This window comes from Streptomyces sp. NPDC127100 (assembly GCF_042724095.1).
Lineage (GTDB): Bacteria > Actinomycetota > Actinomycetes > Streptomycetales > Streptomycetaceae > Streptomyces.
Window position 1 is genome coordinate 1 of the sequence record NZ_JBHXFL010000008.1, and the last position, 111,754, is coordinate 111,754.

Annotated in this window: 100 protein-coding genes, 1 tRNA gene and 1 pseudogene (1 of these 102 cut by a window edge); 45 read left to right on the forward strand and 57 right to left on the reverse strand. The window is 73.6% G+C overall.

Features of this window, described 5'->3' with window-relative positions; all coding sequences use genetic code 11:
• Positions 1 to 60: 60 nt before the first annotated feature.
• Positions 61 to 1,596, reverse strand: a complete 1,536-nt coding sequence (locus tag ACFWJB_RS11060; RefSeq protein ID WP_385462504.1) for an MFS transporter — start codon at positions 1,594 to 1,596, stop codon at positions 61 to 63.
• A 61-nt stretch (positions 1,597 to 1,657) separates the two neighbouring features.
• Here ACFWJB_RS11060 and ACFWJB_RS11065 point away from each other — a divergent pair, with 61 nt between their 5' ends.
• Complete coding sequence (locus tag ACFWJB_RS11065) at positions 1,658 to 2,629, forward strand: helix-turn-helix transcriptional regulator (protein ID WP_385462507.1); 972 nt, start codon at positions 1,658 to 1,660, stop codon at positions 2,627 to 2,629.
• 36 nt (positions 2,630 to 2,665) lie between these two features.
• Here the strand turns inward: ACFWJB_RS11065 and ACFWJB_RS11070 are convergent, their stop codons facing one another.
• Together ACFWJB_RS11070 and ACFWJB_RS11075 are read right to left on the reverse strand one after the other, a co-directional pair.
• Positions 2,666 to 3,319: a TetR/AcrR family transcriptional regulator gene (locus ACFWJB_RS11070; RefSeq protein ID WP_386921912.1), complete on the reverse strand. Its 654-nt coding sequence runs from the start codon at positions 3,317 to 3,319 to the stop codon at positions 2,666 to 2,668.
• A gap of 504 nt (positions 3,320 to 3,823) precedes the next feature.
• The gene (locus ACFWJB_RS11075) at positions 3,824 to 4,822 is read right to left on the reverse strand and encodes an RNA polymerase sigma factor RpoD/SigA (RefSeq protein ID WP_385462510.1); all 999 of its coding nucleotides are present in this window, start codon (positions 4,820 to 4,822) and stop codon (positions 3,824 to 3,826) included.
• A 236-nt stretch (positions 4,823 to 5,058) separates the two neighbouring features.
• On the opposite strand from ACFWJB_RS11075, the gene ACFWJB_RS11080 reads away from it, so the two are divergent.
• Positions 5,059 to 5,577 (forward strand): GNAT family N-acetyltransferase, encoded by a 519-nt coding sequence (locus tag ACFWJB_RS11080; RefSeq protein WP_386921713.1) that lies wholly within the window; start codon positions 5,059 to 5,061, stop codon positions 5,575 to 5,577.
• A gap of 55 nt (positions 5,578 to 5,632) precedes the next feature.
• Here ACFWJB_RS11080 and ACFWJB_RS11085 read toward each other — a convergent pair whose 3' ends face one another.
• The gene (locus tag ACFWJB_RS11085; protein WP_385462606.1) at positions 5,633 to 6,394 is read right to left on the reverse strand and encodes a dioxygenase; all 762 of its coding nucleotides are present in this window, start codon (positions 6,392 to 6,394) and stop codon (positions 5,633 to 5,635) included.
• Positions 6,395 to 6,541: 147 nt separating this feature from the next.
• On the opposite strand from ACFWJB_RS11085, the gene ACFWJB_RS11090 reads away from it, so the two are divergent.
• Positions 6,542 to 7,057, forward strand: coding sequence for a MarR family winged helix-turn-helix transcriptional regulator (locus tag ACFWJB_RS11090; protein WP_385462516.1), 516 nt, complete (start codon positions 6,542 to 6,544; stop codon positions 7,055 to 7,057).
• A 111-nt stretch (positions 7,058 to 7,168) separates the two neighbouring features.
• Here the strand turns inward: ACFWJB_RS11090 and ACFWJB_RS11095 are convergent, their stop codons facing one another.
• Positions 7,169 to 8,704 (reverse strand): MFS transporter, encoded by a 1,536-nt coding sequence (locus tag ACFWJB_RS11095; RefSeq protein ID WP_386921716.1) that lies wholly within the window; start codon positions 8,702 to 8,704, stop codon positions 7,169 to 7,171.
• Positions 8,705 to 8,833: 129 nt separating this feature from the next.
• The gene (locus ACFWJB_RS11100) at positions 8,834 to 9,487 is read right to left on the reverse strand and encodes a TetR/AcrR family transcriptional regulator (protein ID WP_385462522.1); all 654 of its coding nucleotides are present in this window, start codon (positions 9,485 to 9,487) and stop codon (positions 8,834 to 8,836) included.
• Positions 9,488 to 9,843: 356 nt separating this feature from the next.
• On the opposite strand from ACFWJB_RS11100, the gene ACFWJB_RS11105 reads away from it, so the two are divergent.
• From ACFWJB_RS11105 to ACFWJB_RS11115, 3 genes are all read left to right on the forward strand, one after another.
• The gene (locus tag ACFWJB_RS11105; protein WP_385462525.1) at positions 9,844 to 11,142 is read left to right on the forward strand and encodes a M6 family metalloprotease domain-containing protein; all 1,299 of its coding nucleotides are present in this window, start codon (positions 9,844 to 9,846) and stop codon (positions 11,140 to 11,142) included.
• 92 nt (positions 11,143 to 11,234) lie between these two features.
• The gene (locus tag ACFWJB_RS11110; RefSeq protein WP_386921718.1) at positions 11,235 to 12,959 is read left to right on the forward strand and encodes an IclR family transcriptional regulator C-terminal domain-containing protein; all 1,725 of its coding nucleotides are present in this window, start codon (positions 11,235 to 11,237) and stop codon (positions 12,957 to 12,959) included.
• A gap of 46 nt (positions 12,960 to 13,005) precedes the next feature.
• Positions 13,006 to 13,078: transfer RNA gene (locus ACFWJB_RS11115), tRNA-Arg, on the forward strand.
• Between the two features lie 171 nt (positions 13,079 to 13,249).
• Here the strand turns inward: ACFWJB_RS11115 and ACFWJB_RS11120 are convergent.
• Together ACFWJB_RS11120 and ACFWJB_RS11125 are read right to left on the reverse strand one after the other, a co-directional pair.
• Positions 13,250 to 13,600, reverse strand: coding sequence for a helix-turn-helix domain-containing protein (locus ACFWJB_RS11120; protein ID WP_386921720.1), 351 nt, complete (start codon positions 13,598 to 13,600; stop codon positions 13,250 to 13,252).
• A gap of 10 nt (positions 13,601 to 13,610) precedes the next feature.
• The gene (locus tag ACFWJB_RS11125) at positions 13,611 to 13,970 is read right to left on the reverse strand and encodes a type II toxin-antitoxin system RelE/ParE family toxin (protein WP_386921722.1); all 360 of its coding nucleotides are present in this window, start codon (positions 13,968 to 13,970) and stop codon (positions 13,611 to 13,613) included.
• A 102-nt stretch (positions 13,971 to 14,072) separates the two neighbouring features.
• On the opposite strand from ACFWJB_RS11125, the pseudogene ACFWJB_RS11130 reads away from it, so the two are divergent.
• Positions 14,073 to 14,165, forward strand: a pseudogene (locus ACFWJB_RS11130) (cold shock domain-containing protein); the annotation flags it as partial.
• Between the two features lie 1,007 nt (positions 14,166 to 15,172).
• Complete coding sequence (locus ACFWJB_RS11135; protein ID WP_386921724.1) at positions 15,173 to 15,607, forward strand: DUF5959 family protein; 435 nt, start codon at positions 15,173 to 15,175, stop codon at positions 15,605 to 15,607.
• 900 nt (positions 15,608 to 16,507) lie between these two features.
• On the opposite strand, the gene ACFWJB_RS11140 is transcribed toward ACFWJB_RS11135, so the two are convergent.
• Both ACFWJB_RS11140 and ACFWJB_RS11145 read right to left on the reverse strand, forming a co-directional pair.
• Positions 16,508 to 16,891, reverse strand: a complete 384-nt coding sequence (locus ACFWJB_RS11140) for a hypothetical protein (RefSeq protein WP_386921726.1) — start codon at positions 16,889 to 16,891, stop codon at positions 16,508 to 16,510.
• 120 nt (positions 16,892 to 17,011) lie between these two features.
• Positions 17,012 to 18,787 (reverse strand): glycerophosphodiester phosphodiesterase, encoded by a 1,776-nt coding sequence (locus ACFWJB_RS11145; protein WP_386921728.1) that lies wholly within the window; start codon positions 18,785 to 18,787, stop codon positions 17,012 to 17,014.
• 210 nt (positions 18,788 to 18,997) lie between these two features.
• Between ACFWJB_RS11145 and lepB the strand changes: the two genes are divergently transcribed.
• Positions 18,998 to 19,651 carry a signal peptidase I gene (gene lepB, locus ACFWJB_RS11150; protein WP_386921914.1) on the forward strand — a complete coding sequence of 218 codons (654 nt, stop codon included), beginning with the start codon at positions 18,998 to 19,000 and terminating at the stop codon, positions 19,649 to 19,651.
• A 61-nt stretch (positions 19,652 to 19,712) separates the two neighbouring features.
• Here the strand turns inward: lepB and ACFWJB_RS11155 are convergent, their stop codons facing one another.
• The 3 genes from ACFWJB_RS11155 to ACFWJB_RS11165 all read right to left on the reverse strand — a co-directional run bounded on the left by ACFWJB_RS11155 (position 19,713) and on the right by ACFWJB_RS11165 (position 21,715).
• Entirely contained in the window at positions 19,713 to 20,069 is a 357-nt protein-coding gene (locus ACFWJB_RS11155; RefSeq protein ID WP_385462544.1) for an STAS domain-containing protein, read from the reverse strand.
• A complete protein-coding gene (locus tag ACFWJB_RS11160; RefSeq protein ID WP_385462609.1) occupies positions 20,066 to 21,325 on the reverse strand; it encodes a PP2C family protein-serine/threonine phosphatase in 1,260 nt (419 codons plus the stop codon). The genes ACFWJB_RS11155 and ACFWJB_RS11160 overlap by 4 nt, the downstream gene beginning before the upstream one ends.
• Positions 21,326 to 21,544: 219 nt before the next feature.
• Positions 21,545 to 21,715 carry a hydrophobic protein gene (locus ACFWJB_RS11165; RefSeq protein ID WP_385462612.1) on the reverse strand — a complete coding sequence of 57 codons (171 nt, stop codon included), beginning with the start codon at positions 21,713 to 21,715 and terminating at the stop codon, positions 21,545 to 21,547.
• 139 nt (positions 21,716 to 21,854) lie between these two features.
• On the opposite strand from ACFWJB_RS11165, the gene ACFWJB_RS11170 reads away from it, so the two are divergent.
• Positions 21,855 to 22,028 carry a CsbD family protein gene (locus tag ACFWJB_RS11170; protein ID WP_386921730.1) on the forward strand — a complete coding sequence of 58 codons (174 nt, stop codon included), beginning with the start codon at positions 21,855 to 21,857 and terminating at the stop codon, positions 22,026 to 22,028.
• Positions 22,029 to 22,102: 74 nt separating this feature from the next.
• Here the strand turns inward: ACFWJB_RS11170 and ACFWJB_RS11175 are convergent, their stop codons facing one another.
• The 8 genes from ACFWJB_RS11175 to ACFWJB_RS11210 form a co-directional block, all read right to left on the reverse strand.
• Positions 22,103 to 22,759, reverse strand: coding sequence for a potassium-transporting ATPase subunit C (locus ACFWJB_RS11175; protein WP_386921732.1), 657 nt, complete (start codon positions 22,757 to 22,759; stop codon positions 22,103 to 22,105).
• A gap of 5 nt (positions 22,760 to 22,764) precedes the next feature.
• Positions 22,765 to 24,888, reverse strand: coding sequence for a potassium-transporting ATPase subunit KdpB (kdpB, locus tag ACFWJB_RS11180; RefSeq protein ID WP_386921734.1), 2,124 nt, complete (start codon positions 24,886 to 24,888; stop codon positions 22,765 to 22,767).
• Complete coding sequence (gene kdpA, locus ACFWJB_RS11185) at positions 24,885 to 26,549, reverse strand: potassium-transporting ATPase subunit KdpA (RefSeq protein ID WP_386921736.1); 1,665 nt, start codon at positions 26,547 to 26,549, stop codon at positions 24,885 to 24,887. The genes kdpB and kdpA overlap by 4 nt, the downstream gene beginning before the upstream one ends.
• 7 nt (positions 26,550 to 26,556) lie before the next feature.
• The gene (gene kdpF, locus ACFWJB_RS11190; protein WP_356204126.1) at positions 26,557 to 26,646 is read right to left on the reverse strand and encodes a K(+)-transporting ATPase subunit F; all 90 of its coding nucleotides are present in this window, start codon (positions 26,644 to 26,646) and stop codon (positions 26,557 to 26,559) included.
• 273 nt (positions 26,647 to 26,919) lie between these two features.
• Positions 26,920 to 27,738, reverse strand: coding sequence for an ABC transporter permease (locus tag ACFWJB_RS11195; RefSeq protein WP_386921739.1), 819 nt, complete (start codon positions 27,736 to 27,738; stop codon positions 26,920 to 26,922).
• Positions 27,735 to 28,721, reverse strand: coding sequence for an ATP-binding cassette domain-containing protein (locus ACFWJB_RS11200; RefSeq protein ID WP_385465421.1), 987 nt, complete (start codon positions 28,719 to 28,721; stop codon positions 27,735 to 27,737). The genes ACFWJB_RS11195 and ACFWJB_RS11200 overlap by 4 nt, the downstream gene beginning before the upstream one ends.
• A gap of 89 nt (positions 28,722 to 28,810) precedes the next feature.
• On the reverse strand, positions 28,811 to 29,653 hold the full coding sequence (locus tag ACFWJB_RS11205; protein ID WP_385465418.1) for a DUF4097 domain-containing protein: 843 nt from the start codon (positions 29,651 to 29,653) through the stop codon (positions 28,811 to 28,813).
• A 130-nt stretch (positions 29,654 to 29,783) separates the two neighbouring features.
• Positions 29,784 to 30,302 (reverse strand): hypothetical protein, encoded by a 519-nt coding sequence (locus ACFWJB_RS11210; protein WP_385465415.1) that lies wholly within the window; start codon positions 30,300 to 30,302, stop codon positions 29,784 to 29,786.
• Between the two features lie 353 nt (positions 30,303 to 30,655).
• On the opposite strand from ACFWJB_RS11210, the gene ACFWJB_RS11215 reads away from it, so the two are divergent.
• Positions 30,656 to 31,051, forward strand: a complete 396-nt coding sequence (locus ACFWJB_RS11215) for a hypothetical protein (RefSeq protein WP_386921742.1) — start codon at positions 30,656 to 30,658, stop codon at positions 31,049 to 31,051.
• Positions 31,052 to 31,054: 3 nt separating this feature from the next.
• On the opposite strand, the gene ACFWJB_RS11220 is transcribed toward ACFWJB_RS11215, so the two are convergent.
• Both ACFWJB_RS11220 and ACFWJB_RS11225 read right to left on the reverse strand, forming a co-directional pair.
• Positions 31,055 to 31,669: a DUF6000 family protein gene (locus tag ACFWJB_RS11220; RefSeq protein WP_386921744.1), complete on the reverse strand. Its 615-nt coding sequence runs from the start codon at positions 31,667 to 31,669 to the stop codon at positions 31,055 to 31,057.
• 49 nt (positions 31,670 to 31,718) lie between these two features.
• Positions 31,719 to 32,657, reverse strand: coding sequence for an alpha/beta hydrolase family protein (locus tag ACFWJB_RS11225; RefSeq protein ID WP_386921746.1), 939 nt, complete (start codon positions 32,655 to 32,657; stop codon positions 31,719 to 31,721).
• 200 nt (positions 32,658 to 32,857) lie between these two features.
• Here ACFWJB_RS11225 and ACFWJB_RS11230 point away from each other — a divergent pair, with 200 nt between their 5' ends.
• The 3 genes from ACFWJB_RS11230 to ACFWJB_RS11240 all read left to right on the forward strand — a co-directional run bounded on the left by ACFWJB_RS11230 (position 32,858) and on the right by ACFWJB_RS11240 (position 34,937).
• A complete protein-coding gene (locus ACFWJB_RS11230; protein WP_386921748.1) occupies positions 32,858 to 33,448 on the forward strand; it encodes a TetR/AcrR family transcriptional regulator in 591 nt (196 codons plus the stop codon).
• Between the two features lie 39 nt (positions 33,449 to 33,487).
• A complete protein-coding gene (locus tag ACFWJB_RS11235; RefSeq protein ID WP_385465400.1) occupies positions 33,488 to 34,003 on the forward strand; it encodes a glutathione peroxidase in 516 nt (171 codons plus the stop codon).
• Between the two features lie 73 nt (positions 34,004 to 34,076).
• Positions 34,077 to 34,937: a MerR family transcriptional regulator gene (locus tag ACFWJB_RS11240; RefSeq protein WP_386921752.1), complete on the forward strand. Its 861-nt coding sequence runs from the start codon at positions 34,077 to 34,079 to the stop codon at positions 34,935 to 34,937.
• A gap of 105 nt (positions 34,938 to 35,042) precedes the next feature.
• On the opposite strand, the gene ACFWJB_RS11245 is transcribed toward ACFWJB_RS11240, so the two are convergent.
• From ACFWJB_RS11245 to ACFWJB_RS11255, 3 genes are all read right to left on the reverse strand, one after another.
• Positions 35,043 to 35,234 carry a DUF397 domain-containing protein gene (locus tag ACFWJB_RS11245; RefSeq protein ID WP_385465395.1) on the reverse strand — a complete coding sequence of 64 codons (192 nt, stop codon included), beginning with the start codon at positions 35,232 to 35,234 and terminating at the stop codon, positions 35,043 to 35,045.
• Positions 35,235 to 35,406: 172 nt separating this feature from the next.
• Positions 35,407 to 36,264: a helix-turn-helix domain-containing protein gene (locus tag ACFWJB_RS11250; RefSeq protein WP_385465392.1), complete on the reverse strand. Its 858-nt coding sequence runs from the start codon at positions 36,262 to 36,264 to the stop codon at positions 35,407 to 35,409.
• Positions 36,265 to 36,602: 338 nt separating this feature from the next.
• Positions 36,603 to 37,361, reverse strand: coding sequence for a GPP34 family phosphoprotein (locus tag ACFWJB_RS11255; RefSeq protein WP_189233184.1), 759 nt, complete (start codon positions 37,359 to 37,361; stop codon positions 36,603 to 36,605).
• Positions 37,362 to 37,537: 176 nt separating this feature from the next.
• Between ACFWJB_RS11255 and ACFWJB_RS11260 the strand changes: the two genes are divergently transcribed.
• The 3 genes from ACFWJB_RS11260 (at position 37,538) to ACFWJB_RS11270 (ending at position 44,226) form a co-directional block, all read left to right on the forward strand.
• Positions 37,538 to 40,141: a D-alanyl-D-alanine carboxypeptidase gene (locus tag ACFWJB_RS11260; RefSeq protein WP_386921756.1), complete on the forward strand. Its 2,604-nt coding sequence runs from the start codon at positions 37,538 to 37,540 to the stop codon at positions 40,139 to 40,141.
• 226 nt (positions 40,142 to 40,367) lie between these two features.
• Positions 40,368 to 42,377 carry an MFS transporter gene (locus ACFWJB_RS11265; RefSeq protein ID WP_386921758.1) on the forward strand — a complete coding sequence of 670 codons (2,010 nt, stop codon included), beginning with the start codon at positions 40,368 to 40,370 and terminating at the stop codon, positions 42,375 to 42,377.
• 265 nt (positions 42,378 to 42,642) lie between these two features.
• Complete coding sequence (locus ACFWJB_RS11270; RefSeq protein WP_386921760.1) at positions 42,643 to 44,226, forward strand: sodium:solute symporter family protein; 1,584 nt, start codon at positions 42,643 to 42,645, stop codon at positions 44,224 to 44,226.
• A gap of 19 nt (positions 44,227 to 44,245) precedes the next feature.
• Here ACFWJB_RS11270 and ACFWJB_RS11275 read toward each other — a convergent pair whose 3' ends face one another.
• Together ACFWJB_RS11275 and ACFWJB_RS11280 are read right to left on the reverse strand one after the other, a co-directional pair.
• Positions 44,246 to 45,361: an ADP-ribosylglycohydrolase family protein gene (locus ACFWJB_RS11275; protein WP_386921762.1), complete on the reverse strand. Its 1,116-nt coding sequence runs from the start codon at positions 45,359 to 45,361 to the stop codon at positions 44,246 to 44,248.
• Between the two features lie 333 nt (positions 45,362 to 45,694).
• Complete coding sequence (locus ACFWJB_RS11280; protein ID WP_386921764.1) at positions 45,695 to 46,129, reverse strand: ATP-binding protein; 435 nt, start codon at positions 46,127 to 46,129, stop codon at positions 45,695 to 45,697.
• 113 nt (positions 46,130 to 46,242) lie between these two features.
• On the opposite strand from ACFWJB_RS11280, the gene ACFWJB_RS11285 reads away from it, so the two are divergent.
• From ACFWJB_RS11285 to ACFWJB_RS11295, 3 genes are read left to right on the forward strand one after another with little or no spacing between them, the layout of a single operon-like run.
• Positions 46,243 to 47,055, forward strand: a complete 813-nt coding sequence (locus ACFWJB_RS11285; RefSeq protein WP_385465376.1) for a helix-turn-helix transcriptional regulator — start codon at positions 46,243 to 46,245, stop codon at positions 47,053 to 47,055.
• Positions 47,052 to 47,243 (forward strand): DUF397 domain-containing protein, encoded by a 192-nt coding sequence (locus ACFWJB_RS11290; protein WP_385465373.1) that lies wholly within the window; start codon positions 47,052 to 47,054, stop codon positions 47,241 to 47,243. Before ACFWJB_RS11285 ends, ACFWJB_RS11290 begins: the two co-directional genes overlap by 4 nt.
• Before the next feature lie 29 nt (positions 47,244 to 47,272).
• Positions 47,273 to 47,785, forward strand: coding sequence for a DUF2165 domain-containing protein (locus ACFWJB_RS11295; protein ID WP_385465370.1), 513 nt, complete (start codon positions 47,273 to 47,275; stop codon positions 47,783 to 47,785).
• Here the strand turns inward: ACFWJB_RS11295 and ACFWJB_RS11300 are convergent.
• A complete protein-coding gene (locus tag ACFWJB_RS11300) occupies positions 47,769 to 48,332 on the reverse strand; it encodes a hypothetical protein (RefSeq protein WP_385465367.1) in 564 nt (187 codons plus the stop codon). The genes ACFWJB_RS11295 and ACFWJB_RS11300 overlap by 17 nt on opposite strands.
• Positions 48,333 to 48,422: 90 nt before the next feature.
• On the reverse strand, positions 48,423 to 51,026 hold the full coding sequence (locus ACFWJB_RS11305) for a bifunctional FO biosynthesis protein CofGH (RefSeq protein WP_386921767.1): 2,604 nt from the start codon (positions 51,024 to 51,026) through the stop codon (positions 48,423 to 48,425).
• Positions 51,027 to 51,216: 190 nt separating this feature from the next.
• On the opposite strand from ACFWJB_RS11305, the gene ACFWJB_RS11310 reads away from it, so the two are divergent.
• The gene (locus ACFWJB_RS11310) at positions 51,217 to 52,728 is read left to right on the forward strand and encodes a CehA/McbA family metallohydrolase (protein WP_386921769.1); all 1,512 of its coding nucleotides are present in this window, start codon (positions 51,217 to 51,219) and stop codon (positions 52,726 to 52,728) included.
• Here ACFWJB_RS11310 and ACFWJB_RS11315 read toward each other — a convergent pair.
• Complete coding sequence (locus ACFWJB_RS11315; RefSeq protein WP_386921771.1) at positions 52,697 to 53,527, reverse strand: endonuclease/exonuclease/phosphatase family protein; 831 nt, start codon at positions 53,525 to 53,527, stop codon at positions 52,697 to 52,699. The genes ACFWJB_RS11310 and ACFWJB_RS11315 overlap by 32 nt on opposite strands.
• A gap of 93 nt (positions 53,528 to 53,620) precedes the next feature.
• Here ACFWJB_RS11315 and ACFWJB_RS11320 point away from each other — a divergent pair, with 93 nt between their 5' ends.
• The 6 genes from ACFWJB_RS11320 (at position 53,621) to ACFWJB_RS11345 (ending at position 60,868) form a co-directional block, all read left to right on the forward strand.
• Entirely contained in the window at positions 53,621 to 54,031 is a 411-nt protein-coding gene (locus ACFWJB_RS11320; protein ID WP_386921773.1) for a nitroreductase family deazaflavin-dependent oxidoreductase, read from the forward strand.
• Positions 54,032 to 54,122: 91 nt separating this feature from the next.
• Positions 54,123 to 57,089 carry a BTAD domain-containing putative transcriptional regulator gene (locus tag ACFWJB_RS11325; RefSeq protein WP_386921775.1) on the forward strand — a complete coding sequence of 989 codons (2,967 nt, stop codon included), beginning with the start codon at positions 54,123 to 54,125 and terminating at the stop codon, positions 57,087 to 57,089.
• A 191-nt stretch (positions 57,090 to 57,280) separates the two neighbouring features.
• Positions 57,281 to 57,466: a hypothetical protein gene (locus tag ACFWJB_RS11330; RefSeq protein WP_385465349.1), complete on the forward strand. Its 186-nt coding sequence runs from the start codon at positions 57,281 to 57,283 to the stop codon at positions 57,464 to 57,466.
• A 198-nt stretch (positions 57,467 to 57,664) separates the two neighbouring features.
• The gene (locus ACFWJB_RS11335; protein WP_385465346.1) at positions 57,665 to 58,279 is read left to right on the forward strand and encodes a toxin; all 615 of its coding nucleotides are present in this window, start codon (positions 57,665 to 57,667) and stop codon (positions 58,277 to 58,279) included.
• A complete protein-coding gene (locus ACFWJB_RS11340) occupies positions 58,279 to 59,472 on the forward strand; it encodes an MAB_1171c family putative transporter (protein ID WP_386921778.1) in 1,194 nt (397 codons plus the stop codon). The genes ACFWJB_RS11335 and ACFWJB_RS11340 overlap by 1 nt, the downstream gene beginning before the upstream one ends.
• Positions 59,465 to 60,868 (forward strand): NAD(P)/FAD-dependent oxidoreductase, encoded by a 1,404-nt coding sequence (locus ACFWJB_RS11345; protein ID WP_386921780.1) that lies wholly within the window; start codon positions 59,465 to 59,467, stop codon positions 60,866 to 60,868. Before ACFWJB_RS11340 ends, ACFWJB_RS11345 begins: the two co-directional genes overlap by 8 nt.
• Positions 60,869 to 60,884: 16 nt before the next feature.
• Here ACFWJB_RS11345 and ACFWJB_RS11350 read toward each other — a convergent pair whose 3' ends face one another.
• The 3 genes from ACFWJB_RS11350 to ACFWJB_RS11360 all read right to left on the reverse strand — a co-directional run bounded on the left by ACFWJB_RS11350 (position 60,885) and on the right by ACFWJB_RS11360 (position 64,904).
• Positions 60,885 to 61,457, reverse strand: coding sequence for a hypothetical protein (locus tag ACFWJB_RS11350; protein WP_386921782.1), 573 nt, complete (start codon positions 61,455 to 61,457; stop codon positions 60,885 to 60,887).
• Between the two features lie 88 nt (positions 61,458 to 61,545).
• Positions 61,546 to 63,945, reverse strand: coding sequence for a PQQ-binding-like beta-propeller repeat protein (locus ACFWJB_RS11355; RefSeq protein ID WP_386921784.1), 2,400 nt, complete (start codon positions 63,943 to 63,945; stop codon positions 61,546 to 61,548).
• A 200-nt stretch (positions 63,946 to 64,145) separates the two neighbouring features.
• Positions 64,146 to 64,904, reverse strand: a complete 759-nt coding sequence (locus ACFWJB_RS11360; RefSeq protein WP_386921786.1) for a VOC family protein — start codon at positions 64,902 to 64,904, stop codon at positions 64,146 to 64,148.
• A 122-nt stretch (positions 64,905 to 65,026) separates the two neighbouring features.
• On the opposite strand from ACFWJB_RS11360, the gene ACFWJB_RS11365 reads away from it, so the two are divergent.
• From ACFWJB_RS11365 to ACFWJB_RS11375, 3 genes are all read left to right on the forward strand, one after another.
• The gene (locus tag ACFWJB_RS11365) at positions 65,027 to 65,674 is read left to right on the forward strand and encodes a TetR family transcriptional regulator (protein ID WP_385464499.1); all 648 of its coding nucleotides are present in this window, start codon (positions 65,027 to 65,029) and stop codon (positions 65,672 to 65,674) included.
• Between the two features lie 321 nt (positions 65,675 to 65,995).
• Positions 65,996 to 66,421, forward strand: a complete 426-nt coding sequence (locus ACFWJB_RS11370; protein ID WP_385464496.1) for a pyridoxamine 5'-phosphate oxidase family protein — start codon at positions 65,996 to 65,998, stop codon at positions 66,419 to 66,421.
• Between the two features lie 52 nt (positions 66,422 to 66,473).
• On the forward strand, positions 66,474 to 67,139 hold the full coding sequence (locus ACFWJB_RS11375) for a pyridoxal 5'-phosphate synthase (protein WP_385464493.1): 666 nt from the start codon (positions 66,474 to 66,476) through the stop codon (positions 67,137 to 67,139).
• 7 nt (positions 67,140 to 67,146) lie between these two features.
• On the opposite strand, the gene ACFWJB_RS11380 is transcribed toward ACFWJB_RS11375, so the two are convergent.
• On the reverse strand, positions 67,147 to 67,758 hold the full coding sequence (locus ACFWJB_RS11380) for a GNAT family N-acetyltransferase (RefSeq protein ID WP_385464490.1): 612 nt from the start codon (positions 67,756 to 67,758) through the stop codon (positions 67,147 to 67,149).
• A gap of 116 nt (positions 67,759 to 67,874) precedes the next feature.
• On the opposite strand from ACFWJB_RS11380, the gene ACFWJB_RS11385 reads away from it, so the two are divergent.
• Positions 67,875 to 69,077: a flavin-containing monooxygenase gene (locus ACFWJB_RS11385; protein WP_386921790.1), complete on the forward strand. Its 1,203-nt coding sequence runs from the start codon at positions 67,875 to 67,877 to the stop codon at positions 69,075 to 69,077.
• 24 nt (positions 69,078 to 69,101) lie between these two features.
• Here ACFWJB_RS11385 and ACFWJB_RS11390 read toward each other — a convergent pair whose 3' ends face one another.
• Positions 69,102 to 70,415 carry an MFS transporter gene (locus tag ACFWJB_RS11390; protein WP_386921792.1) on the reverse strand — a complete coding sequence of 438 codons (1,314 nt, stop codon included), beginning with the start codon at positions 70,413 to 70,415 and terminating at the stop codon, positions 69,102 to 69,104.
• 71 nt (positions 70,416 to 70,486) lie between these two features.
• On the opposite strand from ACFWJB_RS11390, the gene ACFWJB_RS11395 reads away from it, so the two are divergent.
• Positions 70,487 to 71,494, forward strand: a complete 1,008-nt coding sequence (locus ACFWJB_RS11395) for a GlxA family transcriptional regulator (RefSeq protein WP_386921794.1) — start codon at positions 70,487 to 70,489, stop codon at positions 71,492 to 71,494.
• Between the two features lie 358 nt (positions 71,495 to 71,852).
• Here ACFWJB_RS11395 and ACFWJB_RS11400 read toward each other — a convergent pair whose 3' ends face one another.
• From ACFWJB_RS11400 to ACFWJB_RS11410, 3 genes are all read right to left on the reverse strand, one after another.
• Positions 71,853 to 72,329 carry an ATP-binding protein gene (locus tag ACFWJB_RS11400; protein WP_385464478.1) on the reverse strand — a complete coding sequence of 159 codons (477 nt, stop codon included), beginning with the start codon at positions 72,327 to 72,329 and terminating at the stop codon, positions 71,853 to 71,855.
• Positions 72,330 to 72,814: 485 nt separating this feature from the next.
• A complete protein-coding gene (locus ACFWJB_RS11405) occupies positions 72,815 to 73,321 on the reverse strand; it encodes an EF-hand domain-containing protein (protein ID WP_385464476.1) in 507 nt (168 codons plus the stop codon).
• 127 nt (positions 73,322 to 73,448) lie between these two features.
• Positions 73,449 to 73,829: an STAS domain-containing protein gene (locus tag ACFWJB_RS11410; protein WP_385464473.1), complete on the reverse strand. Its 381-nt coding sequence runs from the start codon at positions 73,827 to 73,829 to the stop codon at positions 73,449 to 73,451.
• A gap of 371 nt (positions 73,830 to 74,200) precedes the next feature.
• Between ACFWJB_RS11410 and ACFWJB_RS11415 the strand changes: the two genes are divergently transcribed.
• Positions 74,201 to 74,782 (forward strand): sigma-70 family RNA polymerase sigma factor, encoded by a 582-nt coding sequence (locus ACFWJB_RS11415; protein ID WP_385464470.1) that lies wholly within the window; start codon positions 74,201 to 74,203, stop codon positions 74,780 to 74,782.
• Positions 74,779 to 76,125 (forward strand): zf-HC2 domain-containing protein, encoded by a 1,347-nt coding sequence (locus ACFWJB_RS11420; protein ID WP_385464467.1) that lies wholly within the window; start codon positions 74,779 to 74,781, stop codon positions 76,123 to 76,125. The genes ACFWJB_RS11415 and ACFWJB_RS11420 overlap by 4 nt, the downstream gene beginning before the upstream one ends.
• 79 nt (positions 76,126 to 76,204) lie before the next feature.
• Here the strand turns inward: ACFWJB_RS11420 and purU are convergent, their stop codons facing one another.
• Together purU and ACFWJB_RS11430 are read right to left on the reverse strand one after the other, a co-directional pair.
• On the reverse strand, positions 76,205 to 77,086 hold the full coding sequence (gene purU / locus ACFWJB_RS11425; RefSeq protein ID WP_385464464.1) for a formyltetrahydrofolate deformylase: 882 nt from the start codon (positions 77,084 to 77,086) through the stop codon (positions 76,205 to 76,207).
• A 48-nt stretch (positions 77,087 to 77,134) separates the two neighbouring features.
• Positions 77,135 to 77,635 (reverse strand): hypothetical protein, encoded by a 501-nt coding sequence (locus ACFWJB_RS11430; protein ID WP_385464461.1) that lies wholly within the window; start codon positions 77,633 to 77,635, stop codon positions 77,135 to 77,137.
• A gap of 117 nt (positions 77,636 to 77,752) precedes the next feature.
• Here ACFWJB_RS11430 and ACFWJB_RS11435 point away from each other — a divergent pair, with 117 nt between their 5' ends.
• Complete coding sequence (locus ACFWJB_RS11435) at positions 77,753 to 79,069, forward strand: ABC transporter substrate-binding protein (RefSeq protein ID WP_386921798.1); 1,317 nt, start codon at positions 77,753 to 77,755, stop codon at positions 79,067 to 79,069.
• Positions 79,070 to 79,120: 51 nt separating this feature from the next.
• On the opposite strand, the gene ACFWJB_RS11440 is transcribed toward ACFWJB_RS11435, so the two are convergent.
• Complete coding sequence (locus ACFWJB_RS11440; RefSeq protein WP_386921800.1) at positions 79,121 to 80,812, reverse strand: hypothetical protein; 1,692 nt, start codon at positions 80,810 to 80,812, stop codon at positions 79,121 to 79,123.
• Positions 80,813 to 80,990: 178 nt separating this feature from the next.
• Positions 80,991 to 82,376, reverse strand: a complete 1,386-nt coding sequence (locus ACFWJB_RS11445) for a transcriptional regulator (protein WP_385464452.1) — start codon at positions 82,374 to 82,376, stop codon at positions 80,991 to 80,993.
• A 275-nt stretch (positions 82,377 to 82,651) separates the two neighbouring features.
• On the opposite strand from ACFWJB_RS11445, the gene ACFWJB_RS11450 reads away from it, so the two are divergent.
• From ACFWJB_RS11450 to ACFWJB_RS11470, 5 genes are all read left to right on the forward strand, one after another.
• Complete coding sequence (locus tag ACFWJB_RS11450; protein WP_385464449.1) at positions 82,652 to 83,305, forward strand: bifunctional DNA primase/polymerase; 654 nt, start codon at positions 82,652 to 82,654, stop codon at positions 83,303 to 83,305.
• A gap of 108 nt (positions 83,306 to 83,413) precedes the next feature.
• Positions 83,414 to 84,205: an ABC transporter ATP-binding protein gene (locus ACFWJB_RS11455; protein ID WP_385464446.1), complete on the forward strand. Its 792-nt coding sequence runs from the start codon at positions 83,414 to 83,416 to the stop codon at positions 84,203 to 84,205.
• Complete coding sequence (locus tag ACFWJB_RS11460) at positions 84,202 to 85,833, forward strand: transporter (RefSeq protein ID WP_386921803.1); 1,632 nt, start codon at positions 84,202 to 84,204, stop codon at positions 85,831 to 85,833. Before ACFWJB_RS11455 ends, ACFWJB_RS11460 begins: the two co-directional genes overlap by 4 nt.
• Before the next feature lie 101 nt (positions 85,834 to 85,934).
• On the forward strand, positions 85,935 to 86,777 hold the full coding sequence (locus tag ACFWJB_RS11465; protein ID WP_386921805.1) for a GNAT family N-acetyltransferase: 843 nt from the start codon (positions 85,935 to 85,937) through the stop codon (positions 86,775 to 86,777).
• A 103-nt stretch (positions 86,778 to 86,880) separates the two neighbouring features.
• Positions 86,881 to 88,344: a PAS domain-containing protein gene (locus ACFWJB_RS11470; RefSeq protein ID WP_386921807.1), complete on the forward strand. Its 1,464-nt coding sequence runs from the start codon at positions 86,881 to 86,883 to the stop codon at positions 88,342 to 88,344.
• 127 nt (positions 88,345 to 88,471) lie between these two features.
• Here the strand turns inward: ACFWJB_RS11470 and ACFWJB_RS11475 are convergent, their stop codons facing one another.
• Positions 88,472 to 89,227, reverse strand: coding sequence for an SIS domain-containing protein (locus ACFWJB_RS11475; protein ID WP_385464434.1), 756 nt, complete (start codon positions 89,225 to 89,227; stop codon positions 88,472 to 88,474).
• Positions 89,228 to 89,449: 222 nt separating this feature from the next.
• Here ACFWJB_RS11475 and ACFWJB_RS11480 point away from each other — a divergent pair, with 222 nt between their 5' ends.
• Positions 89,450 to 90,142: a metal-dependent transcriptional regulator gene (locus ACFWJB_RS11480; RefSeq protein ID WP_225637286.1), complete on the forward strand. Its 693-nt coding sequence runs from the start codon at positions 89,450 to 89,452 to the stop codon at positions 90,140 to 90,142.
• Positions 90,143 to 90,716: 574 nt separating this feature from the next.
• Positions 90,717 to 91,619 carry an alpha/beta fold hydrolase gene (locus tag ACFWJB_RS11485; RefSeq protein ID WP_386921810.1) on the forward strand — a complete coding sequence of 301 codons (903 nt, stop codon included), beginning with the start codon at positions 90,717 to 90,719 and terminating at the stop codon, positions 91,617 to 91,619.
• A gap of 265 nt (positions 91,620 to 91,884) precedes the next feature.
• Here the strand turns inward: ACFWJB_RS11485 and ACFWJB_RS11490 are convergent, their stop codons facing one another.
• Positions 91,885 to 92,985, reverse strand: coding sequence for a citrate synthase 2 (locus ACFWJB_RS11490; RefSeq protein WP_385464427.1), 1,101 nt, complete (start codon positions 92,983 to 92,985; stop codon positions 91,885 to 91,887).
• A 253-nt stretch (positions 92,986 to 93,238) separates the two neighbouring features.
• On the opposite strand from ACFWJB_RS11490, the gene pdxH reads away from it, so the two are divergent.
• Positions 93,239 to 93,916 carry a pyridoxamine 5'-phosphate oxidase gene (gene pdxH / locus ACFWJB_RS11495; RefSeq protein ID WP_385464424.1) on the forward strand — a complete coding sequence of 226 codons (678 nt, stop codon included), beginning with the start codon at positions 93,239 to 93,241 and terminating at the stop codon, positions 93,914 to 93,916.
• 51 nt (positions 93,917 to 93,967) lie between these two features.
• Here pdxH and ACFWJB_RS11500 read toward each other — a convergent pair whose 3' ends face one another.
• The 9 genes from ACFWJB_RS11500 to ACFWJB_RS11540 all read right to left on the reverse strand — a co-directional run bounded on the left by ACFWJB_RS11500 (position 93,968) and on the right by ACFWJB_RS11540 (position 105,225).
• Positions 93,968 to 94,582 (reverse strand): TetR/AcrR family transcriptional regulator, encoded by a 615-nt coding sequence (locus ACFWJB_RS11500; protein WP_385464421.1) that lies wholly within the window; start codon positions 94,580 to 94,582, stop codon positions 93,968 to 93,970.
• Entirely contained in the window at positions 94,570 to 95,304 is a 735-nt protein-coding gene (locus ACFWJB_RS11505; RefSeq protein WP_386921813.1) for an enoyl-CoA hydratase family protein, read from the reverse strand. The genes ACFWJB_RS11500 and ACFWJB_RS11505 overlap by 13 nt, the downstream gene beginning before the upstream one ends.
• Positions 95,301 to 96,869, reverse strand: coding sequence for a 4-coumarate--CoA ligase family protein (locus ACFWJB_RS11510; protein ID WP_385464415.1), 1,569 nt, complete (start codon positions 96,867 to 96,869; stop codon positions 95,301 to 95,303). Before ACFWJB_RS11510 ends, ACFWJB_RS11505 begins: the two co-directional genes overlap by 4 nt.
• Before the next feature lie 17 nt (positions 96,870 to 96,886).
• The gene (locus tag ACFWJB_RS11515; protein WP_386921815.1) at positions 96,887 to 98,017 is read right to left on the reverse strand and encodes an acyl-CoA dehydrogenase family protein; all 1,131 of its coding nucleotides are present in this window, start codon (positions 98,015 to 98,017) and stop codon (positions 96,887 to 96,889) included.
• Positions 98,014 to 99,879, reverse strand: a complete 1,866-nt coding sequence (locus ACFWJB_RS11520) for a biotin carboxylase N-terminal domain-containing protein (RefSeq protein WP_386921817.1) — start codon at positions 99,877 to 99,879, stop codon at positions 98,014 to 98,016. The genes ACFWJB_RS11515 and ACFWJB_RS11520 overlap by 4 nt, the downstream gene beginning before the upstream one ends.
• Before the next feature lie 24 nt (positions 99,880 to 99,903).
• Positions 99,904 to 101,502, reverse strand: a complete 1,599-nt coding sequence (locus ACFWJB_RS11525; protein ID WP_386921819.1) for an acyl-CoA carboxylase subunit beta — start codon at positions 101,500 to 101,502, stop codon at positions 99,904 to 99,906.
• Entirely contained in the window at positions 101,499 to 103,172 is a 1,674-nt protein-coding gene (locus ACFWJB_RS11530; RefSeq protein WP_386921821.1) for an acyclic terpene utilization AtuA family protein, read from the reverse strand. Before ACFWJB_RS11530 ends, ACFWJB_RS11525 begins: the two co-directional genes overlap by 4 nt.
• Positions 103,169 to 103,963 (reverse strand): TIGR03084 family metal-binding protein, encoded by a 795-nt coding sequence (locus tag ACFWJB_RS11535; RefSeq protein WP_386921823.1) that lies wholly within the window; start codon positions 103,961 to 103,963, stop codon positions 103,169 to 103,171. Before ACFWJB_RS11535 ends, ACFWJB_RS11530 begins: the two co-directional genes overlap by 4 nt.
• 260 nt (positions 103,964 to 104,223) lie before the next feature.
• Entirely contained in the window at positions 104,224 to 105,225 is a 1,002-nt protein-coding gene (locus ACFWJB_RS11540) for a DMT family transporter (protein ID WP_386921825.1), read from the reverse strand.
• A 196-nt stretch (positions 105,226 to 105,421) separates the two neighbouring features.
• Between ACFWJB_RS11540 and ACFWJB_RS11545 the strand changes: the two genes are divergently transcribed.
• A complete protein-coding gene (locus ACFWJB_RS11545) occupies positions 105,422 to 105,874 on the forward strand; it encodes an NUDIX hydrolase (protein WP_386921827.1) in 453 nt (150 codons plus the stop codon).
• Positions 105,875 to 105,922: 48 nt separating this feature from the next.
• Here the strand turns inward: ACFWJB_RS11545 and ACFWJB_RS11550 are convergent, their stop codons facing one another.
• Positions 105,923 to 106,507: a DinB family protein gene (locus ACFWJB_RS11550; RefSeq protein ID WP_385472452.1), complete on the reverse strand. Its 585-nt coding sequence runs from the start codon at positions 106,505 to 106,507 to the stop codon at positions 105,923 to 105,925.
• Between the two features lie 116 nt (positions 106,508 to 106,623).
• Complete coding sequence (locus ACFWJB_RS11555) at positions 106,624 to 108,168, reverse strand: FG-GAP-like repeat-containing protein (RefSeq protein ID WP_385472455.1); 1,545 nt, start codon at positions 108,166 to 108,168, stop codon at positions 106,624 to 106,626.
• 168 nt (positions 108,169 to 108,336) lie between these two features.
• Here ACFWJB_RS11555 and ACFWJB_RS11560 point away from each other — a divergent pair, with 168 nt between their 5' ends.
• A complete protein-coding gene (locus tag ACFWJB_RS11560) occupies positions 108,337 to 109,530 on the forward strand; it encodes an alpha/beta hydrolase family protein (protein ID WP_386921830.1) in 1,194 nt (397 codons plus the stop codon).
• A gap of 23 nt (positions 109,531 to 109,553) precedes the next feature.
• On the opposite strand, the gene ACFWJB_RS11565 is transcribed toward ACFWJB_RS11560, so the two are convergent.
• Positions 109,554 to 111,754 carry the 3' portion of an FAD-binding and (Fe-S)-binding domain-containing protein gene (locus tag ACFWJB_RS11565; RefSeq protein ID WP_386921832.1) on the reverse strand. 658 nt of this gene lie beyond the right edge of the window, so 2,201 of the gene's 2,859 nt are visible here — the last part of the coding sequence; the start codon falls outside the window, past its right edge — the gene reads right to left on this strand; it ends in the stop codon at positions 109,554 to 109,556.

Genomic DNA, 111,754 nt, shown 5'->3' on the forward strand with positions numbered 1-111,754 from the left:
GGCACCGAAGTGCCGGGCCCACCCGCGTCCCCGTCGTGTCCGCCGTGCGCCGCCCCGTCGTCAGACCAGCGCGGGCGCCTTCTCCTCCCCGGCGGTCTCCCCCGCGGTCTCCTCCTGCGCCTCGGCCCCCTCGACGTGCTGGGCCGGACGCCGGGGCAGGGCGAACATCAGCAGGAAGATGGCGCCCATCACCGCGGCCACCCAGCCCAGCGCGTTCTGGAAGGCGTCCGCGTAGGCCGGGCCGATGCCGGCCCGGGTCAGGTGGTCGTCCATCGTGCCGAAGAAGACCACGGACACCAGGCCGAGTCCGAGCGCGTTGCCCATCTGCTGCACGGTGTTGATCAGCCCGGACGCCGCGCCGGCGTGCTCGCGCGGCACCTCGGACAGCACCGCGTCCGTCAGCGGGGCGACGATCAGGCCCATGCCGAGTCCCATGACGACCAGGGGCAACGCCATCTGCCAGGACGTGATGCCGAGTCCGTACCGCTCGGCCTCCCAGATGTAGAGCAGCACTCCGGCCGCCATGACCAGCGCGCCGGCCTGGAGCACCTTGCGCCCGAAGCGCGGGACCAGCTTCTGCACGGACACGCCCGCCGCCGTCGACACCGCGAGGGAAAACGGCACGCCCGTCAGGCCGGACCGCAGCGGGCTCCAGCCCAGCCCCACCTGCATGTAGAGCGTCCACACCAGGAAGAAGATGCCGAGGCCGACCCCGAAGACGGTCTGCACGGCGATGCCCGCCGCGAAGCTCTTCACCCTGAACAGCGACAGCTCGATCAGCGGAGACCCGTCCCGCGCGGTCTTGCGCCGCTCGTAGGCCACCAGCACCGCCAGGACGGCGAACGCGCCGCCCATCGACACGTACCCCCACACCGGCCAGCCCAGCTCGCGGCCCCGGGTCAGCGGGTAGACCAGCATCAGCAGGCCGAGGGTGACCAGGGCGACGCCGACGAGGTCGAGCTTGAGGGCGCGCGGGGCCCTGGACTCGGTGATGAAGCGGCTGCCGAGGATCAGGCCGGCGATGCCGACCGGCAGGTTGATGAGGAAGATGGGCCGCCATTCCAGCCCGAAGAGGTTCCACTCGGTGAGCAGGGCGCCGAGCAGCGGACCGGAGACGGCCCCCAGTCCGACGATCGCGCCGAACAGCCCGAAGACCTTGCCGCGCTCGTGCGCCGGGAAGGTGGCGTGCACGATCGACAGCACCTGCGGCACCATCAGCGCGGCCATGCCGCCCTGGAGGATGCGGGAGGCGACCAGCATCTCCGGGTTCACCGCGAATCCGCACAGCGCCGAGGCGAGCGTGAAGCCGCCGATGCCCACGAGGAACAGCCGCTTGCGGCCGTGGATGTCGCCGAGCCGCCCGCCGGTGATCAGTCCGGCGGCGAAGGCGAGGGCGTATCCGGCGGTGATCCACTGGATCTGGCTGAAGGTGGCGCCCTCGTCCCGCTGGATCGACGGGATCGCGATGTTGACGATCGTGACGTCGACGAGGTCCATGAACGCCGCCGTCATCACGATGGCGAGGGCGAACCAGCGCCGGCGGTCGCCGCCCGCGGGCCGGGCCGGGGGTGAGTCCGGGGTGTGCGTGAAGGTCATGCGAGCACGCTACGGGCCCAGTAGGTCAGATCGCGTCCTATATCTGCGGCATGCTCGGGTCATGACGACGGACACTCCGGCCCGGCTCCTGACGCTGCTCTCCCTCCTCCAGACGCCCCGCGAATGGCCCGGCGGCGAGCTCGCCGACCGGCTCGGGGTGTCCCGCCGCACGGTCCGGCGGGACATCGACCGGCTGCGCGAGCTGGGTTATCCCGTACAGGCGACCATGGGCTCCGACGGCGGGTACCGGCTGGTCGCCGGCAAGGCGATGCCGCCGCTCGTGCTGGACGACGAGGAGGCGGTGGCGATCGCGGTCGGGCTGCGTGCCGGGGCGGGGCACGCGGTGGAGGGCGTGGACGAGGCGTCGGTACGGGCGCTGGCGAAGCTGGAGCAGGTGCTGCCGTCGCGGCTGCGGCACCGCGTCGCCACGCTCCAGGCCGCGACGACGCCGCTGACCAGTGGGGACGGGCCGAGCATCGCCCCCGAGACGCTGACCGTCATGGCGTCCACGGTGGCCGGACGGGAGCGGCTGCGGTTCGCCTACCGCGCCGGGGACGGCACCGCGTCGCGGCGCCTGACGGAGCCGTACCGGCTGGTCTCGACGGGGCGCCGCTGGTACCTCGTCGCGTACGACCTCGACCGCGACGACTGGCGGACCTTCCGGGTGGACCGGGTCGGCGAGCCGTTCGCGACGGGGGTGCGGTTCGCTCCGCGGGAGCTGCCGACGGGGGACGCGGCGGAGTACCTGCGCCGGTCCATGCAGCGGCGCGGCGGCTCCTACGACGTCGTGGTCGCCTTCGCCGCGCCGGTGCGGGAGATCGCCGCCCGGCTGCCGCCCTGGCTCGGCCGGCCGGAGCCGGCGGACGACGGGGCGTCGTGCGTCCTGCGGGCCACGGTCTCCGACGCGGTGGAGTGGATGGCGGTACGGCTCGCGATGCTCGGGGTGGACTTCACGGTGCGGGAGCCCGCGGAGCTGGTGGCGGCCGTCGGCACCCTGGGCGCCCGTCTGACCCGGGCGGCCGCGGAGTCCTGACGGCGGGGCGCGGCGGCCCCGGTGGCGGCGCCGCGCCTACTCCCCCTCCCCCGGCGCCTCGTCCCATGTGAACCGCCTCAGCACCTCCAGGTTGGCCAGCGCCAGGTCCAGGGCCCTCGCCGGGTCGTCCGCGGACGCGGCCCAGTGCTCCACCGCCACCCGCACGGCCGCCCCCGCCGTGGCGGCGGCGAACCGGAGCCGGGGCCCGGCCACCGGCGCCTCGGCAACGTTGTCGGCACTCGCACCCACACCCGTAGTCGCACCCGCGTCCGCGTCCCCTCGCAGCCCGCTCGGCGCCCGCTCGGCCAGGGCGTCCCCGAGCGCCCGCTCGCTCCGGTGGCACACGTCGGCCCACACCTTCCGCAGCGCCGGGCTGGTCTCGGCCAGGCGGATCAGTGCCCGGGCCGCCTCCCACGACGCGGCGGACACCCCGGCGCCCGGCGCCAGCGTGTGCCGCACCGCGTGTTCCAGTGCCTGTGGCGGGGACAGCGCGGCCGGGGCCTCCCGCACCGCCTCGATCCAGCGCTCGGCGCCCAGGGCGTAGAGGGGCGCGACGGCCTCCTCCTTGGTGGCGAAGTAGCGGTAGAAGGTCCGCGGCGCGACGCCGGCGGCGCGCGCGATGTCCTCGGCCCGGGTGGCCCGCAGGCCCTGCCCCACGAAGAGGCGGGCCGCCGCACGGGCGATGTCCATGCGGGTCTCGGCCTTGCGCCGCTCGGTCAGCGAGAGCGGTGGCCGTCCGGCGGCGGGAGTACGGGTGGGGCTGGTGGTGCTGCTCACTTCGGCAGGCTATGCCGCTGTGGCAGAATCTGCCATTCGGCGGGTCACCCCGGGGTTCAGGTTCGGGGTGGCCCGCTTCTTCCTGCCCTGCTCCCGCGCGTCCTCGCCCGGTCCCGCCCGTGCCCGCGCAAGAGAAGAGCCGGGCTTGGCACCCGGGGGGGGAGGGGTGCCAAGCCCGGCTCTGGAAGGTCCCGGCGCCGGGGGGAGTGCGTCGGGACGTGGTCCAAGTGTGCGTCGGAACCGGAGCGGATCCGGGCCCGAACCGCCGGGCCCGGAGATTTTGTTCCCGGGCCCCTGCCGGTTGAAGCAGCGTTGTACGGCCATGTTCGCGCGGGCTTCGGCCACCGGCGCACGCCCCACGCGTCACGCCACGCTCCCCGCGCCACGGGGCCGCCTCGCGACGGCCCCCGACGGTCCTTACGCCGCTGCCTCGAAGCCGGTGTCACGCGCCAGCTTCTTGAGCTCCAGCAGCGCGTGCTTCTCTATCTGCCGGATCCGCTCACGGGTGAGCCCGTGCTCCTTGCCGACCTCGGTCAGGGTGCGCTCGCGCCCGTCGTCGATGCCGTAGCGCATCTTGATGATGGAGGCCGTGCGCGGGTCGAGGCGGCCGATCAGGTCGTCCAGCTCCTCGCTGCGCAGCAGGGTCATCACGGACTGCTCGGGCGACACGGCGGAGGTGTCCTCCAGCAGGTCGCCGAACTGGGTCTCGCCCTCGTCGTCCACCGACATGTTCAGCGAGACCGGGTCGCGGGCCCAGTCGAGCACGTCGGTGACGCGCTCCGGCGTCGAACCGAGCTCGGCGGCGATCTCCGCGGGCTCCGGCTCGCGGCCGTGCTCACGGTTGAACTCGCGCTGCACGCGCCGGATCCGGCCGAGCTCCTCCACGAGGTGGACGGGCAGGCGGATGGTGCGCGACTGGTCGGCGATCGAGCGGGTGATGGCCTGCCGGATCCACCAGGTCGCGTACGTCGAGAACTTGAAGCCCTTGCGGTAGTCGAACTTCTCGACCGCGCGGACCAGGCCGGCGTTGCCCTCCTGGATGAGGTCGAGGAGCGGCAGACCGCTGCGCGGGTAGCGGCGGGCCACCGCGACGACCAGGCGGAGGTTGGAGCGGATGAAGACGTCCTTGGCCCTCTCGCCCTCGGCGATCAGGGCCCGGAGCTCCTCCCGGGTGGCGTCCGCGCCGGTCTCCTCGTAGCCTTCGAGGACCTGCCGCGCGAACACACCCGCCTCGATGGTCTGGGACAGCTCGACTTCCTTGGCGGCGTCGAGCAGCGGGGTCCGGGCGATCTCGTCGAGGTACATGCCGACCAGATCGCGGTCGGCGAGCTCGCCGCCGTTGGCGCGGACGCTGGTTGCCGCGTCGGCCGTCTCGCCGGTGGCGGACTTACGACGGGCGACGGCACGGGTTGCCATGCGTGCTCCCTTGCGATGAGTGGTTCAGCGGGCGGTCCTGCAGATGTCGGGCATTGTCGGGTCGTCTCCGGTCTCTGCTTCTCGTGTCACGGAATCCGTCTCCGGACTCTTCCGGGACTCTCCTCGGGTGCCCTGCATCCGATGGAAACAACGACTGGAATCCGGACAGAATTCCCAACCCACCCCCCGATCTTTCTGATCATGCAGTACCCTGTGCCGCCGCATGAGGAGGACGGATGCCGTCGGAACGCACGGATGTCCAGGTCAGGCCCGGGGTCGAGGGTGACCTCGAGAGGCTCACCGAGCTCTACAACCACTACGTACGTGAGACGCCCATCACGTTCGACACCGACCCCTTCACCCCGGAGGAGCGCCGTCCGTGGCTGCTCTCCCACCCTGAAGACGGCCCGTACCGGCTGAGGGTTGCCGCGGACGCGGACTCACAGGAGATTCTGGGCTACGCCACATCCAGCCCTTACCGCGCCAAGCCCGCGTACACGACCTCGGTGGAGACCACCGTCTACGTCGCCCCGCACGCCGGCGGCCGGGGCATCGGCACCCTGCTCTACACCTCGCTGTTCGAGGCCCTGGCGGGCGAGGACGTGCACCGCGCCTACGCGGGCATCGCACAGCCCAACGCGGCCTCCACCCGTCTGCACGAGCGCCTCGGCTTCCGGCACGTGGGCACGTTCCGCGAGGTGGGCCGCAAGTTCGGCCGGTACTGGGACGTGGCCTGGTACGAGAAGCCGCTCTAGGTCCGTCCAGGGCCCGCCCGGCGGCCGGGCGGGCCCCCGGCCGGACGGGTTCGGCTCAGCCGAACTGCACCGAACGCTTCGCCAGCCCCATCCAGAACCCGTCGATCACCGACTTGCGCAGGTCCAGCTCGCCGGCCGCGTCGGCGGCGCCCATCGTCACGAACAGCGGGGCGAAGTGCTCGGTGCGCGGGTGGGCGAGCAGACCCGCCGGGGACTTGCGGCCGAAGTCGAGCAGCGCGTCCACGTCACCGGCGTCCAGCGCGCGCCGCCCCCAGTCGTCGAACTCCGCGGACCAGGCGGGCACGCCGCCCTGGCGCAGGGCGGCCAGGTTGTGGGTGAAGAAGCCGGAGCCGATGATCAGCACGCCCTCGTCACGCAGGGGCGCCAGCTTGCGGCCGATGTCCATCAGCCGGACCGGGTCCAGGGTCGGCATGGACACCTGGAGCACCGGGATGTCGGCGCCCGGGTACATCTCCACGAGCGGGACGTACGCGCCGTGGTCGAGGCCGCGGTCGGGGACGTCCTGCACGGGCGTGCCGGGGGCGCGCAGCAGCTTGCGGACGGAGTCGGCGAGCTCGGGGGCGCCGGGCGCCTCGTAACGCACCTGGTAGTAGTGCTCGGGGAAGCCCCAGAAGTCGTAGACGAGCGGCACGGTGCGGGTGGCGCCGAGCGCGAGCGGGGCCTCCTCCCAGTGGGCGGAGACGACGAGGATCGCCTTCGGGCGCGGCAGACCGGCAGCCCAGGCGGCCAGCTCGCCGGGCCAGACGGGGTCGTCGGCGAGGGGCGGGGCGCCGTGGCTGAGGTAGAGGGCGGGCATGCGGTCCCGGACATCGGTCGACATGGCGGCGGCTCCCCATCAGTGGCAGTTGCTTGACGTAGTTGCTTGAAGTCTCAATCTCTTACGTCCCCGAATGTACGCCCCTTTTGTTTAAGATTCAAGGAGTGGTCTCGTAGAGTGGGATGCATGAACACGGCACCCATCCCGGCCCCCGCCGACGAGCCCCGCTGGCTCACCGACGAGGAGCAGCTCGTGTGGCGCTCCTACATCGAGGCCGCCACCCTCCTGGAGGACCACCTCGACCGGCAGCTCCAGCGCGACGCGGGCATGCCGCACGTCTACTACGGCCTGCTGGTCAAGCTGGCCGAGTCACCGAGGCGGCGCCTGCGCATGACGGAACTGGCCAAGTACGCGAAGATCACCCGCTCCCGCCTCTCGCACGCGATCGCCCGCCTGGAGAAGAGCGGCTGGGTCCGCCGCGAGGACTGCCCGTCCGACAAGCGCGGCCAGTTCGCGGTGCTCACGGACGAGGGGTACGCGGTGCTGAGGCGGACCGCGCCGGGCCATGTGGACGCCGTGCGCCAGGCCGTGTTCGACCGGCTCACCCCGGAACAGCAGAAGTCCCTCGGCGAGATCATGCGGATCGTCGCCGAGGGACTTCAGCCCGCCGAGGCGGGCGCGGACCTGCCCTGGCTGCGCTGAGCGGAGGGCTCGGGCAGCCGGGGCGGGTCCGCGGGGAACCGTGCGCACGGGGCGTCCCCTCCCCCTGCGCACGGGTGGTGCTCGGAACCCGAGGGGTGTCTCCGGCCGGTGTCAGTGGGCGACGACCGGCACCGGCAGCTCGTCCTCGACACCGTCGCCGGAGCGGGCCCCCGTGACGGACGTGCCGCCCGGACGGCCGGCGTTGACGAAGGTCAGGGCGATCACACCGGCCAGGGCCAGGATGCCGACGGCGAACCAGATCGCGCTGGTGTAGCCGTGCACCATGCCCTCCAGCTGGACCAGCTGCTGCTGGGACCGGCCGGCCGCGCCGCCGATGTGATCGGCGACGTAGGTCGTGGTGGCCGACGCCGCGATCGTGTTCAGCAGGGCCGTACCGATCGCACCGCCCACCTGCTGCGAGGTGTTGACCATCGCGGAGGCCACACCGGCGTCCCGGGGCTCGACGCCCTGGGTGGCCAGGGACATGGCCGGCATGAACGCCGTACCCATGCCGAGACCGAGGAGCAGCATGCCGGGCAGCAGCACGGCGGCGTAGGAGGTGTCGACCTCCAGCTGGGTCAGCAGCAGCATGCCGACGGCGGCGACCAGGAAGCCGGGTCCCATCAGGAGACGGGCCGGGACGCGGGTCATCAGGCGGGCGCCGATCTGGGTGGAGCCCGTGATCATGCCCGCGACCATGGGCAGGAAGGCGAAGCCGGTCTTCACCGGCGAGTAGCCCTTCACGATCTGCAGGTAGTAGGTCAGGAAGAGGAACAGGCCGAACATGCCGATGATGGCGAGGCCCAGCGAGAGGTAGATACCGCCGCGGCTGCGGTCGGTGACCACGCGCAGCGGCAGCAGCGGGGCCTTGACCCGGCTCTCGACCAGCACGAAGGCGAGCAGCAGCACGGCGGAGCCGACGAACATGCCGATCGTCAGGCTGTCGCTCCAGCCGGCCGACTCGGCGCGGGTGAAGCCGTAGACGAGCGCGACCAGCCCGAGGGTGGACAGGATCACGCCGGGGACGTCGAGCGGGGAGCGGTTGCGGCCGTCCTGCGGCTCACGGATGACCAGGTACGCACCGGCCGCGGCGACGACGGCGAACGGGACGTTGACGAAGAACGTCCAGCGCCAGTCCAGGTACTCGGTGAGGAAGCCGCCGAGGATCAGGCCGACGGCGGCACCGCCACCGGCGATCGCGCCGTAGATGCCGAACGCCTTGGCCCGCTCCTTGGCGTCCGTGAACATCACGGCGAGCAGGGAGAGCGCGGCCGGCGCGAGCAGTGCGCCGAAGGCGCCCTGGAGGGCACGGGAGCCGAACATCATCGCCTCGTTGGTGGCCGCGCCGCCGAGCGCGGAGGCGACGGCGAAACCGGCCAGGCCGAGGACGAAGGTGCGCTTGCGGCCCCACAGGTCGGCGATCCGGCCGCCGAACAGCAGCAGGCCGCCGAAGGCGAGGGCGTAGGCCGTGACGACCCACTGCCGGTTGCCGTCGGAGATGCCGAGGTCCTGCTGGGCGGAGGGCAGGGCGATGTTCACGATGGTCGAGTCGAGGACGACCATCAGCTGGGCGAGCGCGATGAAGACGAGCGCGTTCCAGCGGCCGGCGTCGGGGACGCCGGGAGCCTTGACGGCTGCTTGAGACATGGAGATACCCACTTCGGGACTTCGTGACGGAAAAAGGTCTTCAAAAGGGACGACCGGACCGGGGCGGCGACCACGCGGGCCGCCGTCCTGGTCGGACGGTCGTGAGAAGCGGAGCTGTCGGTGGCGGTACTACTGGTCGCAGGGCCGGCGCAGGTCCTCCAGGGTCACGGCGTTCCCCGGCAGGGCGGAGGGGGCCGGAGCCCGCAACCCGTCCAGGAACAGCTGAAGATGGCGGTGGACGAACCGGTCGGCGCGCAGGCACTCGGTACCGGCCGGGGGCCGGCTGAGCTGGGCCACGGCGATCATCAGGTCGCCCACGCCCACGTCGGGACGGAGCTGCCCGGCCGCCGTGGCCCGTTCCATGACCTCGGCGACGAGCCGCTCGACCCGGTCGCGCGCCGCCTCCAGGTCGGGGTGGTGCTGGTCGAACGTGCTGGACACCATCGGGCACAGCGCGCTGATCCGCTCGTCGGCGGCGACGTGCACGAAGCGCTCCAGCGCCTCGAACGCGTCGCCGGTCTCCGCGAGGGCCAGCTCGGCCGCCCGTGCCGTGCGGTCCATGACCGAGCAGACGACCTCGCGGACGAGGGCGTCGCGGTCGGGGAAGTTGCGGTACACCGTGGCATTGCCGACGCCGGCCCGGCGGGCGACCTCGTCGAGCGGCACGTCGGGGCCGTGCTCGACGAACATCTCCCGGGCGGCGGTGACGATCCGCTCCCGGTTGCGCAGGGCGTCGGCGCGCGGCCGGGTCGCCTTGCGCTGCACGGGGGTGGCGGTCTGCACGGCGTACTCCTCGGACTGGGGTGGCGTGAAGCCTGGGTCGCGATCCGGGGATCGTTTCCCCGTTTCGCTCGGACACAGGGCTAAACGGGGAGACGGTCCCCGGTTATTTCCCGCCCGCGCGCCAATTCACAGTGACCTGCGTCACATGCCTGCGCGGGGTCTCGCCGAGCCGCCCGCACCGGCCCGCCGTCCGGCCGCCGGGGGCGCGAACACCCCTGCCGCGCACGGCACTCGGCGGCTACCGGCGAGAAACCCACGATCGGTCCGCCCCAGCGCGCGCCCGCCCACCCGTCGACCCAGGGTGAGCACAAGGGTGCAGTCGGCGACCGACGGCTGCCGTGCTCCGGGAGGTCTGCATGCAGCCGCAGCCGCAGGTGCGGCCACCGAGCCGTCGGATACGCCTGCGCCGGCCGGCCGCGATAGCGACCGTCGCCGTCCTGACGCTCGCCGTCAGCACCTCGGCGGGCACCGGCCGGCTCGCCCCCGGCGCCTCGACGGCCGGACCCGGCCCGGCCGGCCTCTCCCGCACCTCCGCGCACGGCCCCTGCATGATCAGCGGCGGCTCCGAGATCCAGATGTCCGAGGGCGTCCCCACCTCGTCCGCGTACGCCCGCTCCACCGGCACCGTCCGCGCCCTGAACCTGATGATCGACTTCTCCGACGCGCCCGGCGAGGGCAGCGCCCTCGACCGCTACGAGGAGTTCTTCCCGCAGACCCGGGAGTGGTTCCGCACCAGCTCCTACGGCCGTCTCGACTACCGCCCCGAGAGCCCGGTCGACGACTGGCTGCGCATGCCCAAGTCGTTCGCCGAGTACGGCATAGAGCGCGGCGCACCCTTCGACCCCGGCTACCGGGACCTGGTGCAGGACCTGGTGTCGGTGGCCGACGCGAAGGTGGACTTCCGCGCGTACGACCTGCTCAACGTGCTGGTGACGCCGAACGCGGGCCCCTCCGCCCTGGACACGGTCCTGTCCGTCACCTTCGCCGGCAACGCCGAGGCCCCGGTCGCCGACGGCGTCCCGGTGGCGAACGCGTCCTTCGTCTACTCCCGCCAGGACGACGGCTCCGGCTCCTACGACAGGACCGGCTACCGCGTGCTCCCCCACGAGAACGGCCACGTCTTCGGCCTCCCCGACCTCTACACCCAGGAGGGCGGGGGCGCGGTCGGCCACTGGGACATCATGAGCGAGGACTGGGGCGCCGACAACGACCTGCTCGGCTGGCACAAGTGGAAGCTGGGCTGGCTGGGACCGTCCCAGGTGCACTGCGCCTCGCAGCCGGGCACGACGGAGTACACACTGACGCCGCTGGCCCGCAAGGGCGGCGACAAGCTCGTCGTCGTACCGCTCGACGGGACGTCCGGGTACGCGGTCGAGCTGCGCACCCGCGAGGGCAACGACGCGGCCGTCTGCCGCGAGGGCGTCCTGATCTACAAGGTCGACGCGGACGTGGACACCGGCATGGGCCCGGTGACGGTGTTCGACGCCCGCAAGGACAGCGGCGGCTGCACTCGCAGCCCCAACGTCCACGCCGAACTCTCGGACGCCGCCTTCGTCCCCGGCGAGACCTTCAAGGACCCGCGCCGGGGCGTCACGATCACGGTGTCGGGGGCGGACCTGAAGGGCGACCACCAGGTGCGGGTCACGCGGAGCTGAGCCACGGGCCGCCGGGGAGGGCCGCCGAGGGAGAGGGCCCACCGGTCGCCGCATTACGGTAGGCCTGCCGCGACCGCCGTACCGGAGAGCCGATGCCCGCCAACACCACGAACGACACCGCCGACAGCGACGCCGGGGGCACACGGGACGCCGTGGAGGCCGAGGACGCCGTGGAGGCCGGGGGTGCCCTGGAGGCCGGGGGTGCCCTGGAGGCCGGGGGTGCCCTGGAGGCAGGGGGCGTCGTCGCACCGGCCGAGGCGGTCGCGCCGCTGCTGCGCGGCATCGCCGTACTGCGGCGGCTGACCGAGGCGGACGGCGGCACCCTCAGCCTCAGCGGGCTGGAGAAGGCCACCGGCCTCGCCCGCTCCACCGTCGACCGCGTCACCGCCACCCTGGCCCGCATGGGATACGTCCGCCTGGACGGCCGCGACGTCACCCTGGCCCCCCGCCTGATGGAACTGGGCAACGCCTATCTCGCCGCCCTGCGCCTGCCCGCCCTGCTGTCCCACCGGGCCGACGCCCTCGCCGACGAGCTGGACGAGTCGGTGTCCCTGGCGGTCGGCGACCGGGACGGCGTCCGCTTCATCCACCAGGCCACGCGCCGCCGGGCGATGTCCCTGAGCTTCCGCATCGGCGACCTGCTGCCCGCCGAACGCACCGCGCCGGGCCCGCTGTTCGCCACGGAGTGGACGGAACCCGACTGGCGCCGCTGGCACGCCCGCCGGGCGGCGGACCCGGACGACCGCACCTTCCCGTCCGTACCGCCACGCGAACACGCCGCCGCCGGAGCCGACTTCGAGCACCGTACGGCGCGGGCGGCGGCCGACGGCTGGGCCCTGGACGACCAGCTGATCGAACCGGGCCTGGTCGCGGTCTCCGTCCCCGTACGGGACCCCGGCACCGGCCGGGTGGCGTGCGTGGCCAGCGTGGTGAGCCACACCAGCCGCCACACGGCACCGGACCTGCGCGCCGCCCTGCTCCCCCGCCTGCGCTCGGCCGTGACGTCGATGGAGGACGACCTGCGCCACGCCCCGCCCCCGGCCCCGGGGCCGCCGCCCGCGGGCCTGGCCACCTGGACGGGCGCGTCGAAGCAGGAACTGGGCCGGGAGTTCGTGGAGTCCCTGGCCCGCGGCCTGACCGTCCTGACGGCCTTCGGCGAGGGCAGGCCCGCCATGACCCTCACGGAGATCGCGAAGGCGACGGGACTGTCCCGGGCTACGGCCCGCCGGGCCCTGATCACCCACGAACACGCGGGCCTGGTGGCGCAGTCCCCCGACCGCACCTTCACCCTCACCCCCCGCGTCCTGTCCCTGGGCTTCCCGCCGCTCTCCCTGCTCTCGCTCCCCCGGATCGCCCAGCCCCACCTGACCGCACTGGCGGCCCGGGTCCACGAGTCCGCGTCCCTCGCCGTCCTGTCGGACTCGGGCGAGGAGATCCAGTACACGGCGGGAGCCTCCACGAGCCGCGTGATGAGCGCCCGCGTCACCGTGGGCTCCCGCCTCCCGGCCCACGCGACCGCCCCGGGCCGCGTCCTCCTCGCCGACCTCCCGGCACCGGCTCCCGCCCTCGAAGAGGTCCGGGCGCGGGGCTACGCCCTGGTCGACGAGGAACTGGAAGCCGGCCTGCGCTCCATCGCGGTCCCGGTACGCGACCGCACAGGGCGCGTCGTGGCGGCCCTCGACGTGGCGATGCACGCGGCCCGCCGGACGGCCGAGGCCTGCGTGACGGAGATCCTCCCCGACCTCCACCGGACGGCCACCCGCATCGAGGCGGACCTGCGCACGGCAGGCCGCTTCACCCCCGTCCCGCCGACCTGACCACCCGCTACACTGTCGGCGGTGGCACAGCCGCGCCACCGCCCAGGCCTTCGTAGCTCAGGGGATAGAGCACCGCTCTCCTAAAGCGGGTGTCGCAGGTTCGAATCCTGCCGGGGGCACAGGAAGAAGGGCCAGCTCAGGAGGGGTTTCCTCCAGGCTGGCCCTTCGTCGTGTCCAGGCACCGGAGCACTCACCCAGCCCGGTACGAGTCAGAGCGGGGAAGCCGGGGAAAACCTGACCACCCCGACCTCCAGCGCTCACGGTCTCACCAAAGCCACCCGCGGAGACGACTACGCCGCCGCATTGCCCTGATTGCTGCTGGCCGGCATGCGCAGGGTGTGGTCGCCGAAGTCCGCGACCAGATCCAGCCTTCCGCCGAGCGCCTCCACATAGCGGGCGATGACGTCCAGGGTGGCCCCTTCACCGTGTTCGATCTGGGAGATCCGGGCGACGCTGACCCCCATCCGGGCCGCTACCTCCCGCTGGGCCAACCCTGACTGCTTGCGTGCCTCAGCGAGTTGGTGGCCACGTGCCTCAGCGAGAAGCCGGCGAGACCCTGCCTCCACCTCGGCGGGCTCCACACCGGCCGCGTACAGCTCCTGCTCCAGGACTTCCCAGTCCTGCGCAGCCTTCTTGGGCATGGCTACTCCCTCAGTCCTCGTCGCCGACGTAATCGTGGTAGAGCCGCTCGGCCAGCGGAATGCTGTCGCGGTACCAGCGATCCCAGTTCCCGGCCTTGTCACCGCCCAGGAGCAGCAGTGCCGAGCGAGTCGGATCGAAGGCGAAGACGATCCGGATTTCGGAGCGCCCGCCCGATCCCGGCCTCAGCTCCTTCAAATGATGCAGGCCCGAGCCCTTCAACCGGTCCACAAGGGGGCGTCCCAAGGTCGGCCCCGCCTCACGCAGGGCGGCTACAGCCTGCGCGACCTGGGAAGCCGAACTCAGATCCTCCTTGATCAGGAGCCTGAACCACTCCGCGTACTCATCGGTGACCTTGATCGCCCAGCTCAAGACGACTCCCTTCGACACCACCACCGACCTTAAGGTTTTCCTTAAGTTTCGGCAAGCGTCGACAGCCCGCCGTCACGGATGGGGCCCGTATGGTCCCCGCCCATGGTGACTGCGACCGTCCGCGAGTGGAGCGACGAGGAAGGGTGGGGCGTGCTCGTCTTCCCCGAGGCCCCCGGTGGCTGCTTCTCACGATGGTGCGTACATCGTGGTACCCCCAGCCGGTCCGTGTAGGACAAACAATGTCCTGTGGTGGAGCACCCTTCAGGTGATCACGTTCCTGAGGCTGCAAGGTTCGCCGGTAGTCCTGCCGCCCGTCTCAGTCTCCGTCTCATTCAGCGCCGTTCACGGCCGTTCGAACGAGGCCGAGAAGCGCCACCGCCAGTGTGGGCAGCCGTCCATGAGCCCAGGTGAACACCCCTGCACACACCCCAGCACCCCGCCAAGACAGTGGGAAAGCGCGTTGGCCAGGTGATGAGGGGGGTGGGGTCTGCGGCATGCAACATAGTCCCGAGGTGGCTCCCGGGGACCTTTGTGCCCACCCCCCTTGACCGCGGACCTCGAAGGTTCTCTGACCGGTCTCATCCCGTCAGGCAAGCTAACAGGGGGGACTGACAACGGGATGACGACGGGGAGTTGCGGTCCAGCAGCCAGGTACAGACCCGAGCAACCGGCAGCACCCCGCACCGGCCGTCACGGGCCGTCAAGCAACCCTGCAGGACCGTCTCCGGCCCATCTCTCCATAGGTACGGATCAGATGCTGAGCCTCTGTAGCAAGGCATCATTGGCCCGTGGGTATAGACGTGGAGCTGCACTCAGCACGGCCAACGCGTAACTGGCGCAAGTCCCGAGCGACGCTGCTACAGAGTTCGTACGGGCACGGGGACGCGTTGGCCGATGCGATCGACTCGCTCCAACTGCTCGGAGTGCAGGGGCGGCTGACCGCCGTAGATCCGTACGGGGACGCTCTGATGAACGAGCAGGAGGCTGCCGTTGCTCTCGGTGAGATCCCCGGTCTACGGCAACGGTGCACCGTTGAGCGTCAGCTCGCTGCCTTGGACGACCTTGCAAGGTTGCTGGAGCAGTGCGCCAGCACTCCAGGCAGCTACCTGTGGTTCCAGGGCGACTGAAGCCGTGCAACGCATCCGTGCCCGACAGACCGAGTGCGCGGCGTCGGCGTTGGACAGAGCACCCAGGGGTGGGACATGACGGAGCCCGAGCGGTTCGCACTGCTGCGGATCATCGGTCAGTACGGCGGCAGCGTCGTCGTCGAGTTGGACGACTCCTATGCCCCGGGGATCCCGGACGTGACGGCGCAGCTCCTGGTCCACAACGATTTCGTGGCCGGTGTCCTCGACACCTACGTGGACCCGAGGGACCTGGCCGGCTGGGCCCACGTACTGGACGAGGTCGCCGCGGGGCGCGACGCCGTCTGGCGCGAGGCCGCGCGGGTCGCCGAGATCGGCATCCGTCTGGATTGGCGGGAGGACGACCAGGACGGGATCACGGTCACCATCGCGGACCAGCAGACCACCAGGCTGTCCCTCTCCCTCACCGTGGCCCCCGGCTGGATCGACGAGCAGCGTGCCCTCCTCGACAGGCTCGGCGCCGTCTGGGCACACCTGATACCGACGGACTGAGGAGCTTTCGGGGGCACCACGCGCCGCAGGCGTGCCGGTTACACGGCACAGCCACGGTCGACAGGTGCCCGCGCTCGAAATGGGAGGTCTGCTCGACGGACTACTCGGTACGGTGCCCCGGTGTGCTTCTACGCCATGACCTACTACAAGCTGCACTACGCGTGTGTCTCATGCCGTGTCAGCTTCAAGCAGCATGCCTGCCCGCGGCGGGAGCACGTGTGCCCAAGCTGCTCTCGGCCCCTCACCTGCGCTGGTCATGACTTCGCTCCGCCGCCCAGGCGTGATGTCAAAGGGTGGTCCGTGGTGGCTGCGGTGTTGGGTGAAGGGCTGCGCTACGAAGGGCGATCGGCCTGTGGGTGTGGCAAGGAGCCCAAGTACCGCCCGCGGACACGAGCCGAACTGCGGGTGCGCCGGATCGTTGCCGCAAGGGGTGGGCTGCCGTTGTCCGAGACCTTGTCCCGACCGGACCCTCTGACCCCGTCGACGGACTGACCTCGCACCTCAACATGTCGGGCGGCGATGCCTGATGAGGTCGCTGCCAACGCCGACGAAGGCCAGCCGGCCGGCCAGCCGGCGGATTCGAGGGCTGCGACCGCGTCCCTGGCCGCCATCGCACTGGGACTCATGTGGTGTCGTGATCAATCAGCTGCAGGGCGGAAAGTCGACCCCTCCTTCAGGCGGTTCCTTTTCGGACGCCCGGGCTGCCCTCCCGCCCTCACGGCGTGGCGCCACGCATGCCCGGGAGCAGAGGTCGGCGACAGAGCCGCCCACTGGGGCATGCCGGGCATCCCCGATTAGGGCCTGTGCGATGCAGTGATCAGTCGGCTGCTCGCGGAAGGGCCTCGAGCCAGATCATCGAGGCACGGAGTTGCCGCCCTCGTCGCACACCGGCTGGACAGGTCAACGCAGCCGCCGGATCTTCGCCAGCGGCTTGGGCTCGTCGTCCGACATCACCCTCAGGACCTGGCGTGCCAGGCTTCGGATGCTGTCCCAGCCGGGATCGGTGACCAGCGCGTCGGCCCAGGGCACGGCGCTGTCCCGGGCGTTCATCCCGCCGAGGACGAGATCGATGGCTTGGAGATCGGGCAGGATCCCCGGGTCCACGTCGCCTTCCGCCACCAGGCCCTCGGCTGCTCTCGTCGCGAAGTCGAAGTCGAACGCGATGTCGTCCGTCAGCACCTCGTCGTCACCCACCCAGGCCAACTGATCCGAAGCGTCGGCAGCCAGCACGGTCAGCGCCTCGATCGTCAGACGTCGCCACCGGGGATCATCACTGCGGCTCATGCCGTGAGGATGGCACGGACCGAGCTTCCCCGGCGCCCCGGGACGTGGCCGGTGTGGGCCCCATGGCCTCCGCACATGAGGGAGCCCCCGGCCTGTGGGCCGGGGGCTGGAGGGCTCGGGTCAGGGGGTGATCGCCAGGTTGGCCCAGCGGGTCTTGGTGTCGCGGACGCCGAGGTGCGGGTAGAGGCCGGTCCGGTACGTGGAGTCCGTGACGGTGAGCGCGTTCGGCGCCGCGATGTTCGTGCGGGTCACGGTGATCTGCGTGGACGTCAGCCGGATCCGCAGGTGCTGCGCGGTCCCGGCCGTGATCGCCGCGGTGGTCAGGGTGCCGATGCGGGTCGCGGTGCCGCCGGTGTTCCTGTAGAGGTCGATGGTGCCGTTCGACCGGACCAGGACGTTGTAGCCGTTGGCGCGGGCGCTGGTGCCGGTGGCGTCCTCGTCGTACTGCGCGTCGTCCACGGTCAGCGTGAAGTGGAGGCTGGCGGTGGCGTAGTCGGCGACGTCCAGGACGTAGTCGAAGTCGATGGTGCACGTCTCCGGGAGCGGCCCGGCGTAGCCCTGGAGCACCGACGCGTAGCCGCCGTTGGAGGCCATCGCCGTGCCGGAGGCGTCCAGGCCGAAGTAGGACGTGCCGCCGGTCTGCTGGAAGAACCCGCGGTAGTCGCCGGCGTCGGCGATGCCGACCATGCCGTGGAAGAACGTCTGGGCGCCGAAGAGGCTGGAGCTACGCATCGGGGCCGTGCCGCGCACGTACCAGGGGTCGTCGGAGATGACCGCCCACACGCTGTCGTCCTTGGGGAGCTTGGCGTAGTCCGTGCGCCGGTTGACGGTGTAGACGCATACGCGCAGTCCGGCGGCGGCCGCGGCCTGGATCGTGGCGTTGGACGTCTTGCGGTAGTCGACGCCCAGGTAGCCGGTGCCGGAGGCGAGGAGCTGCGCGTGGGTCTGCGAGGGCAGGATGCCGTCCTCGTCGAGCAGCAGCGTGGGGATGCCGGCGGCCCGCGCCGCCGTCAGCTCGGCCTCGGTCCAGGCCATGACGAGCACGGAGTCGTCCAGCTCCTGGCGGCGGATCTCGTCCACCGCGGCCTGCCCGGACCCGGCGTTGTTGCAGTGCACGATGATCGGGACCGTGTTGCCGATCTCGGCGAGGACGTCCGCGAACAGCGGGACGCGCAGGTCGTTGGGCCAGCTGTTCGCGAACCACGCCCCGGCGTCTATCCGGCCCCGCAGGGCACCCGGCGTGGTGAGCTGCGACGTCGCTCCGGAGAGGTTCGAGGTGCGGTCCACGGTGGTGTCGTGCATGACGAACAGGCCGCCGTCGGCGACCTTGTAGACGTCGATCTCGATCGCGTCGGCGTTCAGCGCGACCGCGCTGCGCATCGCCTCGATGGTGTTCTCCGGGGCCAGCAGCGACCCGCCGCGGTGGGCGACCCAGCGGGGCGCGGGGGCGGCCTCCAGCGCGGACCACGGGGAGACGGCGGCGGCGGAGGCGAGGCGCTCCGGCACGGCCTGCCCGTTCGTCCCGAGCGGCAGCGCGTCCCCCGCGGCCGCGGCGGTGGCCGGCTCCGGGAGCGCGGCGCCGGCGGTCGCCAGTGCCTCGGCGGGGACCTCCCGGCCGGTCCGGGACCGGCGGACCGGCCGGCCGGACTCCCCCGTGTACTCGTACTCGATCTCGGCGACGTCGGCGACGCGGAACGCCCGTATCGCGCCGGGCCGGTCGCTGGTCGCAGGGTCGGAGCGCAGCTCGGCGATCGGGGTGGTGCCGTCGCTCTCGTACAGGGCGGTGACCTGCTGCCCGGTCCCGGCGACGCGCACCAGGACGGGGTGGTCGGGGATCACGTTGCCGGTGGAGTCGGTGAGGACGTCCGCCGGGGTGCCGCCGTAGGTGTACTGCACAGTCAGCCTCTCAGTCGATCCAGTGGTGGAGCCCGACACCTACCCGTGGGGAGACGGGGGCATCTCGGGAGAAGGATGACTGCGCCGATCGAGGCGGTTCCGTGGCTCGGCATCCCGATCGTCACCCGGCCGCGTGCGGTCGTGTGTCGTTGTCGCGTAGCCTCTGCCGGCCCGTACAGCCGGCGGGCGGTTCACAAGGGGCGGGTGGTCATGCGACAGCGACGGACGAGTGGTGTGTGGAGAGGTGCGGCCTGGGTGCTGACGCCGGTCGGGGTGGCTCTCCTGGTCGGGGCCGTCGGGTACACCCTCGTGAACTACCGCATGGTCACGGTCATGGGGGAGTCCATGAGGCCCACCTTCAGCCAGGGTGACCGGCTGTTGGTCGAGCGGATCGGCCCGGCCGGGATACGCCGCGGTGATGTCGTACTCGTCGATCCGCCCGAGCGTTATATGACGGCACCGGTCCTGCGGCGGGTGATAGGAACGGGCGGTGATCACGTGGCGGGCGAGGGGAATCGGGTTTCCGTGAACGGAAAGCCGCTCGACGAGCCCTACGTGACGGATTCCTACGACGACCCGGCTGTCGAGCCGTACGACGTGACGGTCCCGGAAGGGCGGTTGTTCCTGCTCGGCGATCACCGGGCCAATTCCAACGACTCGCGTTACCACCTGGACGAGCAGTCGGGCAGCTTCGCGGCGGCCGGAGTGCGGGGGCGGGTGATCGGGAATTCCGCCGCGCTGACGGTGCCTTCGGTCGTCGGAGGCGTCGGAATCGCCGCGGTTCTGCTCGGTGTCGGCGGGTTCGTCGCCGGACGGCGCACCCGGAGGCCAGTGGTGGCCGCCGCCCCGTGGCAGGCGGCCTGAGCTCCGCCCCGGCTCGAAGGCGGTCCGACCCGCCGTGGCCGTCACGGGCCGGTACGCGCCGTCAGTCCGTCGGGCGGCTCCAGGCCGCTTCGGCCGCCTCGGCGGTGCGGTAGGCCGGGAGGACGGCGTCCAGGCCGGCGATGCTCAGGATTCTGCTGGTCATGGCGGGGACGGCGGCCAGGACGATGGTGCCGCCCGAGGCGAGGGCGTGGTTGCGGGCGGCGAGCAGGACGGTGATGCCGCTGGAGTCGCAGAAGGTGAGACCGCCGAGGTCGACGACGAGTTGCCGGCCCCGGCCGATGACCAGCCCGGGCAGCAGGCGGCGGACCTCGGGCGCGCTGTGGTGGTCGAGGTCTCCGGTCACCTCGATGACGGGGCCGGAGGGGGTGCTGCGCGTGCGGGTGATCGTCTGGCTCACGGTTGCTCTTCACGGTCGGTGCGGGGCACGTGGACGGCCATGACGGCGGTGTCGTCGTCCACCCCGCTGCCGAGGACGGCGAGGAGGTCGCGGATGGCGGCGATGCCGTCCTGGGCGGTGGTGGGGGCCAGGGCGCGGCCGAAGTCGAGGAGCGCTTCGTCGCCGTAGCGGTGGCCGTGGATGGTGGTGTGGGCCTCGGTGAGGCCGTCGGTGTGCAGGAGCAGCGTGTCGCCGGGTTCGAGGCGGAACGTGGTGGTGGCGATGTGGGCCTCGGGCAGGACGCCGATGAGCTGACCGCCCGGGGTCGGCAGGTAGTCGGCGGTGCCGTCCGCGCGGAGCAGCATGGCCGGGGGGTGGCCGCCGCTGGCCAGGGTGATGCGGAAGCTCCCCCGGTCGTCGTCGGGGGTGAGCAGGCCGAAGATGACGGTGCAGAACCGGGGGTCGGTGCCGTTGTACTCGTGGTTGAGGACGGTGTTGAGGTTGCCGAGGACCGCGGCCGGGTCGCGGTCGTAGACGGCGGCGGCGCGCAGGGTGTAGCGGGCCAGGGAGGTGACGGCCGCCGCCTCGACGCCCTTGCCGCACACGTCCCCGAGGAAGAGTCCCCAGGTCCCGGCGCCGAGGGGGAACAGGTCGTAGAAGTCGCCGCCGACCTCGTCGACGGACGCGACGTGGTAGTACGCCGCCACGTCCAGGCCGGGCACGTTCTCCAGTGCCGGTGGCAGCAGCGTTCTCTGCAGGGTGGTGGCGAGCTGCTGGAGGCGTTCGTGTTCGCGCTCGGCCGCCCGGCGGGTGCGCAGCAGCTCGTGCTCGTAGGCGCGGCGGTCGCGGGCCTCGAAGACGGTGGTGCGGATCAGCGGCGGCTGTCCGCCGGTGCCGGCCTTGACGGTGGAGGCCACCAGGACCGGCAGCCGGCTGCCGTCGGCCGCCTTCAGCTCCAGCGCTATGCCGCTGATCGCGCCCTGCATGCGCAGCAGCGGCGCGAAGTGCGTCTCGTGGTACAGCCGCCCTCCGACGGTGAGGAGGTCGGAGAACGTCCTGCGGCCCACCAGTTCCTCGCGCTCGCGGCCCAGCCAGTTCAGCAGGGTGCCGTTGACCTTGACGATCTGCCCGTCCAGCAGGGTGGAGAGGTATCCGCACGGGGCGTTCTCGTACAGGTCCTCGGTGCTGTCCTCCAGCGGGGCGGACGGGGCCCGGTCGTCGTCCGGGGGCTCCCCGGGATCCGGGGCGGAGTCCTGGCCGCCGTCGGTCCGGCACATCATCGCGGTCTCCTTGCGAACACGGCGATCGCCTGCGCGGTCTCCTCGGGGCTTCGAGCCGGGGGCGGTGCGGCGAGAGGTCGCGCGGTTTCTTCTGCGCGTACCCCTTCCGACCTCGACCGCAGCAACCCGCGTACCCGTTCTTCCGGTGCGGACACGCGCAGGGGCCCGGCCGGGTGGGCCGGGCCCCTGTGCGCTGGGTGGTGTCTGCGGGTCAGGTCACCATCGGTACCAGCGCCCGCGTCCGCCGCCCGCGTTCGTGGAACGCATGAGGAAGCCGAGCAGCCACACCACCAGGACGACGAGGGCGACCCACCAGAGGACCTTGAGGGCGAAGCCGGCACCGAAAAGAATCAGGGCGAGAAGCAGTACAAGAAGCAGGGGAACCATAGTCATCAACCTCCTGACCGCCCTTGTGCCCTGCGTTTCGCCTCTCATACACCGGCCGGTGCCTTGTTTACGCAGGGAAAGGCGGGGCACGAGCGGATTACCGCGACAGCGGGAAAGCAACTACGAGGAGGCGTTTTCCATGACTGCGGGCGAAAAGGCCAAGGCGAAGACCGAGCAGGCTGAGGGCAAGGCCAAGGAGGCCCTCGGAAGCGCCGTCGGGAATGAGCGTATGGCCGCCGAGGGGCAGGCGAAGAAGAGCACCGGCGACGCCCGTGAGGCCAAGGAGAAGACCAAGGACGCGTTCAAGCACTGACGACGTTTTCCCGACCCGTGCCGGAGCGGGCCTCCCTTTCGGGGAGGCCCGCTCCGGCATGAGGCCGCGTCGGGTTATCGGCTCCCGCCCGCCATTCCCTTCAGCGCGAGATTGAGCTGGAGCACGTTCACCCGGGGTTCGCCGATGAAGCCGAGGGTGCGGTCCTCGGTGTGCTCGGCGACCAGTTTCCGGACCTCTTCCACGGGCAGGCCGTTGCGTGCGGCGACCCGGCGGACCTGGAGGTTCGCGTACTCCGGGGAGATGTCCGGGTCCAGGCCGGAGCCGGAGGAGGTGACCGCGTCGGCGGGCACGTCCGCGGGGTCGATCCGGTGGCCCGGCACCGAGTTGTCCCGGACGACCGCGGCCCTGGCGTCCCTCACCCACCGGACGAGCTCCGGGCTGTCGGCGGAGCGGTTGGTGGCTCCGGACAGGATCAGGTCGTAGCGGGTGTTGACGTCGTTGGTGCCGAGGCCGTTGGCCGGGCGGCCCTGGAACCATGTGAGGTCCGGGGCCCCGTTCGGCGGCAGGTGGTACGACTGCCCGATCAGGGACGAGCCGACGACCCTGCCGTCCGCCGAGATCTCGGAGCCGTTCGCCCTGCCGGGGAAGAGGCCCTGCGCGATGCCGGTGATGGCCAGCGGGTAGGCGATGCCGGTGACCGCGGTCAGGACGAGGAGGGCGCGCAGGGCCGCCCCGAGGAGCCTGGCGGTGCTGGTCAGGGAGGTGTTCATGTCCTTCAACCGATCCCGGGGATGAGCGAGACGAGCAGGTCGACGAGTTTGATGCCGATGAACGGGACGATCAGGCCGCCCAGGCCGTAGACGGCCAGGTTGCGCCGGAGCATCCGGTCCGCGCTCATCGGCCGGTACCGCACGCCTTTGAGGGCGAGCGGGACCAGCGCGACGATGATCAGCGCGTTGAAGACGACGGCCGAAAGGATCGCGGAGTCCGGTGAGGACAGGCGCATGATGTCGAGCCGTTCCAGGCCCGGGTGAACCGTGGCGAACAGCGCCGGGATGATCGCGAAGTACTTGGCGACGTCGTTGGCGATGGAGAACGTGGTGAGCGCGCCCCGGGTGATGAGGAGCTGCTTGCCGATCCCGACGATCTCGATGAGCTTGGTCGGGTCGGAGTCGAGGTCGACCATGTTGCCGGCCTCCTTGGCGGCCGAGGTGCCGGTGTTCATCGCCACCCCGACGTCGGCCTGCGCGAGCGCGGGGGCGTCGTTGGTGCCGTCGCCGGTCATCGCGACCAGCCTGCCGCCCGCCTGCTCCCGTTTGATCAGGGCCATCTTGTCCTCGGGGGTGGCCTCCGCGAGGAAGTCGTCGACGCCCGCCTCGTCGGCGATCGCCTTCGCGGTCAGGGGGTTGTCGCCCGTGATCATGACGGTCCTGATGCCCATGCGGCGCAGCTCCGCGAACCGCTCGGGCATGCCGTCCTTGACGACGTCCTTGAGGTGGACGACGCCCAGCACCCGGGCGCCGCGCTCGTCCTCGACGGCGACGAGGAGCGGTGTGCCGCCCGCCTGGGAGATCCGGCCGGCGGTCGCCTCCGCGTCGTCGGCCACGGTCCCGCCCCGCTGCTCGACCCAGGCGATCACCGAGCCCGTAGCGCCCTTGCGCACCTTGCGGCCGTCGACGTCCACGCCGGACATGCGGGTCTGCGCGGTGAAGGCGATCCACTCGGCGTCCGCGAGCTCGCCCTGACGGCGCTCGCGCAGGCCGTACCGCTCCTTGGCCAGGACGACGACGGAGCGGCCCTCGGGTGTCTCGTCGGCCAGCGAGGAGAGCTGGGCGGCGTCGGCCACCTCGGCCTCGGTGGTGCCGCCGACCGGCAGGAACGCGGCCGCCTGACGGTTGCCGAGCGTGATCGTGCCGGTCTTGTCGAGCAGCAGCGTGGAGACGTCGCCGGCGGCCTCGACGGCGCGGCCCGACATGGCCAGCACGTTGCGCTGGACCAGCCGGTCCATGCCCGCGATGCCGATCGCGGAGAGCAGGGCGCCGATCGTGGTCGGGATCAGGCAGACCAGCAGTGCCACCAGCACGACCAGCGTGAGGTCGGTGCCCGCGTGACGGGCGAAGGACGGCAGGGTGGCGCAGGCCAGCAGGAAGGCGACGGTCAGCGACGCCAGCAGGATGTTCAGCGCGGTCTCGTTCGGGGTCTTCTGCCGGGCCGCGCCCTCGACCAGGTGGATCATCCGGTCGATGAAGGTCTCCCCCGGCTTCGTCGTGATCCTGACGACGATGCGGTCGGAGAGGACCCTGGTGCCGCCGGTGACGGCGGACCGGTCGCCGCCGGACTCGCGGATGACGGGCGCCGACTCGCCGGTGACGGCCGACTCGTCGACCGAGGCGACCCCCTCGGCGACGTCGCCGTCCCCGGGGATGACGTCCCCGGCCTCGCAGACGACCAGGTCGCCGACCTTCAGCTCGGTGCCGGGCACCACGGTCCCGTCGGCCCGGTGGGCGACCGTGCCGGTCCTTGCCCTGCGCAGGGTGTCGGCCTGGGCCTTGCCGCGGCCCTCGGCGACCGCCTCCGCGAGGTTGGCGAAGACCACCGTCAGCCAGAGCCAGGCGCTGATGATCCAGCCGAACCGGTCGCCGGGGTGCAGGACGGAGAAGGCCGTGGTCAGGACGGATCCGACGAGGACGACGAACATGACGGGCGACTTCACCATCAGCCGCGGGTCGAGCTTGCGCAGGGCGTCCGGCAGGGCGGCGGCGAGCTGCCTCGGCGCGAAGAGCCCCGCGCCGGCACGGCCCGGCCCGGGCGGGTGCCCTGCGGGGGTGCCGTGGTGCGGCGCCCGGGGCTGGGTGGCTGTGGGCATCGGATCCTCGTGTTTCCGCGTGGGGGCGGTCATGACGTCAGCCCCTCGGCGAGCGGGCCCAGGGCGAGCGCCGGGAAGTAGGTCAGACCGGTGATGATGAGAATGGCGCCCACCAGCAGGCCGCTGAACAGCGGTTTCTCGGTACGCAGGGTGCCCGCGGTGGCCGGGACCGGCTGCTGCTCGGCCAGGGAGCCGGCGAGCGCCAGGACGAACACCATCGGCAGGAAGCGGCCGAGCAGCATGGCGAGGCCCAGGGTGGTGTTGAACCACTGGGTGTCGGCGTTCAGGCCGGCGAAGGCCGAGCCGTTGTTGTTCGAGGCGGAGGTGTAGGCGTAGAGGATCTCGGAGAAGCCGTGCGCTCCGCTGTTGGTCACCGAGTGGCCCGGTGTGGGCAGGGCCGTCGCCGCGGCGGTGAGGACCAGCGCCAGGGCCGGGGTGACGAGGATGTAGCAGGCGGCGAACTTGATCTGGCGGGTGCCGATCTTCCGGCCCAGGTACTCGGGGGTGCGGCCGACCATCAGGCCGGCGACGAAGACCGCGACGACCGCCATGACCAGCATGCCGTAGAGGCCGGAGCCGACCCCGCCGGGGGCGATCTCGCCCAGCATCATGCCGAGCAGGGTGATGCCGCCGCCGAGGCCGGTGTAGGAGGAGTGGAAGGAGTCCACCGCGCCGGTGGAGGTCAGGGTGGTCGACACCGCGAAGATCGACGAGGCGCCGATGCCGAACCGGACCTCCTTGCCCTCCATCGACGCGCCCGCGAGGTCCGGGGCCGGGCCGTGGTGGGCGAACTCGGTCCACATCATCAGGGCGGTGAAGCCGACCCAGATGGCGGCCATGGTCGCGAGGACCGCGCGGCCCTGGCGGACGGAGCCGACCATGAGGCCGAAGGTCCGGGTCAGCGCGACCGGGATCAGCAGGATCAGGAAGATCTCGAAGAGGTTGGTGAACGGGGTGGGGTTCTCGAACGGGTGGGCGCTGTTGGCGTTGAAGTAGCCGCCGCCGTTGGTGCCCAGCTCCTTGATGGCCTCCTGGGAGGCGACCGCACCGCCGTTCCACTGCTGCGAGCCGCCGGGGAACTGGCCGACCTCGTGGATGCCGGAGAAGTTCTGGATCACCCCGCAGGCCACCAGGACGACCGCGGCGACGGCGGCGATCGGCACCAGGACACGGACGACGCCGCGGACCAGGTCGGCCCAGAAGTTGCCCAGTTCGCCGGTGCGGGACCGGGCGAAGCCGCGCACCAGGGCGACGGCGACGGCGATGCCGACCGCGGCGGAGACGAAGTTCTGCACGGCCAGCCCGGCGGTCTGCACGACGTGGCCCATGGCCTGCTCGCCGTAGTACGACTGCCAGTTGGTGTTGGTCACGAAGGACACGGCGGTGTTGAACGCCTGGTCCGGGTCGATGGAGGCGAAGCCCAGTGAGCCGGGCAGCACGCCCTGGAGCCGCTGGAGCAGGTAGAGGAAGAGGACGCCGGCGAGGGAGAAGGCGAGCACGCCGCGCAGGTAGGCGGGCCAGCGCATCTCCGTGTCCGGGTCGGCGCCGATGCCCCGGTAGATCCACTTCTCGACCCGCAGGTGCCGGGAGGAGGAGTAGACCCTGGCCATGTGGGTGCCGAGGGGGAAGTGGGCGAGCGCCAGCGCGGCCACGAGCGCGAGGAGCTGGAGAACGCCGGCGAGGACGGGGCTCATGTGCCGCTCAGAACCTCTCCGGGTGGATCAGGGCGAGGACGAGGTACCCCAGCAGGGCGACGGCCACGACCAGGCCGACGATGTGCTCGGCGGTCACGGCTTCGTCACCCCCTTGGCGACGAGAGCCACGAGCGCGAACACCGCGATCGTGGTGAGGACGAAGGCCACGTCGGCCATCGCGAGCTCCTTGTGAGGTGCGGACGAGCGTCTGACAAGGAGAGGAGAACGCCTCCGGGACCGGATGCGACCGCCGTTGATGACCTCCTTACGGCGGTCCGCCCACCTTTGACGCTTCCCTGACGGCGCACGGACGGCGGCGCACGCCGACGGGGTGTCGGCGTGCGCCGCGTGCGGGACCGTCGGCCCCGGTTCACTTCGGGTCGCGCTGGAAGACCCTCTTCGACCAGAAGTAGCCGAGCGCGGTGAGGCCCAGGCACCAGGCGAGCGCGAGCCAGCCGTTGTGGCCGATCCCGGTGCCGAGGAGCAGGCCGCGCAGGGTCTCGATGGCCGGGGTGAACGGCTGGTACTCGGCGACCGGCTGGAACCAGCCCGGCATCGCGTCCACCGGCACGAAGGCGCTGGAGATGAGCGGGAGGAAGATCAGCGGCATCGCGTTGTTGCTGGCCGCCTCGGCGTTCGGGCTGACCAGCCCCATGCCGACCGCGATCCAGGTGAGCGCCAGGGTGAAGAGCACCAGCAGCCCGAAGGCCGCCAGCCACTCCAAGGCCGTGGCGTCCGTGGACCGGAAGCCGATGGCCACGCCGACGGCGCCGACGAGGAGCACGCTCACGACCGACTGCACCACGCTGCCGACGACGTGCCCGATGAGGACGGAGCCGCGGTGGATGGCCATGGTGCGGAAGCGGGCGATGATGCCCTCGGTCATGTCCATGGAGACGGACACCGCGGTGCCGATCGTGGTGCTGCCGATGGTCATCAGCAGCAGGCCCGGCACCAGGTAGGCGATGTACTCGGAGCGGTCGGCTCCGCCGTCCCCGATGCCGGCGCTCATCACGTCGCCGAAGACGTAGACGAAGAGCAGCAGGAGCATGACCGGCGTGAGCAGCAGGTTCAGCGTCAGGGACGGGTAGCGCCGGGCGTGCAGGAGGTTGCGGCGCAGCATCGTGGCGGAGTCGCGCACGGCGAGGGAGAGGCGGGTCGGACGGGCGGGCGCCACGGGGGTGCTCATCGGGCGGTCTCCTTGGGCTGGTCGGTGCCGCCGGTCAGGGCGAAGAACACGTCGTCGAGGTCGGGGGTGTGCACGGTCAGCTCGTCCGCCTCGATGCCGGCGGCGTCCAGCCGGTCGAGGACGGAGCGCAGTTCGCGCTGGCTGCCGCCCGAGGGGATCTGCAGCGTGAGCGCCTCGTCGTCCCGGGTGACCTCCCGCAGCGCGGTGGCGGCGGACCGGTGTGCGGCCGGGTCGGAGAAGCGCAGGCGCACGTGCCCGCCGGGGACGAGCCGCTTCAGCTCCTCGGCGCTCCCCTCGGCGACGATCCTCCCGCCGTTCAGCACGGCGATGCGGTCGGCGAGTTCGTCGGCCTCCTCGAGGTACTGGGTGGTGAGGAAGACGGTCACCCCGCCCGTGACGAGTTCGCGGATGATGCCCCACATGGTGTGCCGCGAGCGCGGGTCGAGGCCGGTGGTCGGCTCGTCGAGGAAGATGATCCGCGGGCTGCCCACCAGGGTCATCGCGATGTCCAGGCGGCGCTTCATGCCACCCGAGTAGGCGGAGGCGGGCTTCTTCGCCGCGTCGGCCAGGTCGAAGCGCTCGAGCAGCTCGGCGGTCACCCGCCGGCCCTCGGCACGGGAGAGGTGGTGCAGGTCCGCCATCAGGAGCATGTTCTCCTCGCCGGTGATCAGGCCGTCGACGGCGGAGAACTGCCCGGTGACGCCGATCGCCGCCCGCACGCCGTCCGGTGACGTGGCGATGTCGTGGCCCGCGACCCGGGCCCGGCCGCCGTCTGCGGAGACGAGCGTGGAGAGGATCTTCACGGCGGTGGTCTTGCCGGCGCCGTTGGGACCGAGCAGCGCGAAGACGGACCCGGTGGGGATGTGCAGATCGATGCCGTCGAGGACCGTCTTGTCGCCGTAGGCCTTGCGCAGGCCGGCGGCGGTGACGGCGGCCTGCGCCGGGTCGCCCTGCCTGGGCGTGGGCATGACAGATGAAGGCATGGAGCCCTCCCGTTCGAGGGGTCGGATGACCGGTGTGGGTGACGGGGTGGAACGTGACGGCGTGGTCGGGCGGTGCCGTCGGGAGGTGCTCAGCCCTTGGCGCGGCGGACGTCGATGTTGCCGTACCGGGTGCGGGCGCGGACCTTGACGGTGTCCTCGGCCTGCCCGGGGGCGTCGGACGCGGTGAGCGTGTTGCGCACCTGCCCGGCACCGGAGTACGCGTCGAGCCAGGCGGCCGTGCCCTCCCGGATGCCGATCTCGATGGCACCGTAGGAGGTCTCCAACTGCACCTCGCCGCGGGCCACCTCGCCCACCCGCAGCGTGCCGTGGGCGGTGGTGGCGGTGAGCGAGCCCTCGGCTCGGGTGATGCCGATGTCGCCGTTGGCGTGGCTGACCCGCAGGTCGCCGAGCGCGGCGCCGACGGTCGTGGAGCCGTGCGAGTTCTTCAGCACGGCGGAGCCTTCGAGGAGGCCGACGCGCACGCTGCCGGAGCTGGTGGTGATCTCGGCCCCGCCCTCGACCCGGTCCACGGTGACGGAGCCGTGGGAGGCGGTCAGCTGGAGCGGGCCGGTCGTGTCCAGGCGGACGTCACCGCCCGAGGTCTTGACCCGGACCTCGCCAAGCCGGCCCTCGCCGAGCACCTGGGTCCAGGAGCCGGTCGTGTCGACGCGCGAGCCCGTGGGCAGCTCCACCGTCACGTCGACGGCGCCGGTCGGCCCGATGAACCGCCGCTCCTTCGTGCTGATCGTCAGGACGCCGCCCGCGAAGGAGACCTCGGTCTGCTCGGCGGCCCGTACGTCCTTGTCGCGCTTCGGGTCGCCGGGCCGGACCTCGACGAGGGTGTCGGGGCGCTCGCTCGCGGTGAACCGGACGGATCCGGCGCCCACGTGGGCGGTCACCGTGATCGGTTCGGGAGTGTCGAAAGAAGGCATGGCTGTACCGTCCTCGTGAGTCCTGGGGGTGTCCCCGCTGGTGGGACGTGCTGTGGGTGCTGTGCTTCTTCTCGGGTGCTTCTTCTTCGGGTGCTTCTGCTTCGGTGCTTCTCGTGCGGGGCCGGCGCGGCTAGCGCACCCAGCCCGTGAAGCTCTGTCCGGTGCTGCGGGCCCGCTCCGTCGTGCGCGGTGTGCCGCCGCCGTCGACCGCGGCCGACACGGCCCGCACGAGCCACGCGTTGACCGACAGGCCCTCGCGGTTCGCGACCTCCTCGGCGCGCGCCTTCAGGTGGGCGGGCAGGCGCAGGTTGACGCGGGCGGTCCCTCCCTCGTCACCGTCGGCCGGGGCCGGGGTGGGGAGCGGTCCGGCGGCCCCGGCCGGCTCGGCGGTGGCGGCGCCGTCGGTGGGCGGGGGTGTCACGACGAAGTCGGGGTCCAGCCCGCGCAGCCGCACGTCGACCGAGCCGGGGGCGAGTTCACGGGTGATCTCGTCCATCGCGGCGGAGAGCACGTTGAGCATGGTCAGCCGGGTCGCCGACTCCAGGGGAGCCGTCAGCCGCTCGGCCAGCTCGCGGGCTTCGTCGCCGCCGGCCTCGGCAGCCACCACGAGTTCGCGGCGGATGGTGTCGACATACGGGGTGAGGTCCATGACGCCATCATGGCACCATCATGGCGCCACACGCAAGCATCAATGGCATCGCGTATGACCCGCGACGGCTCCACTCGCTGTGACCTGCGGAAACAACGCGAGAACTAGTCCTAGCGGCCAGGACTCCCTCCGATCGGAGCCCTTCTGGCGGCACCGGATGGCACCAACTGGCGCCATGGGTGGCGTCGAATGCCACCGCTCCGCGCCCCGGCACCTTCGCCCGAGTCCGGTCCGGTTCGGTCCGGTTCGGTCCGGTTCGGTCCGGTTCGGTCCGGTCGGCCGGGGGCGTTTTACTCCCCTCGCCTCCTGGAAACCCGTTCAGAGCGAACCCACCACACGACGAGGTGAGAACCATGGTGCTGCTGGGTCTTCTGCTCATGGCGTGCGCCGCCGCCTTCGCGGGGCTGCTGATCGCGTACAACCTGTCCGGCGGCCCGGACTACACGGTGACCCTCCTGGGGAGCCAGCCGTTCACGATCAACACCCTCGGGGCGTTCCTCGGCGGCGTCGCCCTGACGCTGATCTTCGGCCTGGGCATGTGGATGCTGCTGGCCGGCACGGTGATGGCGCGCCGGCGCAGCCAGCGGCGCCGCATGGACCGGGTGTCGGCGGCCCGGTCCGCCCCGGAGTACGACGAATCGGCCGACCAGCCGGTCGGGCGGACGGCTCCCGGCGGCGCGGGCGCGACGACGGAAACCCGCCGTCCGGCCGGGCACCGGCCCCACTGGCTCCGGGGCCACGCCCACTGACCGTCACCTACCGCGGTGCGCGGCACTCTCGGCGGCGAACGCGCGGAGCCGGCCGATGAAGTCGCGGAAGTCGTCGGGGGTGCCGGGGTCCTTGCCGGGCGGCCCGGCGAGCCACCGGTGCCAGAGGCCGCCCGGGGCGAGGAACGGAGCCGCGCGGTCGGCGCCGAGGCCTGCGTCGAGCAGCATGAGCGCGCCCAGGGCGGCCGTCTGGTCGTAGTGGAGGTCGGGGCGCCGCAGGTAGCGGTCGAGGTAGGCGACCAGCAGGTCCGCGTCAGCGGGAGTGCCGAAGGCGGCGAGTGCGACGCAGTACGCCTGCCCCGCGTAGGGGCCCTCGCTGGCCAGGAGGAGGACGCCCAGGCGCTCGCGGAACCCCGTCCGGCCGGCCACGGCGACGAGCCACGCCGCCGTCTTGCGCTCGCGCCATCCCCCGTCGAAAAGGAGGTCCAGTTCCTGATCGCCGATCTCGTCGGCGGCCTCGCCCAGTTGCCGGGCGAACCGGGCGCGTTCGCGTTCGCCCATGCCGAACAGGCTGCCGCCGAGCTTGAGATAGCGCCGGCCGGGCGTGACGTAGCGGCGTATCGCGTCGAGCCGTGCGGCGTTCATGTCGCCCTGGTGCATGGCGACATCCTGCCCGGGTGGGTCGCGCCCGGGCAGGGGCGGTGCCTCGCTACTTGCTCTCCACCCTGCCCAGCGGGGCGGTGTCCTGCGCCAGTGCGGCGGTCGCCTCCTTCCAGGCGTTGTCCGCCGGGTCGAGGGCGCTGCGCAGGTAGGCCGTGGTGAGGCGCTGGAGGAGGGCCACCCGGGCCGGGTTCTCGTCCGTGGTCTCGGCGACCTCGTGGCCCGGTATGCCGCCGAGGGAGTGCTCGGCACCGTAGAGGGTGAGCAGGCTCTTGCCGCCGGGGCTGTAGGTGTACGGGTCGGTGAACCAGTCCGGTCCGCGGGTGGACAGGGCGGACTGGTCGTGGTCGCCGGCGACGACCAGGGCCGGGGTCGTCATGCGGTCGAAGGACGGCCGCATGAAGGGCAGGTGCTCGGCGGCGAACGGGGTCAGGTCGTCGCCGAGGCCGGGCAGGGCGAGCAGGACGCCCGCCGCGACCCGCGGGTCGGACAGGTCCTCGCCGGGGACCCCGTCGGCGTCGAGGACGCGGGCGCCCAGCAGCGTGCTCGCCGTCTGGGCTCCCCACGAGTGTCCGGCCACGGCGACGCGGTCGCGGTCGGGACGGCCGCCGAGTCCCGGTACGGCGGCCGCGAGGACGTCGAGTCCGTCCAGGACCCGCTTGAGGTCCTCGACGCGGAAGCGCCACATCCGCGGGGTGCGGGGGTCCTCGGCGGGGATGCCGAGCGTCCTGGAGTCCAGGTGGGTCGGCTGCAGGACGACGAAGCCCCGGGCGGCCCAGTGGTCGGCGAGCGGGGCGTAGCCGTCCATGGACGAGCCGAAGCCGTGCGAGAAGACGACGACGGGCAGGCCGTCGCCGGTCGCGGGTGCGGAGACCCGGACCTGGAGGTCCTCGCCGCGGCCGGGGGCGGGCAGGATCACGGGCTTGGCGGAGACCACGGTGGCCGCGCTCGCGCTCTCGTGCGCGGTCGCGGGGTTCGGTGCGGACATGGCGATGCCTTCCGTACGGTGTGCGCGGGGCGGGACCCGGGGGTGCGCCGGGCCCGGCAGAGGGGGGAACGAGGGGCCACGACAGACGGGTGGCCTGGTCGACGGCTCCGCGGTCTGCCATGATGCAGGAAACGGAACGTCGTTCCGAAAACAATACGGAGCACTGTTCCGTTTCGCAAGGGCAGGAGAGGACGCGTCGCGTGAACGACAGCGGTCAGAGCACGGGAAGCGCCGCCGGGCCGAAGCGCAAGGACGCCCGGCGCAATCAGCAGGCGCTGCTGGACGCGGCCGCCGCCGTCTTCGTCGCGTCTGGCGTGGAGGCGCCGGTGCGCGACATCGCCGCCGCGGCCGGCGTGGGGACGGGCACCATCTACCGCCACTTCCCGACGCGGGCGGATCTCGTCGTCGCCGTCTACCGGCACCAGGTCGAGGCCCTGGCGGAGGCGGGCCCGGCGCTGCTGGCGAGCGCCACCAGCCCCCACGCCGCCCTGGGGCGGTGGATCGACCTCTTCGTCGACTTCCTGGTCACCAAGCACGGGCTGGCCGCCGCGCTGCGGTCCGACGAGGCCGGTCTCGAGACGCTGCACGCCTACTTCCTCGACCGGCTCGTGCCGGTGTGCGCCGAGCTCCTCGACGCCGCCGTCGCCTCCGGCGAGGTGCGCCCCGGTCTCGGGGCCCTGGAGCTCATGCGCGGTGTCGGCAACCTCTGCATCGGCGCCGAGAACGACCCGGCCTACGACGCGCGCCGGCTGGTCGCCCTGCTCGTCAGGGGGATGCGGCGGCAGGGCTGACGCGGGCGGCGGGACCGGGGGCGGGGCTAGCATCCGGGCATGACGACCGCAGAGAACAGCAACGACAGCCTCCCCCTCGACGTCGAAATCGGTGCCCTCCAGGGCGGGGCCGCCGGCCTCTCCCAGTACGCCGGCCAGGTGGTGCTGGTGGTCAACGTGGCCTCCAAGTGCGGGCTGACCCCGCAGTACGCCGGTCTGGAGCGGCTGCACGAGCGGTACGCGGAGCGGGGCTTCACCGTGCTCGGCGTGCCGTGCAACCAGTTCATGGGCCAGGAGCCCGGCAGCGCCGACGAGATCGCCGAGTTCTGCTCGGCGACCTACGGGGTGACGTTCCCGATGACCGAGAAGGTGGACGTCAACGGGGCGGACCGGCACCCGCTGTACGACCGCCTGACCGGCTTCGCCGACGCCGAGGGGCACAGCGGCGACATCCGCTGGAACTTCGAGAAGTTCCTGATCGGACGGGACGGCAAGGTGGCGGCCCGCTTCTCGCCGCGGACCGAGCCGGAGTCGGCCGAGGTCGTCGCGGCCGTGGAGGAGCACCTCGCCGGTTGACCTTGCCCCTGGGGCAGGCCCGAGCCTCGTGGCCGCCGGGCGGACAGGCCGCCCGGCGACGGAGGATGACGACGTGGACGATGCGCGCGACGACGAGTTGCTGACCATCGGGGCGTTCGCCGCGCGGGCCCGGCTGTCGGCCAAGGCCCTGCGGTTGTACGACCGCCTGGGCCTGCTGGTGCCGGCCCATGTGGACGAGACCACCGGCTACCGCTACTACCGCACCGGCCAGGTCGAACGCGCCCGGCTCGTGGCCCTGTTGCGCCAGCTCGACATGCCGTTGGCGCGGGTCGCCGAGGTGGTCCGTGCCGACGGGCCCGGCGCGGCCGGCCTGCTCGGCGCGTACTGGGCGGACGCGGAAGCGCGGTTCGCCGGGCAGCGCACGCTCGCCGCCTACCTCCGTGCACGGTTTTCGGGAAGGAGCTCCGAGGTGTACGAGAAGTTCGCGGTCGGGACGGTGGACGTGCCCGGCCAGGTGCTGATCACCGAGACCCGGCACACGCTGGCGCACGAGCTGCCGGCGTGGATCGGTGCCTCGCTGGGACGGCTGGAGGAGGCGGCCCGCGGCTGCGGGGGTGTGACGGCGGCGCCGTTCGTCGTCTACCACTCCGAGGTGTCGGCGGAGAGCGACGGCCCGGCCGAGTCGTGCGTGCCGGTCGCCGACGAGGCGGCGGCACGGGCGTGGGTGGAGCGGCAGGGGCGTGCGGTCCAGGCGCGGGTGCGGGTGGAGCCGGCCCGGCGGCTGGCCTGCACCCGGATCACCAAGGCCCAGGTGGCCCATCCGCAGATCCTGGCGGCCTTCGAGGCGGTGGAGGCGTGGATCGCCGACCGGGGTCTGACCGTGGACGGGCCGTGCCGTGAGGTGTACTTCGCCGACTGGGACGCGGCCGGACCGGAGGACCCGGTGTGCGACGTGGCGTTCCCGGTGAGGTGACCGTGCCGCCGGAGTGAACAGGGCCCTCTCGGCAAGGTCGGCGAACTGGTCGAGAGGGCTCTGCCGGCGGGGCCGCTGGGGCCGGTGGGGTCGTGCGCCGGGCTGTTACCCCTTGACCGAGGCCACGAAGGCGTTCCAGGCATCGGCCGGGAAGGCCAGCACCGGACCCGCGGGAACCTTGGAGTCGCGGACCGCGAGCGCCGCCACGACCGGGGACTTGACCTCGACGCACGCGCCGTTTCCTCCGGAGTAGGAGGACTTGGTCCAAGAATCCGTGGCGCCCTGAAGAATTGCCATGTCTGCTCCGATGGCGAGTGAGTGCGGTTTACGCCAATGACACGTGATCTTTGGCGTGATCGACGCTACTCGCTGGCCTCGCCGATCGGAGCCGCCATTCACCCGACCGGATGGCATATTCCAGGTGACTCTTCCTGAACAGCGCAACGGGGGTGTAGCATCCCCGCCGCCCTCAGCGTGCGTACTCCTTCGCCACGTCCTCGATGAGCTGACGGGACTGCTCCACGTTCAGCGCCTGGGCCCTCAGGTGCTCGTACATCACCGTGTACTTCTGCACGTCCTGCGCCTTCTCCAGGTACAGGTCGCTGGTGACGCCCTCGATGTACACGACGCTGGAGTCGGCCGCGTCGGCGAACTCCAGGATCGAGTACTGCCCGTTGATGCCGGGGTGCGCCCCGACGTCGTACGGCAGCACCTGCACGGTGATGTGCGGCAGGTGCGACATCTCGGCGACGTGCTCGAGCTGTTCGCGCATCACCTGCTTGCCGCCCACCACCCGGCGCAGCGACGCCTCGTCGAGGACCACCCACAGCCGCAGCGGGTTGCCGGCGGCGGAGATGCGCTCCTGACGCCGTATGCGGACCTGGACCCGCTTCTCGATGTCGGCGACCGACGTCTCGGGCAACGCACCCTGGATGAGCGCCTCGGCGTACTGACGGGTCTGCAACAGGCCGGTGATGATCTGTGGTTCGTACGTGCGCAGCGACTCCGCGTCGGTCTCGAGGCCGATGTAGACGCTGTAGGGGATGTCCCCGAAGGCGTGCCACCAGCCCTGCTGGCGCGAGTCCTTCGCCATCTGCATCAGCGACTCGACGACCCGCTGGTCCTCGACCTCGTACACCCCGCACAGGTCGCGGACGTCGCGCTGGCTGATGCTGCGCCGGCCGTTCTCCAGGCGGCTGATCTTCGACTGCGAGACCAGCAGCCGCTCCGCCACCTCCTCGGCCGTCATGCCCTTGAGCTCGCGGAGCCGGCGCAGCTCCTGGCCCAGCCGGCGCCGCCTGACGGTGGGATTGACATTGGACGCCACGGGACGTGCACCTCCGGCTGCGTGACTCATGCCTGCCACTTTGCGTATCTGCTGTTGAGCAGACTGCCACCAAGGAGCTTTCCGGCGCTGGCAAACGGTCGACATGCGCCGCCCGCACGCCGGTTCCGGACCGCTTGCGCACACATGGCCGCGCGGGGCGGCGGGTCCGGCGCCGTCCGGGTGTGCCGGACGTACGGTCGGTCCCGCCGCCCCGCGCGGACCTGCGGCTCCCGTTACCGGGTCCAGGGGACTGTCGGTGCGGCGGTGCGTGGTCGTGCGTGGTGCGGTCGTACATGGCGCGGTCGTGCGTGGGGCGTTGGTGATGCCCGTGGTGCGGCTCAGTGGACCACGGCACGGGCCATGGATCCGTGGCGCGGTTGCGCCGGAACACCGCGGGCGGGTTCCGGGGCGGGCCTCGCCCCCGGTCCGGCGGCCTGCCGGCCGGCCGGTGCCGGGCTGCGGCGCGGCTGCGCCGCCGCACCGTTCTGGACGTCCATCACCGCGTGCGCCACCAGGCCGCCCATGGGGTCGTGCCGGATGAGGTCCCGCAGCCGGGACCGCGACGAGCGTCCTTCGTTGCCCGGGTAGAGGTGCTTGCCGAGTCCGACCGCGTGGGCCAGCGCGGCGAGCGCCGCGGTCCGCGGGTCCGGCGGTACGCCGGTGCGGATCGCCGAGTCCAGCCGGGCCTTGATCTCCCGGCTGATCGCCGTGTCCGTCGCCTGGTAGCGAGTCGTCGGCAGCACCCCGCACATCTGGCCCTCCACGGCATGCACCATGCCGCAGCGCTCCAGATGCGAGAGGTAGGTCTGACGCAGCCCCAGGCGGGGCCCGCCAATCCAGTTGACCGCCCGTACGGGAGCGCCACGCCTTCGCAGCAACTCCAACGCGCAGTCGAGTGTCGGATCTCCAGTCGGCCGTGGGGCCACCACGGCGATACGATCCCCGTCTGGGGCTATCCGTCCGGCCAGCGCCAGCTCCACCAGCTGTGCTCCGGCCAGACCGAGGTCGAGCGACTGCGGCTGTGCGGTGGTACCCGTGGTCGGGTCCAGCGCCAGCAGCAGAAGCTCCTCCGGAAGTGTTCTGCGGCTCCTGCCCATCCATGCCTCCCCGCGTGGATGACAGACAGGGTGACCCCTCTCACATTGGTCTGTCGAGGGTGCGTGACCGCTTCGTAGTGGAACCAGTAGGTATGTCGTTCTCGTCTACCGCGTGGGTCCTACCCGTACACAGGACACTGGTACATGTTCGGTAGCGCACACAGGACGTGCGGCGCATGGAGGAGGCATCGGTGGCGGGCGAGTCCCCCGACAGGTCGAAGCAGCGCGAGTCGTCGGTAGAACCGACGTCGGGGAGCGCGGGTCCGGTTCCCGAAGCCAGGACAGAGGCGAGCGAGCCGCGTGATCCGCGGCTGGCGGTGGCGCGGGACTCCGCGGAGCCGTCGGCGTCCGCCGGGTCCCGCAAGCCCCGAGGGGGCGTGGATACGGCCACCCGGGTGCTTTCGGTCCGCGACACGGACACCGAGGCGGAGACGCCGGAGGCCGGCAGCGCGAAGGCCGGGACGCCGGAGGCGGAGACGCCGGAGGCGGAGACGCCGGAGGCGGACACGGCGGAGGCCGGGACGCCGGAGGCGGACACGGCGGAGGCGGAGACGCCGGAGGCGGACACGGCGGAGGCCGAGACGCCGGAGGCGGACACGGCGGAGGCCAAGACGCCTGAGGGCGGCAGCGGGGCCGGGGCCGTGGCCGCGGCGGACGACGAGGCGAAGGCCGAGGCCGAGGCCGGAACCGACGCGGAACCCGAGCCCGCGGCCGAGGGCGGAACCGAGGCCGGCACCGAGCCCGACGCCGACGCCGAGTCCGGGTCCGGTGCTCAGGTGGACGGCGAGGACGGCGACGGTCCGGAGGAGGCCGGCGGGAAGAGCGCGTCTGAGACCTCCGGTGACGGCCGGCTGCGCGATGCCGTGGCGGCGTGGGTCGCCACCGCGGACGAGCGGGCCGCCGCGAACGCCCGGCCCGAGGCCGAGGGCGAGCCGGAGGACGCCGCGTCCCCCGGGAAGCCGGCCCAGGACGCCGACGCGGCCCCCGACGGGCCCGAGGACGCCTCCGACGGCCCCGACGCCTCCGAGGAGCGCGCGGACGAGCGCGCCGCCGCCGAGCCGCGCCCCGACGCGGACGGGACGGACGACGCGGCGACGGACGACACGGCGAAGGACGAGGCGGAGGACGAGCCCGGGGCCGACAAGAGCCCCGTCGATCAGCCCACCGCCGTCTTCAAGGCCGTACGGCCGCCCGCCAAGCCCTCCGTGGACCAGCCGACGACCATGCTGAAGCTGGGCGACGCCGGGAAGAAGGGCGGGAAGACCGACAGGACCGGCAAGGCGGACAAGCCCGACGGGGCCGGCACGCCCGAGGCCGAGGCCGAGCGCACCAGCAAGTTCGTCGCGCTGCGGCAGCCGGACGATCCGGCGACCCGCAAGCCCCCGCGGCCCGCACAGCCCGCGCAGCCCGGCAGCGGGGCGCCCCGCGCGTCCGCCGCCGCGGCCACCGCGGCCGTGCCGCAGGTCGGTCCCGACCGGACCACGCAGCAGCCGCTGCCGCCGAAGCCGCCGCTGGACCTGCTGGCGGAGCTGACGAACACCCCGCCGCCCCCGGAGACCCCGCTGCGGACGACCGTACGCCGGGTCAAGATCTGGACCCCGCTGGTCGTCCTGCTGGTGATCGTCTTCGGTGTGGTGCAGTCGATGCGCCCGCTGCCCGAGCCGACGCTCGACCTCACGGCGCAGGAGAGCTTCACCTTCGAGGGCGGCAAGCCCGAGATCCCGTGGCCGTCCGCGGGTCAGGCCGCGCTCGACGTGCAGGGCATCGGTTCGTTCGGCTCCTCCGGCGAGCAGAAGCCCGTGCCGATCGCCAGTGTCGCCAAGGTCATGACCGCGTACGTGATCCTGCGCGACCACCCGCTCAAGAGCGGCGCCGCCGGCCCGGAGATCGCGATCGACCAGACCGCCGAGGACCAGTCGGAGGCGGGCCAGGAGTCGACCGTCAAGGTCTACGCGGGCGACAAGATCTCCGAGCGCGAGGCCCTGCAGAGCATCCTGATCGCGTCCGCGAACAACGTGGCGCGGCTGCTGGCCCGCTGGGACGCGGGGTCGGAGAAGGCGTTCGTCGAGAAGATGAACGCCGCCGCGAAGGACCTCGGCATGACCAACACCACGTACACCGACCCGTCGGGTCTGAACAACACGACGGTGAGCACGGCCGTGGACCAGGTGAAGCTGGCCAAGGAGGCGATGAAGCAGCCCGCGTTCCGCGAGGTCGCCGCGATGATGTCGTACGACGACTACAAGGGCGTGAACCACGGCAACTGGAACCAGCTGGTCGGTCACAACAACGTGGTCGGCATCAAGACCGGCACCACCACCTCCGCGCTCGGCAACCTCGTCTTCGCGGCGAAGAAGGAGGTCGGCGGCGAGACCCGGACCATCGTCGGGGCCGTGGTGCGCCAGCCGGCGACCGCGGACGAGGGGATCCTCGCCGCCGCGCTGAGCGCCGGCGACGAGCTGATCCGGGCCGCGCAGGACACCCTGGAGTCGTCGACGATCCTGAAGAAGGGCTCCGTCGTCGGGTACGTCGACGACGGCCTCGGCGGCCGGACGCCGGTCGTCGCCACGCAGGACGTCAAGGCCGTCGGCTGGCCGGGCCTGACCGTCAAGCTGACCTTCGAGGCGGACGAGGTGCCGCACACGGCGAAGGCCGGCACCAAGGTGGGCACGCTCACCGTGGGCGACGGCGGGGTGAGCGGCGCGGTGAAGGTGCCCGTCGCCCTCCAGCAGGACCTGGTCGAACCGGCCTTCACGGACAAGCTGACCCGGATCGGCTGACCCGCCGGCCCGCCGGGCCGGACCGGGACACGGTGCCCCGTGCCCCCTGCGGCGATCGAGAGCCGCAGGGGCGCGGGGCACCCGCGCGGGCGGAGAGGCCGGGGCCCGTGAGCGCGTGCTAGCGTCACGAAACGGGGCAGGTCGCCGGGTCGCGGGAACGCGGCCGTGAAGAGTACGGAACCGACGCGGCCGAAAGCAGAAGACGGGACACGGGGAGTGCCTTCAGGTGGCCACTGCGGAGCCGACACGCGCCGACGACGCCGATCCGGGCTCGGGGACGGGCCCGCGACCACGCGTACCCGCACCCCGCAAGGACGCCGGGGACGGCGGGAGGACCGGCGCCGGACCGGCGGACGGCGATCGTGAGCCCCACCGTGCCGGGCCGGACCCTGCCGGGCCGGAGCCCGCGGGGCCGGAGCCTGCCGGGCCGGAAGCGCCGTCCGCGGTGAACGCCGCCCTCCTGGCCGTGCGCGAGCGCATGCTGCGCCACCCCGTCCTGTCCGTCACCGCCCTCGCCGGAATCCTCCACATCGCCTGGTTCTTCACCTTCGCGAACAGTGGTGGCGACCTCGCGGCGCAGGACGCGTGGGCGGAGTTCGTCGGCCGGCACCCGGCCTCGGCGTACAACCTCGCCTGGTACGGCGGCATGCACCCGGTGTCGTACAGCGTGGTGTCGCCGTACCTGATGTCGGTGCTCGGCGTGCGGACCACGATGATGATCGCGGGGACGCTGTCGGCCGGGCTGCTGACGCTGATCCTGATCCGCAGCCGCGTGGTCCGCAATCCCCTGTGGGCGTCGCTCGCGGGCCTGTTCGGGCTGCTGGCCAACGCCATCTCGGGGCGGGTGACGTTCGGGCTCGGCACGATGTTCGCGCTGGGCGCGGTGGCCACCGTGTTCTGCTGGCCGCACCGCTGGCGCCACGAGCGCTGGGCCAAGGCGCTGTGCGCGGCGCCGCTGGCCGCGCTGTCCACGATGTCCTCGCCCGTCTCGGGCCTGTTCGTGGGCCTGGTGGCGGTGGCGCTCTTCCTCCAGAAGCGCCGGCCGGGCGCCTGGGCGCTGGGCCTGGCGCCGGCCGCGGTGGTGGCGCTGTCGGCCTGGCTGTTCCCGTTCTCCGGCACCCAGCCCATGGGCTTCGGTTCGACGGTCCTGCCGCTGCTCTACGCGGGCTTCGTGTTCGCGCTGGTGCCGCGCTCCTGGACCACCGTGCGGATCACGTCGGCGGTCTACGGGCTGGCCGTGCTCCTCGTCTGGGTGATCAGCTCCCAGATCGGCTCCAACATCACGCGCCTGTCGATGCTCTTCGCCGGGGCGGTGCTGGTGGCCGCGCTGCCCTTCACGGTGCCGCGCTCGCGCAAGTGGTACGCGGTGGTCGTCGCGCTCGCCGGCTTCGCGGGCTGGATCGGTTTCAAGTCGGCCGACGACGCCGTCCACACCACGCCGGCCGCCTCCTGGGCGCGCGAGCTGGCGCCGCTCGTGAACGAGCTCCAGGAGGTCGGCGCGGAGAAGGGCCGGGTGGAGGTCGTCCCCGCCCGTTCCCACCGCGAGGCCTCGGCGCTCGCCCCGTACGTGAACCTGGCCCGCGGCTGGAACCGCCAGGCCGACATGGAGCGCAACCCCCTCTTCTACGACGACACGCTCAACTCGGCGAACTACCACGAGTGGCTCCAGCGCTGGGCGGTGCACTTCGTGGTGCTGCCCAAGGACGAGCCGGACGGTGACGGCGGCGAGCGGGAGCGCGAGCTGGTGCAGCGGGGGCTGCCCTACCTGAAGCAGATCTGGGGCGACGCCAACTGGCAGCTGTTCCAGGTGACCGACCCGGCCCCGCTGGCCGAGCCGAACGCGTTCGTCCAGCGCGCCGAACAGGGCGAGTGGACGATCGACGTGAACAGGGCGGGCCCCGTCCTGGTCCGGATGCCGTACTCGCCGTGGCTGAGCCTCGTCGACTCCGAGGGCAAGAAGCTGAAGCCGCCCCGGGAGACGGAGGACTCCGAGGACCGCCCCGAGGGCACGCCGAAGACGTTCGAGAACGTCAACGGCTGCCTGACGGAGACGGACGAGACCGTCGACGGCGACACGTGGACGGTGCTGATCGCCCCGGAGGCGGGCACGTACCGGCTGGCGGCACCGTACGGGTTCTCGCGCGGCACGCCCTGCCCGGACGAAATGAGGGACGGGCTCCGGGAGCAGCTCGTGGACCAGCTCGGCGACAAGCTGAAGTTCGCGCCGCAGGAGTAGCGCGGACCGCCCCCGAGCTGGGGAGACGGCCGGACACCCCGTTCACGGGCGCCGGCCGTCACACCCTCCGGACGTTCATGTGCATGAACGGAGGTCAGCAAGTAGAACCTTTTTACTCGCTCTTGACCCTCCGCTTTCTTGTCGTGCCCTCGCCGACGCAACCACGATGAGCGGGCACTTCGCCGCGCGCCACGCCCACACCCCGCTCTTGCGAAGTGCCAGCCAGCTGAGCGGAGTTCACAAGGCGGACCCCGGAAGGGGGCACATGAACGGTCTCGACTGGTCCGTGCTCATCGGCTACTTCGCCGTGATGGTGGCGATCGGCGTCTGGTCGCACAAACGCGTGGACAACGTCAGCGACTTCTTCACGGCCGGCGGCAAGATGCCCTGGTGGCTGTCCGGCATCTCGCACCACATGTCGGGCTACAGCGCGGTGATGTTCACCGGGTACGCGGGCATCGCCTACACCTACGGCGTCACGTCCTTCGTCACCTGGTCGTTCCCCATCGCCCTGGGCATCGCCGTCGGGTCGAAGCTGTTCGCGCCGCGCATCAACCGGCTGCGCTCACGGCTCCACGTGGCCTCCCCGCTGGAGTACCTGAAGAACCGCTACAACCTGCCGACCCAGCAGGCGCTGGCCTGGTCCGGCATGCTCCTGAAGATCGTGGACGTCGCCGCGAAGTGGGCGGCCATCGCCACGCTGCTGTCGGTCTTCACCGGCATCTCCCTCAACCAGGGCATCCTGATCACCGGCGTCATCACGGGCATCTACTGCACGATCGGCGGTCTGTGGGCCGACGCGCTGACCGAGCTCGGCCAGTTCGTCATCCAGCTGCTGGCCGGCGTCGCGATGTTCGTCGCCGTCGTCATGAAACTCGGCGACCACGGCGGCTTCTTCGGCGTCTGGGACGAGCCCGCCCTCCAGGGCCACGGCAAGCCGCTGGTCGGCCCGTACGGGACGGTGTTCCTGCTCGCCTTCCTCTTCATCAAGCTCTTCGAGTACAACGGCGGCATGCTCAACCAGGCCCAGCGCTACATGGCCACGAGCAACGCCCGCGAGGCCGCCCGGTCGGCGCGGCTGTCGGCGGTGCTGTGGCTGGTCTGGCCGGTGGTGCTGTTCTTCCCGATGTGGATGTCGCCGCTGCTGGTGGAGTCGCAGAAGCCGGACGGCTCCGACTCCTACGGCCTGATGACCGAACAGCTCCTCCCGCACGGCCTGCTGGGCCTGGTCATCGTCGGCTTCTTCTCGCACACCATGGCCATGTGCTCGTCGGACGCCAACGCCATCGCGGCCGTGTTCACCCGGGACGTGGCACCGGTCGTGTCGGCGCGGGCACGGGCCTGGGGCGAACGGTCCGGGCTGGTCGCGGCGCGCGTGACGACGGTCGTCTTCCTCGCCCTGTCCATGGCGGTGGCCACGCAGGTCAACTCGCCGACCTTCAAGGACATCATCACCGTCGTCATCAAGTGGGTCGCCGGTCTGATGGGCCCGATCGCCATCCCGATGATGCTCGGCCTGCTGCGGCCCTTCCGCCGCTCCGGCCCGACGGCCGCGCTCACCAGCTGGGCGGCCGGCCTGCTCGCGTTCTGGCTGGTCAACTACCCGATCAACTGGAACGTCGAGGGCGGGGTGCCGCTGGAGTACCAGGTGTCCGTGCCGCTGGCTGTGTCCCTGGTGCTCTACGTCGTCATCGGCTATCTGAAGCCGGAGGACACCCCGGAGCGGCTCGCCGTCATCGAGCGGGTCAACACGGACGGGGACGACGACGCCTCCGGAGCGGCGGCGGCCGTCCCGGCGCCCGCGGGAGAAAGGGGCGACGCGGTGGGGCGGACCCGGGTGAAGGACTGAGGTCCGCCGCCGGACCCGCTCACGCCCGGGGGTACCTCGTCAGCCAGCCCGGGGACGAGCCCGCGGGGCCGTGCAGGGCCGGGCCCTGGGTCATCTCCATGGCGAAGTCGTCGGCCAGTTCCAGGATCGTCGGACGGCCCTCCAGCTCGGCCACCCAGGCCGGCGGGAGGGCCGTCTCGCCGTGCAGGGCACCGAGCAGCCCACCCGTCAGCGCGCCGGCCGCGGCGGAGGGCCCGCCGTGGCCGACGGCCAGCCGCAGCCCGTGCCGTACGTCCTCGGCGACGAGGGCGCAGTACACGGCGGCGGCGACCAGGCCCTCCGCCGTGCCCTCGCCGGCCAGCTCGGCGACCCGCGCCGGCGTCGGGAGCCCCTGCCGGACCGCGCCCAGCGCCTGCTGCAACGCCTCCGACACCGGCTCGTGCCCGGGCCGGACGGCGAGCAGCGCGAGCGCCCGCTGCACCGCCGGGTCCGGGCCCTCCCCCCGCGCCAGCGCGTGGACGACCACGGCGTACGCGCCCGCCGCGAGGGTCCCGGTGGGGTGGCCGTGGGTCTGCGCCGCACACTCCACGGCGAGCTGGGCGACGAGTTGCGGCTCCCAGCCGACCAGCAGCCCGAAGGGTGCCGACCGGGCGGCGGCCTCGGGCCCGCGCTCACCGGGGTTCTTGGGCGCCTCGGGAGTGCCCATCGTGTCGTCACCGAGCCCGAGCAGCAGCGCCCGCGTGGGGTCGCGCCGGGTGTACAGCCACTCCTCGCGGGCCAGCCAGCCGTCGTCCTTGCGCCGCTCGTCGGGCCCCCAGTCGTGCTGGGTCGCGAACCAGCGCCGGTACGCCCGGTGCAGATCGGTCGGCGGATGCCAGGCCCCGGTGTCGCGCCGCACCTGGGCGCGGATCAGTCCGTCGACGGAGAACAGGGTGAGCTGCGTGAGGTGGGTGACGGCACCGCGCCGCCCGTGGGCGGGGGCGAGGTCGGCCGGCCCCTCGGGCCCGTGCGCCTCGTGGACGGCGTCGGGGTCCATCCCGTCGAGGGGCGCCCCGAAGGCGTCCCCGACGGCCACCCCCAGCAACGTCCCGCGCACCCGGCTCCGGAAGTCCTGCTGCTCGGCACGACCCCACACGGTGCCGGCTGTCGCGCCCACCCGGACCTCCCCTCGGTACCGTCCACGCCACTGTCCGTACGTGCGACGTCCAGCACTGTATTCGAACGGGAATGGTCGGTCAGGGCTGGAACGGTGAGGAAACGTTCACGTGACGACGCACGGGTTCCGGGGCGGGTGCGGAGGCGGGTGGTTACGCGGCCACCCGCTCCGCCGGGCTGCCTGCCCGGCAGTCGCGGCAGCGGCCCGGGCGCGGTGCGCGGAAGGCGCGTTCGCAGCCGTCGCAGTTCACTCCGGAGAGTGATCGACGGGGGCGGCGGGGCGGGTTCGGTTCTTTCCCCGGTTCTTTGGTCTTTGGCGTCGTGCCCGGCCGGGTCACGTCCGGCCGCGACCCGGTGAGAGTTCGGCCCAGACGGTCTTGGCGGGCGCCGGCCCCTGGTCGACGCCCCAACGGTCCGCGTACGCCGCCACGATGTGCAGGCCACGTCCGCCCTCCGCGTCCTCGGTGGCCGGGTCGTGGGGACGCGGGACCCGGTCGCCCCGGGCGTCCGTGACCTCGACGCGGAGGGTACCGCCGGGGGCCAGCCGCAGGGCCAGCCGGAAGTCACGTCCCGGCACCCGGCCGTGCAGCACCGCGTTCGCGGCGAGTTCGGCGACGACCTGGACCGCCTCCCCGGACGGCACTCCCCAGTCGTCGAGTTGGCGTTCCGTGAGCAGCCGGGCGAGCCGGGCACCCCTGCGCGTCGTGGACAACTGGATCGCGAACTGGGGCGCGTTCGCCGTGACGGGTGGGTCCACTTTCTGATTCACGTCACCCAGCGTGGCCGCCCGTCCCTACCCTGAACAGCACCGACCTCGGTACCGAGAGTGACTGTCCGGGTGCCTGCCGTGGTCGTACGGGTCGTACGCCAGGAGGGGAAGACGTGGAGGACGAGGAGGCCGCGGCCGTGCTCAAGGCGGTCGGGCGGCAGATCAAGCTGTGGCGGGAGGCGGCCGGGCTGCGCCAGGCCGAACTGGGGTCCGCCATCGGGTACGGCGAGGACATGGTCTCGTCCGTGGAGCGCGGGCGGCGGGTGCCCAAGCCCGACTTCCTGGACAGGGCCGACGAGGTGCTCGGCGCGGGCGGGAAGCTCTCGACCATGAAGGAGGACGTGGAGAAGGCCCGCTACCCGAAGAAGGTAAGGGACTTGGCGAGGCTGGAGGAGGAGGCGGTCGAGCTGGGGGCCTACGCGGGCCACCACATCCACGGGCTGCTCCAGACCCCCGAGTACGCGCGCGCCCTGTACGCGATGCGACGCCCGGCGTACACGGAGGAGGAGACCGACCGTTACGTGTCCGCTCGTATGGCGCGGAAGGCTGTCTTCGAGCGTGTCCCGCGGCCTCAGCTCACCTTTGTCCAGGAAGAGGTGACACTGCGACGGCCGCTCGGCGGCAGAAGCGTGCTCCGGCAGCAACTCGAACACCTGCTGGAGATCGGAAGTCTGCGGCACGTCGAGATTCAGGTCATGCCGACGGACCGTGACGATCACGCGGGGATGGCCGGATCGCTGCAGTTGTTGAAGCTCCGAGGCGGTACGGCGTTCGGCCACTCGGAAGCCCAACTGCACAACCGAGTCATTACTGACCCGCACGAGGTCCAGACCCTGGATCTGCGCTATGGGATCATCCGGGCGCAAGCACTCACGCCCCGCGAGTCATTGGCCTTTATCGAGAAAGTCATGGGAGAAGAGACATGACCTCCGCCCTCGAGTGGTTCAGAAGCAGCTACAGCAGCAATGACGGCCCTGAGTGCGTCGAGGTCGCCATACCCCCCGCCGACGCCACCGTCCACGTGCGCGACTCCAAGGCTCCCGACGCCGCCCGTCTGACCTTCGCCGACGCCTCGTGGGCCGCCTTCGTGCAGGCCGTCACGACGGCCGGATGAGCGTCCGGCCCGTGGGTAATGAGGTGGGCATGACCACCACTACCGCCTCGCGGGCCCTGCCCCTGGCCGCGGCCCTGCTCACCGGCACCGTCGCCCTCTACATGGCGCTGGTCGCCTTCGGGAACATCACCGACTTCGGGACGAACCAGGCGTTCGTCCAGCACGTGCTCGCCATGGACACCACCTTCAAGGACGACGACCTGATGTGGCGGGCCGTCACCAGCGAGGGGTTACAGAACGCGGCCTACGTGGCGATCATCGCCTGGGAGACGGCGGCCGCGCTCGTGCTGATCGCCGGTACCTGGTTCTGGTTCCGGCGGGACGGCGCGAGGGCGCGCCGGGTCTCCACCCTCGGCCTGCTGATGGTGATGCTGCTCTTCGGCGTCGGCTTCATCGGCATCGGCGGTGAGTGGTTCGCCATGTGGCAGTCGGACACCTGGAACGGGCTGGACGCGGCGACGCGGATCTTCCTGCTCAGCGGCGTCGTGCTGATCGTCACCCACCTGCCGCTGGAGCGGGGCGGTCCTACGGGACGACCGTGACCTTCGTGCCGGCCGTCGCGAACGCCCAGACGGCCTCGCCGTCCGCCTTGTGGAGCCGGATGCCGCCGGTCTTCGTCCCCGGGACGGGCGGCGGGGGCGAGGAGCCGTCGACCGCGTTGGAGAAGGCGACCGAGACGCCGTCCTCCAGGGCGAAGTAGACGATCCGCTCGATCCGCACGCCGTCGGAGCCGGTGGTGGCGCCCTCGGTGCGGGTGCCGACCGTGTAGGAGCCCGGGTCGGGGCTCACCGAGCCGGGCCACACGGTGAACGTCCGGCGCGCGGCGTCGCTCGCGTCGACCAGCCAGACCCGCTTCTGACCGAGGGAGTAGACGATGCGCCGCCCGGTGCCGGAGCCGTCCGGGACGGGGGCCGGTGCCGTCTCCTTCGGCCTGGGCGACGCCTCCGCCGTGGCCGACGGCTTCGGATCGGCCACCGTGGCGGTGGGGTGCGGGCCCCGGTCCGCCTGCACGGTCAGGACGGCTACCGCCGCCATCGCTCCCACGGTCAGACCGGAGACCCAGGCCCACGAGGGAAGTCGGGCAGGCACGGGCACGCATCTCCTCAGCTACGAGAACCCCGACACACCGGGGGTCCGATCATCGTACTGTGAGCGGCCCGTGCCTCGGTCCTGCCGCGGTCAGTCCAGCACCGGCAGCAGCTCCGGCAGGTGCCCGTCCGAGGCCGCCGCCGCCCGCTGCCGCTCCTCGGGGACCTCGCCGTACAGCGTGGTGCGGGGCCTGGCCGGGCGGCCCGCCGCGTCGGCGACCGCGATCAGGTCCTTGACCGACTTGTAGGAGCCGTACGACGAGCCCGCCATGCGGGAGATCGTCTCCTCCATGAGCGTGCCGCCGAGGTCGTTCGCACCGGAGCGGAGCATCTCCGCCGCCCCCTCCGTGCCCAGCTTCACCCAGCTCGTCTGGATGTTGGGGATGTGCGGGTGGAGGAGGAGACGGGCCATCGCGGTGACCGCCCGGTTGTCGCGCATCGTCGGCCCCGGCCGGGCGATGCCCGCCAGGTACACCGGCGCGTTCGTGTGGATGAAGGGCAGCGTCACGAACTCCGTGAAGCCGCCCGTGCGCTGCTGGATGCCGGCGAGGGTGCGCAGGTGGCCGAGCCAGTGGCGGGGCTGGTCGACGTGGCCGTACATCATCGTGGAGCTCGACCGGATGCCGAGTTCGTGGGCCGTCTCGACGACCTCGATCCAGGTGGCCGTGGGCAGCTTGCCCTTGGTCAGGATCCAGCGGACCTCGTCGTCGAGGATCTCCGCCGCCGTGCCCGGGATGGAGTCGAGGCCCGCCTCCTTGGCCGCGCCGAGCCACTCGCGGATCGACATGCCGGTGCGGGTGGCGCCGTTGACGACCTCCATCGGCGAGAAGGCGTGCACGTGCATGCCCGGCACGCGGGCCTTCACGGCCTTCGCGATGTCGAAGTACGCCGTGCCCGGCAGGTCCGGGTGGATGCCGCCCTGCATGCAGACCTCGACCGCGCCGACCTCCCACGCCTGCTGGGCGCGGTCCGCCACCTGGTCGAGGGAGAGCGTGTACGCGTCGGCGTCCGTGCGGCGCTGCGCGAACGCGCAGAAACGGCAACCCGTGTAGCAGACGTTGGTGAAGTTGATGTTCCGCGTGACGATGTACGTCACGTCGTCGCCCACCACCGACCTGCGGACGTCGTCGGCCACCCGGCACAGGGCGTCCAGCGCCGGACCGTCGGCGTGCAGCAGCGCCAGCGCCTCGGCGTCCGTCAGCCTCGTCGGGTCGTCGGCCGCCGTCGCCAGCGCCTGGCGCACGTCGGTGTCGATGCGCTCCGGTGCCATGCCGGGCGCGGCCGCCTCGCGCAGGGCGCCCCAGTCGCCGTACACCTCGTCGAAGTCGTCGCGGCGGTCGGACGTGCGGCCGTCGGTGTCGATGGTGCGGTGCAGGTCGGTGCGGCCGGACGCCTCGAAGACCTCCTCGGGCTCCTGCCACGGCCGCCCCTCCACCGCCGCGTCCTCGCGCGCCAGACCGGTGTCCGGGTCGGCGAGCGCCGCCACGTGCGGGCGCAGGCGCGGATCCAGCCACGGTTCGCCGCGCCGGACGAACTCCGGGTAGACGCAGAGCCGCTCCCGGAGCTCGAAGCCGGCCGTGCGGGACTTCTCCGCCAGCTCCTCGATCTGCGGCCAGGGACGCTCGGGGTTGACGTGGTCGATGGTCAGCGGGGAGACCCCGCCCCAGTCGTCGATGCCCGCCCCGATCAGCCGCTCGTACTCCGCGTCCACCAGGTTGGGCGGGGCCTGGAGGCAGGCCGAGGGGCCCATGATGTGCCGCGCCACGGCCACCGTGGCGACCAGCTCGTCCAGCTCCGCGTCCGGCATGCCGCGCATCGCGGTGTCCGGCTTGGCGCGGAAGTTCTGGATGATCAGTTCCTGGACGCCGTGGTAGGCGCGGGAGACCTTGCGCAGCGCGAAGAGGGACTCCGCGCGCTCCTCGTACGTCTCGCCGATGCCGATGAGGATGCCGGAGGTGAAGGGCACGGAGGAGCGGCCGGCGTCCTCCAGGACGCGCAGCCGCACGGCGGGCTCCTTGTCCGGGGAGCCGTGGTGCGGGCCGCCGGGCTCGGACCACAGGCGGGTCGCGGTGGTCTCCAGCATCATGCCCATGGACGGCGCGACGGGCTTGAGGCGCTGGAAGTCCGTCCAGGTCAGGACGCCCGGGTTGAGGTGGGGCAGCAGGCCCGTCTCCTCCAGGACGCGGATGGAGACGGCGCGGACGTAGGCGATCGTGTCGTCGTAGCCGTGCGCGTCGAGCCACTCGCGCGCCTCGGGCCAGCGGTCCTCGGGCTTGTCGCCGAGGGTGATCAGCGCCTCCTTGCAGCCGAGGGCGGCGCCCTTGCGGGCGATGTCCAGCACCTCGTCCGGCGACATGAACATCCCGTGGCCCGCCCGGCGCAGCTTGCCGGGCACGGTGACGAAGGTGCAGTAGTGGCACTTGTCCCGGCACAGCCGGGTCAGGGGGATGAAGACGCTCTTCGAGTACGTGATGACGCCGGGGCGCCCGGCGGCCTCCAGGCCCGCGTCCCGCACCCGGGCGGCGGACGCGGTGAGGGCGTCGAGGTGCTCGCCGCGGGCCTGGAGCAGCACCGCGGCCTCGGAGACGTCGAGGGCGACACCGTCCCGGGCGCGTTTGAGGGCGCGACGCAGGGAGTTCTCGGTGGGGCCGGTGGCGTCGGCGGGTCCGGTTCCGGAGGTCGCGGAAGTCGTCATCCTTCGAGCATACGAGCGCCATGATCGGGACGCGGAGCGCGCGCCGACCACCCACCGGGCGGTTTCCGGCCCTCCATCCGCCGACCCCCTTTCCTTGCCCGGGAGTTCACGGCTCAATACCAGGGTTGGGCGCACGCACCACCCCCGCACCACCCGTGCCATGTCACCCACGACACCTGGGGAGAGCAGCATGTGCGAGGACGACCACGCCGGAATCGGCAGACGCGCGGTGTTCGTGACGGGAGCCGCCGCCGCGCTTACCTTGGGGACCGTGAGCTTCGCTTCGGCAGCGGGCGGCCCGGGACCGCGCACGAGGACCGTACGCGGGACCCTTCCCCCGGGCTCCCCCGACTTCGTGTACGTTCCGGTCGAAGTCCCGCCGGGCGTGCGGGAGATCAGGGTCTCCTACACCTACGACCGGCCCGCGGTCCCCGCCGGGACGCCGGGCAACGCCCTCGACATCGGCGTCTTCGACGAGCGCGGCACCGGGCTGGGCGGCCGGGGCTTCCGGGGCTGGTCGGGCGGGGCGCGCACGGAGTTCTTCGTCCGCGCGGACGACGCCACGCCGGGCTACGTGCCGGGGCCGGTGCGGGCGGGCACCTGGCACATCGCGCTCGGCCCTTACACGGTCGCGCCGCAGGGACTGTCGTACGAGCTCACGATCACGCTGACGTACGGGGAGCCCGGCGAGGCCGCACGGCCCGTGTACCCGCCGTCGCGGGCCCGGGGCCGGGGCCGCGCCTGGTACCGGGGCGACTGCCACCTGCACTCCGTGCACTCCGACGGCCGCCGCACGCCCGCCGAGATCGCGGCGCTCGCGCGGGCGGCGGGGCTGGACTTCGTCAACTCCTCCGAGCACAACACGCACTCCGCGCACGCGCACTGGGCGGACCTGGCCGGCGACGACCTGCTGATCATGCTGGGCGAGGAGGTGACGACGCGGAACGGGCACGTGGTCGCCCTCGGCACCGACCCCGGCACCTTCGTCGACTGGCGCTACCGGGCCCGCGACAACCGCTTCGGCCGGTTCGCGCGGCAGATCCGCCGCGCCGGCGGCCTGGTCGTGCCGGCCCACCCGCACGCCACCTGCATCGGCTGCAACTGGAAGTTCGGCTTCGGGGAGGCCGACGCGGTCGAGGTGTGGAACGGACCCTGGACGCCCGACGACGAGGTGGCGCTGGCCGACTGGGACGGCATGCTGGTCGCCTCGGTGCGCGACGGCCGCGACTGGATCCCGGCCATGGGCAGCAGCGACTCCCACCGCGACCCGGACGTCGTCGGGCACCCGCAGACCGTCGTCCTCGCCGACGACCTGACCCGGGAGGCGGTCCAGGAGGGCATCCGCGCGGGGCGCTCGTACGTCGCCGAGTCGTCGAGGCTGTCGCTCGCCCTCACGGCGTCCGGCGGGCGCGGCGAGCACGCCGGCATCGGCGAGCGGCTCCCCGTGGACCCGGACACCCCGGTCACCGTCCGCCTGGAGGTGACGGGCGCCCCGCGCTGCACGGTCCGCTTCGTCACGGACCAGGGTGTGCTGTTCACCGGCGCACCGCTGCCGGTGTCCGGCTCGGGCACCGTGGAGTGGCGGACGACGGCCTCCTACGCGGCGTACGTCCGGGCGGAACTGCGCCACGAGGCGGCCGCCGGTCCCCTGCCGGGGGCACTGGCGGCGTTCACCAACCCGGTGTTCCTGGGGCGGCGGTAGCGGGCCGGCCGTCGTCGAGGTCCGCGACGACGGCCGCGTGGTCGGAGGGCCAGACGCCGGCCACGGGGCCGGCGCCCGCGCGCCGCACCGCCCGGACGGCGCCCAGCCCGCCGGGGCCGGGCGGCCCGACGTGGACGTAGTCGATGCGGATGCTCGGCTCGCCGTCGGCACGGGACACGTACGGGTTGGCCGTGTCCCAGGTGCCGCGGGGCGCGGCCGGGTCGGCGTGGTCCCAGGCGTCGAGGAGGGGCACGGTGCGCAGGAGCCGCACCTCCTCGGTGTCCGGGCGGGCGTTGAAGTCGCCGGTGACGACGGGCGGGAAGCCGGTGCCGGACCGGTGCCGCGCGACGAAACCGGCGAGGGCGGCCACCTGTCCTCGGCGCACCGCCGAGGCGTGGGACGCGGAGGTCAGGTGGGTGGTGAAGAACGGGACCCGGTGAGCGGGCGCGCCGAGGCCGGCGTAGAGCGCGAGCCGCCCGTCGTCGAGGTCGCCGGGGACGGGCAGCCGCAGCACGGCGCGCTCGACGACGGGCCAGCGGCTGAGCACCGCGGTGCCGATGCCGACCGTGACGTCGCCGATCCGGCGCTGCCAGGGCTCCGGCGCGGGAGAGGGCGCCCAGGCCCAGTGCAGGCCGAGTTCGCCGGCCAGCCAGCCGGCGAGGTTCTCGTCCGCGGTGGACCACACCTCCTGGAGTCCGACGACGTCGGGATCGAGGTCGCGCAGCACGGCGAGGATCGCCTTCCGCCGCTCGGCCCACGGGCCGAACCGCCACCAGAGGTTCCACGTCACGACCCGCACGCCCGCACCGCCCGTCTTCCCGCCCGTCCGCACCCTCCCCATGAGGTTGTCCGGAGAACATGGAGGCACACGAGACGGGAGAGTGAACGAACGATGTCGTCCTATGCCGAGGCCAAGTACCGGGCCGTGACGGCCCTGCAGCGCCGGCTGAACGCGGTCGCGCGCCGCCTTCCGGGCCAGACCCTGCTGGAGACCACCGGCCGCGTCTCCGGCCTCCCCCGCCGCACACCGGTCGGCGGACGCCGGGTCGGCGACTCCTTCTGGCTGGTGTCGGAGTTCGGCGAGCGGGCGCAGTACATCCGCAACATCCGCGCCGACCCGCGGGTCCGGGTGCGGATCCGGGGCCGCTGGCACACGGGGACGGCCCTGCCGCTCCCCGGCGACGACCCGGTCGCGCGCCTGCGCCGCCTGCCCCGGTTCAACAGCCTGGCCGTGCGGGCGATGGGCGTCGGGACCGGACTGCTGACGGTGCGGGTGGACCTGGACGGGGACGGAAGCAGGTGAGGAACCTGTGATCGGCGTCTCCCACGGCTGACGAGGTCGGCATGAACAAGGCAAACTGACGTGGTTGCTCAGGATGTCCTAGGGGGACGGCATGGACGGTGGACCGCGGGTCCCGCAGCAGCGGCTGCCCGGATCCCCGGCGGAACCGGAGCAGTCGGCCGCGCTGCGCTTCGGCGTGCTCGGACCGGTGCGCGCCTGGCGCGGCGACGAGCCGCTGGCCACCGGCTCCCCGCAGCAACGCGCGCTGCTGGCCGCGCTGTTGCTCCGCGAGGGCCGTACGGCGACGGCCGGCGAGCTGATCGACGCCCTGTGGGGCGAGGAACCGCCGTCGCAGGCGCTGGCGGCCGTGCGGACGTACGCGTCCCGGCTGCGGAAGGTCCTGGACCCCGGGGTGCTGGTGAGCGAGTCGGGCGGCTACGCCGTGCGCGGCCCGGACGCCGGGGCCCTGGACCTGTCGGTGGCCCGGGACCTGGCCGTCGAGGCGGAGAAGGCGCGGGCCGCCGGGGACCTGTGCGGCGCCCGTGAGGTGCTGCGGCGCGCGCTGGCGCTGTGGGACGGCGAGGCGCTGGCCGCCGTCCCGGGCCCGTACGCGCGGGCGCAGCGGGTCCGGCTGGAGGAGTGGCGGCTCCAGCTCCTCGAGACGCGGCTGGACATGGACCTGGAGCAGGGCTGCCACGCGGAGGCCGTCTCGGAGCTGACCGCGCTGACCGCCGCGCATCCGCTGCGCGAGCGGCTGCGGGAGCTCCTCATGCTCGCCCTGTACCGCAGCGGGCGCCAGGCCGAGGCCCTGGCCGTGTACGCGGACACGCGCCGGCTGCTCGCCGACGAGCTGGGCGTCGACCCGCGGCCCGGTCTGCGGGAGCTGCAACAGCGCATCCTCCAGGCGGACCCGGCCCTGGCGGAACCGTCCGCGCCGGCCGCGGAACCGGCCGCCGCCCCGGTCCGGCCGGCCCAGCTGCCGGCGACGGTGCCGGACTTCACGGGACGCGCGTCCTTCGTGCGGGAGCTGAGCGAGGTGCTGGGCTCGGCGTCGGGTGCCGAGGGCCGGGTGATGGCCGTCTCCGCGCTGGCGGGCATCGGCGGTGTCGGCAAGACGACCCTCGCGGTGCACGTGGCCCACCGGGCGCGGGCCGCCTTCCCGGACGGGCAGCTCTACGTCGACCTCCAGGGCACGGGGGCGCGGGCGGCGGAACCGGAGACGGTGCTGGGATCGTTCCTGCGCGCCCTGGGCACGCCCGACTCGGCCGTACCGGACTCCCTGGAGGAGCGGGCGGCCCTCTACCGCTCCGTCCTGGACGGCCGCCGCGTCCTGGTCCTGCTGGACAACGCCCGGGACGCGGCGCAGGTGCGCCCGCTGCTGCCCGGCACGGACGGCTGCGCGGCGCTGGTGACGTCGCGGGTGCGGATGGTGGACCTCGCCGGGGCGCACCTGGTGGACCTGGACGTGATGTCCCCGGACGAGGCGCTGGGGCTCTTCACCAGGATCGTGGGCGAGGAGCGGGTCGCCTCGGAGCGTAAGGCGGCCCTGGACGTGGTCGCGGCGTGCGGTTTCCTGCCGCTGGCCATCCGCATCGCGGCGTCGCGCCTTGCGGCCCGCCGCACGTGGACGGTGTCCGTCCTCGCCGCGAAACTGGCGGACGAGCGGCGCCGGCTGGACGAGCTCCAGGCCGGCGACCTGGCGGTCAAGGCCACGTTCGAGCTGGGCTACGGGCAACTGGAGCCGGCCCAGGCCCGTGCCTTCCGCCTGCTGGGCCTGGCGGACGGCCCGGACATCTCCCTCGCGGCCGCGGCGGCGCTGCTGGACCTCCCGGCGGAGGACACCGAGGACCTGATGGAGTCCCTGGTGGACACGTCCCTGCTGGAGTCGGCGGCGCCGGGCCGCTACCGGTTCCACGACCTGGTCCGGCTCTACGCCCGCGCGTGCGCGGAACGCGACGAGCAGCCGCCGAGCGAGCGGGGGGCGGCGCTGTCGCGGCTGCTGGACTTCTACCTGGCGACGGCGGCCGGGGTGTACGCGATCGAGCGGCCGGGCGACCGGCTCGTGGACGGCCTGGAGCCGACCGAGTACCCGGGGCTGACCTTCACCGAGGGCTCGGCGGCGCTGGACTGGCTGTACAGCGAGGCGGCGCCGTTGCTCGCGTGCGTGCGGCAGTCCGCCGGGACCGACCGGCTGCGGCGGGCGGTGGACCTGCTGTGGGCGGCCAAGGACCTGGCGGAGTCCGGGGCGAACTCCCACCAGTACGAGACGACGGCCAGGGCGATGTGCGACGCCACCGGGGCCGGCGGGGATCCGCGCGCCGAGGGCCGGGCGCGTACCACGCTCACCAACGTCCTGCTGGTCTCCGGCCGTATCCAGCAGGCCGCCGAACAGGCGGAACTGGCCATGGCGCGCGCGCAGTCCGCGCGGGACACGACCGCCGTGAGCTGGGTCGCGAACGACCGGGGTCTCATCTCGCTGCACCAGGGCCGGTACGCGGACGGGCAGTCCTTCCTGGAGCAGGCCATCGACGGCTACCGGGCGGCCGGCAACCGGGCCGGCGAGGCGCTCAGCCTCTGCAACCTCTCCCGGGCCCACCTGGGCATGGGCAACACCGAGAAGGCGGTGGCCATCGCGCACCGGGGGCTGACCGCCCAGCTCGAGATCGGCCGGACCATGCGCCTGGCCAACGGGCACTTCACCCTGGGCATCGCGCTCACCGGGGCCGGCCGGCACACGGACGCCCTCGCGCAGTTCGCCAGCGCGCTGCGCATCTTCGAGGACCACCGGCAGCGTCTGTGGCAGGGTACGACCAACTTCCGTATCGCCCAGGTGCACTTGTCGGCCCTGCGTCCGGCGCAGGCGGCGCAGCACGCCGAGCAGGCGCTGGCGCTGGGGTGCATCGGCGGGGACCGGATGCGGGGCAACGTCCTGACGCTCCTCGGACGCGCTCTCGCCGGGCTCGGCCAGGCGGACCGGGCCGGTGCCTGCTGGCAGGACGCGCTCGGCCTCTTCCAGCAGTGCGGGGCGCCGGAGGCCGACGAGGTCCGGGCGCTGCTCTCCCCGGCCGCGGCCGCCTGAGGGCGTTCAGCGTTCGTTTATCTCCCCCGTGCAGTCTTCTTCCTGTCACACCGTCGCGTCGGGGGGCAGGCGGTCTGACCGGGAGCCGGGCCAGTTATCGTGCGGCTCCGAACGCCCGTCCGGCGGCCCACGGGGGAGCCACTGGACGGGCGTTCCTCACCAGCCGTCACCGCAGCGAAGGAACCGAGCACATGAGCGACGTCAAGAAGGACGCGGAAGCCACCACGCAGGACAACGCGATGCCCACGCCGCCGGCGAAGGACGAGACCATCACCACGATGGACAACGCCATGCCCACGCCGCCCGCGAAGGACACCATCACCACGATGGACAACGCGATGCCGGCCCCGCCCGCCCTGGGCCGGGACGGCAAGTAGACCTTTCCCGCACGGGGATCGGCCGCGGCGGCGCGGAGGGGGAGCCGCCGCGGCCGATGTGTGTCCCAAATGGTCCAGTTCCGGCCAAGCCGTGGCCTGAGTTGTTCGGAAGGGTCGAACGGAAACTCGGGGGTCACTAGGGTCTCCCCGTCATGTCGGTGTACGTCGGTGATGTCCCCGGGAGGGAGGCCCCGGCCGGTGGGTCCGCGAGCGATGAAGGCGCTGCTCCGTGAGCTCGGCAGGGAGGCGGCCCAGGACGTCGAGAGACCGGCGGAGCCGGAGGCCGTCATGCGGGCCTTCTGCCGGGCCATGAGCGTGCGCGCGGGGCGGCCGGTGGAGCTGGTGTTCCGGGCGTTCCCGGCGGACATCCCGGTGTCGGGGCTGCGGCTGGACCTCGGCGACCGGTCCCTCGTCGTGGTCGAGGAACGCACCGTGCCCGAGGCCCAGTTGGTGATCCTCGGGCACGAGCTGTGGCATGAGGAGCAGGGCGACTGCGGGCACCGCGTCGCCGGGCTCGCCGAGGCCTCCGCGCGGGCCGGTGCCCCGCCGCAGCAGACGTCCGACGCGGTGCGGCGGGCGGCGGAGCAGATCCTCGCCGAGGCCGAGGTGCCGCGCGACGCGCTGCTGGCCGTCGCGGCCCGGGCCGGGTCGCCGGACGGGCACGAAGTGGCCGCCGAGACCTTCGGGCTGCTGTTCGGGCGGGAGGTACGCACCTGGATGCGCGGCCGGTACGCGGAGGGCCCGGTCTCCCCCGCGACCGTGGAGGGCCGTATGAACCTGTCGCTGACCAGCCGCGGCGGGCGCCTGCTCTGATGGCCGCGCATCTCCACGTCCCCTACGCGCTGCCCACCGTCCTCCTCGCCCTCGCCGTCCTGCTCAAGCTGCCGACGTTCGTACGGGCCTGGCGCAACCCCGAGGTGCGGGCGACGACCGTGCTGCTGGTGTGCGCGACGTGCGTCCTCGTCGTCGTCACGCCCGTCAACATCGAGCGCCTCAACGCGTGGACGGGCATCCCCAACTTCGCCTCGCCGTGGGCGTACTCGTTCCTGACCGCGTCCGGCGCCACCGGGCTGACCATGATCACCCGCTGGCGGGAGCCGCCGTCGGAGCGGCGCAGGCGCGGCATCCGCCGCATCCACTGGGCGTACGGCGGGGTGGTGGCGGGCCTGTGGGTGACCTTCTTCCTGGCCAGCGTGCCGGAGCCGCGCGTGTACGACCTCGACACCTACTACGCCGGCACGCCCTGGATGCGCGAGCACATCCTGCTCTACCTCGGCGCGCACGCGGTGACCGGAATCGTCGCCGCCCGGATGCTGCGCCAGTGGTCGCCGGCCGTGACCGACCGCTGGGTGCGGTCGGGGGTCGTCCTCCTGCTGGCCGGCTTCGCCGCCGGCCTGGTCTTCGACGGGGCGAAACTGGCCGCGGTGGCGGCCCGGTGGTGCGGGACGGACTGGGACGTCCTCAGCACGCGGGTGGCGCCGCCGTTCGCCCTGCTCCAGGCGTCGCTGGTCGCCGTCGGGTTCATCGTCCCGCAGGCCGGGCCGGCGCTGCGCAACGCGGTCCGCGACCAGCGGGAGTACCTGCGGCTGCGGCCCCTGTGGCGGGCGCTGCGGGTGCTCGCGCCGGCGGCGGCACCGGCCCGCTTCGGGTTCTGGGTGCCGTTGGACCTGCGGGTCATGCAGCGGCAGCAGCGCATCCACGACGCGCTGCTCCTGCTGGCCCCGCACTTCCGCCACGACGTCCACCGGCGGGCCCTGGCCGCGGCACGCGCCGTCCACGGCGAGGCGAGGGCCCGCGACCTCGCCGGAGCCGTCGCGCTGCGCGACGCCATCGACGCCTGTGCGGCCGGTGTCCCGGCGCCCGCGTCCGACCGGCCGCCGGGCATCGGCACCGACATCAGCGACCACATCGGCACCATCTCCCTCGCCCTGTACCGACGGCGTGCCATCGCCGCCCTCGGCCGCCGGGTGACCAGCACAGAAAGCGGCCTCAACGCACATGCCTGACAAACCCGTCGCCCACCGGCCGCGCGCCGTCGTCCTGGGCGCCAGCGCGGCGGGCCTCTTCGCCGCCGCCGTGCTCACCGAGTTCGCGGACGTCACGGTCGTCGAGCGCGACGTCCTGCCCGAGGGGCCCGAGCCGCGCCGGGGCGTTCCGCAGGCCCGGCACGCGCACCTGGTGTGGAGCGGCGGGGTCCGGGCCCTGGAGGAGCTGCTGCCCGGGCTCGTCGACGACGTCGTGTGCCGGGGCGGGCGCCTGGTCCGCATCATGGGCGACATGGTGTCCCGGGCCCCCAACGAGGTGTGGTTCCGCAGGTTCCTCGCCACCCACCACCGGAACCTGGTCTGCTCGCGCGACCTGCTCGACTCCGTCGTCCGCGACCACGTCCTCAAGGGCGAGCGGATCACCCTGCGCCAGGACACCGCCGCCCTGTCGCTGGAGGGCAACGCCCGCCGCGTGAGCGGGGTGCGCGTCCTGGCCGGCGACGGCGACGAGCGGTTGCTGGACGCCGACCTCGTCGTGGACGCGACCGGACGCGGCTCCCGTGCCCCGCAGTGGCTCGTCGACCTGGGCCTGCCCCGGGTCACCGAGCGGGAGGTCGACGCCGGCCTCACCTACGCCACCCGCGTGTACCGCGCCCCCGGCAGCACGGCCGACGGCGCCTTCCCGCTGATCAACGTGCAGGCCAACCCGGCCGATCCGCCCGGGCGGGGCGGCGTCATCCTGCCCGTCGAGGGCGACCGGTGGATCGTCACCCTGGGCGGTACCCGGGGCGGCGAGCCCGGCCCCGACCCGGACACCTTCGTGCCGTTCGCGCTCTCCCTCGCGGACCCGGTCATCGGCGAACTGCTGCGGGACGCCGAACCGCTCGGAGACGTCACCGTCACCCGCAGCACCGCCAACCGGCGCCGCTACTACGAGAAGCTCAGGCGCCGCCCCGACGGCTTCGTCGTCCTCGGTGACGCCGTCGCCGGCTACAACCCCGTCTACGGGCACGGCCTGACCGTCGCCGCGCAGGGCGCCCTCGCCGTCCGTGACGTGCTGCGCCGTACCGGCCTCACCGCGCCCGGGACGGCCGGTGCCCTCCAGCGCGCCGCGGCCCGCCCGGTCGCCGGCGCCTGGGGCCTGGCGGTCGGCCAGGACGCGTTCTACCCGGGCGCCGCGGACACCCCGCCGGCCGTGGCGGAGAGGCTCCTGGCCCGCTACGTCGACCGGGCCGTCGCCACCGGCGCCCGCAGTCCCCGCGCCCTGGGTGCCCTGCTCGACGTGATGAGCATGGAGCGACCCCCGACCCGGCTCTTCTCGCGGGACATGCTGGTCCCCATGCTGTTCGGCCCGCGGAGGCCGCACCTCCAGGGCCCGCCGATCAGCGAGGCGGAACGCCGGGCGGCCCGCGACTGACCACCCGGGCGCCGCGTCAGGTCAGCGGCAGGATCTCCTCGTCGTCCAGCTCGCAGTGGTCGGCGGTCCGGCCCGGGGCGTCGAGCGCGAGGCGTACGCGGCTCGCGCTGCCGGCGGGGACGGTGGTCTCCTGGCGGGCGTCGTCGATCGTGACGTCGCTCCCGTCCTTGAAGAACACGGTGACGGCGAACGTGAGCTCGCGGTCGTTGGGGTTGGTGACCTCGACCGTGGCGTACGGGTCGTCCTCGGTCGCGCAGCTCACGAGCTCCACCGTCGCGGCCTGCGGGGCGGCGCGGCCGCCGTCACCACCGCCGCCGTCGGTGTCGTCGTCGTGGTCGGTGCCGGAGCGGCCGTAGCCGTAGCCGCCGCTCGTGCCGCCGCCGTACGAGTCGTCGCCGTCGTCCTTGTACACGTCGCCGTCCGACGTGGACGACGAACTGTCATGGTCCTGGCCGCTGCTGCTGCACCCGCCCCCGCCGTCACCGCCGTGGCCGTGGCCGTGCCCGCGCCCCGTCGAGAACCCGGTCAGGCCGAGGACCACCAGTGCCGAGATGGCCGTGAACCTGCATGCTCGTCCCCGTGTCGTCATGACGCCACGCTAACCAGCGGCTGTCACGGGCATGTCACCGTGGCGCCACGGCCGGACACGCCGTGCGGCCGTGCCGGGGCGGAGCGCCTCAGGCCGTGCGCGCCGTCCCCGTGCCCTTCTCCGCGTCCAGCGCGTACACGCAGCGGTCCTTGCTGCACGCGTACACGATGCCGTCCCGCACCACCGGGGAGCCGGTGATCTCGCCGCCCGTCGCCAGCTTCCAGCGCAGGCGGCCGTCGTCGGCCTTCAGCGTGTAGAGGAGGTGGTCGGTGGAGCCGAAGTGGATCCGGCCCTCGGCCACCGCGGGCGCGCCGACGATCTCGCCGCCCGCCTGGAAACGCCACTTGGGCGTGCCGGTGACGGCGTCCAGGGTGTACAGGCCCTTGCCGCTGCCCACGTGGACGTGACCCGCGGCCACCAGGACCGGGTCGGTGGAGGAACGGCCCTCCGTCGCGATGCGCCAGCGGTCGCGGCCGTCGGTGGCGTCGAGGGCGTACACCGTGCCGAGGTAGTCGGCCAGGTAGACGCCGCCGCCGGTGACCGCGGGGCCCGGCACGAAGACCGGCGGGGACAGGAAGACCGCCGGGGCCTCGAAGTGCCAGCGGACGTGTCCGGAGGCGACCTCCAGGGCGAGGACGCGGGTGCCGGCCGCGACGTACACGTAGCCGTCGGGTGCCTGGGACAGGCGGACCGGCACGCCGCCGCAGGACGCCGCGTCGCCGATCGGGTACGACCAGCGCTCGTCGCCGGTCCGGGCGTCCAGGGCGCGCAGCCTGGCGTCCTGCCAGACGTACACCGTGCCGTCGTGGACGGCCGCGCCCGCCTCCGGGGACTCGAAGTCGGTCTGGGCGCCGGTGATCTCCCACAGCTTCTGGCCGCCCGAGGCCTCCCAGGCCTGGACGCCGCCGCCGCGGGTGGCGGTCACGACCGTGCCGCGGTCGGCCCGGAGGGAGTAGACCCAGGCGTCCGTCTGGACACGCCACAGGTCGGCGCCCTCCCGCGCGTCCAGGGCGAAGAGGGTCGGACCGTCGGAGGCGTGGATGCGGCCGTCCGCGACCGCCATCGACCAGGCCACGTCCCGGGTCTTGAAGCGGCGGCGTCCGGTGGCCACGTCCAGGGCGTGCACCTCGAAGGAGGTGACGTAGACCAGGTCCCCGTCGACGGACGGCGTGCCCCAGACGTCGTTGGACATGCGGAACCGCCAGGGCCGCCAGCCGCTCGCGGCCGCCTCGGGGGGCGCCGGGGGCACGGCGGGTGCCGGTACGGCCGGGTCGGCGCCGTTGACGCCGGGGCGCGGCCGGGACCAGGAGGCGGCCAGGGCGGACTCCGGCGGCGGCGCGGCCACGGCGGCCGCCCGCATGTCCGCGACGCGCGGGCCGGGGCCGATGGGCACCGGGGCGCCGGCCAGCTGGACGGGCCCGGTGTCCGGGGCGCCGACGGGCGCGGGTACCGGGGGGCCGTGCACGGACGGCGCCGGGACGACGGGGTCGTGCGAGGGCGGCGGCGGCAGCGGGGGCGCCGGTACGGCCGGCCGGGCACCGCCCGCACCTTGGCTGCGCCCGCCCGCCGTCACCGCGGGCCGGATCGAGGTGCGGCCGCCCCGCCGCCCCTCGATCAGCCCCACCGCCCGTTCGGGCAGCCACGCCGACGCCGTACCGCTGTCGTCGGAGCCGGAGCCGAACAGGTGCGGGGCGAGCTGGGACTGGAGGTCGGCGGGGTTGGGCCGGGCCGTCGCCTCCATCCGCATGCAGGACTCGATGAGCGGACGCAGCTCGTCGGGGAGGCCCTCCAGGTCGGGGCCCTCGCGCAGCAGCATGAAGACCGTCTCCACCGGGTTGGCCCCGTGGAACGGCGGGTGCCCGGTGGCGGCGAAGACCAGCATGGAGCCGAGCGAGAAGACGTCGCTGGCGCCGGTGACGCTGCGCGAGTCCTTCGCCTGCTCCGGCGACATGTACGCGGGGGTGCCGACGGCGACGTTCGTCATGGTCAGACGGGTGTTCGAGACACCGGAGGCGATACCGAAGTCGATCACCCGGGGGCCGTCCTCGACGACCAGGACGTTCGACGGCTTGAGGTCGCGGTGGACGAGCCCGGCGCCGTGGATCGACTGGAGCGCCTCCGCGACGCCCGCCGCCAGCCAGCGCACGGCCTGGGCGGGCAGCGGCCCGCACTCGTTCACTATTTCCTCGAGGGAGGGCGCGGGGACGTACGCCGTGGCCAGCCACGGCACGGCGGCCCGGGGATCGGCGTCGACCACGGCCGCCGTGTAGAAGCCGGAGACCGCGCGGGCGGCCTCCACCTCGCGCGTGAAGCGGACGCGGAACAGCTGGTCCTCGGCGAGCTCCGTCCGCACCGTCTTGATCGCCACGCGCCGGCCGGACGCCGAACGCGCCAGATAGACCAGCCCCATGCCGCCGGCGCCGAGCCGCCCCAGCACCTCGAACGGCCCGATCCGCCGCGGATCGTGCTGCGTCAGCTGATCCACCACTTGCCTGCCACCTCCCCGTACGAGCCGCGCCACCCACATATGTACGCGACCGACGTGCAGCGTCTCACCACCGCACCGCCGCGGCGGCACACACCCCGATTCTTCCTGTCCGGAGCCGTGGTGGCGAACCCTGGGACAATCGGGGTGTCACGTCTCAATCCCGGGCGAACACCCACCCGGACCCGGCGTCGCGGCGGTCCTCAGCGCTGGAGCAGCGCGAACGACGCGCCCTGGCCGTCCGAGACGACGGCCACCCGCCCGTACGACGTCCCGAACGGCGGCACCCGCACCCGTCCGCCGAGCCGGACCACCGTGCCGAGCGCCGCCTCGCAGTCCTCGACCCGGAAGTGCACGAGGAAGTGCGGCGGCATCTCGGCGGGGAAGACGTCGGTCACCGCCGCGCGGCCCACGTCGGGAGCGGCGCCCGGGCCGAAGAGCGCCTCGTGGAATAGGTCGCCGTAGAAGGCGTCGGCGGCCTCGGTGTCGCGGGTGTACAGCTCGGCCCAGGCGAAGGTGCCCGGCTGGTGCCGCCTGCCGAAGCCGGCGAAGGCGGTCCCGCCGGCGCCGGGGGCCCCTTGCCACAGGGCGAAGACCGCGCCCTGCGGGTCGGCCACGAGGGCGGTCGTGCCCAGGCCGTCGACGGGCCGCGGCGGCACGACGATCTGCCCGCCGGCCTCCCGGGCGCGCCCGGCCAGCGCCCCGGCGTCGCGGGCGGCGAAGTACACCGTCCACACCGTGGGCATCCGGCCGTCCGTCTTGGGCACCAGCGCGGCGACGGGTTCGCCGTCCAGCCGTGCCCACGCGGCGGCGCCGGGCCCCGCGTCCTCGAAGGACCATCCGAAGAGCTCGCCGTAGAAGCGCCGGCCCGCGGGGACGTCGGGGAGCTGTGCGTCCACCCAGCAGGGGACGCCTTCTGCGTACGCGGACGCCCTCTGGGCGGATGCACCGTTTTCGGCCATGCCGCCAACGTAACCGCGTCCCGCGCACGCCGCAGACCAGGCACAGCAGCCACTCCACGCCCGCGCACCCCATTTGCAGTCGGCCGAATCGCGCTGGGATCGCCCGTCGGTAAGCTGACTGCATGACAGGACAAGTGCGCACCGTGGACGGCCGCGTGGCCGGTCGACGCGGGCAGGCGACCCGGCAGAAACTGCTCGACTGCCTGGGCGACATGCTGAGCTCCTCGCCCTACCGGGACGTCAAGGTCATCGATGTCGCCCGGAAGGCAGGCACTTCGCCCGCGACCTTCTACCAGTACTTCCCGGACGTCGAGGGAGCCGTCCTGGAGATCGCCGAGCAGACGGTCGCCGAGAGCTCCGGCCTGGCCGAGCTGGCGGCGAACCGTTCCTGGGTCGGCAAGTCCGGATGGCAGACGGCGCAGGAACTGGTCGACGGGTTCCTCGAGTTCTGGCGGAAGAACGACGCGATCCTCCGGGTCGTCGACCTGGGCGCCGCGGAGGGCGACAAGCGGTTCTACAAGCTGCGGATGAAGATCCTCAACTCGGTGAACACGGCCCTCGCGGACTCCGTCGCCGAGCTGCAGGCCAAGGGCAAGGTCGACAAGGACGTGAACCCGGCGGCGATCGCCGGCGCGCTGGTCACGATGCTCTCGGCCGTCGCCTCGCACCAGAAGGGCTTCACCTCCTGGGGCGTGAAGCAGGCCGATCTCCGGCCGAACCTGGCCCTGTTGACGTACCTGGGCATCACCGGCAGGAAGCCCACCAAGTAGCGCGCCCGACCGGTCACGCGGCAGCCTGTCATCCCTGCCCGATCCGCCACGCCCCCGGTCCCTCGCACGCCCTGCCACGCCGGTGTCCGCTCGCGCACCGCCTCCGGCTCCCCCGCACCGCCCCGCGCCTCCTCCCCCCCGCCTCCTACCCGGCCCCGGACGCCCGCCGCGCCGCACCCCTCCGTGGTGCCGAGCCGCCCGCTGCCCGGCCGCCGCCCGGCCCGCAGGGGAACAACCGCCCGGACGCCCGCTGTTGCGAACGGTGCAGGCACCCCGACAGCCCGACAGCCGGACACCCGAACGCCGTTGGAGGAGACCGCGATGGCTCTGAGCCGCGAAGAGCGTGAACAGTTCCTGGCCGAACCCCACGTCGCCGCGCTGGCGGTGGACGCGGGAGCCGGACGGGCCCCGCTGACCGTGCCGATCTGGTACCAGTACGAGACCGGTGGCGACGTCTGGATCCTGACCGGGCTCGACAGCCGCAAGAACGCGCTGATCAAGGCGGCCGGCCGGTTTTCCCTGATGGTCGACCGGCTGGAGCCCACCATCCGGTACGTCTCGGTGGAGGGCCCGGTCGTCGAGACGGCCCCCGCGACCGTCGAGCTGCTGCGGGAGATGTCGGCCCGGTATCTCCCGGCCGAGAAGGTCGACGGCTACGTCGACTTCGCCTGGAAGAACCACGGCGAACAGGTCGTCGTCCGGATGCGGCCCGAGCGCTGGGTCTCCTCCGACCTCGGCCAGGTGTGAACCGTAGGACGAACGTCCCCCGCCCGGAGCGTCGCCACGTGACAATCGGGACATGGAACCCGATCTTCACGAGCTGCTGAGGTCACTGCGGGTGTGGGACCCGGCGGTCACCGAACTGCGGCCGTTCGACCCCGCCACCGCGCCCGGCGACCCGCTGCCCCTGTTCACCCGGTGGTTCGCCGAGGCGGTGGCGGCCGGACAGGACGAGCCGCACACCGTGTCGCTGGCGACGGCCGACGCCGAGGGGTGGCCGGACGTGCGGATCGTGATGCTGCACGGCGCGGACGGGGACGGCTGGTCCTTCGCCACGCACGCCGACAGCCGAAAGGGCCGCCACCTCGCCGCCCGGCCGTACGCCGCGCTCGTCTTCTACTGGCCGGTGCTGGGCCGCCAGGTGCGGGTGCGCGGCCCGGTCGCCGTCGCCCCGGCCGAGGAGGCGCGGGCCGACCTGCACGCCCGGTCGACCGGCGCGCTGGCCGCCGCCCTCACCGGCCGGCAGAGCGCGCCCCTGAGCTCGCCGGAGGAGCTGGCGCGCGCCTCCGGCACGGCCTGGGAGCAGGCCGAGCGGGAGCCGGACGCGTCCGTCCCGTCCTGGACGCTGTACCGGCTGCGGCCGCAGGAGGTGGAGTTCTTCCAGGGCGACGCCCGGCGCCGCCACGTACGCCTCGCCTACCGGCGGGCCGGGGCGGGCTGGCGCACCCAGCTGCTGTGGCCGTGAGCGCCGGTCACCGCGTGCCGGGAGCCGCCGGCTCCGCGTCGGTCGCCAGCCGGGCATGCAGGTGGGCGTCCCGGAACGCGTCGTGCCGGCCGGCCTCGAACAGGGCGTCGCGCATCGTGCCCTCGTAGCGGTACCCGGACCGTTCGGCGACCCGGCAGGAGGCGTCGTGACCCACCGCGTGGCCCAGTTCCAGGCGGTGGACGCCGAGTTCCGCGAAGGCCCAGCGCGACGCCAGGAGCAGGGCACGGGTGGCGACGCCCCGGCCGCGGGCCCCGGGCAGCACCCAGTAGCCGACGCGGGCCAGCTTCAGGGGGAGGTTGATCTCGTTGACGCCGACGTGCCCGAGCGTCGTGCCGTCCGCCCCGTCCGTGATCCGGAACGACGCGGACCTGCCCTCGTCGGCGTCCCGCGCCCGCGCCCGCAGCGACTCGCGGGCCGCCCTCAGGTCGGACATCGGCCGGAGCGGCGTGTTCCAGCGCTGGAAGTCGGGGTCCTGGTAGCCGCTCAGCCACGTCCGCACGTCGGCTTCGCTGCCGGCGTCCCAGGCACGGAGGTGGAGGCCGTGCCCACGCGGTTCGGTGACGGAGGGGGCGAGGGTGCGTGTACGTGTGTGGGCCATCCGCTCATTCAATCCGACCGGGACCGGTGGAGGCCCGCGAGTTTCCGTGACCGATCCGCAACCGATTCCGGTCTTGACCGAGACCCATCAAGCGAGACCGGGATTACGCTCGCCGCATGGCCGACTCCACAGCGTCCGCTGCATCACGGTCCGCCCACCCCGCGGACCTGCCCGTGTACGTCATCGGCGGCGGGCCCGGCGGCCTGGCCGTCGCCCACGCGCTGCGCGCACGGGGGCTGCGGGCCGTCGTCCTGGAGCGGGCCGACCGGGTCGGCGCGTCCTGGCGGCGCCACTACGACCGGCTCCGGCTGCACACCACCCGCCGGCTGTCGGCGCTGCCCGGTCTGCCGATGCCGCGCCGCTTCGGGCGGTGGGTGGCCCGCGACGACGTGGTGCGGTACCTGGAGAAGTACGCCGCCCACCACCAGCTGGAGATCGTGACCGGTGTCGAGGTCTCCCGCGTCGAGCGCGCGCCCGACGGCACCGGCTGGGTGCTGCACGCGTCCGGGGGCCGCGAACTGGCCGGCGCGGCGGTCGTGGTCGCCACCGGGTACAACCACACCCCGCGGCTGCCGGACTGGCCCGGCCGGGACACGTACACCGGGGAGCTGCGGCACGCCGCCGAGTACCGGAACCCGGCTCCCTACGCGGGCCGGGACGTCCTGGTCGCCGGCGTCGGCAACACCGGTGCGGAGATCGCCGTGGACCTGGTGGAGGGCGGCGCCGCGCGGGTGCGCCTGTCCGTCCGCACCCCGCCGCACATCGTGCGCCGCTCCACCGCCGGCTGGCCCGCCCAGTACACCGGCGTCCTCTGCCGGCGCCTCCCGGCCGGCCTGGTCGACCGGCTGGCCCGGCCGCTGGCCCGGCTCAGCGTGCCGGACCTGTCGGCACAGGGCCTGCCGCGCCCCGAGGCCGGGCTCTACACCCGGGCACGGCAGGGCGCCATTCCGGTGCAGGACGTCGGCCTGATCGACGCGGTGCGCTCGGGCCGGGTGGAGGTCGTGGCCGCGGTGAACGGGTTCGAGGCCGGCAAGGTGCTCCTCGCGGACGGCTCCCGCGTCGCCCCCGACGCGGTGATCGCCGCGACCGGATACCGGCGGGGCCTGGAGGGCCTGGTGGGCCACCTGGGCGTCCTCGACGCGGCGGGGAAGCCCGTCGCGCACGGCGGCCGCACGCCGCCGGGCGCCCCCGGCCTGTACTTCACCGGCTTCACCAACCCGATCAGCGGCATGCTGCGTGAGCTGGCGCGGGACGCGACGCGGATCGCCGCGGCGGTCGGCCGGGACGGGGACCGCCGGGTCACACGACTGCCGCGCTGAGTCCTCCGCCGGCCCCGGGCCCGCTCAGGGCGCCGCGAGCTCCGGGGTTCCCGTCCGGCGGATCACCAGCGCCATCAGGGCGGCCACCGCGCACAGGGCGCCGGAGGCGTACCAGACGACGTCGTACGTGCCGAAGGTGTCGCGGGCGACGCCGCCGAGGAAGGCGACGAGGGCCGCGCCGACCTGGTGGGAGGCGAGGACCCAGCCGAAGACGATCGCGCTGTCCTCGCCGTACCGCTCGCGGCACAGGGCGAGGGTGGGCGGGACGGTGGCGACCCAGTCGAGGCCGTAGAAGACGATGAAGAAGACCATCGGCGGGTGGACGCCGGGCGCCAGCAGGAAGGGGAGGAACAGGAGGGAGACGCCGCGCAGGGCGTAGTAGACGGCGAGCAGGCGGCGCGGTTCGAAGCGGTCGGTGAACCAGCCGGAGGCGATCGTGCCGATCACGTCGAACACGCCGATGACGGCGAGCAGCGAGGCGGCGGCGGTCAGCGGCATGCCGTGGTCGTGGGCCGCGGGCACGAAGTGGGTCTGGATCAGGCCGTTGGTGGAGGCGCCGCAGATCGCGAAGGTGCCGGCCAGCAGCCAGAACGGGCCGGTGCGCACCGCGGAGAACAGGACCGTCAGGGCGCGGCGGGCGGCGCCGGGGACGGGTGCGGGCTTGGGCACGAACTTTTTCGCGCCGTAGGGCTTCTGGCCGACGTCGGCCGGGTGGTCGTGCAGCAGCAGCCAGACGAAGGGGACGACGGCGAGGGCGGCGAGGGCGACCGTGACGGCCGCGGGGCGCCACTTGTACGTCTCCACGATCCAGGACAGCAGCGGCAGGAAGATCAGCTGCCCGGAGGCGGAGGCGGCGGTGAGAACGCCGGTGACCAGTCCGCGCCGCTCGGTGAACCAGCGGTTGGTGACGGTGGCGGCGAAGGCCAGCGCCATCGAGCCGGAACCGAGGCCGACCAGCAGGCCCCAGCACACGATGAGCTGCCAGGCGGAGTCCATCCACACGGTCAGGCCCGAGCCGAGCGCGATGACGGTGAGCGCGACGGCGACCACGCGCCGGATGCCGAAGCGGTCCATGAGCGCGGCGGCGAAGGGGGCGGTCAGGCCGTAGAGCGCGAGGTTGACGGAGACGGCGGCGCCGATCGTGCCGCGCGACCAGCCGAATTCGTCCTGGAGCGGGTCGACGAGGATGCCGGGCAGGGACCGGAAGGCGGCGGCGCCGATGATCGTCACGAAGGTGACGGCGGCCACCCACCAGGCACGGTGCACCCGGGGGCCGCGGCGCGGCCCGGCGGGCTCGGCGCGGCGCACGGCCGCCGTGGTGTCGGTTGTCTGGGTCACGTCATCGAGCTTCGGGCCCGGGGGCCGTCGGATCGAGTGGCCCGGAAGACAGGGTTCGCTAGGATCGGGCCATGACGTCCGGCCAAACGCACCGCCCGCACCGCGTCGTCGTCCTCGCCCTCGACGGCCTGCTCCCCTTCGAACTGGGCATCCCGCAGCGGATCTTCGGGCTCGCCCGCGACGAACGGCGGCGCCGCCTGTACGAGGTGGTCACCTGCTCGGTCCGGCCGCCGGGGCCGGTGCGGACGGACGCCGACTTCGCGGTCCTCGTCGAGAACGGACCCGAGGCGCTGGCCACCGCGGACACGGTCGTCGTCCCGGCGTCGTACGAACTCGGCCCGGTGTACGAGGAGGGCAGGCTGACCGGGGAGCTGGCCGCCGCCCTGGCCGGGATCCGGCCCGGCACCCGGCTGGTCGCCATCTGCACCGGGGGGTACGTGCTGGCCGCCGCCGGGCACCTCGACGGCCGCCCGGCGACCACGCACTGGGCCTCCGCCACGCACTTCCAGCGGCTCTTCCCGAAGGTCCGGGTCGATGCCGACGTGCTGTTCGTCGACGACGGCGACGTGCTCACCTCGGCCGGGGTCGCGGCCGGGATCGACCTGTGCGTGCACATCGTGCGCCGGGACCACGGCACCGCCGTCGCCAACGAGGTGGCCCGCCGGACCGTCGTCCCGCCCCACCGCGACGGCGGGCAGGCGCAGTACATCGAGCGGCCGGTGCCCGATCCGCAGCAGTCGTCCACGGCCGGAGCCCGCGCCTGGGCGCTCGGCCGGCTCCAGGAGCCGATCCAGCTCCGGGACATGGCCGAGCAGGAGGCCATGTCGGTGCGCACCTTCACCCGCCGGTTCCGCGAGGAGGCCGGCATCAGTCCCGGCCAGTGGCTGACCCGGCAGCGGGTCGAGCGGGCCCGGCACCTCCTGGAGTCCACCGCTCTCTCCGTCGACCAGGTGGCCCGTGCGGCGGGCTTCGGGACGGCACAGTCGATGCGGCAGCACCTGCAGGCGGCCCTGGGGGTCACACCGACCGCGTACCGGCGGACGTTCCGGGCGGAGTTCTCCACAGCCTGTGGAGAATGACGGCACCGCCGGAAGTCGTCGGCCGGCGGCGCGGCACCGTCCGCCCCGCGCACGGCACCGCACGCCGCCACCCGACTCCGGCGCTCCCGCACGGTTCCCGCCGCCCCCGGGAGGAACCGCCGCCGAAACACGACCCGCACTCGCCGAGGACTCCGCCACCGAGCCCTCGCCGTCCCCTCGCGGCGAATCGTTGCCTCCAAGCGTGAGGACCCGGTGACGATCCGTCAACCTTCAACCAATCACGGGCAGTTGCTCCGCGTTCACGCGGGAAGCGCACGGAAGCACGCCCGGGCGCACCGCCGCACCGACGCCGCAGGAGGAGGGGCCGGTGCGCCCGGCACGCCCCGCGCCGGGGTGCCTACACCGCCTCGTAGGCCAGCCCTTCCCGGGGCGCCGCGCCGCCCGCCCGGGCCTGCGGGGTCGCCAGGGCATCGGGGCAGCGGTCCAGTTCGCACCAGATGCGCTTGCCGGCGTCCTCACGGCTCCAGCCCCAGCGGTCGGCGAGGCAGTCGACGAGGGCGAGTCCCCGGCCGCCCGTCGCGTCGCCGTCCACGCACCGGGGCACCGGGGCACGCCCGCTGGTGTCCTCCACCTCGAGGCGGACCGTGGCCTCACCGCTCACCGTGCCCGGCAGCACGAGCCGCAGCACGGCGGGGCGGCCGGTGTGCATGACGGCGTTGGTGACGAGCTCGGAGACGAGCAGGACCAGCGTCTCGGCGAGTGGTTCGTCGGCCTGTATCCCGCACCCGGCGAGCCGTGAGCGGGCCCACCGACGGGCTCGCCCGACCTCTGCGGGGTCGGGCCGGATCTCCAGCTGCACTTGAAGCACCTGCACCGCTCACACCATCCGAACCGGCGGACACAAAGGCTCGCGCCTCATGAGGGCCACGATCGTAGCCATTTTCTGCATGACCAGAACAACGGCCGGGCCAGAGATCACGGAACGTGATCCCCGTACAGGACAGCATGGTTGACGTACAGTCACCTCAACAAGCGCTTCGGGCATATTCCAGCGCGAAGGAGTACCTGTGCGGCATACTGTGCGACGCCCGGTCCGGGGGGTCGAACAGACGGTGGCCGACGGCCGCTCCGCCCTGCGGGGCAAGGCGCACACGCCCGGTTCCGGGGCCGCCCGACGGACGGCACCGGCGCGGTCCGCGCTCGGGAGCACTCGCATCCCACCCAAGGTACCCGAGCACGGCACCGACTCCGGACCGTGACGGCGCGTCCACCGGATCCGGCGCGATGCCGACGCTCAGTGACGACGCGCTGCCACGATCCGCGACAGCGACGGCGAGGACGTCCGCGGCGCCGCGCGTGTCATTCGGGCACGGTGAACCAGCGGGCGAAGGCCGGGACGGCCTCGGCCTCCCCCACCCTGCCGTCGCCGTCCGTGTCGAGGGCGCCGGCGACGCCACGGGCGGTGTCCCCGGGGACGCCGAGCGCGGTGAGCATCCGCGCGGTGTCGGCGACGGTGACGGCGCCGTCCGTGCCGGCGACGGCGAGGGCCGCGTGCAGGAACGGGCGGGCGATCTCGGCGAACCGGTCCGGGTTGTCCCGCAGCCGCTTGACCGCCGCGGTGACGAACTCCTCACGGGTGATGCGCTGGTCGCCGTCGCGGTCGGCGATGCCGGCCATGCCCTGCCAGAGCGCCTCCGCCCCGGCGTACAGGGCCTGACCCCGGTCGGACCGGGCCGCGACGGCGAACTCGGCGAGCAGCGCCTTGGCCGCCGCGCTGAAGTCCTGCCGGTCGATGTAGCCGTTGCCGTCCTGGTCGAAGGTGGCGAACCGCGCCGCGATCCGGCGCTCGTACTCGCTGCTGACCATGTCTTCTCCGACCGCCTTCACATCACGTCGGTGGGTGCGTCTCGCACGGAGGGTACGACGCCCGGGACCCGCCCGTCGGGGGAACGACTGCCCGTCCCTCCCCCGGGGCACGCTCCGGGGCATGCCTCTAGGCGGAGAGTGAGTGTGGTCCGTCGCCGGTCGCCGAGGTGAGATCGGGGTGGACGTCGAAGAGCCGGCGCACACCCAGCGCGCCGAGGACCCGGTTGACGTGGGAGCCGTCGACGGCGCCCTGGGCGGGCAGTATGAGGCGCAGCCGGCCCTGGCAGGAGCGGATGAGACGCCGGGAGGCGATGAGCACCCCGACCCCGCTGGAGTCGCAGAACAGGACCTCGGAGAGGTCCAGGACGAGGCTGTGCCGCCCCTCGGCCACCTCGTCGTGCACCCGCTGCCGCAGCACCGGGGACGTCACCAGGTCCAGTTCACCCGACACCTGGAGCACGGCCCAGTCGCCCCGCTCGTCGCCGGTCACATTGAACGTCACCACCATGCCCTTCATTCGTCGGTACGTCCGGACTCGCTCGATACGGAAGCCATCCTTACGTTTCTTGGCCGCGCGCCTGCCCACCGGCCGTTCCCGCAAACACCCGGCCGGAAACGGGCCTCGATCAAAAGAGGCTTGTTTCAAACGGTTTCGATCCTGTTCGATCGAATTCGGTCGCACTATGGAGCGTAGGGGGTCGATCTGAGAGACCGATGAGCGCCCTACCACCTGCGGCCCGCACGGGGGCGCACATTGACACAAAGGGGCGTGCGTCACCGGACGTGCCGACTACATTCGAGGAGACGGTGGCCACAGGCTGGATGCCGGCAGGGAACCGGCCCGGCCTGTCGGCCCGAGCAGGGGGGTGAAGGAGCCGTATGGCGAACAAGGACCTGCCGCTGCGCTGGGACCGGAAGATGCAGCAGCGGCTCGCCCGGGGCGAGGCCGCGGCCCTCGGTGAGCTCTACGACCGGTTCGCCTCGCTCGTGCACGGCCTGGCGCACCGCGTGCTCGACGACGAGCGGGCCGCCGACCGCGTCACCCGGGACGTGTTCGCCCACGTCTGGGAGCACCCGGACACCTACGACCCCAGGCAGGGCCCGCTGCGCACCTGGGTCGCGACGCTGACCCACCGCCTGGCCGTGCAGCGCCTGCGGGCCACCGAGGCGGCCGCCCTCGCCCGCGGCGGCCCCGGCACCACCGAGGAACTGGAGCGCAGGGTGCGCCACGCCTCGGTCGCCGCCCGCGCCGACTACATCGTCCAGTCCATGCCGGCCCCGCTGCGGGCCGCGCTGGAGCTGGCCTACTTCCAGCGCCGCGACTACCGCCAGACCGCCGCCGACCTCGGCGTCACGGAGGACGAGGCCCGCCGCCGGCTGCGCCTGGGCCTGCAACTGCTGGCCACGGCCCGCGACGCCGGATCACCGGGGGCACCGCCCGGATACGGGGGCGCGGCATGAGCGGGACGTACGGCCGGCGCGACGAACCCGAGGGACCCGACGAGAAGGACGAAAAGCGCGAGGAGGACGAGAAGCGCGGGAAGGGCGAGAAGGAGACGAACGACGGGGACGGGGCGTTCGCCGACGCCGGCGGGCCGGAGCCCGTGCCGCGCATTCCGCTGCCGCGTGCCTCCGTCGAGGACGGCGGGCGCCCGCTGCCCGCGGCGGTACCGGCCGCACCCCTCGTACTGGAGCATCACGTGCTGACCTCCCTCCTCGGTGCCTGGGCGCTGGCCGCCTGTTCACCCGAGGAGGCGGCGGCCGTCGACGAGCACCTGGACGACTGCGGCGCCTGCGCCGAGGAGGCGCTGCGGCTGCGCGACGCCGTCGCGCTGCTCCAGCGCCCGGAGAGCCTGGACCTGGACCCCGCCCTGCGCACCCGCGTCCTGGACGGCTGCCTGGAGCGCCGCCCGCCGCGCATCCCGGTGCCCGGGTGGGCCACGGCGTACGACGCCGAGACCGCGCGTCTGGACGCGCTGCTGCAGGACATCGGGGACTCCGAGTGGCACGCGCCGGTGCGGCTGCGCTGGTTCGGGGAGGACGGCCAGGCGAGCCGGCGCACCACCGTCGCCGGGGTCATGGCGCACCTGCTGACGGTCGACGGGCTGGTCGGGGTCGCGCTGGGCCTGCCCGACCCGCTCGGCGACATCACCGCCCGGACCCCGGCCCCGGCGAGCCGCACCGAGGCCTACTGGCGCGCCTCGCACCGTCCGCCGACGCGCGCGGTGCGGGCGCCGTGGCGCGAGCAGAGCCACGCCATCGTGCGGACCGTGGCGTTCACCGGCGGTACGGGCGGCGGCGCGGGCCGGATGCCGGTCTCCTACGGCGATTTCGAGCTGCCGCTGCACGACGCCATGCTGGACCGGGCCTTCGAGTGCTGGGTGCACGCGGAGGACATCGCCCGGGCGGTGGACTACCCCTACGCCCCGCCCTCGCCGCGCCACCTCAACCGCATGATCGACCTCGCCGCCCGGCTGCTGCCCGGTGTCCTGGCCGCGCGCCGCAGGGCCGGGCTGGCCGCGCCCGCCGACGGCAGGCACCTGGTCGCGGCCGGGGAACCCGGACGCAGTCTGCGGCTGGAGATCGAGGGGTCGGGCGGCGGCGAGTGGCTCATCCCGCTGGACTCACCGGCCGCGGTGGGCTCGGCCGACCACGAGGTGGCCCATGTCGCCCTGGACGGCGTCGAGTTCTGCCGCTTGGCCGCGGGCCACGTGCCTCCGGCGGAGGCGGCCGCGGGTCAGGTGGGCGACCGGGAGGCGATCCGGGACGTGCTGTTCGCGGCGGCGAGCCTGAGCCGGATGTAGGGGCGGGTCGCGGTTTCGCCGGCGCGTGCGGTCCGTCGGTGGCCGCTCTCACGCGCCGACGGGACAGGGCCCCGAGCCGCTAGGCGAAGACGACCGTGCGGCGCCCGTTGAGCAGGATCCTCCGCTCGGCGTGCCACTTGACGGCCCGCGCCAGCGCCTGGCACTCCACGTCCCGCCCGATGGCGACCAGCTGGTCCGGCGTGACGTCGTGACCGACCCGCTCGACCTCCTGCTCGATGATCGGTCCCTCGTCCAGGTCGGCCGTCACGTAGTGCGCGGTCGCGCCGATCAGTTTCACGCCCCGGGCGTGCGCCTGGTGGTACGGCTTCGCGCCCTTGAAGCTCGGCAGGAAGGAGTGGTGGATGTTGATGATCCGGCCGCTGAGCTGCTTGCACAGGTCGTCCGAGAGGACCTGCATGTAGCGGGCCAGCACGACGAGTTCGACGTTCTCCTCGCGCACGATCTCCAGCAGCCGCGCCTCGGCGTCCGCCTTGGTGTCCCTGGTCACGGGAATGTGGTGGAAGGGGATGTCGTACGACCCCACCAGCTCCGCGAAGTCGGTGTGATTGGACACCACGGCGGCGATCTCGACGGGCAGCGCCCCGATCCGGGCCCGGAACAGCAGGTCGTTCAGGCAGTGCCCGAACTTGCTGACCATGAGCACGATGCGCGTCTTCTCGTCGGCCCGGTTGATCTGCCAGTCCATGTGGAAGGAGTCACCGATCGCCGCGAAGCTGGCGCGCAGCTTGTCCACGGTCACCGGGGCGTCGGCCGAGAAGTGGACGCGCATGAAGAACAGGCCCGTGTCGTGGTCGCCGAACTGCTGGCTGTCCTCGATGTTGCAGCCGGTCATGAACAGATAGCTCGACACGGCGTGCACGATGCCCTGCTTGTCGGGGCAGGACAGGGTGAGGACGTACTGGTCGGCCGGTGCGGCGGCGGGGCTGGACTGCTCGTTCATGGGGGACAGGGTCCCATATCCGGCGCTCCCGGGCCGACGTCCGTCCCGTCAGGCGGACCGGGTCATGATCCGCAGCACCTCGAGGCTGCGGGGCTCCGAGTCCGGCTCCTCGCCGTCGCTGGTGGCCAGCCGCACGTGCGCGTCCCGCGCCGCCCGCACCGCCTCCGGCCAGTCCGGGTGGTCGAGGTAGGCGGCCACCGGCGCGTCCGGCCCCACCTGGTGCATGATCCGCAGGACCCGCAGCACGGCGGTGTCGACGAGCGCCGCCTCCTGGGAGTCGCGGAAGATCGTGCCGACGTACTTCTCCGCGGACCAGTGGTCCAGCCAGGTGTCCTCCACCAGCCGGTACACCGCGTCGGTGACGTCGCCGTAGCCGGGCGTGCCGGCCAGCCAGACGTCCCGCTGGAAGGCGGGCGCGGAGAGCATGTGCAGCGCGGAGCGCACCTGGCTGCGCCAGCGCCACCACGGCATGTCGTTGAGTGGCATGCCGCCCATGGTGGAGGAGCGGCGGCCGCGACGGGAAGTGTTCTCCGAACCTTGCACGGTCATCGATCGTACGTTCCCCTCCACCCGGGCCGTACCGGCCCCCGCAATTCACCCCGGCGTCACCATGCGTTGACCGGGGGTCACTTCCAGGTTATCCGTGTGGCGGAATCGTGCGGAACCATGACCGGCAGGCGACGCAACCGCAGCTCGTTCCCCAGCGGCCTCACCGGCCGCTTCCGGCCCACCCGAACCGGCGCGCTGACCGCGGGTGCGCTGGCGGCGTGTGCCTCGCTCGTCGCCGGCTGCGGGGTCGTCCCCGGGGTCACGGGGGGCTCCGGGGACGACCCGATCACCGTCATGACCTGGGCGCCCTCCGACACGGGCGCGACCAACAAGCCCGGCATGCCCGCCTTCGCGCGTGCCTACGCCCGCTGGGTCAACGCGCACGGCGGCCTCGGCGGCCGCAAGCTGAACGTCCTGACCTGCAACGACCGCAACGAGAGCGTGGCCGCCGCGAAGTGCGCCCGCCGTGCCGTCAAGGAGGGCGCGGTCGCGGTGGTCGGCTCCTACAGCCAGCACGCCGACTCCTTCTTCCCCGTCCTGGAGGGCGCCGGCATCCCCTACATCGGCGGCTACGGCATCACCAACACCGAGTTCACCAGCCCCCTGTCCTACCCCGTCAACGGCGGCCAGCCCGCGCTGCTCGCCGGTCTGGGCAGCGCGCTCGCCGAGGACTGCGGGCCCGTCACGCTCGTCCGGCCCGACACCATCGCGGGCGACCAGCTGCCCGCGCTGCTCGACTCGGGACTGACCGGGGGCGGGCACGCCCCGACCCACGACCAGCGGGCGCGGGAGGACGCCACGGAGTACGACGGCGACTCCGGCCGTGCGCTGCGGCAGGCGACCGCCGAGCCCTCGCGGGAGGGGTGCGTGGTGCCGGTCCTCGGCGACCGCACCGGCACCTTCATGGACTCCTTCCGGCGGGCCCGCGGCGAGTATCCGGAGGTCCGGACGGCGACCGTGCTCGGCAGCGTCGACCAGTCGGCGGTCAACGCGTCCGGCGGCGCCTCGGGCCCCTACGAGGGCGCGTACGTCACCGGCTGGTACCCGGAGGCGGACGATCCGGGCTGGGCCGGGATGAAGAAGGTGATCCAGGAGGAGGCGTTCGGCGACAACACCGTCGACGCCACGGACGCGGGGGTGCAGACCACCTGGATCGCATACACCGTGCTGAGGCAGGTCGTCGAGTCGCTCGGGGGCGGCGCGGTGAGCGCCGACCGCGTCACCCTGGCCCTGGACGGCGGGCTGGAGGTCGGCACGGGCGGCCTCACCCCGGCGCTCCGGTGGGAGTTCCAGGACAAGCTGGCCTCGGTCGGCTTCCCGCGGCTGGTGAACACCGAGGTCACGCTGCAGGTCGTCCGGCAGGGCAGGCTGGTGTCGGCCCGCGAGGGCGCCGTCGACACCACGCGGACCCTGCGCACCGCCGACCTCACCTGAGCCGGACCGGGCCGCACGCCGGGGCGGGCTCGGGAGCCCGCCCCGGGACGGTCACAGCTGGGTCGGCTGGCGTTCGGTGAGGCCGTACTGCTTGGCGATGGTGTTCCAGAGCGCGGCGGCCTTCGCCTTCTCCGTGCTCGCCGTGCCGCTCGCCCGGTTGCCGGCCTGCGTCTCGCCGGTGGTGCGGGCCTTGCCCTTCTTGCAGCCCTTCTTCCCGGCCGTCTGGTCGGCCCAGGCCGCGTAGTGGTTGTCGGCCGACGCCGAGGCCTGCCACGCCTTGGTCAGCGCGGCGGTCAGCTCGGCGTGGCCGGGCAGCTTGTCCACGGAGAGCTGGGAGAGGCTGGTGACCAGCCCGGTGCGCTGCTTGGCGGCCTCGCGCAGATCCTTGGCCGCCTGGGGCAGGTTGTCGCAGGACTTCACGTCGGCCACCGCGTTGATCACGCTGGTCCGGCTGCTGCCGCTGTCGGCGAGCAGCTTGTCCAGCTCGACCGCCTGCTGCCGGACCGGGTCGGCGGACGGTGACGCCGAGGCCGACGCGGTGTCCGCGGGGGCCGTGGCGGACACCGTCTGGTTGCCGCCCTTGTCGTCGCCGCCGTCCCCGCCGGCCATCATCGCGCCGGCGCCGACCCCGACGACGGCGATGCCGACGCCCACGGCCGCGAAGAGCGGCAGCCGCGAACCGGTCCGGCCGCCCCGGCCGCCGCCCCGGCCCGCGTCGTCACCGCCGCGGCGCCTGCCGCCGCCCCCGGGACCCTGCGGGACGTACGCGGCCTGGTCCGCGGGGTACGCGGAGCCCGGCTCGTCGAAGCGGGGCATCTGCTGGGTGGAGGAGGCCGGGCCGTCGGCGCCCGGGGCGCTGCGGAAGAGGCTGTCGAACTCGGCGGGCGGCTGCCGGGCGTCGTCGGGGCCGGGAACGCCGTGGGGTCCCGCGGGGGGCCCGGCGGGCACGGGCGCGATGTACTGCGTGGCCTCGGCGTCGGGGTGGGAGACCGCCGGCGCGGGCGGGGCGGGCTGGTGGCCGGCACCGGGATGCGGCGCGTGCCCGAGGAACTGGGTCGCGTCGGGGAGGGTGCCCGCGGGTCTCTCGGGAGGCAGCGCCCCCGGACTCACGGGCGGTATGTACTGCGTCGCCCCCTCGTCGGCGGGCATGCCGACCGGCGGCAGGTACTGGGTGGCGCCCTCGTCGGCCGACGGAAGCGGCGCGGACGGCTGGCCCTGCTGCCCGTGCTGGCCGTGCTGGCCGTGCTGGCCGTGCTGGCCGTAGGCCGGCTGCCCGTACGCGGGCTGCCCGTAGTCCTGCCGGCCGTACTCCGGCTGCCCGTACGGCGGCTGCGCGCCCTGGGTGTGCCCGGCGGCGGCCGGACCGCCGTACGCGGGCGGCTGGGCGTTCTCCGGGGGCAGCGGGCCGGGACCCGCCTCGGGCGGCAGGCCGCCGGGGCCCTGCCCGGGCCATGCGTGCTGCCCGGCGGGCGGGCCGGCCTCCGGGGACCCCCAGGGCTGGGCGTCGGGCGGAGTGGGCCAGCTCTGCCCCTGGGACGGGCCGTACTGCTGCTCGGGTCCCCACGGCTGGTCCCAGGCCTGGGCGCCGGGCGGCGCCGAGGCGGGTGCGGGCCGAGCGGCCTCCGGCCCGGCGGGTCCGCCCGCCGAGCCCGGCAGCAAGGGCGCGCCGCCGTCCGAGGGCAGCACGATGCCTTCGCGCGCTTGCCGCGGCGAGGGCTCCTCGCCCTGTCCACTCTGCGTCACCGGGACTCCTGTGAATGGGGGACCTTCGGAATCGTCGGCTCACGCTACCGGGTACCCGGAGCCCCCTGCCACGCCGCCCGGGGCGTGACCCTCTTCCCTGTGACCGCAGTAACAAAACCGTGCCCCGGCACGCTGTTTACGTTCCTTTCCACTCTCCGCACCGCGTTTCACCGGACGTTCACGCGGCGGCGGGCAGCTCGAGCCGTGCGCCGAACTCCCGCACCACCGCCTCGTCCCGGTAGGGCTCCAGGCGCTGCTGGAAGTCCTCGAGGTACTCGGCACCCCGGTTGGAGCGCAGCGTCTCCAGCAGATCCACGGCCTTCAGCGCGGTGTGGCAGGCCTGTTCGATCTCCCGCTGCTGCACCTGCGCCGTGGCGAGCAGCACATGGCCGATGGCCCGCCTGCGGGCCCGCGACTCGGGATGTCCGGCCAGGGACTCCCGGGCGCACCGCGCCGCCGCGTCGGCCTGTCCGAGGTCCCGGTGGCAGTGCGCCAACTCGTCGGCCAGGTAGGCCCGGTCGAAGTGCGCGATCCACGCCGGGTCGTCCCCCGAGGCCGGGTCGGCCGCCTCCATCGCCCCGACCGCGCGTCCGGCGGCCGCCTGGGCCGACCGGGCGTCGCCGAGCAGGGCGTGGCCGCGCGCCTCGGCGGCGTGGAACATCGACTCCGCGCGCGGGGTGACCCGCCCGCGCGCGCCCTCCTGCGCCGCGCGCGCCAACTGCGCGATCTCGCGCGGGTTCCCGAGCTGCGCGGCCAGGTGGCTCATCGACGCGGCGAGGACGTAGCCGCCGTAGCCGCGGTCGCCGGCCGCCTGCGCGAGCCGCAGCGACTGGATGTAGTACCGCTGGGCCAGCCCCGGTTGCCCGGTGTCGACGGCCATGTACCCCGCGAGCTCGGTCAGCCGGGCCACCGTGGCGAACAACTCCCGCCCGACCGACTCGCGGTAGGACCCCGCGAGCAGTCCGGAGACGACGCTGTTGAGGTAGTGCACCACGACCGGGCGCACGTGCCCGCTGCCGTACTGGTGGTCCAGGTCCACCAGCGCCTGCGTCATCGCCCGCACCGCCGCCACGTCCGACTGGCCCACCCGCGGCCCGGCCGAGCGCGACACCTGGGGGTCGGGCGCGGAGATCAGCCAGTCGCGGCTCGGCTCGACCAGCGCGGACGCGGCGACGGAGGAGCCGGACAGGAAGTCCCGCCGCCCCACGTCGCTGCGCCACAGTTCGCAGACCTGCTCGATGGCCCCCAGCACCGTCGGCGAGAACTGGAGGCCGACGCCCGACGCCAGGTTCTTGCCGTTGGCCATGCCGATCTCGTCGATCGTGACCGTACGGCCGAGCTTGCGTCCCAGCGCCTCCGCGATGATCGCCGGTGCCCGGCCCCGCGGCTGCTGTCCGCGCAGCCAGCGGGCCACCGACGTCTTGTCGTACCGCAGGTCGAGGCCGTGCTCGACGCCGCACATGTTCACCCTGCGGGCGAGGCCCGCGTTCGAGCAGCCCGCTTCCTGAATGAGCGCCTGCAGCCGTTCGTTCGGCTGTCGCGCGACGAGAGGCCTTGCGGCCATGGCGTACCCCCATGCGGTCTCGATGCTGTCCCGGCGAACGCGAGATGTCCGGCCGTGAAGATCAATGCCCCGCCGACGTGCCGACAATGCGAGGCTTGCGCGGTTTGCCGGGGTTACGGCCGGCACCGGCCCCAGACGTGGCTACCCACCCCCGGCCACGGATCCTCCCGCGCGCCCCCGTACATGCACCCATGCGCCCCGGATGTGGGATCGGTGCTCCTCCCCCGCGCGCGCGGGGGCCGTAACCCGGGGTGGGTGCGGGAGTTGTGCTCCACGTGGAAGAGACCATCCCGGGCGCCGAGACCGCTCAGATCCCGCAGCAGCGCGGAACGTCGCTGCTGGAGACCGCCGTCCGCTACGCCGAGGAGCGCCACTGGGACGTGTCGCCCGGGACCTGGCTGGAGGCCGCCGACGGGGTGCAGCGCTGTTCCTGCGGGGACGCGGCGTGCGCCGCCCCGGGCGCACACCCGGCGCGCGCGGACTGGGCGGCGCAGGCGACGGGCAGCGCGACCGTCGTCCGCCGGCTGTGGCAGCAGCAGCCGGCCGCGTCGGTCCTGCTGCCCACGGGACGGACGTTCGACGCGATCGACGTGCCCGAGTCCGCGGGCTTCCTCGCGCTCGCCCGGATGGAGCGGATGGAGCTGACGCTGGGCCCGGTGACGCTGGCGCCGGACCGGCGGATGCGGTTCTTCGTGCTGCCGGGGGCCACGGCGAAGGTGCCCGATCTGGTGCGCCGGCTGGGGTGGTCGCCGCGGGCCCTGGACCTGGCCGCGTTGGGCGAGGGCGCGTACGTGGCCGCGCCGCCCACGCGGTACGGGACGCGGGGCGCCGTGCAGTGGGTCTGCCGGCCGACACCGGCGAACCGGTGGCTGCCGGACGTGGAGGAGCTGATCTCTCCGTTGGCTTACGCGTGCGGCAGGGATCGTTAGGACGGCGCCGTCGTCCCGCGGCTCGTGCCTGACGGCGGCCGCGGGTTCGTTCCGGTTCCGCGCGTCCCCGCGCCCCTGGCGGGGCGCGCCTCCCCCGTAGGGTTCGAGGTGACGGAGGGAGACGTGGTGGGCACAAGCGCCGTGCGTGTACAGGGGCTCTGGAAGCGGTTCGGGCAGCAGGTCGCCGTGAGCGGGATCGATCTGGAGCTGCCCGCGGGCAAGTTCATCGGACTCGTCGGCCCGAACGGGGCCGGGAAGACCACCACGCTCTCCATGGTCACCGGGCTGCTCCGGCCCGACCAGGGGTCGGTCGAGGTGGTCGGGCACGACGTCTGGCGGGACCCGGTCGAGGTGAAGGCCAGGATCGGGGTGCTGCCGGAGGGGCTGCGGCTGTTCGAGCGGCTGTCGGGGCGGGAGTTGCTCGCCTACTCGGGCCGGCTGCGCGGACTGCCCGGCGCCGAGGTGGACAAGCGGGCCGCACAGTTGCTGGACGTGCTCGACCTGGCCGGCGCCCAGCACAAGCTGGTCGTCGACTACTCGACCGGCATGCGCAAGAAGATCGGCCTCGCGGCCGCCCTGCTGCACAACCCCGAAGTGCTCTTCCTGGACGAGCCGTTCGAGGGTGTCGACCCGGTGTCCGCGCAGACGATCCGGGGCGTCCTGGAGCGCTACACCGCCTCCGGCGCCACCGTCGTCTTCTCCTCGCACGTGATGGAGCTGGTGGAGTCGCTGTGCGACTGGGTGGCCGTCATGGCCGCCGGGCGCATCCGCGCCACCGGCACGCTCGCCGAAGTACGCGGTGACGCCCCCTCGTTGCAGCAGGCCTTCCTCGAACTCGTCGGCGCGGGCGCCCGGGACACCGGAGGCGACCTCGACTGGCTGGGCGGCGGGGCACGATGAGCGCCCGCACCGCCCCCACCACCACCCCGACCACCCAGCCCACGCCCGTCACGGCCGTCTTCGTGCGGCTGAAGCTCTCCCTGCTGCGCAACGGGCTGCGGCAGTCCGGCGGCCGGCGGGCCGCCTACGTCGCCTCGGCCGTCGTCGTCCTGCTCTTCACCGCGCTCCAGCTCATCGGCCTGGTCGCCCTGCGCGGACACGCGCACGTGGACGCGCTGGTCGTCCTGCTCGCGGCGGTGCTCGGCCTGGGCTGGGCGGTGATGCCGCTGTTCTTCCCGAGCGGCGACGAGACCCTGGACCCGACGCGGCTGGTGATGCTGCCGCTGCGGCCCCGCCCGCTGGTGCGGGCCCTGCTCGCCGCCTCGCTGGTGGGCATCGGGCCGCTGTTCACCCTGTGCATGTTCGCCGGTTCCGTAGCCGCGGTGGCGCACGGCGGGGCGGCGATCGCGGCCGGCGTCGTCGGCGCCGTCCTCGCGCTGCTGGTGTGCGTGACCCTCGCGCGGGCCGTCGCCGCCGCCAACGTCCGGCTGCTGACCAGCCGCAAGGGCCGCGACCTCGCGGTACTGAGCGGACTGGTCGTCGCGGTCGGGGCGCAGCTCGTCAACTTCGGCGCGCAGCGGCTGGGCACGTCCGGTCTGGGACAGCTCGACCCGGTGGCCGACGTACTGCGCTGGGTGCCGCCCGCCTCGGCGGTCGGCGCGATGGACGCGGCGAGCGACGGGGCGTACGGCACCGCCCTCGCCCAGCTCGCACTGACCGCGGCGGCCCTGGTGCTGCTGCTGTGGGTCTGGGCGCGGCACCTGACCCGGCTGATGACCTCGCCCGACGGCTCCACGCTCCAGGCGGCCGGGGGCGGGCCCGCCCGCGGGCCGGGCCCGGCGGGCCCGGCCCGGCTGCTCCCCGAGGGCCGCACCGGCACCACCATGGAGCGCACCCTGCGGTACGTGTGGCGCGACCCCAAGACCAAGGCGGCCTGGGTGACCTCGCTCGCCATCGGCCTGATCGTGCCGGTGTTCAACGCCTGGCAGGGCACCGGCTCGGTCTACTTCGCCTGCTTCGCCGCCGGAATGCTCGGCATCCAGATGTACAACCAGTTCGGCCAGGACACGTCCGCCTTCTGGATCGTCGCGATGACCATCTCCTCGCCGCGGGACGCGTACGTCGAGCTCCGCGCCCGGGCGCTGGCCCTGCTGCTGATCACGCTGCCGTACGCCACCCTCGTCACCGTCCTGACGACCGCGATGCTCGACGACTGGCGGACGCTGCCCGAGGCGCTCGGCCTGTCCTTCGCGCTGCTCGGAGCGATGCTGGCGACCGGCGCCTGGACGTCGGCCCGCTTCCCGTACTCCATTCCGCAGGAGGGCCACAAGAACGTGGTCCCCGGCCAGGTGGGGCTGGCCTGGATCTCCATCTTCGGCGGGATGGTGGGCGCTGCCCTGCTGTGCGCCCCGGTCATCGCGCTGACCGTCTGGCTGAACGTGCGCGAGGGCGGCGACGCGTGGAGCGCGGTCCTGCTGCCGGTGGGCGCGGTGTACGGCGCGGTGATCACCCTGCTCGGCCTGCGTCTGGCCGCCCCGCACACGGCCCGGCGGCTGCCGGAGATCCTCGCGGCGGTGAGCAGGGGGTGACCGGGGGCGCGCCCGGGCCCCGTGGCCCCGGGCGCGGGTGAGGACACTCGCGCCGGTTACCTGTTTGATCACGTGTACGCCGGTCACCTACCGTGCCGCGCATGACGCAGCGGCGGGCGATTCTGAGCGGTTCCCTGTTCGAGGAGCGGATCGGGTACGCCCGGGCCGTCGTCGACGGGGACCGGGTGCACGTGTCGGGCACGACCGGGTTCGACTACGCGGCGATGACCATCGCCGACGACGTGGTGGAGCAGGCCGAGCAGTGCCTGCGCACCATAGGGGCCGCGCTCGCCGAGGCGGGCTGCACCTTCGCGGACGTGGTGCGGGTCCGGTACCTGCTGCCGGAGCGGGAGGCCTTCGAGCCGTGCTGGCCCGTGTTGCGGCGGGTGTTCGGCGAGGTGCGGCCCGCGGCCACGATGGCGGTGTGCGGGCTCGCCGACGAGCGGATGCGGATCGAGATCGAGGTGGACGCGCGCCGGGGTCCCGTCGGGCCCGGCTCGGGCCTGCGGATCGAGGTCGTGGACGGCGAGGCCATGGCGGAGGAGTGGCGGCACGTCCACAACGTGATCGTCCCGCCCGCCGCGATGTCCCCGGCGGACGTGCGCGAGCGCGGCGTCCGGTACCGGCTGGAGAACGCCTACCTGGGGGACGTCCTCGTCGGGTGCTCCACCGTGCGTCCGCCGCAGGGGGACGCACGGGTGGCGACCGTGATCGCCCGGGTGCTGCCGGCGTTCCGGGGGCGCGGGATCGGCGCGGCGCTGTACGAGCGGGGGCTGGCGCACGCGCGCGGGCTCGGTGCCGCGGCGGTGGAGACGGTGGTGCTGGCGGCCAACGAGGAGGGGCTGAGGTTCGCCGCGGCGCGGGGGTTCACCGAACTGGAGCGGTACGTGCTGGACGGCGAGACCGACGAGTGGGTCGATCTGCGGCTGGCGGCCGGGGTGTGACGGCGGGACCCTTGATGACAGGGGCGTATGCCGAGTTTCCGCTGCGCAACGATTTCCGCAATCTTGCGGGAACCCGGTGTGTGCTGCATCACGTTCGAGTTGAATGAAGACCAGTGAAGGAACCGGCGTACGGTACGGCGGACGCAGCCTGCAGGGGGTTCAGGTGAGTGCATCCCGGCGTAGTGGGACCACGGACGAGCTGGGGCCGGACGAACCGGAGCAGCCCGAGCGGGACGGCGCGGACCTGTTGGCCGCCCTCCTCGACGGGATGGACGCGGCCCTGTGCGCCTTCGACGCGGAGGGCGTCGTCACCCACTGGAACCGTGAGGCCGAGCGCATCCTGGGCTGGACCGCGGCCGAGGCCGTGGGGCGCCAGGGGTTCGCCGGCTGGGCGGTGCGCAGCGCGGACGCGGGCGAGGTCGAGGAGCGGCTGCTGTCCGCGATGCGCTCGCCCGGGCGTCAGGTGAACGAGTTCGCGCTCCTGACGAAGGACGGCGGGCGGGTGCTGGTGCGCACCCAGTCGGCGGCGGTGCGCGGCCCGGACGGCAGGCCGGCCGGGGTGTACTGCGCGTTCAGCGAGGTCCACACGCAGATCGACCTGGAGCGGTCGATCGCGCTGAGCGAGGCGCTGCTGGAGGAGGCGAGCTGGGGTGTCGTCCTCATGGACGTGGACCTGCGGCCCGCCGTGGTCAACGCGCACGCGGCGCGCGCCCTGGGCACCGGCCGCGGCTCGGTCCTGGGCCGGCCGCTCGGCGATCTGCTGTCCCAGGGCGTGGAGGAACTGGAGAGCGCGCTGACCCACGTCCTGGCGGAGGGCGCGCCGCCGGCGCCCGCCGAGATCTGGGTGAGTGTGCGTACCCCCGACGGGGACCGGCGGCGGTGCTGGCGCAGCGGGTTCGTGCGGCTGTCGTCGCCGCTCGCCGAGGAGCCGGTGCCGCTGGGCGTCGGCTGGCTGTTCCTGGACGTCACCGAGGTCAAGCAGGGCGAGCAGGAGGGGTCGCTGCTGCGCTTCCGCGCCAACCAGCTGCACCGGGCGGCGCGGGCGGCGGCGGAGTGCGAGGACCCGGCGGAGGCGGCGACCGTGCACCTCGACTTCGCGCTGGCCGGGTTCGCGGACCACGCGCTGATCGACCGGGTGGCGGGCGGGTCGCTCGCGGACTCCGGGACGGCGGACCCCGTCCGCCTGGTGCGGGTCGCGACCACGCCCTCCGGGGCGCCGGGCACCGGTCTGCCGTCCGGTGCGGCCGGGCTGCCGGCGCGGTACGGCGAGGGCCATCCGGCGCTGCAGTGCGTGGAGCGCGCCGGCTCGGTGCGGGCCAGCGCGGGCACCGGCACCGTGCCGCCCGAGCGGGCGCGCCGGTGGGCCGAGACCCGGCAGTGGCCGGCGGACACGGTGCACGCGCTGTGCACGGTGCTGCGCAGCCGGGGGCGGACGCTGGGCGTCCTGACGTTCCTCCGCGGCGCGGGCCGCAACGCCTTCGAGCGGCCCGACGCGATGTACGCCGAGGACGTGGCGGTGCGCATCGCGACGACGCTGGACCTGGCCGGGGCGGTGGCCGAGGAGTAGCCGGGCCACGGGCGTGCGCGGCCGGTGCCGGTACGCGGTCGGTGCCGGTACGCGGTCGGTGCCGGTACGCGGTCGGTGCCGGTACGCGGTCGGTGCCGGTCCGCGCGGTCGGTGCCGGTACGCGCGGTCAGTGCCGGTAGAAGATCCGGTCGCCGTACTCCGCCAGCACGCGGCCGTTCCACTCGTGGCCGCCGTCCACGTTGCCGGAGCGCAGCAGGGGCGGCTCGATGCCGTGGTCGGCGAGGGCGCCGGCCGCCGTGGCCATCACGGCCTGCATCAGCGCCGTGGTGACGACCGTGGACGCGGGCGCGAAGGGCGCCGGGACGGTGTCGAGGGTGAGCTCCGCGTCGCCGACGGCGATCTTGGAGTCCAGGACGAGGTCGCAGTGGTCCTTCAGGAAGGTGCCGGAGCTGTGCCGGGACCTGGTCTCGGACGCGTACGCCACCGAGGTCACGCCGATGACCTTCACGCCGAGCGCGCGGGCGTTCATGGCCATCTCCACGGGGAGCGCGTTGCGCCCGGACAGGGAGATGATCACCAGGGCGTCGCCCGCGCGCAGGGGCGACGAGTCGAGTACGGCGCTCGCGAGGCCGTCGACGCGCTCCAGGGCGGATCCGAGCGTGGCCGGCATGACGTCGACGCCGACGACGCCGGGCACGGCGAGCAGGTTCATCAGGGCGAGTCCGCCGGCGCGGTAGACGACGTCCTGCGCGGCGAGGGAGGAGTGACCGGCGCCGAAGGCGAAGAGGCGGCCCCCGTCGCGGACGGTGTCGGCGAGCAGGGTGCCGGCCGCCTCGACGGCGTCGGCCTCCTCGTCCCGGACGCGGCGCAGCAGGTCGATCGCCGCGTCGAGGAACTGGCCGGCCGGCTTGCGGTCGCTCATGCGGGGCCCCTTCGGTGTGGCTGCGTCGCGGATCACGGTGCGGTCCACAGCGGTGCGGTGTCAATACGGCCGGGCGGGCCGCGCGGCGGTGACCGGTGGGGCCGGCCGGGCCGGCTCATCGCGGCGAGGGACGCTTGTCGGTGGTATGCGTCAGAATTGGAGCAGGGCCAGCGCACGCGCCGGTGGGCCTCCGCCTCCGGCAGATCTCACCAAGGGGCACGTATGTCCGGACTGATCGACACCACGGAGATGTATCTCCGCACCATCCTCGAGCTGGAGGAGGAAGGTGTGGTCCCCATGCGCGCCCGGATCGCCGAGCGGCTCGACCAGAGCGGCCCGACGGTCAGCCAGACGGTGGCGCGGATGGAGCGCGACGGCCTGGTGTCCGTGGCGGCCGACCGGCATCTGGAGCTGACCGACGAGGGGCGCCGGCTGGCCACGCGCGTGATGCGCAAGCACCGGCTCGCGGAGTGCCTGCTCGTCGACGTGATCGGCCTGGAGTGGGAGCAGGTGCACGCCGAGGCCTGCCGCTGGGAGCACGTGATGAGCGAGGCCGTCGAGCGCCGCGTGCTGGAGCTGCTGCGGCACCCGACCGAGTCTCCGTACGGCAACCCGATCCCGGGCCTGGAGGAGCTGGGCGAGACGGACGGCGCGGACCCGTTCCTGGACGAGGGCATGGTGTCGCTCGCCGACCTGGGTCCGGGCCCCGAGGGCAAGACGGTCGTCGTGCGCCGCATCGGCGAGCCGATCCAGACGGACGCGCAGCTCATGTACACGCTGCGCCGGGCGGGCGTGCAGCCGGGCTCGGTGGTGAGCGTGACGGAGTCGGCGGGCGGAGTGCTGGTCGGCAGCGGCGGCGAGGCGGCCGAGCTCGAGGCGGACGTCGCGTCGCACGTGTTCGTCGCCAAGCGCTGAGACGTCCGCACGGGCGCTCACGGGGCCCTCGGCCGGACGGTGGCGGGGCCGGCGCGGGGGTTCGCGCCGGGTTCCGAGCCGCCGTGCCGATCCCGTCGGTTCCGGGACGGGGTGCGCCGAACGGCAGCGCTCGCGCGCCGCGCGTGCGAGGCTGTCGCCCGAGGCGTACGGCGGGTCCAGCGGTGGTGCCGGGCCCGGCCGGAGAGGGGGAGGGACATGCCGGAGAGACGCGGAGGGCCCCGGCGCCTTGCGGCGCCGGGGCCTGTCCTCCCCCGTGCTGACCCGGAGCCCCGAGCTCTCAGGGTCAATCCCCTCGGACCGTTTTCCCCGAGCGGTCCGCCTCCCGCTGAAGATCTCCCCCCGGCGACGGCGATCAATCCCTGAGGGGTGTCACTCGAACGAGGGGTGTTGCCTGGCGGGACAGCATTTTCGAATACCCATTCGATACTCTGCGGTGGTCGGAACGAACGGCCCGCACGACGGGCGCCCGGCAGGACGGGCGCGGACACCGGACGCGGCGGGCACGACAGGGCGCAGGCACGACAGGGCGCGACACTTGGGGGTGCCAGGACCTATGGCGCGGCGCATCGACGTGACCGGGGCGGGCGGGGTACGCCTCGCCGCCTGGGAGTTCGGCGACCCTCCCAAGACCGACGGGGCGCCCGGCGCGGACCCGGCGGACGGCGGCGGCCCGCCCGGCGTGCTGCTGCTGCACGGCCTGATGGGCCGGGCGTCGCACTGGGCGACCACGGCGCGCTGGCTCTCCGCGCGCCACCGGGCCGTCGCCCTCGACCAGCGCGGCCACGGCCGCAGCGAGAAGCCCCCCGAGGGCGTCTGCTCCCGGGACGCCTACGTCGAGGACGTCGAGGCGGCCCTGGAGCAGCTCGGCCTCGGCCCGGCCGTCCTCGTCGGTCACGCCATGGGGGCGCTCACCGCCTGGCAGCTCGCCGCCAGACGGCCCGATCTGGTCCGCGGCCTGGTCGTCTGCGACATGCGGGCCTCCGCGCTGGGCGCCGCCTCGCAGCAGGTGTGGGCCGAGTGGTTCCGGGCCTGGCCGGTGCCCTTCGCGACGCTCGCCGACGTGCGCAAGTGGTTCGGCGAGGACGACCCGTGGGTGGAGCGGCCGAACGCGGCCCGCGGCGAGTTCTACGCCGAGGTGATGGCCGAGTCCCCGGACGGTTGGCGCCCCGTCTTCGAACCCGAGCAGATGCTGCGGACCCGCGAGACCTGGGTCCACGACGCCCACTGGGAGGAGCTGGCCCAGGTCCGCTGCCCCACCCTGGTCGTGCGCGGCCTGGACGGCGAGCTCGGCCGCGCGGAGGCGCAGGAGATGGTGCGGGTCCTGCCGCGCGGCCAGTACGCGGAGGTCGCCGACGCCGGCCACCTCGTGCACTACGACCAGCCGGAGGCCTGGCGGGCGGCCGTCGAACCGTTCCTGGACACCCTCGGCGCGACAGGTTCTCCGAAAATGGGTTGATCCGCCGGGGACGGCTTCCTAGTGTGGTTGTCACTTCGGAAAGGAGGTGGTTCGGCAAATGTATGAATACCGGACGGAAGAGGTGGCTGCGGGCTAGCAGCCCGTCACCACATCCTGTGCGGTGCCGGACCAGCGTGTGTGCCTTGCGCGCAGCCGGCCAATCCATCGCAGTCACCCGACCCGCGAGTCGCCGGTACGTCCGGCCGGCTCCTCCACGGAGGAACCAGACTCGCGGGTCGTCTGCGTTCCGCGGCCCCTTCCGGGATCAGACCGCGATGTCCCCGTAGCCCTCGACCTCGCGCGGGTCGCGGGGGCCCGGTCCGGTGTAGCGGGCGGAGGGGCGGACCAGGCGGCCCGTGCGCTTCTGCTCCAGGATGTGCGCCGACCAGCCGGCCGTGCGGGCACAGGTGAACATGGACGTGAACATGGGGGCCGGGACCTCGGCGAAGTCCAGCATGATGGCCGCCCAGAACTCGACGTTGGTGGCCAGGACACGGTCGGGACGGCGGTTGTGCAGCTCCGTCAGGGCCGCCTTCTCCAGGGCCTCGGCGACCTCGTAGCGCGGCGCGCCCAGCTCGCGGGCGGTGCGGCGCAGGACGCGGGCACGCGGGTCCTCGGCGCGGTAGACGCGGTGCCCGAAGCCCATGAGGCGCTCGCCGGCGTCCAGGGTCTTCTTGACGTAGGCCTCGGCGTCCCCGGTGCGCTCGATCTCCTCGATCATGTGCAGGACGCGGGAGGGCGCGCCGCCGTGCAGCGGACCGGACATGGCGCCGACGGCGCCGGACAGGGCCGCCGCGACGTCCGCGCCGGTGGAGGCGATGACGCGGGCGGTGAAGGTGGAGGCGTTCATGCCGTGCTCGGCGGCCGAGGTCCAGTAGGCGTCCACCGCGGCCACGTGCTTGGGATCGGGCTCGCCGCGCCAGCGGATCATGAAGCGTTCGACCACCGACTGGGCCTTGTCGATCTCGCGCTGCGGGACCATGGGCAGCCCCTGGCCGCGCGCCGACTGGGCGACGTAGGACAGGGCCATGACGGCGGCGCGGGCGAGGTCGGCGCGGGCCTGCTCGGCGTCGATGTCCAGCAGCGGCTTGAGGCCCCAGACCGGTGCCAGCATGGCGAGCGCCGACTGGACGTCGACGCGGATGTCGCCGGAGTGCACGGGGATGGGGAAGGGCTCGGCGGGCGGCAGGCCGGGATTGAACGCGCCGTCGACGAGCAGGCCCCACACGTTGCCGAAGGAGACGTGTCCGACCAGGTCCTCGATGTCGACCCCGCGGTAGCGCAGGGCGCCGCCCTCCTTGTCGGGTTCGGCGATCTCCGTCTCGAACGCGACGACTCCCTCTAGCCCGGGTATGAAATCGGACATCAGGCGGCTCCTCGTGATCGTGATGTGTGGCGACCCGCGCGGGGGCGGTGCGGTCGTCCCCGGGATCCACGGTCGTGCGCCGGCTCGCGGTCCCTGCGGTCACCCGTGTGATGCCCCGTCCGGCCGGCGGTCATCCAACCGGGACGGAACCAGCACGATATCCCCGGGTGCCACCCTTGGGGAGGGGTCGCGGCACTCAGTGCCAGTCCGTGACGAAGGACACCGCGGGGCGGAGGCGCGCGGATGCGGCAGGATGGCCGTCGTGACCGACCGCGATGCCGTCCCCTTCGATCTTCCCTCGATGCGCAAGCAGTACCGCGCCGACGGGCTCTCCGAGAGCGAGCTCGCCGCCACCCCCGTCGAGCAGTTCGCGCGCTGGTTCGGGCAGGCCGCGACGGAGGGCGGCCTGTTCGAGCCGAACGCCATGGTCGTCTCCACGGCTGACGCCGAGGGGCGGCCCAGCTCCCGCACGGTGCTGCTGAAGCACTTCGACGAGCAGGGCTTCGTCTTCTACACCAACTACGACTCCCGCAAGGCGCGCGAGCTGGGCGAGAACCCGCACGTGTCGCTGCTGTTCCCCTGGCACGCGGTGGCCCGCCAGGTCATCGTGACGGGCGTGGCGCAACGCACCGGGCGGGACGAGACCGCCGCGTACTTCCGGACCCGGCCGCACGGCTCGCAGCTCGGGGCGTGGGCCAGTGTCCAGTCCTCGGTGGTGGCCGGCCGGGGCGCCCTCGACTCCGCCTACGCCGAGCTGGCGGCGCGCTATCCGGAGGGCGAGCGGGTGCCGGTGCCGCCGCACTGGGGCGGGTTCCGGGTGGCGCCGCACACGGTGGAGTTCTGGCAGGGCCGGGAGAACCGGCTGCACGACCGGCTGCGGTACCTGGCGGAGGCCGGCGGGGGCTGGCGGGTGGAGCGGCTCGCTCCGTGACCGGCCGGGCGGGCGGGCCGGGGGCCGAGGCGGGGCGGGGGCGGGGGCGGGTCAGTCCAGCGCCTCGTCCAGCAGTTCCGCCCACTGGGCCACGACCCGCTCCCGCCGGCCGGCGTCGTCGGTGAGGAGGTTGGCGAGGCCGAGGCCGCGGGCCATGTCCAGCAGGCCCTGGACGGTCTCGCGGGCGCCGGGGCGGCTCTCGTCGGCGCCGAGCAGGTCGACGGCGATGCGGTGGGTCTCGCGGCCGACGCGGGCCTCGAGTTCGGTCACGCGGCCGCGCAGCTGCTCCTCGTTGGAGGCGGCGACCCACAGGTGGAGCGCGGCGCGGAACAGCGGGCCCGTGTAGAGGTCGACCAGGGCGGCGACCACGGCGCGGCGCCCGTCGGCCGCCGCGCCCTCCGGGAACAGGGCGCGCAGCGCGCCGGAGCGTTCCTCGGCGACGTACTCGACGGCCGCCGTGAACAGGTCCTCGCGGGTCGGGAAGTGGTGCTGGGCGGCGCCGCGGGAGACGCCGGCGCGCTCGGCGACGACGGAGACGGTGGAGCCCGCCCAGCCGTGTTCGGCGAGGCAGGCCACGGCGGCTTCGAGGAGCCGCTGCCGGGTGGCCCGGCTGCGGTCCTGCTTGGGTACTCGTTCGGCACGGTCGGCCGTGCTCACACCACCCATTCCGGATCCCGTCGTTCGAGGAAGGCCGTCATCCCCTCGCGGGCCTGCGAGGAGGAGAACAGCCGGGCCGAGAGCGCGGTGAGGTGTTCCGCGTCCCGGTCGAAGGCCTCCAGCACCCTAGCCGTGAGCAGCCGTTTCGTCTCCGCCAGGCCCTGGGGTGAGGCACGGCGCACACCGTCGAGGACGGGCGCGAGTACGGCGTCCACGTCGTCGCCCGCCACGGTCACCAGGCCGGTGCGGACGGCCTCGGCGGCGTCGAAGCGCTCGCCGGTGAGGTAGTGGCGGGCGAGGGCGCGGGGGTCGGCCCGGGGCAGCACGGTGAGGCTGATGACGGCGGGTGCCACGCCGATGCGGACCTCGGTGAAGGCGTAGGTCGAGGTGGTGGACGCGGCGGCGACGTCGCAGGCGGCGAGCAGGCCGAGGCCGCCGGCGCGGACGTGTCCGGTGACGCGGGCGATCACCGGTTTCGGCAGCTCCACGATCTGCCGGAGCAGGGCCACGAGGGCGTCCGGGGCGGGCGGGTCCCGCAGGTCGGCGCCGGCGCTGAAGGTGCTGCCGGTGTGGGTGAGGACGACGGCGCGGACGCCGGTGTCCGCGCCGGCCTCCGCCAGCGCGCCGGCCAGGCCGGCGACGAGGGCGGCGGAGAGGGCGTTGCGGTTGTGCGGGGAGTCGAGGGTGAGGGTCTCGACGCCCCGCGTGCGGTCGCGGGCGATCGGGGTCACGGGCGGCCTCGCAGTTCCCGGCGGAGGATCTTGCCGCTGGCCGCCCGGGGCACGGCGTCGACGAAGGTGACCCGGCGGACGCGTTTGTAGGGGGCGACGCGTTCGGCGACGTACATCATGACCTCTCCTTCGGTCGGCCCGCCGGCGGGCGCCCGGCGCACCACGTGGGCGTGCGGCACCTCGTTGCCGTCGTCGTCGTGGGCGCCGACGACGGCGGCGTCGGCGATGCCGGGGTGGGTGAGGAGGAGGGCCTCGAGTTCGGCGGGGGCCACCTGGAAGCCCTTGTACTTGATCAGTTCCTTGACCCGGTCGACGACGAACAGCCAGCCGTCGGCGTCGACGTGTCCGACGTCCCCGGTGTGCAGCCAGCCGTCCGGGTCGATCATGGCGGCGGTGGCGTCGGGGCGGCCCAGGTAGCCCTTCATGACCTGGGGGCCGCGGATGAGGATCTCGCCGGACTCACCGGGGGCGAGGTCCTTGCGGGGGTCGTCGAGGGCGACGATGCGCATCTCGGTGCCGGCGATGAGCTTGCCGACGGTGCCGGGCGGTGCGTCGGCCATGGCGTCCAGGGGGACGACGTGGGTGCCCGGGGACAGTTCGGTCATGCCGTAGGCCTGGCCGACGGGTGGCAGGCCGAGCCGCCGGGAGCAGGCGGCGGCGAGGCCGGCGTCCAGGGGTGCGGCCGCGCTGACGACGTACTTCAGGGAGGACAGGTCGTAGTCGGCGACCACGGGGTGCTTGGCGAGGGCCAGGACGATCGGCGGGGCGACGTACAGGCCGGTGATGCGGTGGTTCTGGATGGCGGCGAGGAACTGCTCCAGGTCGAAGCGGGGCAGGACGACGACGGTGGCGCCGAGCCGCAGCGGGGCGTTCATGAGGGCCGTCAGCCCGTAGATGTGGAACAGCGGAAGCACCGCGAGGATGCGGTCGCCGGGCCCGGCCGGGACGGCGGGCTGGAGCTGGGCGAGGTTGGTGGCGATCTGCCGGTGGGTGAGCATGACGCCCTTGGGGGTGCCGGTGGTGCCCGAGGAGTAGGGCAGGGCGGCGACGTCCTCGGCGGGGTCGATGGCGACCTCGGGTTCGGGCGCGGTCGAGGCCAGCATGTCGAGCAGGGAGCGGTGGCCGGGCGCGCTGTCGCACACGAGGATCTCCTGGATCCCGCCCGCGAGCGCGGCGGCCCGGCGGGCGGTGTCCAGCAGGGGCGAGACGGTGACGATCCAGCGGGCCCGCGCGTCGCCGAGCTGCTTGGCGAACTCCTCCGCCGTGGCGAGCGGGTGCACGGTGGTCACCGAGGCGCCGGCGCGGGTGGCGGCGTAGAAGGCGATGGGGAAGGCGACCGTGTTCGGGCTGTGCAGGGCGAGGACGTCGCCCTTGCGCACGCCGGTCTCGGCGAGGGCGGCGGCGACGCGCCGGTGGAAGCGGTCCACCTGCTCGTACGTGAGGGTGGTGCCGTCGGTGCCGTCGATCAGGGCCGGGGCGTTGCCGAACACGGCGGCCCGGCCGAGCACGGCGTCGTGGATGGGCTGTTCGACGGGCGGGACGTCTGCGTACTCGCTGCGGAACACGGTTCCTCCAGGGCGGGCTAGTACGACTTGGGCAGACCCAGGGTCTGGTGGGAGACGTAGTTGAGAATCATCTCCCGGCTCACCGGGGCGATACGAGACACGCGCGCGGCCGCTATCAGCCGGGCGATCCCGTACTCGCGGGTGAGGCCGTTGCCGCCGAGGGTGTGCACCGCCTGGTCGACGGCCTTCACACAGGCCTCCCCGGCCGCGTACTTGGCCATGTTGGCGGCCTCGCCGGCGCCCATGTCGTCGCCGGCGTCGTAGAGATGGGCCGCCCTCTGCATCATCAGCCGGGCCAGTTCGAGGTCGATGTGGGCCTGGGCGAGGGGGTGGGCGATGGCCTGGTGGGCGCCGATGGGGGCCTTCCAGACGGTGCGTTCGCGGGCGTACTCGACGGCGCGGGCGAGGGCGAAGCGGCCCATGCCGATCGCGAAGGCGGCGGTCATGACGCGCTCGGGGTTGAGGCCGGCGAAGAGCTGGAGGAGGCCGGCGTCCTCGTCGCCGACGAGGGCGTCGGCGGGCAGCCGCACGTCGTCCAGGACGAGCTCGAACTGCTTCTCGGCGGCGTTGAGTTCCATGTCGATGGGGCGCCGCGTGAAGCCCGGCGCGTCGCGCGGGACGATGAACAGGCAGGGCTTGAGGCGGCCGGTGGTCGCGTCCTCGGTGCGGCCGACGACGAGGGTGGCGTCGGCGATGTCGACGCCGGAGACGAAGACCTTGCGGCCGGTGAGCAGCCAGTCGGCGCCGTCGCGGCGGGCGGTGGTGGTGATGCGGTGGCTGTTGGACCCGGCGTCGGGTTCGGTGATGCCGAAGGCCATCAGGCGGCTGCCGTCGGCCAGGGCGGGGAGCCACTCCCGCTTCTGGGCCTCGGTGCCGAAGCGGGCGATGACGGTGCCGCAGATCGCCGGGGAGACGATCATCATGAGCAGGGGGTTGCCGGCGGCGCCCATCTCCTCCAGGACGAGGGAGAGTTCGGTGATGCCGCCGCCGCCCCCGCCGTACGCCTCCGGCAGGTTGACGCCGATGTAGCCGAGCTCGGCGGCGTCGCGCCAGAACTGCCGGTTGTCGGTGCCGGGGTGGTTCTTCGCGAAGGCGGCCACCGCGGTGCGGAGGGACCTGTGCTCCTCGGATTCGAGTACGGGGGTCATGCGGCTCCTTCGTCTGCGGGATTCGTCGCTTGTACTACCGCCAGGAGAGAACCGACCGTCACCTGCTGGCCCGGTACGGCGTTCAGCGCGGTGAGTGTGCCCGTGACCGGGGCGGTGATCCGGTGTTCCATCTTCATCGCCTCCAGCCACAGCAGGGGCCGGCCAGCCTCCACGGTCGCTCCTTCGGTGACGCCCTCCGCGATGCGGACGACCGTGCCCGGCATGGGGGCGAGGAGGGAGCCGGGGGCGTGCTGGGTGGTGGGGTCGGCGAAGCGGGGCAGTGCGGTGAGGGTGGTGGCGTTCACGTGGACGCGGTCGCCGTGGCGGGCCACCTCGTACGTGCGCCGGACACCCTCCGTCTCGAGGACGACGCGGGCGGCGTCGGCGTGGAGGACGCGGACCCCGTCGGCGGTGATGCCGTCGCGGGTGTGGTGGTAGCGGACCTCGTGCTCCTCGCCCGCCATGGCATACCGCTTGAGCTGGGGCTGTGACGGGAGGTTCCGCCAGCCGCCGAACCGGGAGCGGCCGTGGGCGTCGGCGAGGGCGGCGGCCAGCGGGGCGAGGGGGTCGGGGGCGGGCTCGGTGAGCCGGGCGAGGTGGCGGTCGTAGAAGCCGGTGTCCATGCGGGCGGAGGTGAACTCCTCGTGGCGCAGGGAGCGGACGAGCAGGTCCCGGTTGGTGACCGGGCCGTGGATCACGGCCCGTTCCAGGGCGCCGGCGAGGCGGCGGACGGCCTCCGCGCGGGTGGGTGCGTGGGCGACGGCCTTGGCGAGCATCGGGTCGTAGTGGACGCCGATGTCGTCGCCGTCGGCGTAGCCGGTGTCCAGGCGGATGCCGTCGGGCACGGCGAGGCGGTGCAGGCGGCCGGTCTGCGGGGCCCAGTCGCGGGCCGGGTCCTCGGCGTACAGGCGGGCCTCCACCGCGTGGCCGCGTGCGGGCGGCGGATCGCCTTCGAGGGCGTGGCCCTCGGCGACGCGGAGCTGGAGGGCGACCAGGTCGACGCCGAAGACCGCCTCCGTGACGGGGTGTTCCACCTGGAGGCGGGTGTTCATCTCCAGGAAGTGGGCCCTGCCGTCCGCGACGAGGAACTCGACGGTGCCGGCGCCGGTGTAGTCGACGGCGCGGGCGGCGCGGACGGCCTGCTCGTGCAGGTCCCGGGTGAGCGATGCGGTCAGTCCCGGCGCCGGGGCCTCCTCGATCACCTTCTGGTGGCGGCGCTGGAGGGAGCAGTCCCGGGTGCCGAGCGCCCACACCGTGCCGTGCGTGTCGGCGAGGATCTGCACCTCGACGTGGCGGCCGTTCTCCACGTAGGGCTCGACGAACACCTCGCCGTCGCCGAACGCGCTCGCCGCCTCCGCGCGCGCGGCGGTCAGCCCGGCGTCGAGGTCCGCCAGGCGCCGTACGACGCGCATGCCGCGTCCGCCGCCGCCCGCCGCGGCCTTGACCAGCACCGGCAGGTCGGCCTCGGTGACCTCGCCCAGGGGCGCGATGCCCATCAGCTCCTTGGCGCGCGTCTTGGACGCCATCGCCTCGATGGCCTCCGGCGGCGGTCCGATCCAGGTCAGTCCCGCGTCGGTCACGGCGCGCGCGAAGCCGGCGTTCTCGGAGAGGAAGCCGTAGCCGGGGTGCACGGCGTCGGCGCCGGCCGCGATCGCGGCCTTCACGATCAGGTCGCCGCGCAGGTAGGTGTCGGCGGACGCCGTTCCCGGCAGGCGGACGGCCGCGTCGGCCGTCCGCGTGTGGAGGGCGTTCTCGTCCGCGTCCGAGTACACCGCGACGGTCCGGATGCCCGCCGTGCGGCAGGTGCGGAAGACGCGGCAGGCGATCTCGCCGCGGTTGGCGACGAGCACGGAAGTGATCACTGGTCCCTCACCCTCACGTTGGGATCACATGCGGAAGACGCCGAAGCCACCGCGCGCGCCCTCGTAGGGCGCGGTGTGGACGGCCGACAGGCACAGGCCGAGGACGGTGCGGGTGTCGCGCGGGTCGATGACGCCGTCGTCGTAGAGCCGCCCGGACAGGAACATGGGCAGCGACTCGGACTCGATCTGCTGCTCCACCATGGCGCGCAGCGCCGCGTCCGCCTCGTCGTCGTACGGCCGTCCCTTCGCGGCGGCCGACTGGCGGGCGACGATGGAGAGCACCCCGGCGAGCTGCTGGGGGCCCATGACGGCCGACTTGGCGGTGGGCCAGGCGAACAGGAAGCGCGGGTCGTAGGCCCTGCCGCACATGCCGTAGTGCCCGGCGCCGTACGACGCGCCCATGAGGACGGACAGGTGCGGCACGCGCGAGTTGGAGACGGCGTTGATCATCATGGCGCCGTGCTTGATGATGCCGCCCTGCTCGTACTCCCTGCCGACCATGTAGCCGGTGGTGTTGTGCAGGAAGAGGAGCGGGATGTCGCGCTGGTTGGCGAGCTGGATGAACTGGGCGGCCTTCTGCGACTCCTCGCTGAACAGCACGCCCCGCGCGTTGGCGAGGATGCCGACCGGGTAGCCGTGCAGGCTCGCCCAGCCGGTGGTGAGGCTGGTCCCGTACAGCGGCTTGAACTCGTCGAAGTCGGAGGCGTCGACGATCCGGGCGATCACCTCGCGCGGGTCGAAGGGGGTCCGCAGGTCGCCGGGGACGATGCCGAGGAGTTCCTCCGGGTCGTACCTGGGCGGCTCGGCTGCCGGCGGGTCCGCGTACGCCTTGCGGTGGTTGAGGCGGGCGACGACGCGGCGGGCCTGGCGCAGGGCGTCCGCCTCGTCCACGGCGAAGTGGTCGGCGAGGCCCGAGGTGCGCGCGTGCATCTCGGCGCCGCCGAGCGACTCGTCGTCGCTCTCCTCGCCGGTGGCCATCTTCACCAGCGGCGGCCCGCCGAGGAACACCTTGGCGCGCTCCTTGACCATGATCGTGTGGTCGGACATGCCGGGGATGTACGCGCCCCCGGCCGTCGAGTTGCCGAACACGACGGCGACGGTGGGGATGCCGGCCGCCGACAGCCGGGTGAGGTCCCGGAAGATCGCGCCGCCGGGGATGAAGATCTCCTTCTGCGACGGCAGGTCGGCGCCGCCCGACTCGACCAGGCTGATGCAGGGCAGCCGGTTGGCGAGGGCGATGTCGTTGGCGCGCAGGGCCTTCTTCAGCGACCAGGGGTTGCTGGCGCCGCCGCGGACGGTCGGGTCGTTGGCGGTGATCAGGCACTCCACGCCCTCGACCACGCCGATGCCGGTGACCAGGGAGGCGCCAACGGTGTACTCGCTGCCCCAGGCCGCGAGGGGCGACAGCTCCAGGAAGGGCGTGTCGGGGTCGAGGAGCAGCTCGACGCGTTCGCGGGCGAGCAGCTTGCCCCGCTTCCGGTGCCGGGCGACGTACTTCTCGCCGCCGCCCGCGAGGGCCTTGGCGTGCTCGGCGTCCAGCTCGGCGAGCCGGGCGAGGACGGCCTCGCGGTTCGCCCGGTGGTCGGGGCCGGCCGGGTCGACGGCGGAGGGCAGGACCGTCACAGGAGTACCTCCGGAATGTCCAGGTGGCGGGCGCGCAGCCACTCGCCGAGCGCCTTGGCCTGCGGGTCGAAGCGGTGCTGGGCGGCGACGCCCTCGCCGAGGATCGACTCGACCACGAAGTTCAGGGCGCGCAGGTTCGGCAGCACGTGCCGGGTGACGGGCAGGTCGCGGGTCTCGGGGAGCAGTTCCCGGAACCGGTCGGCGGTCAGTTCGTGCGCGAGCCAGCGCCAGGCCTCTTCGGTGCGGGCCCATACGCCGACGTTGGCGCTGCCGCCCTTGTCGCCGCTGCGGGCCCCCGCGACGAGCCCGAGGGGGGCGCGCCGGCGGGGCCCCTCCGGCAGCGGCTCGGGCAGGGGCGGCTCCGGTACGGCGTCCAGGGCGGCGGTGTCCGCGGCCGGCGGCACCTGGAGCCGGCTGCCGTCGGGCAGTACGGCGGTGTGGCCGACGGTGTCCCGGGGGACGTGGACGGCCTCGAAGACGCCGTAGGGGGCGCCCTTCCCGGGGGGTGCGAGGACGTGGAAGCCGGGGTAGCTCGCGAGGGCCAGCTCGACGGCGGCGCCGCTCAGCGCCCGTCCGACGTTCCGCTGGTCGGCGTCGCGGACGACGAGCCTGAGCAGGGCGCTGGCCGTCTCCTCGGTCGGGGCGTCGGGCCGGTCGGTGCGGGACAGGTCCCAGCGGACGTCGGCGGCCTTCGCCAGGGCGGGTCCCATCTGCTCCCGCACGAGCGCGGCCTTGGCCTCGACGTCGAGGCCGGTGAGCACGAAGACGACCTCGCCCCGGAAGCCGCCGAGGCGGTTGCGGCCGACCTTGAGCGTGGGCGGCGGGGCCTCGCCCCGGACGCCGTCGATCCGCACCCGGTCGGGGCCGTCCTGGGTGAGCCGTACGGTGTCCAGCCGGGCCGTGACGTCCGGCCCCGCGTACCGGGCGCCGCCCGTCTCGTACAGCAGCTGGGCCGTCACCGTGCCGACGTCGACGAAGCCGCCGGTGCCGTCGTGCTTGGTGATGACGCAGGTGCCGTCGGCGTGCAGCTCGGCGAGCGGGAAGCCGGGGTGGCGGACGTCGCCGTCCCGGAAGAAGGCGTAGTTGCCGCCGGTGGCCTGCGTGCCGCACTCCAGCACGTGCCCGGCGACGACCGCGCCCGCGAGCCGGTCGTACTCCGCCGGCGCCCAGCCGAAGTGCGCGGCGGCGGGCCCGGTGACCAGGGCGGCGTCGGTGACCCGCCCGGTGACGACGACGTCGGCGCCCGCGCGCAGGCACTCCGCGATGCCGAAGCCGCCGAGGTAGGCGTGCGCGGCCAGCGCTCCCGGGTGGGCGGCGGTGAGGTCGTCGCCCTCGACGTGCGCGACCCGCACGGGGATGCCGAGCCGGCCGGCGAGGGCGCGTACGGCGTCGGCGAGTCCGGCGGGGTTGAGTCCGCCGGCGTTGCTGACGATCCTGACGCCCCGCTCGTGGGCGAGGCCGAGGCACTCCTCGAGCTGGCGCAGGAAGGTGCGCGCGTACCCGGCGTCGGGGTTCCTGAGCCGGTCGCGGCCGAGGATGAGCATGGTCAGCTCGGCGAGGTAGTCGCCGGTGAGGACGTCCAGCGGGCCGCCGGTGAGCATCTCGCGCATCGCGTCGAAGCGGTCGCCGTAGAAGCCGGAGGCGTTGCCGATCCTCAGCGGCCCCGTCACCCCCGGGCCCCCTTCGGCTCCCGCCCCGCGCCCGGCGGTCCGGCGAAGGCCTGGGCGATGTCCAGCCAGCGGTCGGCGTCCGGGCCGTCGGCGGTGAGGGCGAGGTCGGCGCGGTGGGCGCGCTGGGTGACCAGGAGGCAGAAGTCGAGGGCGGGTCCGGTGACGCGCTGTCCCGCGTCCTCGGGGCCGTACGTCCACCGGTCGCCGTCCGGGCCCGTGAGCTCGACGCGGAACGGTTCGGGGGGCGGGGTGAGGCCGTGGGCCGCGTAGGCGAAGTCCCGGGTCCGCACCCCGAGGCGGGCCACGTGCCGGAGCCGGGCGGTGGGCGGGCGCGTGACACCGGTCGCGGCGGCGATGTCGAGGCCGTGGGCCCAGGTCTCCATGAGCCGGGCGGTGGCCATGGAGGCGGCCGCCATGGGCGGGCCGTACCAGGGGAAGCGGGCGCCGGGGGCCGACGCGCGCAGCGCGGCCTCGAGCCGCCGGCGGCCCTCACGCCAGTCCTCCAGCAGTTCGTCGGGTGCCCGGCTGGCGCCTTCCTCCGCGCCCTCGTCGACGAAGGTGCCGGGCGCGGCGAGGGCCTTCTCCACCAGCACCCGGAAGCCGTCCTCGTCGGTGACGGCGAGCAGGGCGGACCGGTCGGTCCAGGCCAGGTGGGCGATCTGGTGGGCGACCGTCCAGCCGGGGGCGGGCGTGGCGAGCGCCCACCGCGCCGGGCTCAGCCGGGCGACCAGCGCGTCGAGTTCCTCGCTCTCCTCGCGCAGGTCGTCGATCACGGGCGTCGGGTCGGACACGGGCGCTCCCCTCGGGCACGGCGGCGTGCGGCGCGATGTGGTGAGGAGCATGGCAGCGGAGGCAGAAACAATCAAGCATGCTTGCATGAATTGCCGGGACGGGCGGGCCGCTGCGCCGGAGGCCGGAGAACGCCGGAGGACGGGGCGGGAAACACCCCGACCCCCGCTCCGGTCGGAACCGGGGCGGGGGCCGGGGGGGGCGACGGGGGCCGGGGCCGGGGGCGTCGTGGGCGCCGGGGCGTCGGGGCGGCCGTCGCCGTCTACTGCCCGTCGGCTCCCGCCCCCGGGAGCTGCCGCCGCGCGCGGCCGCGCCGCCCCACCTGGGTCCGTACCGCGCCCATGCTGGCCACGACCACCAGGGCGATGGCGGCGGACTGCGGGGCGGACAGGGCCTGGTCGAGGATGAGGAAGCCGGCCGCCGCGGCGATGGCGGGCTCCAGGCTCATGAGGATGGCGAAGGTCGGCGCGGGCAGGCGCCGCAGCGCGAGCAGCTCGAGGGTGTACGGCAGGACGGAGGAGAGCAGGGCCACCCCGGCGCCCAGGGCGAGCGTCACGGGGTCGATCAGCTCGGCCCCCGACTCGGCGATGCCGAGCGGCAGGAACAGCACCGCGCCGACCGCCATGGCGAGGGCCAGACCGTCGGCCTGCGGGAAGCGGCGGCCGGTGCGCGCGCTGAAGACGATGTACGCGGCCCACATCGCGCCCGCCGACAGCGCGAAGGCGGCACCGGCCGGGTCGAGGTCGTCGAAGCCGCCGCCGCCGAGCAGGAAGACGCCGGCCAGGGCGAGCGCGGCCCAGACCAGGTTGACGGCCCGGCGGGAGGCGAAGACGGACAGGGCGAGCGGGCCGAGCACCTCCAGGGTGACGGCGGGGCCGAGCGGGATGCGGTCGACGGCCTGGTAGAAGAGGCCGTTCATGCCGGCCATGGCGATGCCGAAGACGACGACCGTGCCCCAGTCGGCCCGGGAGTGGCCGCGCAGCCGGGGACGGCAGACCAGGAGCAGGACGACGGCGGCCACGACCAGCCGCAGGGTCACCACGCCCAAGGCGCCGGCCCGGGGCATGAGGCTCACCGCCAGGGCGGCGCCGAACTGCACGGAGACGCCCCCGGAGAGGACCAGTCCGACCGGGCCGAGGGCACCCCACCGGCCGGCCGGGGCACCACCCGGCGCGGGCGCCCGCCCCGGGGCCTGCGCTGCGTGGGGGCCGGCCGTGGAGGCGGCCGGGGCGGGGGTGCCGGGGGCGGCGCTGGACGTGCTCACGAGGGCTCCGGGGCGGTACGTGGATCGGTTTCGTTCATCGTGCTGTACGGCACAGTCCAGGGTAGTGGACTGAGACAGGCGCGTAGCCCTGCCATGCAACTGTCGCGGGCGGGGTGCGCGGCTGTCAACGGACGTCCGCCCGGCGGACGGGATCTCGCTCGGCGGGCCCTTACGCCGAGGGGGTAGCGTCCGCCGAGTGAGACGACTCCTTGCCCGCCTCTGGCGCCTGCTGCGCCCGCTGCAGAGCCGCATCATGTGGTTCCTGAACGCCAAGTTCGTGGTCGGCGTGACCGGCGTCGTGCGCGACGACGAGGGGCGGGTCCTGATGCTGCGGCACCGGATGTGGTCGCCGGGCCGCCAGTGGGGTCTGCCGAGCGGCTTCGCGCACCGGGGCGAGGACTTCCGGGCGACCGTGGTGCGCGAGGTCAGGGAGGAGACCGGCCTGGAGGTGGAGGTGGGCCGGCTGGTCATGCTGAACAGCGGCCTGCGCACCCGCCTGGAGGTCGCGTACGAGGCGCGTCTGCTGGGCGGCGAGCTGCGCCTCGACCCGTTCGAGATCCTGGAGGCCCGCTGGTGCGAGCCGGACGACCTGCCCGAGGGCGTCCAGCCGGTGTGCGGTCCGCTGGTGCGCGGCGAGACGGCCCCGTGAGCCGGCCCGCCGCGCGGCGCCCGCGCGGCGTCCTGGCCGCGTCGCCGGTCAGCCCATGCTCTTGGCGCCGTCCAGGGACTCGCGGATGATGTCGGCGTGGCCGGCGTGCTGGGCGGTCTCGGCGATGACGTGCATCAGCACCCGGCGCGCCGACCAGTGCGTGTCCTGGAACCAGGGGGCCTTCGGCAACGGCTGCGTGGCCCCCAGGTCGGGCAGGGTGGCGACCAGCTCGTCGGTCCGGCGGGCCGCCTCGGCGTAGTCGGCCAGCACACCGGCCAGCGTCTCACCGGGCAGCATCCGGAACTCGTCGGCCCGCCGGGCCCAGTCGGCCTCGGTCATGGCCGTGAAGTCCCCCATGGCCGACGGGCCGTTCAGGATGAAGTCCCCCCAGCTCCGCTCGACCGAGGTCACGTGCTTGATCAGGCCGCCCAGACAGAGCTCGCTGACCGTGGTCCGCAGTCCGGCCTGCTCGTCGGTGAGGTCACGGGTGGTGAAGCGCAGGAAGTGCCGGTGCTTGGCCAGCATCTCCAGCAGGTCGGCACGTTCGCCGGTGACGGCCGGGGACCCGGCCGCGTCACGGGTGGTCAGGTCGCCGGTGGCCAGGTCTCGGGTGGTCGTCTCGTCGAAGCTCATGATCGGTCTCCGTCTTCCGGTGTAACTGCTGCGTCGGTCGAGGACCACGCTAGGAGCGATCGAGGTCAGATCCTGTCCTAGACCGCGCGCCGGAGAGCGGAGAACCCGAGGACGGTCTAGTGGGCGACTCCTCCGCCGCCCAGCAGCAGCCCCAGCCCCTCCGTGTCGTCGAAGGCGTCCCCGGACAGCCGGGTGACGCCCGCGGTGGACGGCCCGTCAGGGGTGCCGCGCAGCAGGTACGCGACGCCGTCGACCGTGTCGCTGCCGGGCGCGGTCACCACCAGGTCGGCACGTCCGTCGCCGTCCAGGTCGGTGAGGCCCACGGCGCTGCCGAAGTCGGCGTCCCCGCCCGGTGCGGCGCCGAGGTCGTCGCCGTCGAGCAACCGGGCGCCCGCACCGCCGAGCCCGTCCGGGCCGCCCGCCAGGAACAGGACCTGCTCCGGGCCCGGCTTCCCGTACACGTCCCAGCGGGGAGCACCGGCCACCACGTCCGCGTATCCGTCGCCGTCGACGTCCCCGGTGTCCAGGGTGACGAGGACGGCGTCCTCGTCCTGGGGCTCCCCGCCCGGCACGCCGGGCGTGTCGCGGTCGACGGTCGTCGTACGCCTCCCCGGCCCGGCCTGCGACCCGTACACCACCGTCACCGAGCTGCGGCCGGCGTCACCGCCCCGGGGGCTGAGGACCAGGTCGTCGTAGCCGTCCCCGTCCACGTCACCGACCGCTCCCCGGCCCGCGTCGGGGAGCCGCGTGTCCTCGGGCTGCGTGAAGCCGTCCCGGCCGCCGTGCAGATAGCTCACCGGCCTCCTCTGCTCGGCCCAGGGCGACTCGGGGTCCGGGTCGGCCTCGTGGAAGGCCACCAGGTCGTCGATGCCGTCGCCGTCGAGGTCCCCGGCGAGGAGGTCGCCGTAGTTCGCGTCCCGGACGTCCGGCGCGGGCCGGCGCGGCGCGGGGACGCGGCCCGTGGCGGCCGGGGTGCCGTCGCGCCCGAAGGGGCCCTTGAGCAGCCCCTTGTCGGAACCGAGCCCGAAGACCAGGTCGGCGTGCCCGTCCCCGTCGAAGTCCCCGGCGACGAGCTGCTCGTCCAGGATCGGGTCGTCGTCCCAGGCGACGTGGCTGACGTCCGTGCCCGGCACCCGGGTCGCGCGCGACAGCCCGCCCTCGGAGCCCCACAGGACGATCACGCTCGGCTTCCAGTCGAAGACGGAGGCGGCGAGGTCGGTGTACCCGTCGCCGTCGAAGTCGCGGGCCACGACGTCCGCGCCGAAGAAGGCCTCGTCACGGTTCTTCCCGGGGATGCCGGCATCGTCCTGCGTCAGGTACTGGCACCGGCCGATCCCCGTCCCCGCCCCCGTCCCGTACGCCACCTCGATGCTCCCGCCCCCGCTCCCGCCGTCCACGCTCCCCGTGGAGCCGAAGGCCAGGTCGGGGTGCCCGTCCCCGTCGAAGTCGGCGGCGCCCTCCGAGGCGGGCGCGGCCGCCGCGGGGCCCTGGGGACCGGTCCCGCAGCGGCGCGGCGGGGCGATGCCGGCCGGCTCGTCGCCGGCGACCACCATCCCCGCGGCGACCGCCAGCGCGACGGCCGCCGCCCCGCCCCCGATCGCCCACGCCCGCTTGCCGCCCCACCGCCGCGGCGCCTCCGCCCGATCGTCCGAACCGTCCATACGAACGATCACGCGAGGCCCCCGGCCCACGGTTCCGCCGCCGGGCCCGGGCGGCCCGGGACGGGACCACGGTCGGACACCACGCCCCGGGGTCGTACCTCGGGCCTACGCCGAAGTACCACCCCGGCCCGACGCGCCGGGCGCCCCTCGGGTCCTAACTTCGCCTGCATGACCCGCAGATCACGCACCACCGCCCTGGCCGCGCTGCTCGCGTGCGCCCTGTCCCTCCCGCTGCTGGGCGCCGTGCCCGCGTCGGCGGGCCAGGACGTCCCCACGGCGTCCCGGGCGGTCCGGGCCCCGTCGTCCGCCGCGGAGCCGGAGCTGCCCGCGCCCTCCGGCCCCCACCCGGTGGGCCGCCGGACCCTTCACCTCGTCGACCGGAGCCGTGCGGACCCCTGGGTCCCGGCGGTGGGGTACCGAGAGCTGATGGTGTCCGTGTCCTATCCGGCGCGCCCGGCCGGCGGGGCGCCCGCGGCTTACATGACCACCGAGGAGGCGCGGCTCCTGCTGGAGGCCAGAGGGCTCGGCGGGGTCGTTCCGGCCGAGACGGTCGCCGGAACGCGTACGCACGCCCGGGTCTCCGTCCCCCCGGCACCGGGCCGCTTCCCCCTGGTGCTGCTGTCCCCCGGCTTCGGGATGCCGCGCGCCACGCTCACCTCGCTCGCCGACGACCTGGCCAGTCGCGGTCACGTCGTCGCCACCGTGGACCACGCGTACGAGTCCGTCGGCACGGAGTTCCCCGGCGGCCGCGTCCTGCCCTGCGTGGCGTGCGACGAGGTCGAGCCGGGGCCGGGGTACGCGAAGGTCGTGCCCGGGCGCGCCGCCGACCTGTCCTTCGTCATCGACGAACTGACCGGCCCCCGGGGTGCCGGTGCGGCGCTCTCCCGCGTGATCGACGCCCGGCGCGTCGGGATCGCCGGGCACTCGATCGGCGGGGCGGCCGCCGCCGCGACCATGGCGGCCGACCGACGGGTGCGGGCGGGTGCCAACCTGGACGGCGACTTCTTCGTCCGGCCCGGGGCCGGGCTCGGCAGGCGGCCGTTCCTGATGATCGGCGCCGAGGCCACCCATCGCCCCGACAGCACCGGCACCGACTGGTCCGAGGCGTGGGACCGTCTGCACGGCTGGAAGCGCTGGCTGACCTTCGCCGGCGCCGGGCACTTTTCCTTCACCGACTTCCCCTGGCTCGGGGACCAGCTCGGGCTGCCGGACCCGGCGGTGCCGCTGTCGGGCGAGCGGAGCTGGGCCCTCACCCGCGACTACGTGACCGCCTTCTTCGACCGCCACCTGCGCGGCCTGCCCCGGCCCGTGCTCGACGGCCCCACGTCCTCCCGCCCGGAGGCCGTGTTCCACCGGCCGTAGGCTCCCCGGCGCACCGCCGACCGTCACTCCTCCGCCAGCCCGTCCGCCAGCACCTCCGCCAGATGCCGGCCCCGTACCCCCGCCAGCTGCTCCAGCTGCGTCCGGCACGAGAAGCCGTCCGCCAGGACCACCGCCCCGTCCGGTGCCTCCCGCACCGCCGGCAGCAGCCGGTCCTCCGCGCACGCGGCCGAGACCTCGTAGTGGCCGTCCTCGAAGCCGAAGTTCCCCGCGAGGCCGCAGCAGCCGCCGCTCAGCTCGCCGGTCAGGCCCGCCGCCTCGCGCAGGCGGCGGTCGGCCGCGTCCCCGAGGACCGCGTGCTGGTGGCAGTGGGTCTGCCCGGTGACCGGACGGTCCACGGCGGGCGGCACCCAGCCGGGGGCGTGGCGCTCCAGGGCCTCCGCGAAGGTCACCACCCGGGCGGCGAGCCGGGCCGCCCGCGGGTCGTCGTGCAGCAGCTCCGGCAGGTCGGTGCGCAGGGCCGCGGCGCAGCTCGGCTCCAGCACCACGACCGGGGCCCGCGCCTGAAGCACCGGGGCCATCAGGTCCAGCGTGCGGCGCATGACCGCCCGCGCGCGGTCCAGCTGGCCGGTGGAGACGTACGTCAGGCCGCAGCAGACCCGGCCCCGGCGGGTGGTCAGCAGGGCGGCCGGCGACCTGGAGACACCGTCCCCGACGGCGGCCCGCCCCCGCAGCGTCGGCGGCAGCGCCACCCGCAGCCCCGCCGCCTCCAGCACCCGTACGGCCGCCCGGCCCACGGACGGTGACAGGTGCTCGGTGAAGGTGTCGGGCCAGAGCACCACCAGGTCGCCGGACCCCGAGGCGACCGGGCGCCGCCGGCGCCACCACCCGCTGAACGTCTCCCCCGCCAGCCGCGGCACCTCCCGCTCGGCCGCGATCCCGCCCAGCCGCTTCACCACCGCGGCCAACGGCCGTACGGCGGCGAGCCGGTTGACGAGCGGCGCGGTACGCGTACGCGCCACCCAGCGCAGCCACACCGGCAGCCACCCCATCGCGTAGTGCGCGGCCGGGCGGCGCCGGCCCACGTAGTGGTGGTGCAGGAACTCCGCCTTGTACGTGGCCATGTCGACCCCGACCGGGCAGTCGGAGCGGCAGCCCTTGCAGGACAGGCACAGGTCCAGGGCGTCCCGGACCTCCGTCGACCGCCAGCCGTCGGTCACCAGCTCGCCGGCGAGCATCTCGTGCAGCAGCCGCGCCCTGCCCCGCGTCGAGTGCTCCTCCTCCCCCGTCACCCGGAACGACGGGCACATCACCCCGGAGCCGGAGACCGGCGCGGTACGGCACTTGGCGACGCCGACGCAGCGCCGCACCGCCGCCGGGAAGTCGCCCCCGTCGGCGGAGTAGCCGAACTCCACGTCCACCGGCCCGCGCGGCAGGACGGCGAAGCGCAGGTTCGCGTCCAGCGGCGCCGGGCGGACCAGCACGCCCGGGTTGAGCAGGTCGTCGGGGTCCCAGACGCCCTTGACCCGCTCGAAGAGGGCCACCGTCCGTTCGCCGTACATCCGCGGCAGCAGCTCCGCCCGCGCCTGCCCGTCCCCGTGCTCCCCGGACAGTGATCCGCCGTGCGCCACGACCAGGTCGGCCAGCTCCTCGGAGAACCGGCGGAAACGGGCCACCCCGGCGTCCGTCAGCAGGTCGAAGTCGACGCGCACGTGGACGCAGCCCTCCCCGAAGTGCCCGTACGGCGTGCCCCGCAGGCCGTGGGCCGACAGCAGGGCGCGGAAGTCCCGCAGGTAGTCGCCCAGCCGCGCCGGCGGCACCGCGCAGTCCTCCCAGCCCGGCCACGCCTCCGTGCCGTCGCCCATCCGCGTCGCCGTACCGGCGGCGTCCTCCCGGATCCGCCACAGCGCCCGCTGCCCGGCCCGGTCGGTCACCACCAGCGCGTCCACCACGTCCGCCGCCCGCACGACCTCCTCCGCGCGCGCCCGCGCCTCGGCCGGCGACGCGCCGCCGGTCTCCACGAACAGCCAGGCCCCGCCCCGCGGCAGGCCCTCGGTGGACGGCACCAGGTCCACCGCCATGCCCTCCACCGTCAGCGGGCCGAGCGGCAGCAGGCCCACCGCCGCCTGGGCCGCGTCGGCCTCGTCGGCGTAGCCCAGCACCGCCAGCGCCCGCGCGCGCGGCGCCTCGACCAGCCGGACCACCGCCTCGGTCAGCACGCCCAGCGTGCCCTCCGAGCCGCAGAAGGAACGGGCCACGTCCGCAC

Coding starts and splice junctions, on each gene's coding strand:
- ACFWJB_RS11060 (WP_385462504.1), bottom strand. CDS start 1,596: ATGACCTTCACGCACACCCCGGACTCACCCCCGGCCCGGCCCGCGGGC.
- ACFWJB_RS11065 (WP_385462507.1), top strand. CDS start 1,658: ATGACGACGGACACTCCGGCCCGGCTCCTGACGCTGCTCTCCCTCCTC.
- ACFWJB_RS11070 (WP_386921912.1), bottom strand. CDS start 3,319: ATGGACATCGCCCGTGCGGCGGCCCGCCTCTTCGTGGGGCAGGGCCTG.
- ACFWJB_RS11075 (WP_385462510.1), bottom strand. CDS start 4,822: ATGGCAACCCGTGCCGTCGCCCGTCGTAAGTCCGCCACCGGCGAGACG.
- ACFWJB_RS11080 (WP_386921713.1), top strand. CDS start 5,059: ATGCCGTCGGAACGCACGGATGTCCAGGTCAGGCCCGGGGTCGAGGGT.
- ACFWJB_RS11085 (WP_385462606.1), bottom strand. CDS start 6,394: ATGCCCGCCCTCTACCTCAGCCACGGCGCCCCGCCCCTCGCCGACGAC.
- ACFWJB_RS11090 (WP_385462516.1), top strand. CDS start 6,542: ATGAACACGGCACCCATCCCGGCCCCCGCCGACGAGCCCCGCTGGCTC.
- ACFWJB_RS11095 (WP_386921716.1), bottom strand. CDS start 8,704: ATGTCTCAAGCAGCCGTCAAGGCTCCCGGCGTCCCCGACGCCGGCCGC.
- ACFWJB_RS11105 (WP_385462525.1), top strand. CDS start 9,844: ATGCAGCCGCAGCCGCAGGTGCGGCCACCGAGCCGTCGGATACGCCTG.
- ACFWJB_RS11110 (WP_386921718.1), top strand. CDS start 11,235: ATGCCCGCCAACACCACGAACGACACCGCCGACAGCGACGCCGGGGGC.
- ACFWJB_RS11120 (WP_386921720.1), bottom strand. CDS start 13,600: ATGCCCAAGAAGGCTGCGCAGGACTGGGAAGTCCTGGAGCAGGAGCTG.
- ACFWJB_RS11135 (WP_386921724.1), top strand. CDS start 15,173: ATGACGGAGCCCGAGCGGTTCGCACTGCTGCGGATCATCGGTCAGTAC.
- ACFWJB_RS11140 (WP_386921726.1), bottom strand. CDS start 16,891: ATGAGCCGCAGTGATGATCCCCGGTGGCGACGTCTGACGATCGAGGCG.
- lepB (WP_386921914.1), top strand. CDS start 18,998: ATGCGACAGCGACGGACGAGTGGTGTGTGGAGAGGTGCGGCCTGGGTG.
- ACFWJB_RS11160 (WP_385462609.1), bottom strand. CDS start 21,325: ATGTGCCGGACCGACGGCGGCCAGGACTCCGCCCCGGATCCCGGGGAG.
- ACFWJB_RS11165 (WP_385462612.1), bottom strand. CDS start 21,715: ATGGTTCCCCTGCTTCTTGTACTGCTTCTCGCCCTGATTCTTTTCGGT.
- ACFWJB_RS11170 (WP_386921730.1), top strand. CDS start 21,855: ATGACTGCGGGCGAAAAGGCCAAGGCGAAGACCGAGCAGGCTGAGGGC.
- ACFWJB_RS11175 (WP_386921732.1), bottom strand. CDS start 22,759: ATGAACACCTCCCTGACCAGCACCGCCAGGCTCCTCGGGGCGGCCCTG.
- kdpB (WP_386921734.1), bottom strand. CDS start 24,888: ATGACCGCCCCCACGCGGAAACACGAGGATCCGATGCCCACAGCCACC.
- kdpA (WP_386921736.1), bottom strand. CDS start 26,549: ATGAGCCCCGTCCTCGCCGGCGTTCTCCAGCTCCTCGCGCTCGTGGCC.
- ACFWJB_RS11195 (WP_386921739.1), bottom strand. CDS start 27,738: ATGAGCACCCCCGTGGCGCCCGCCCGTCCGACCCGCCTCTCCCTCGCC.
- ACFWJB_RS11200 (WP_385465421.1), bottom strand. CDS start 28,721: ATGCCTTCATCTGTCATGCCCACGCCCAGGCAGGGCGACCCGGCGCAG.
- ACFWJB_RS11205 (WP_385465418.1), bottom strand. CDS start 29,653: ATGCCTTCTTTCGACACTCCCGAACCGATCACGGTGACCGCCCACGTG.
- ACFWJB_RS11210 (WP_385465415.1), bottom strand. CDS start 30,302: ATGGACCTCACCCCGTATGTCGACACCATCCGCCGCGAACTCGTGGTG.
- ACFWJB_RS11215 (WP_386921742.1), top strand. CDS start 30,656: ATGGTGCTGCTGGGTCTTCTGCTCATGGCGTGCGCCGCCGCCTTCGCG.
- ACFWJB_RS11220 (WP_386921744.1), bottom strand. CDS start 31,669: ATGCACCAGGGCGACATGAACGCCGCACGGCTCGACGCGATACGCCGC.
- ACFWJB_RS11225 (WP_386921746.1), bottom strand. CDS start 32,657: ATGTCCGCACCGAACCCCGCGACCGCGCACGAGAGCGCGAGCGCGGCC.
- ACFWJB_RS11235 (WP_385465400.1), top strand. CDS start 33,488: ATGACGACCGCAGAGAACAGCAACGACAGCCTCCCCCTCGACGTCGAA.
- ACFWJB_RS11245 (WP_385465395.1), bottom strand. CDS start 35,234: ATGGCAATTCTTCAGGGCGCCACGGATTCTTGGACCAAGTCCTCCTAC.
- ACFWJB_RS11255 (WP_189233184.1), bottom strand. CDS start 37,361: ATGGGCAGGAGCCGCAGAACACTTCCGGAGGAGCTTCTGCTGCTGGCG.
- ACFWJB_RS11260 (WP_386921756.1), top strand. CDS start 37,538: ATGGAGGAGGCATCGGTGGCGGGCGAGTCCCCCGACAGGTCGAAGCAG.
- ACFWJB_RS11270 (WP_386921760.1), top strand. CDS start 42,643: ATGAACGGTCTCGACTGGTCCGTGCTCATCGGCTACTTCGCCGTGATG.
- ACFWJB_RS11290 (WP_385465373.1), top strand. CDS start 47,052: ATGACCTCCGCCCTCGAGTGGTTCAGAAGCAGCTACAGCAGCAATGAC.
- ACFWJB_RS11295 (WP_385465370.1), top strand. CDS start 47,273: ATGACCACCACTACCGCCTCGCGGGCCCTGCCCCTGGCCGCGGCCCTG.
- ACFWJB_RS11305 (WP_386921767.1), bottom strand. CDS start 51,026: ATGACGACTTCCGCGACCTCCGGAACCGGACCCGCCGACGCCACCGGC.
- ACFWJB_RS11310 (WP_386921769.1), top strand. CDS start 51,217: ATGTGCGAGGACGACCACGCCGGAATCGGCAGACGCGCGGTGTTCGTG.
- ACFWJB_RS11320 (WP_386921773.1), top strand. CDS start 53,621: ATGTCGTCCTATGCCGAGGCCAAGTACCGGGCCGTGACGGCCCTGCAG.
- ACFWJB_RS11325 (WP_386921775.1), top strand. CDS start 54,123: ATGGACGGTGGACCGCGGGTCCCGCAGCAGCGGCTGCCCGGATCCCCG.
- ACFWJB_RS11330 (WP_385465349.1), top strand. CDS start 57,281: ATGAGCGACGTCAAGAAGGACGCGGAAGCCACCACGCAGGACAACGCG.
- ACFWJB_RS11340 (WP_386921778.1), top strand. CDS start 58,279: ATGGCCGCGCATCTCCACGTCCCCTACGCGCTGCCCACCGTCCTCCTC.
- ACFWJB_RS11345 (WP_386921780.1), top strand. CDS start 59,465: ATGCCTGACAAACCCGTCGCCCACCGGCCGCGCGCCGTCGTCCTGGGC.
- ACFWJB_RS11350 (WP_386921782.1), bottom strand. CDS start 61,457: ATGACGACACGGGGACGAGCATGCAGGTTCACGGCCATCTCGGCACTG.
- ACFWJB_RS11360 (WP_386921786.1), bottom strand. CDS start 64,904: ATGGCCGAAAACGGTGCATCCGCCCAGAGGGCGTCCGCGTACGCAGAA.
- ACFWJB_RS11365 (WP_385464499.1), top strand. CDS start 65,027: ATGACAGGACAAGTGCGCACCGTGGACGGCCGCGTGGCCGGTCGACGC.
- ACFWJB_RS11370 (WP_385464496.1), top strand. CDS start 65,996: ATGGCTCTGAGCCGCGAAGAGCGTGAACAGTTCCTGGCCGAACCCCAC.
- ACFWJB_RS11375 (WP_385464493.1), top strand. CDS start 66,474: ATGGAACCCGATCTTCACGAGCTGCTGAGGTCACTGCGGGTGTGGGAC.
- ACFWJB_RS11380 (WP_385464490.1), bottom strand. CDS start 67,758: ATGGCCCACACACGTACACGCACCCTCGCCCCCTCCGTCACCGAACCG.
- ACFWJB_RS11385 (WP_386921790.1), top strand. CDS start 67,875: ATGGCCGACTCCACAGCGTCCGCTGCATCACGGTCCGCCCACCCCGCG.
- ACFWJB_RS11395 (WP_386921794.1), top strand. CDS start 70,487: ATGACGTCCGGCCAAACGCACCGCCCGCACCGCGTCGTCGTCCTCGCC.
- ACFWJB_RS11405 (WP_385464476.1), bottom strand. CDS start 73,321: ATGGTCAGCAGCGAGTACGAGCGCCGGATCGCGGCGCGGTTCGCCACC.
- ACFWJB_RS11410 (WP_385464473.1), bottom strand. CDS start 73,829: ATGGTGGTGACGTTCAATGTGACCGGCGACGAGCGGGGCGACTGGGCC.
- ACFWJB_RS11415 (WP_385464470.1), top strand. CDS start 74,201: ATGGCGAACAAGGACCTGCCGCTGCGCTGGGACCGGAAGATGCAGCAG.
- ACFWJB_RS11420 (WP_385464467.1), top strand. CDS start 74,779: ATGAGCGGGACGTACGGCCGGCGCGACGAACCCGAGGGACCCGACGAG.
- purU (WP_385464464.1), bottom strand. CDS start 77,086: ATGAACGAGCAGTCCAGCCCCGCCGCCGCACCGGCCGACCAGTACGTC.
- ACFWJB_RS11430 (WP_385464461.1), bottom strand. CDS start 77,635: ATGACCGTGCAAGGTTCGGAGAACACTTCCCGTCGCGGCCGCCGCTCC.
- ACFWJB_RS11435 (WP_386921798.1), top strand. CDS start 77,753: ATGACCGGCAGGCGACGCAACCGCAGCTCGTTCCCCAGCGGCCTCACC.
- ACFWJB_RS11445 (WP_385464452.1), bottom strand. CDS start 82,376: ATGGCCGCAAGGCCTCTCGTCGCGCGACAGCCGAACGAACGGCTGCAG.
- ACFWJB_RS11460 (WP_386921803.1), top strand. CDS start 84,202: ATGAGCGCCCGCACCGCCCCCACCACCACCCCGACCACCCAGCCCACG.
- ACFWJB_RS11465 (WP_386921805.1), top strand. CDS start 85,935: ATGACGCAGCGGCGGGCGATTCTGAGCGGTTCCCTGTTCGAGGAGCGG.
- ACFWJB_RS11470 (WP_386921807.1), top strand. CDS start 86,881: ATGAAGACCAGTGAAGGAACCGGCGTACGGTACGGCGGACGCAGCCTG.
- ACFWJB_RS11475 (WP_385464434.1), bottom strand. CDS start 89,227: ATGAGCGACCGCAAGCCGGCCGGCCAGTTCCTCGACGCGGCGATCGAC.
- ACFWJB_RS11480 (WP_225637286.1), top strand. CDS start 89,450: ATGTCCGGACTGATCGACACCACGGAGATGTATCTCCGCACCATCCTC.
- ACFWJB_RS11485 (WP_386921810.1), top strand. CDS start 90,717: ATGGCGCGGCGCATCGACGTGACCGGGGCGGGCGGGGTACGCCTCGCC.
- ACFWJB_RS11490 (WP_385464427.1), bottom strand. CDS start 92,985: ATGTCCGATTTCATACCCGGGCTAGAGGGAGTCGTCGCGTTCGAGACG.
- pdxH (WP_385464424.1), top strand. CDS start 93,239: ATGGCCGTCGTGACCGACCGCGATGCCGTCCCCTTCGATCTTCCCTCG.
- ACFWJB_RS11500 (WP_385464421.1), bottom strand. CDS start 94,582: ATGGGTGGTGTGAGCACGGCCGACCGTGCCGAACGAGTACCCAAGCAG.
- ACFWJB_RS11515 (WP_386921815.1), bottom strand. CDS start 98,017: ATGACCCCCGTACTCGAATCCGAGGAGCACAGGTCCCTCCGCACCGCG.
- ACFWJB_RS11550 (WP_385472452.1), bottom strand. CDS start 106,507: ATGAGCTTCGACGAGACGACCACCCGAGACCTGGCCACCGGCGACCTG.
- ACFWJB_RS11555 (WP_385472455.1), bottom strand. CDS start 108,168: ATGGACGGTTCGGACGATCGGGCGGAGGCGCCGCGGCGGTGGGGCGGC.
- ACFWJB_RS11560 (WP_386921830.1), top strand. CDS start 108,337: ATGACCCGCAGATCACGCACCACCGCCCTGGCCGCGCTGCTCGCGTGC.